Origin of the sequence: Bradyrhizobium jicamae (genome assembly GCF_001440395.1) — a bacterium.
GTDB classification, from domain to species: domain Bacteria; phylum Pseudomonadota; class Alphaproteobacteria; order Rhizobiales; family Xanthobacteraceae; genus Bradyrhizobium; species Bradyrhizobium jicamae.
The window spans coordinates 1-113715 of the sequence record NZ_LLXZ01000059.1; the positions used below are offsets into that span (position 1 = coordinate 1).

Sequence of the window (113715 nt, forward strand, 5' to 3'; positions counted from 1 at the left end):
GCTTCGTCGCTTCGCTCCCTTGCGCAAACGCTTCGCGTTTGTCGCAGGCAATGACGCGGATAGAGCGGGGGCCCTAACTCTCGCTCTTCAGTATCTTGAACACGCCGCTCGCCATCGCGATACAGCGTTTGTCGACGGTGACTTCCGTGGTGATGAAAATCAGGCTGCGGGTCGAGCGCACCACATGCGGCTTCGACACCAGGATTTCGCCGATCTTGCCGGCCTCGACAAAGTGCGTATCGAGCTGCACGGTCGCCAGCGTCGGCTTGCCTGACACGAAGCGGGCGGTCATGCCGCAGGTGCGGTCGGCGAAGGTCATGATGACGCCGCCCTGCACCAGGCCGCGGCGGTTGTGGTGCTTGTCCTCGGTAGCATATTCGTGGCTGCCATCGACGACGCGCTGCCACAACGGGCCGATCAGGTGCAGGAAGCCGGTGGTTTCGACGATCTTCCAGCCGTCGGATTTGAGTTTGTCCGCGGCCTTGGTCGCCATGTCGTGCGTTCCGTTTCCTGCTGGTTGTCATGCTGTCAGGGTCATTTCATCGGCTGCACTTGTGTTGTAGTCAAGCGGGATGGGCCGGTCATTTGACGATACCACACGGCGGAATATCGCAAGCCTCTGCGCCGCCTTCACACGGGCGCCCTCGGATCGCGCAGGGCCCGAGCTGAAGCGCGCGGCAGTGGCCATTGCACTGACGGAAGCCGAAGCCGGCGGGGGAACGACATTTCTCCTCACCCGCCGCGCCGCTACCTTGCGTTCGCATGCCGACCAATGGGCGCTGCCGGGCGGGCGCTGCGATCCCGGCGAGACGCAGGCGCAGGCAGCGTTGCGCGAGCTGCATGAAGAACTCGGCGTCGGCCTCGGCGAGGGCGATGTCCTGGGCCTGCTCGACGACTACCCGACGCGCTCGGGCTATCTGATTACCCCCGTGGTGGTCTGGGTGAGCACCAGCACCGATATTGTTCCCAATCCGGCGGAAGTCGCCTCGGTGCATCGCGTCGCGCTCGACGACATCGAGCGCGAGGACGTTTTCAGCTTCACCACGATTCCCGAAAGCACGCGGCGCGTGATCCGCTTCCGCCATGCCGGCCAGCACATCCATGCGCCGACGGCGGCGCTGATCTATCAGTTTGCCGAAGTGCTGGCGGGAAGAAACACCCGCGTCGCAGAACTGGAACAGCCGGTATTCGCCTGGCGGTAGGGCCGTCATTGCGAGCCAACGGGTCGCGCGAAGGCGCGCCCGATGACAGGCTCCGCGAAGCAATCCATTTCTCCGTTTGCTGAGAAATGGATTGCTTCGTCGCTTCGCTCCTCGCAATGACGGAGCAAGGATCGCATGCGCGTTCCGCTTGCGAACAGGCAAGGTTTCAGCGACGATACCAGACCAACAAGAAAAACAAATCCTGGGAGCACGCTCAACATGCCCACTCGGAAAATATTGGCTTGCGCGGCCACCGCGATGATCGCGCTGACGGCGGCATTCACCGGCGCGCACGCCCAAAATTATCCCGTTCGCGCTATCACGCTCGTCATTCCGTTCGCGCCGGGCGGCAGCACCTCGATCGTCGGCCGCGCGATTGCCGACAAGATGAGCGAGCTGCTTGGCGAGAAGGTCGTGGTCGACAACCGTCCCGGCGCCGGCGGCACGGTCGGCACCAAGGCGGTCGCCAGGAGCGATCCCGATGGCTACACCCTGTTGCTCGGCTACACCGGCACGCTGGCGATCGGTCCCTCGCTGTACAAAAATCCCGGGTACGATCCGCGCAAGGATTTCGCGCCGATCGGCATGATCGGCAACGCACCGAATTCGCTGGTCGTGCATCCGTCATTCCCTGCAAAGAGCGTCGCCGAACTGGTCGCGTATGCGAAGGCCAATCCCGACAAGGTCAATTTCGGATCGGCCGGCGCCGGCACCGCCAGCCACATCACCGGCGAATATTTTGCCCGCGCGGCAGGGATCAGGCTGGTGCACATCCCATACAAGGGCACCGGCCCGGCGCTGACGGACCTGTTGGGCGGCCACATCCCGATGGCGTTCGCGCCGATCCCGGCCTCGCATGCCAACGTTGCCGCCGGCAAACTGCGTGCGCTGGCGGTGACCAGCACCACGCGATCGAGCCTGTTGCCTGATGTGCCGACCATGATGGAAGCGGGGCTCGCGGCGTTCGACGCTTCGCTCTATTACGGTCTCGTCGCTCCCGCCGGCACGCCGCGGCCGATCGTCGACAAGCTCAACAAGGCGCTGCGCGACGCGCTCGCCTCCGACGAGGTCAAGAAGCAACTCGGCAATGACGGCACCGAGATCACGCCCGGAACGCCGGAAGATTACGCCGGGTTCATCGACAAGGACGAGAAGAAGTGGTCGCAGCTCGTCAAGGCCAGCGGCGTCGAGCAGGAGTGAGCGGCTGAGGTCTTCCCTTCTCCCCTTGTGGGAGAAGGTGGATCGACGTCGCGAAGGCGACGGCGAGCCGGATGAGGGGTCTCTATCCGCGGAGACAGACCCCTCATCCGCCTCCGCTTCGCTACGGCACCTTCTCCCACAAGGGGAGAAGGAAGGTACGGCAGCGCCACCTATTGTCGCGGCCTTTCGGGGCTGACTTCGCAGGCATGCTTGCTACAAGGGGGCCATGCGCCTGCCTTTGATTCGCATGGGTTCCGGATGTGTCGCGCTCGCGCTGCTTGCGGGTGCGTCGCCTGCCGTGGCGATCGAGCCGCTCCCTGCCTCAACCGCCGATGCGATGGCGCAAGCCGCCTCGCCGCAGGCGATGGCCGAATATCGCCGCAAGCTGAAAGAATATCAGGAAGCGCGCGCCGCGTTCGACGAGGAGGCGGGCGCCTATTGGGCTTCGATCTCGGAGAAGCGGAAGGGCCGCAATGCCAAGCGCCGGGAACGCCAGACCGTCACGCTCGACGATTACGTGCTGACGCAGCCGCCGGCCTATAGCGGACCGAATCGGCCGGTCAGCCCGGAGCCGGAGGAAGAGAAGCCGCCGCGCGAGCGCAAGCCGCTGCCGGTGGTCGCCGATTTCCTGAAAGCCGCCGCCGAGCAGTTCCAGTTCACGCCGGAGCGGCCGTCGTCCGAGCTCGAGTTCAAGCGCGCCTATGCTCGTTACGCCCTGGCGGCAGGCTTGACGCGCGAACAGGCCATACGGGTCTACTCGTTCGAGACCGGCGGTAACGGCAATTATGACATGCAGTCGGGGCTGAATCCGTCGAAGCCGGGCTCGCGCGCGATCTCGACCGCAATCGGCTACAACCAGTTGCTCACCACCAACAGTGTCGAACTGCTGGCCGAGCAGGGCCACGAACTGATCAAGGAACTGACGGCAAGGGCCGCGCCGCTGTCGGGCGCGCCGCGCAAGGCGATGGATCACAAGCTTGCCGTGTTGAAGAAGATGGTGGCGTTTACGCGCACGGTGCCGGACACCTGGTCCGAGCATGAGAAGCTCGCCAATACGCCGCAAGGCTGGGCCGTGCATGCCATGGTGCTCGATGTCGACGTCGGCCCGATGCTGCAGACCCACAAGCTCCTGACCTCGGTCCATTTCGCCCGCGCCAAGGGCTATAATCGGCCGCTGACGGCCGCCGAACTCGAAATGATGAACCTGACCGGCGACGGCACTGGCCTCGACATGGTGACCATGCCGCAGGCGATGCGCGATCGGGTGCCGACCTCGAACTTCTTCCAGCGCGGCGGCTACGAACGCAATCCTGTTGCGATCCGTCACGACACGGTGGCGAAGCTATTGGCGGTGACCGACGAACGAATGGATTTCAACTCTGGCAAGCCCGGCGCGAAGGAACTTGCGGCGGCGTTTTAGTCTTACCCTCCCCTGGAGGGGGAGGGTCGGCTCACATGGAGCGCAGCGGAATGTGAGACGGGGCGGGGTGATCTCTCAACTCGGGCACTGTTGGATGTGGAGAGACCGTCACCCCACCCCGCCGCTTCGCGTCGACCCTCCCCCTCCAGGGGAGGGTATTCAGCGCAGCGCTCGTCGCTCAATTCGATCCGAACATGAACCTGCCGTCACCCTCGAGATAGGGGCCGCTTCGCATGTAGAGCTGCCCATTCTCGCCGACGAAAAACAGCGTGCCCTTCGGCACCTTCTTGGCGCCCTTGAGCAGCAGGCCCGCATTGTTGGTGCCCATCTTGTAGGACAGCGTCTTGCCGTCCTTGCCGTAGGCATAGGCCATGTCCGACTTCAGCTCCCAGGGCGCAGGTGCTGCAGCTTGCGCGAATGCCGATGTCGCCAGCCCCGTCAGTGCGGCCGCCACCAAGACTGTTTTTGTCGAAACGTTTCTCATCATCCGTCCTCCCCGCAAGCCATTCGGCTTCCTGTCCCACGTTCTTGAACAAATCACGAACGATGCGATGCCGTCAATCTGCACCTTCGACGCATCACACCGCCCTTGAGACTTTGTGATTTCCCGGCTTCGACTTCGCGACTATGTTCGCGTTTCCGGCTACAAGCATGCATTGCGAAAAACGTCATAGGGATGGTCAGGATGAACCCCGTCATGAAGATCGGTCTTGGTGTTGCGCTGTCGTTCATGACACTGGCTCAAGCGGCAGAGGCCAACGAATTCAGGCTCTCCAACAACCAGCGGATCGCCTGCAGCCGGGGATTGAGCGCAGGCAAGCTCAACACGTCGACCTGCAAATCCTATGCATACGTGTTCAACACCAAGACGTCGGAGTATTTCCGCTGTCAGGTCTCACTGGCGCTGACGCGAGACAACAAGGAGGTCATCAACGTGCAGGCTGACGGCAGCTGCTCCAAGAGGCCCCGCATCTTCGATACCGACGGGAACTATTCGTTCGATGCCACCGAAACCGAAGGGCCGAACACCAATTCGTTCTTCGGTCCCGGCGGCTACGCGATATGGGCCAGCGACAACAATGCGCAGAAGGTGCGCGGTTGCATCATCATCTCGTCCGGTCTCGGCTCCGACATCTCGAAATGCATCGACATGAAGTTCGAGTGAGCTTCGCCTGAAGCGGGATGGCTTTTCTTCGAATCGTCATCCCGCCTTATCTTCTTGTTTGAGCATGATCTCGGCGCAAACGCGTTCGCGTTTGTCGCGAGGGATCATGCTCAGAGAACCTTCTCGGCGCCGGCTGCAAGCTGAGAGCGCGAGCGCGCGAATTTCCGCACACCCACCGGCTTGCCGAACAGGTGACCCTGGACCAGATCGAAGCCCATCTCGTGCGCGGCGAGGTAATCGGCGCGGCTCTCGATGCCCTGCGCGGTGGCTCGGGCGCCGTTGTCGCGGGCCAGTTCGACGATCCGCCGGCATACCGTCTGCTTCAGCCGATTGTCCGCGCAGCCGTTGATATATTGCTTGTCGATTTTCAGCTCGGCGAACGGGAAGCTCCGAAGTTCCAGGAGTGAAGGCCATTCCGCGCCGACATTGTCGATGGCGATGGCGATATTGTGCAGGCGCAGCCGTCGGGCGGCGTCGATCGCGAGATCCGGATGCTCGACTACCTCGCTGCTGTTGATTTCGATCAGGAGCCCGCCGAACGCGGGGTGGGCGGGCATGGCGCCGCAGAGATCGCGCACTGCCGCCGCGTTGCCGAAGAACGATACCGGCAGGTTGACGGAGAGGTCGACCGGACCCTGACTCTCCAGGAGATAGCGCCAGTCCTCGATGGCGCGGCCGATCACGAATTCGGACAGGCTGCGAAAATGCGGATCATTATCGTCGGGAATGAAGTAGGCCGGCGGGACCACGCCCCAGGCCGGATGCCGCATCCGGACCAGCGCCTCCGCGCCGCTCGGCATCAGCGTGCGGGTGTTGATCTTCTGCTGATACCACAATTCGAGCCAGCCGGCCTTCAACGCCTCGGCGACGTCGACGGCGGGGCTTGGCGCCGGCTCCGCCGGCAAAAGCTCCGCAACGGTGGCGCGCAGGCTCGCCGCGCCGAACGGCGTCGGCAGGGAAGGCAGCATGGCAATGCCGTATTCTTCGCCAATTTGCCGGACGGCCTTAACCATAATCGAGTCGGGTTGACCGATGACGAGAACCTTGCCGCCGAAATTTTTCCGGACGATGGCCTCGAGAATTTCGCCGACATTGATCCCGTCGACGCACACGCTGAGCACGATCAGATCCGGCTGCTCCGCCTGCAGCACGCCGGCGAGGTCTCCGGCCTGACCGCATTCGCAGGCCACGAACCCGAGATCCTCGAGAGCGTCGGAAAGGAACAGCCGGAGGTGTTTTTTGCTGTCGATGACGCAGGCTCTCGGCGTCAGCTTCCGATGTCCGAAGTGAACTGCGCGCGAATGCTCGCTGAAGTTGATCTGCTCCATGCCGCCCTCCCGACAAATACCCCGGCGCCATTGGTACATCCGCGTTGAGGTCGCAATAATGGAATTTTGCGGGAGGTCACATGATTACTTCAGTAGGGTTAAAGCCGCCGACATGAATAAAATTTTAGAGGAATTGCCGCCTCGACGGCGCCAATGGGCGCACGGGCGGTGCATTCCGCCGAATTCGCAGGGCTTCAAAGCGCCGATGCCCGGCTCGGGCACCATTTGATCAAGCCTTGCATGTTAACGCCTGTGGTCATGCGCTGGCGCAGCGATGGTCGTGGCTTGCGGACACCTGCGAACGCTTTCCGCAGGAGCCGCCATGCCGCGGCGCACACAAATCTGCTCGGCAAAAAAATGACCGCGGTCCCTGGCAGGCCGCGGTCACTGTAGCTTCCGTCCGGATGTCGCTTCCGCTCGATCCGGACGGCGCATGTCGAGGCCCTAACCGCCGACGCCCTTCTCCTTGAAGTATTTCAGCGCGCCGGGGTGGAACGGGATCGGCGAGCGATCCTGCACCTGATTGTCGAGCGTAAAGCTCTCGGCTTCCTTGTGCACGGCGACGATGTCAGCCTTCTTCTCCACCAGCGTCTTGACGATGGTGTAGGCGTCCTCGTTGCTCATCTTGTCGCCGGTGACGATCAGGTTCCAGACTTCGGTGATGGAATTGTCCTTGTCGTAGCCGGGATAGGAGCCTGCCTTGATCTTGCTGGCCGAATAGAGCTTGCCGTATTTGGCGTTCATCTTCTCGGCCAGATCGCCATGGTCGACCAGCTTCATCTTGATGCCGGGCGTCGCCGCAAGATCAGTGACCGCTGCGGTCGGAATGCCGCCGACCCAGAAGAACGCGTCGATCTTGCGGTCCTTCACCGCATTGACGGATTCGGCAACGCCGAGCCGCTCGCGCTTCATGTCCTTGTCCTTGTCGAGGCCGGCGGCCTCGATGACGCGGAACGCCATCACTTCGGTGGCGCTGCCGGGCGATCCCGTCGAGACGCGCTTGCCCTTCAGGTCTGCCATCGTGTTGATGCCGGTGCCTTCCACCGTCACCACATGCATGCGGTTCGGATAAACCACTAGCAGCGCCTGCAACGGCACCTTGCCGCTCTTGAACTTGTCCTCGCCCTTCAGCGCATCGAGTGCCGCATCGGCCATGGTGAAGGCAAGCTCGCTCTTGCCGGCGCCGATCAGCTTGAGATTGTCGACCGAGCCGCCGGTGACCTCGGCGGTTGCCTGCACGTTGGGTAGGTTCTTCGAGAGCACGTTGGCGACCGCGCCGCCGAGCGGATAGTAGACGCCGCCGGTGCCGCCGGTGCCGATCGACATGGTTTTCTGCTGCGCATGGGCCGCGCCCGCGAAGGCGAGGCTCGCGGAGATCGTCATGGCCAGTATGGCTACGGTCTTCTTCATTTTTTTCATCCTCAATCGTTTCCTGACTAAGTTGTGAGCGCGGGGCGCTCTGGCTCCCGCGTTCTGGCCTGCCACAGCAATACGCCGAAACCGATGATCAGGCCCGGCACATAGGTGTAGCTGATATCGCGTCCGGTGATCCATTCGACGATTGCCTCAATCAGGCTTGGGAACACCAGCAGCAATCCGGATAGCAGAAGCAGGCCGCGCTCGACCGCTGTATTTTGTCGCAGCGCCCAGTTCTGGGCAAACGCAGCCAGCGCCAGCAGCCCCAGGCTTGTCTTGATCGTGATTTCGATGATGTCGACCCATGATCCGCCCTTGGGGATCGACATCAGCAGGCCGCCGCCTTGCGGATCGAGCACGAACACGAAGGGCACCAGAAACGCCGGCAGCGTGTACTTCCAGGATTGCAGCGTGGTCCGGTAGGGATCGCCGCCGGTGATGGCGGCCGCCGCGAACGGCGAGAGCGCCGTTGGCGGCGATACCTCGGATAGAACGGCATAATAGAAGATGAACATGTGCGCGGCGTAATCGGGCACGCCGAGCTTGATCAGCGCCGGCGCCGCGATCACCGCGCAGATGATGTAAGACGCGGTTACCGGCACCGCGAGGCCGATGATCCAGACGATCAGCGAGGTGTAGATCGCGGTCAGCAGCAGGCTGCCGCCGGCATAGCTGATCACGATCGACGAGAATTTCAGGCCGAGACCGGTCAGCGTCACGATGCCGACGACAATGCCGGCGCAGGCGCAGGTGGTCGCGGCATTGAGTGCGCCGATCGAGCCATCGGCCAGCGCCTTCACCAGCTTGCTCGGCACCAGCGCGGTCTCCCGGCGCAGGAAGCTCAGCGCGAAGGTAACGACGATGGCGTAGAACACCGATAGCGACGGCGAGTAGCCGATGACCATGAAAAAGACGACGGCCAAGAGCGAGATGAAGTGGAAGCCATACCGCCTGGTCATCTGGCCGAGCGACATCTCGGGCGTGAAGGCCACGTTCTTGGCGTGGAACTTCTTGGCGTCCAGTTCGACCATGAACAGGAGCGACATGTAGTAGAGGCAGGTCGGGATGGTCGCCATCCAGATCACGTCGAGATAGCTGATCTTGAGAAATTCGGCGATCAGGAACGCGGCGGCGCCGAGAACTGGCGGCGACAGGATCGCGCCGAGGCCGCCGGCTGCGAGCAGTCCGCCGGCGGCATTCCTCTCGAAGCCGGCCTTGGCCATCATCGGGTAGGCCACGGTGCCGATCATCACGGTGGTGGCGACGCCCGATCCGGAGGGGCCGCCGAGCAGGAACGACGACAGCACCACGGTGCGGCCGGCGCTGTTCGGCTTGCCGCCCATCAGCGCCAGCGAGAAGTCGATGAAGAACTTGCCGGCGCCGGAATGCTGCAGGAAGGCACCGTAGATCGTGAACAGGATGATCAGCGTTGCCGACACGTCGACGGCGACGCCGAAGATGCCCTCCAGCGTAATGAAGAGGTGGCCGACCAGGCGGGCCAGATCATAGCCGCGATGGGTCCAGGGCGCCGGCAGATACGGACCCAACATCGCATAGGCGATGAAACACAACGAAACCACGGGCATGATTGCGCCGGTGGTGCGCCGCGTCGCCTCCAGCAGCAACACGATGAAGACGATGCCGACGATCACGTCCCAGCGGTCGGGCGTGGTGGCGCGGTCGGTGAAATCCTCGCCGCCCCACAGCGCATAGACGATGGTGGCAACCGCGACGATCCCGGGGACGACGTCCCACCAGCGCACGCGGTTGCGAAAGCGCGTCGCCAGCGGAAACAGCAGGAAGCTCAGGACCAGCGTGAAGGCGACGTGGGTGTAGCGAAGTTCCTGGGTCGGAACGATGGCGTAGGCGGCGTAGAGGTGAAACAGGCTCATGACCACGGCAATCGTGGTCGAAATCCTGCCTGCCCAGCCCATCAGGCGGTTGGCCGCGCCTTCTTCCGCCTCGATGTAGGCTTCTGCCTTGTGCCGCGCTTCGTCTGATACCGCGACGATCTCATCATTGGGCGGCGTTGTCTTGTCTGCTGCCATACTTTCCCCGGGGCCCGTTAACTCTGGAGACCCGGTGTCCTGCGGGCCTTTCGCGGGCGCATTCAGTCCAATTTGGGTAACCGTGGCAAGGGCCTTTTAGACCTATATCGGGGGCATCTGTTAGCTTATCGGACGACTTGACCCTGCGGGCGTCGCCATCCGTAGCCCGGATGCAGCGAAGCGAATTCCGGGGAAGGTACCAAACAAGAATCCCGGGTTGCGCTTCGCTTCACCCGGGCTACAAGAAAATAGTTTGAAAGGGAGAAGAAAGTCGATGGAACGGCTCAAGGGCAAGACGGCGATGGTGGTGGGCGCGGGCTCGATCGGGCCTGGCTGGGGCAATGGCAAGGCGACCGCCGTGACGTTTGCGCGCGAGGGTGCGCAGGTATTTTGCGTCGATCGCAACGCGGCTGCGGCCGAAGAGACGGTGAAGATCATCACCGGCGAGGGCGGCAAGGCGATGGCGCATACCGCCGACGTGTCGAAGGCCGCCGAGGTCGAGGCGATGGTCGCGGCCTGTCTGAAGGCCTATGGCCGCATCGACGTGCTCGACAACAATGTCGGCATCGCCGAAGTCGGCAGCGTGGTCGAGGTGGCGGAAGCCGAATGGGATCGCGTCTTCGCCGTCAACCTCAAGAGCGCTTATCTGTCCATGAAGCACGTCATTCCCGTGATGGTCAGGCAGGGGGGCGGCTCGATCATCAACATCTCCTCGATCGCCTCGATCCGCCACGTCGGCATTTCCTATGTCAGCTACAACGCCAGCAAGGCCGCGATGAACCAGATGACGCGCACCACGGCGGTCGAATTCGCGTCAAAGCATGTGCGCGTGAATGCCATCCTGCCAGGACTGATGAAGACGCCGATGGTCGAACATTCGGCCGGCCTTGCGCAAAGCTACGCCAAGGGCGACGTCGAGGCGATGTGGCGGGCGCGCGACGCGCAGGTGCCGATGGGGCACATGGGCGATGCCTGGGACGTCGCCAATGCGGCGCTGTTCCTCGCCTCGGATGAATCGAAATATGTCACCGGCATCGAGCTCGTGGTCGATGGCGGCATCACCTGCAAGTCGGGCGCCTGACGCGCCCGTCATGCCTGTGCGCTCAGTTCGGCGCGGTCGAACTCTTCTTCCACCTGATGGAAGGCGTCGTCGCTGATCTCCTCGAGATCGCGCATCCTCAACAGCGCCGCTCGTGCCGCGCCGATCGCGCGGCGGCGCAGCGGATCGGCCGGCAGCTCGCTGCTCGCGATGCCGGTTTCGGGTTCGGTTTCGGCACGCAGCAGTACGGCGCGGTATTCGAGCCGCAGGATCTCGGCCTCCTCGGACGGATCGGCTTCGATTGCCTCGAGCGCAGCGCGATAGGCGGCGCAGCGGGCGTGAGCGGCCTCGCGCGCGACCGGATCGTCCTCCTCGAACTTCAGCGCGAGGATCAGCGGCCGCAGCGTCAGGCCCTGCATCACGAGCGTCCCCAGCACCACGGCAAACGCCGTCAGCAGGATGAGATCGCGATATGGGAAGTTTTCGGGCAACGCGAAGGCGGCCGCCAGCGTGACGATGCCGCGCATCCCGCACCAGGACACGATGACGCCGCGTTCCACGCTCGGTACCGCGGGAGACACATGCGCAGGGAGCAGGCCGTATGCGTTCAAGGCCCGCAACAAGGCGCCATAGGGCATCACCCAGGCGATGCGGGCGATGATCACGACGGCGAGGATCGCGGCGGCAAAGCTGCAATATTTCAACCGCACCTCGTCGTTGAGCCCGGACCAGATCGGATTGAGCTGCATGCCGATCAGCATGAACGCCAGCACGTTGAGCACGAACACGACGGTTTCCCACACCGCATAGGAGGCCACGCGGAGCCGCGCCGGGGTACGCTCGGGCGCCGTGCGCGCGATCGTGATCGCATAGGCGACGATGGTGAGAATGCCTGATAGCCCGATATGCTCGGCGACGATCCACACCATGAAGGTGCCGGCGAATTGCGTGATGATGGCGCTCGGCGCCTCGGTGATGCGGCGCGTGATCTGGGTCCAGACCCGCGCGAACAGGAAGCCGGCAATGAGGCTTCCGAACAGCGCGAACGCAACCGATGGCACGAACTCGTGCACCTTCATGTGCTCGGCGGCAACCAGGCCGACCGCGACGCGGTAGATCAGGAGTGCGCTGGCATCGTTGAGCAGGCTTTCGCCCTCGAGGATCTTCTGGATGCGGTAGGGCAGGTTGACCTGGCGCAGGATCGCGGTGGCCGCCGCGGCGTCGGGCGGTGCCACGATGGCGCCGAGCGCGATCGCGACCGCCCATGGCATGTCGGGACGAAGCCAGTGCGCGACCACAGCGACGGCGGCGGTCGTAACCCCGACCGCGACCAGCACCAGGGTCGAGACCGGCAGCCAGTTGATCCTGAGGTCGCGCAGCGAGGTATCGAAAGCGGCGTCCAGCAGCACCGGCGCCACGAACAGCGCCAGCGCCAGCTCAGGCTGCAACGTCCACGATGGACCGGAAGGCACGAAGGCCAGCAGCATGCCGCCGATCGCAAGAAATGTCGGATACGGCACCTTGAGCCGCCGCGCCAGTGCGGACAGCAGGACTGCGCCAAGCAGCAGCCCAATAATCCATTCGAAGTCTAGCAATTTTGGATTCCCTGCGGGTCGAGATCGATGTCACCATCAATCTACACCAAAACCGGCAAGTCATCCTGACGGAGAGTCTGGCTCCGAACGGCCGCCCGTTCGCTACTGCGCCATCGCCACGATGCCGCCCGCGAAGGAATGCCAGAGCGGCGTGACACTGATCGGCCAATTCAGGAATTTCACGGCGATCAGGGCAAGGCCGCCATAGACATAAAACCGGATGCGGTCGGCCGCGTGTGCGCCAGTCGAACACCATGGCGGCCACCAGCAACAGATAGGCGACGATAGCGGGCGGGATGGTCACCGGCACCGGGGGCGGACCGAGAGGGCCGGGAGGAGCCAGGAAGGTAAGAAACCAGCGGGCGACGGCAGCGTCCAACAGCGAAATGCTGGCCAGCAGCATCAGCCGCTTGTGCGTTTCCGGCTTGCGGATGGCGGCAATGGCGAGCGCAAAAATCACCGCAAAGAACAGAATTCCGCTGAGCGGGACAATCGCGAAAGCGATTCCGTCATCGGTCATTCCGGCCGCGGCCGACCGCTTCATCGCGTTGACCGCCACCAGGAAGCCGAAGATCGTCATCGCGGTCGCCAACGAGACGCCGATCATGCCGATAGAGCGATGCCGGGCAACATTGCCTGACGCCGCGAGCCAGCTCTGGAATACGAAGTAAAGCGACCAGGCGAAGAACAGCAGGCCGTGAAAATGCACGACTGGCGAAGCCGAAAACGATCGCTTCGCCAGCGGCAGCCAGTAGGTCGGCGCAAAGCCGAGAAAGGCGACGGCCATGCAGGCCAGCGCCATGTAGAAGTAGAAATAACCGGTCTGGGACTGCGCGATGGCGCGCGGCGGATTGAGGTCGGTCAATGTGGTCATGGTTGTTGAGTCCGTGACATCAGCTAAAGGTTCACGACAAATATTATGACGACGAACATCCATTCGCGTGTGAAGGAGGTCACTCCTCTCGCGCGCCACCGTTCGGCCAAAATCTGTCCAGAAGCGAGCAGGGAAAAATCGACGCTGGCCGTTGTCGGAAAAGCGCGGGGCTTGCTAGGATCGGATGCAATCGTCAGCGTTCTCCCGGGTCAATTCGATGCGAGGCCATTCCGATATCCGCAACACCGCAGCGGCGTTCCTGCTGTGGATGGGGTTGGCGCATGGTGCATCGGCGACAGGCGTCGAGCCCGCCAAGGACCTGCGCGCCGATCCCGCGCCCTGCGTTGCCGCCGCCCGTGCGCAGGATGACGACAAGATCGTGAATGTCTGCGGCGCGCTGATCGACAACGACAGGACCGACAAGGCCGATCGCATCAAGGCGCTGATCGCGCGTGCCGAGGCGCACGACCGGAAAGGCATGAGCTATCCTGCCATTCGCGACTATGACGACGTGCTGCGGCTCGACCCGACCAACGCCGACATTCACAACGCGCGCGGCGAACTCTGGCGCAAGAAGGGCGATCTGCCGAAGGCGGTCGCCGATTTTGCCGCAGCGATGAAGCTGAACCCGGAACACGCCGCCGCCAGGGCCAACCATCGGTCGATGGCGCAGGAACTGGAGCGGCTCGGCGCGCTGAAGGCCATAGCCGGCAAGCCGAGCTTCAATTGCGCCACCGCGCGCCGCAAGGTGGAAAAGGCCATCTGCGCCAATCCCGCGCTGGCCGATCTCGAGCGGGACGTTCATGTGTCGTATGTCCGCGCGACCCGTGAAGACATGACCCCGGCCCAGGCCCGCAAGCTGCGCCGCGAGCAGGAGGAATTCATCGCCCGCCGCAACGCCTCGTTCGGCCGGCCCGGCTACGACCTGCAGAAAGCGATGAAACAGCGCCTGCAGCAGCTCAACGGGGTCGACGGTTACTGACCAAAGCAGGTGTTTCATCCCGAAACACCGTCTTTCTGGTGCCGGCCGCGACCGCCTTTCGAACCTTGGAATGCACTGTTGCGACAGACTGGCGGGAGCGGCGTTAGCCGCGAATTACGCCAGAATTTCAAGAGCCGATCATGCGATCATTCATTTCGCCCTTTGCCGCGACCGCGTCGTTGACCCTTGCCATCCTGACCTCCACTGCCGCCATCGCCCAAACGACCGCGGAGCGGCCGGTCGTCTGCGAGGCGCTTTCGGCTGCCGAACCCGCGGCGCTGATCGACGTTTGCACCGCCCTGATCGACAATGCGGCGACGCCGGAGAGCGCGCGGCTCGACGCCATGATCACCCGCGCCGCAGCGCTGCATAATAGCGGCCAGACCGACAAGGCATTGGCTGAAATCGCTTCCGTCATCGCCAAGGATTCCAGCCGCCCCCGCGCCTTCCGTGCCCGCGGCGAAATCCTGCGCCAGACCGGCAGAATGGAGGCCGCGTTCGAGGCGCTGAACCAGGCGATCCGGCTGGAGCCGGACAATGCCACCGGTTACGCAAACCGCGCCAATGCCTTCAACAATGCGAGGAAGTACGACCGCGCCATCGAGGACTATAATGAAGCGCTGCGGCTGAAGCCGGATTTCGCGCAAGCCTTCTCGGACCGCGGCGCCGCCTGGTATTTCAAGGGCGAGTATCAGAAGGCGATCGCCGATTACGATGAAGCGCTTCGCCTCGAGCCGCACCGCGCCCGCACCTACAGCAACCGTTCCGCGGCCTACCGCAAGCTTGGCCGGACCGAAAAAGCGATCGAGGACGTCACGACGGCGATCCGGATCGACCCGACGCAGCCGGAATTCTTCGACAATCGTGGCCTTGACCTCGCCGGCAACAGCGACTATGCGCGCGCGATCGCCGACTACGATGAAGCGATCAAGCTGCGCCCCGAAGCGAAGTTCCTGACTAACCGCGGCGACGCCTACCAGGCGCGCAAGGATTACGACCGTGCGATCGCGGATTACGATGCGGCGCTGAAACTCGATCCGAAATTCCAGCGCGCCTACAACAATCGCGGCGCGGCCTGGGTCAAGAAGGGCGATCGCAGCCGGGCGCTGAAGGATTATGCGGAAGCCGTCCGCCTCAATCCGTCCGACAGCACCGCCGCTGCCAATCACAAGGAGATTACACAGGAGATCGAGCGGCTGGGTTCGCTGAGCTATCAGAAGAACCTGCCGAGCTTCAATTGCGCCACCGCCAAACGCCAGGTGGAAAAGGCGATCTGCGCCGACGCGAGCCTCGCCCAGCTCGACCGCAACATCAACGACGTGTTCCTGCGGGTGATTGCGAGCGCGGAATCCGACAGCCGTCGCGCCGCGCTGGCGCAGACCCGGCAACAGCGCAACTTCATCGATAAGCGCAACAGCTCGTTCGGCAAGCGCGGTTATGACCTCCGTCAGGCGATGGAGGATCGGCTGGACAAGCTGAATACAATCGCCCGACAGTAGGGTTTTGCCGGACGGCCAGTGTATTCCGGCTTGATCTGGCGCAACTTCGCGTGACAATGCCCCTGAAATAATGTCGCTCAGCCGTCATGGCCCGGCAAAAGGCCGAGCATGACGACGATGGGCGAACACGCGGGGAGTGCGCCATGAACATTCAAACCAACAGCCGGTATCACGAGGTCCATGCCCGCTCACTGGCGGACCCGGAGGCATTCTGGGCCGAGGCTGCGCGCGAGATCGACTGGATTGAGTCGGCCAGGAAGATCTTCGATCCCTCGATGGGCGCCTATGGCCGCTGGTTCGCCGGCGCCGTCGTCAACACCTGCTACAATGCGCTCGACCGTCATGTAGCGGGCGGACGCGCCGACCAGGTGGCGCTGATCCACGATTCACCGCTCACCAATTCCATCTCAAAGTTCACTTATGCCGAGATGCTGAAGGAGGTGCAGACGCTCGCTGCGATCATGCAGGATTTCGGCGTCGCCAAGGGTGACCGCGTCATCCTCTATATGCCACTGGTGCCGGAAGCGGTGTTTGCGATGCTGGCCTGTGCGCGGATCGGCGCGGTGCATTCGGTGGTGTTCGGCGGCTTTGCCGCGAAAGAGCTCGCAACGCGCATCGAGGATGCCAAGCCAAAACTGATTTTCTCGGCGAGCTGCGGCATCGAGCCCGGCCGCATCGTGCAATACAAGCCGCTGCTCGACGAGGCGATCAAGCTTTCAAGCGTGAAGCCGCAGGCTTGCGTCATCCTGCGACGGCCGCAACAGGTTTGCGAACTCACGGCCGGCCGCGATCACGACTGGGCAGCGTTGCGCGGCGCTGCGCTCGCTGCCGGCAAGGCTGCACCGTGCACGCCGGTGCTCGCGACCGATCCGCTTTACATTCTCTACACGTCAGGCACCACGGGAATTCCGAAGGGTGTCGTGCGCGACAATGGCGGGCATCTGGTCGCGCTGAAATGGTCGATGTTCAATCTCTACGGCGTCAAGCCGGGCGAGGTCTGGTGGTGCGGCTCCGACATCGGCTGGGTGGTTGGCCACAGCTACATCGTCTATGGCCCGCTGATTCACGGCGCGACCTCGATCATGTACGAGGGCAAGCCGGTCGGCACGCCGGATGCCGGCGCGTTCTGGCGCGTGATTTCCGAACACAAAGTGGTGGCGCTGTTCACCGCGCCGACCGCCTTCCGGGCCATCCGCAAGGAAGACCCTGATGGTGCGTTCATCCGCAAATACGATCTGTCGAAATTCCGTACGCTGTTTCTGGCCGGCGAACGCGCCGATCCGCCGACGGTGGAATGGGCGGAAGCGCAACTGAAAGTGCCTGTGATCGATCACTGGTGGCAGACCGAGACCGGCTGGTGCATCGCCGGCAATCCGGTGGGGCTGGGCATGCTGCCGGTCAAGCACGGCTCGCCGACGGTGCCGATGCCGGGCTATCAGGTCGACGTGGTCGACGAGGCGTCCAAGCCCGTGCCCGCCGGCACCATGGGCTCGATCGTGATCAAGCTGCCGATGCCGCCGGCTTGTCTGCCGACGCTGTGGCAGCAGGACGCGCGTTTCAGGGAAGCCTATCTCACGGAGTTTCCCGGCTACTACAAGACCTCGGATGCCGGCTACAAGGACGAGGACGGCTATGTCTGGGTGATGGGCCGCACCGACGACATCATCAACGTCGCCGGCCACAGGCTCTCCACCGGCGGCATGGAGGAAATTCTGGCGTCCCATGCCGATGTCGCCGAATGCGCGGTGCTGGGGATCAAGGACGCGATCAAGGGCGAGGTGCCCTGCGGCTTCCTGGTGCTGAAAGCTGGCGTCACACGCGCGCCTGCGGACATCGAAAAGGAGATCGTGGCGCTGGTCCGCGACAAGCTCGGCCCCGTCGCGGCGTTCAAGCTCGCGATCACGGTCGGGCGGCTGCCGAAGACACGCTCCGGAAAGATCCTGCGCGGCACCATCAAGAAGATCGCCGACGGCGAGAGCTGGACCATGCCGGCGACGATCGAGGATCCGAAGGTGCTGGACGAGATCGGCGACGCGCTGAAGGGCAGGGTGTGATGCGGTGCCGTCATTCCGGGATGGTGCGCAAGCACCAGGCCTCAGGGGTGCAGTTGCACCCCGGAGAATCTCGAGATTCTCAGGGGCGCAAGGGGCGCCCCGTGGTTCGATGCTTCGCATCGCCCCGGAATGACGGGTTCCTTGCCATGCCCCGGGCTTGACCCGGGCATCCATCATCGTCAAAGCAGGCTGCCATTATTTCGATGGATTGCCGGGTCAAGCCCGGCCATGACGAGATGGAAGAACGGGAGCCCCGCATGCAGTTTGGACTCGCAAAACACGTCATCGCAATCCTGCTCATCGCCCCGCTGCTCACCGGCTGCCTGGAACGCGGCCAGCCGACCATGGTCGATACCAGCGCCGACGACGACGCATTCTGCCGCGCCAACAATGTCGCGGTCGGCTCCAACGAATACGTCAACTGCCGCAAGAACCGCGACGTGCAGCGTGGCAATGCCAACGCCCGCGCCGACCGCGCCCAGCGAAATATGGCCGAGCAGATGCTGAACAACCCGGTCAGGCCGTAACCAGGAGGCTCTCATGAATGAAGACGTCTTCAACGCCAGCCTGCGCAAGTTTCTGAAGCAAGTCGGCGTCACCTCGCAGCGCGAGATCGAAAAGGCCGTGCGCGATGCGGTCGAGGCCGGCAAGCTCAAGGGCCACGAGAAGCTGCCGGCGAAGATGGTTTTGACGATCGGCAGTATCAGCCTCTCGCATGAGATCGACGACGAGATCGAACTGGGCTAGGAGCGATTTCGCTTTTTTTGGATTGCGCGCGCAAGGTGCTGGCTGCGCGCGAGGCGTGACTGCCGGACCTGACGGGCGACGTCTGCAGCGACGCGTTGACCCGGCGAGAACGCGGATTCCGCTTGTCAGGCCGCCTCCGGCCTCAAATACTGATGGCACGACTGGCCCGTTGCAAGAACCGACAAAGGAGCGGACGACAGGGCCGATGCGCTGAAATCTAATGCTTCGTGGGCAAGGCAATGGCGTTGGACGTTGCTACGACTGATGTGTCCCCGGCGCCGGTGCGCCAAACCTGGCAGCCGTGGGCCGTGTCGGTCGCCGTCGCGATCGCCTTTTTCCTCGCCGCGCGCTTCAGCTTCGCTCTGCTCGACAAGTCCGACGGCGTCGCCGTGTTCTGGCCGGCTGCGGGCGTGGCTACCGGTATTTTGGTGGCCTTCGGTCCGGCGGTGCGGTGGCCGGTCGTCATCGGGGTGGCCGCTGCCACTGTCGCAGCCAATCTGCTCGGCGACCGCAATCTGGCCAGCACCGTGTTTTTCGCAGTGGCGAATGCCAGCGGTCCCCTCATCGTCTCAGGGCTCATCCAGCGATTTTGCGGTGCCCCATTCGAACTCAATGAACTGCGTCGCGTCTTTGGACTGTTCGCCGCGACGATCATTACCGCCATGATCAGCGGTTTGGTCGGCATGCTCGGGTTTGTGCTCTTTCATGCCCCGGCCGCGTCGCCCGTCAAGGCATGGAGTCACTGGCTCGTCTCCGAGACGGTGGGGACCATTGTCGTTGCCCCCCTTGTGATCGGCCTCGCATCGTTCCTGCGCAATGCGCCGCCGAAGCGCGAAATTGTGGAGGGGATTTTCGCGCTTGCGATCGTGGCTGCCGTCTGCGCACTGCGAGTCAATTTGCCGGATGAGTCCTGGACACTCAAACTGATGATTGCCTTGCTCTGTCCGCTGTTCGTGTGGATCGCCGCCCGTGTCCGCCCTGCTTTTACCGCCGTTGCCGCGTTCATGTGCGCGATCTCGATTGTCTGGGCGACAACATTCTCCCTCGGAATTTTCGGCGATGTGCGTTTGTCGTTCGAGGAGCGTACCCTGTCGGCTCAGGCGAGCATTCTGGCCATTTCGTTCGGCGCGCTTGTTCTCGCAGCGCTGTTCAACGAGCGACGAGTACACGAACTCGCGATCCTCGAAAGAGAACAGCGGCTGGAGGAAGCGCTTCGGGCCGGCGGTGTGATCACCTTCGACTGGGATCTCCAGACCGATCTGATCGAGGTAAGCCGAAATGCGGCTGAAGTTCTCGGCCTTGCTCCACAGCAATTTATCAACGGTGCGAACTGGATAAAACAGGTCCATCCCGTTGACTATCCGTCTGTCGCGGCTCGCCTGGGCACGGTCCGCCCGGACGACCCCTCTCATTCGATTGCCTTCAGATTCATCCGACCGGACGGGCGCGGCGAAGTGTGGCTGGAGCAGGTTGCCATCACGCGCGTCGACTCGGCCGGGAAGCCGATACGCATCGGTGGCCTGATGACCGACATCACGGAGCGGAAGCGGTTCGAGGGAGAGATTTCCCGCGCCTGGAAATCAGCGGCGTTGGCGGACCGGGCGAAATCCAGCTTCCTTTCGGCTGCCAGCCATGATTTGCGACAGCCGCTGCAAACGCTGAGATTTCTGCAAGGAGCGCTTGGGCTGCACCTCACGGGCGGCGAGGGGCGCGAGCTTGTCGACAAGATGGCGCGATCTCTCGACACCATGTCCAGCATTCTGTCGAGCCTGCTCGATGTGAATCGTCTCGAGGCGGGGAGCCTTCGTCCGTCAATGAGCGACTTTGCGATCACTGAGATATTTGATTCCCTGGCGGCCGACTTCTCCGATGCCATCACCGACAGGGGCCTACGGTGGTGCATGGTGCGTTCCGCGCTCCTGGTCCGCAGCGACAAGCGCATGCTGGAGACGATGATACGAAATCTGCTTTCGAACGCGCTGCGGTACACCGATCGGGGAAGGATTCTGCTGGGTTGCCGGCGGGTGGGCGACAAGGTCCGGATCGAAGTCTGGGACAGCGGCATCGGTATTACGCAGGATCAGCTCCCGCACATCTTTCAGGAATACTATCAGGGCTCGCCCGAAGCGGAGCGCGGCGGTTTCGGGTTGGGTCTGGCGATCGTCAGGCGTCTGGGAGAGATGCTGGATCATCCGATCGGTGCACATTCCACGCCCGGCAAGGGTACCGTCATTACGATCGAGATCCCGCGCGGCGACGGGAACGGCGGCAGGCGCGAACGGGCGCAGAAGCCGCGATATGAGAAGGGCGACTTCCGCGGTACCATTCTTGTCGTCGAGGACGAGGCGAGCGTGCGCGCATCGATCAGCCGCCTGCTGAAAGCGCGCGGCATAGAGGCGATCGTGGTCGCAACGGCAAGCGACGCGCTGACGCGCGTCCATCGTCAGGAAATCCGCCCCGACTTGCTGTTATGCGACTACAATCTTCAGGGCTCGACAAACGGCGTGACGACAATCGGTGACTTGCGGGCTGCTCTCGGCCGAAGCATCCCGGCCATCGTCATGACCGGAGACATCCGGTCGGAAGTGGTGGAGCCGATTGCCGCGCAGGGCATTTCGGTCCTGCTCAAGCCGTTCCTGGCCGACGACCTTCTGCAGCACATCGCGCGGCTCTCGCGTGAACAGGCTGCCGCCGGTCCGGCCGACCCGACCGCGCGGTGATCGCGCCCTCAAAACAAAAAACGCGGCAGGTTGTCCCGCCGCGCTCTCGATATCAGCCGTGGCTTGAGAACGTTACTCCTCGTCGTCGTCCTGCTTCTTGCCGCCGATCGTCTTGAGCTTGGCGAACACGGCATCGAGGTTGAGGTCGTCCTCTTTCTTTTCGCTCGGCTCGAATTCCGGCTCCTTCTTGGTGGTCTCGGAAGCCGGGAGCAGGGTGGCGCCGCCATAGGCCGCGGGCACCGGCTTTTCCTTGGCCGCGCGCTGCACCTCGAAATCGAGCTCGATCTGCGAGCAGAGGCCGAGCGTTACCGGGTCCATCGGGGTCAGCGTCGAGGCATTCCAGTGGGTGCGGTCGCGGACCGAGGCAATGGTGGTCTTGGTGGTGCCGACCAGGCGCATGATCTGCGCGTCCTTCAATTCGGGGTGGTTGCGGACCAGCCACAGGATCGCGCTCGGCCGCTCGTGGCGGCGCGACACCGGGGTGTAGCGCGGGCCCTTCTTCTTGGCGGCCGGCGGCAGCACCACCTTGCTCTCGCCAAGCCTCAGGCGATAATTCGGGTCTTTTTCGCCCTTTTCGATCTCGTCGCGGGTCAATTGGCCCGTCGAAATCGGGTCCATGCCCTTGATGCCCTGGGCGGCGTCGCCGTCAGCAATGGCGCGGACCTCGAGCGGGTGCATTTTGGTGAAATCGGCCACCTGGTCGAAGGTCAGCGCCGTATTATCGACCAGCCACACGGCCGTCGCCTTGGGCATCAGCGGTGCATTGCTCATGGCAAATCTCCTTTGTGCCTCGCCCACCTCTTTCGGAGGCGAAGCCTATGGTCATCGGGGATGACGGGAATTAAGGCGCTATATACGCCTTCCAGCCCCTTTGGCGCAATGGTCTGCTAAAGTGCCTTGACAGGGGGCGAAAGCAGTCCCAAGTCCTTATACGAATTGGCCGTTCCCAGCCCGCCGGCTAGGGGTGATTCGGTCCCCGAGATAGCCCCAATGCCTTCTGTGTCGACACCAGCGAAACCAGACCTCAGAATCGTGCTTTGTTCCCCCCGTGGCTTCTGCGCCGGGGTGGTGCGGGCCATCGATACCGTGGAGCGGGCCCTCGCCATCTACGGCGCCCCCGTCTATGTCCGTCACGAAATCGTGCATAACCGCTACGTGGTCGACAGCCTGAAGACCAAGGGCGCGATTTTCGTCGAGGAACTGGCCGAAATCCCCGACAATACCAACGCACCGGTGGTGTTCTCGGCCCACGGGGTTCCGAAATCGGTTCCGGCCGACGCCCGGGCCCGCAATTTCTTCTCGCTGGACGCGACCTGTCCGCTGGTCACCAAGGTGCACCGCGAGGCGGCGATCCATTTCAAGCGCGGCCGTGAAATCCTCCTGATCGGGCATTCGCACCACCCGGAAGTGGTGGGCACGGTTGGCCAGCTGCCGCCGGGCGCGGTGACGCTGATCGAGACCGCCGACGACGCCAAGACCTTCACGCCGAAGGATCCGGACAACCTCGCCTTCGTGACGCAGACGACGCTGTCGATCGACGACACCGCCGAGATCGTTGCGCTGCTGAAAGAGCGTTTTCCGAACATCAACGGGCCGCACAAGGAAGACATCTGCTACGCCACCACCAACCGCCAGCTCGCGGTGAAGAAGGTGGCGCCGGTGGTCGATGCGCTGATCGTGGTCGGCGCGCCGAACTCGTCGAACTCGCAGCGGCTGCGCGAAGTCGCCGAGCGCGAGGGCTGCCCTGTCTCGGTGCTGGCGCAGCGCGCCTCGGATCTCGACTGGTCGCGCTTCGAAGGCATCAAGAGCCTCGGCATCACCGCAGGCGCATCCGCGCCGGAAGTGATCGTCGAGGAGATCATGGGCGCTTTCGCCGAGCGTTATGAATTGCATGTGGAGACGGTCTCGGCCGCGGAAGAGAACGAGTTCTTTCCGCTGCCGCGCTCGCTGCGACCCGACGCCGCCTGAGGCTTCTCATGGCGGTTTACACCGACGTCGCCGCCGAAGACCTCGCGGAGTTCCTGAAAGGTTATGACATCGGCGAGTTGCTCTCGTACAAGGGCATCGCCGAAGGCGTCGAGAATTCCAACTTCCTGATGCACACCAGCCAGGGCGCCTTCATCCTCACGCTCTACGAAAAGCGCGTGGCGGTGGACGACCTGCCGTATTTCCTGTCGCTGATGGCGCATCTGGCCGAGCGCGGCGTGCGCTGCCCGCAGCCGGCCCGCAATCGCAAGGGCGAGGTCTACAGCGAACTGGCGGGTCGTCCCGCGGCGATCATCAATTTCCTCGAAGGCATGTGGCCGCGGCGGCCGAACGCCGCGCATTGCACCGGTGTCGGCGAGGCGCTCGCCAAAATGCATCTGGCGGGCCACGACTTTCCGATGTTCCGCAAGAACCCGTTGTCGGTCGAGGGCTGGCGACCGCTGTTCGATCTCGCGGCACCGCGCGCCGACACCGTCGCGCCCGGCTTGCAGGACTTCATCGCGCGCGAGCTCGATCACCTCGAGGCGTGCTGGCCGAAAGACCTGCCGCTCGGTGTCATCCATGCCGACCTGTTTCCCGACAACGTTTTCTTTCTCAGCGACAGGCTGTCGGGCCTGATCGACTTCCCGTTTTCCTGCAACGACATTCTGGCCTACGACGTCGCGATCTGCCTGAACGCCTGGTGCTTCGAGCCGGATCATTCCTTCAACGTCACCAAGGCGAGGGCGCTGCTCAATTCCTACGGCCGCGAGCGGCAGCTGTCCGAGGCCGAACAGGAAGCGCTGCCGCTGCTGGCGCGCGGCGCGGCGCTGCGCTTTTTGCTGACGCGGCTTGTCGACTTCCTCAACGTGCCGCCGGGCGCGCTGGTGAAACCGAAGGACCCGCTCGAATATGTCCGCAAGCTGCGCTTCCACCAGAACGTCGCAAGCGTGCGCGATTACGGCCTGAACCAGCCGGGATTTGTCGCTTGAGCGAACTGCCCCACGTCACCGTTTTCACCGACGGCGCCTGTTCGGGCAATCCCGGCCCGGGCGGCTGGGGCGCCATCCTGCGGTTCGGCGACAAGGAGAAAGAACTGAAGGGCGGCGAGGCGCACACCACCAACAACCGCATGGAGCTGATGGCGGCGATCTCGGCGCTGGAAGCGCTGAAGAAGCCGTGCGTGGTCGATCTCACCACCGACAGCCAGTATGTGCGCCAGGGCATCACCGGCTGGATCCATGGCTGGAAGCGTAACGGTTGGCGCACCGCGGACAAGAAGCCGGTCAAGAATGTCGAACTATGGCAGCGCCTCGACGCCGCGCTGAAGCCGCACCAGGTGCGCTGGCACTGGATCAAGGGCCACGCCGGCCACGCCGAAAACGAACGCGCCGATCAGTTGGCGCGCGAGGGTGTCGCGATGGCGAGGTTGCAGGAGAGGATGGGGAAGTAGCTCTTCCCCTCCCCTTGTGGGAGAGGGTGGATCAATCGCGCAAAAGCGCGATTGAGACGGGTGAGGGGTTCTCTCCGCGGACGCAAACCGCTTATGCGGAGACAGATCCCTCATCCGGCGGACTGCGTCCGCTACCTTCTCCCACAAGGGGAGAAGGAAGAAGGGTGTCCTGTGCGGACGCTTAGCTCAAAGCTGCCCCAGCAGCGTATCGCCGCCGGAAACTTCCACCTTGCCGGGCGCCGGCTCGAGGTTGAGCTTTTTCACCACGCCGTCGTCCACCAGCATCGAATAGCGCTTGGAGCGGATGCCGAGGCCGTTGCCGGAGGCGTCGAGCTCCATGCCGATCGCTTTGGCGAAGTCGGCATTGCCGTCGGCGAGGAATACGGCTTCGTCGCGCTGGTCGGTGTCGCGCTTCCAGGCGTTCATGACGAAGGCGTCGTTGACGGAGACGATGGCGATGGTGTTCACGCCCTTGTCCTTGATCGCATAGGCGTTGAGGAAGATGCTCGGCAGGTGCATCTTGTGGCAGGTGCCGGTATAGGCGCCGGGCACCGCGAACAGCGCCACCTTCTTGCCCTTGAAAATATCGTCGGTGGTTTTGACCTGCGGGCCTTCCGCCGTCATCACGCGAAACTTGGCTTCTGGCAGCTTGTCGCCAACTTGGATCGTCATCGTCAATTCTCCCTCAATGAGCGCTGTTTTGTAGCCCTTGCGGCTCGCCGGCACAATATTGACCCGGCTCGAAACGGCAACGGCAAAGGTCGTTCACGCTTGCGTCATCAGGGCGCAAATCCGCCTTCGTCCAGGAAGGCCTGCTCCTCTGGAGTGGTCGTGCGACCCAACAAGCGGTTGCGGTGGGGAAAGCGACCAAAGCGTCGGATGATATCGGCGTGGTGCTCGGCCCATTTCAGGTTTTCGGCATTCCCCGCCGCGCGCGTCAGCTCGATGCAGCGGAGCTGGTCGGAGAGGTGCTCCGAATGGTTGAACGGCAGATAGAGGAATTCCCGTAAAGCGCCATCGATCCGCGCGTCGACACCGCGCGCGATGGCGCGATGCACCACTTCGCGTGCCCGGGCATCGCTGGCATAGGTTTTGGCATCGCCGCGGAACATGTTGCGGGGAAACTGGTCGAGCACGATGACGAGCGCCAGCGCGCCGTCATCGCTCGTTTCCCATGATGATAGTTCGCCGGCGGCTGCCTTCTGCCACAAGTCCAGATAGCGCCGGCGCACTTCCGCATCGAACGCGTCGTCGCGCTTGTACCAGCAGCTGGGGCCGGCGTCGCGCCAGAAAGCCAGGATGTCGGCCGGCGCGACGCTTGTCTCGGTCATGTCAGAGGTCCGCGGGCCCTCTTCAGGCCGCGGCCTTCTTCTCGTCGCGCAGTTCGCGGCGCAGGATCTTGCCGACATTGGTCTTCGGCAGGTCGGTCCTGAATTCGATCTGCTTGGGCACCTTGTAGGCGGTGAGCTGCGTGGTGCAGAACTTGATGACGTCGTCGGCCGAGAGGTTCTGGTCCTTCTTGACGATGAAGGCCTTCACCGCTTCGCCGGACTTCGCATCCGCAACGCCGATCACGGCGCATTCCAGCACGCCCGGATGGCTCGCGATCACTTCCTCGATCTCGTTCGGATAAACGTTAAAGCCCGAGACCAGGATCATGTCCTTCTTGCGGTCGACGATCTTGGTGTAACCACGCTCGTCCATCACGCCGATGTCGCCGGTGCGGAAGAAACCGTCCGCGGTCATCACATTCGCGGTCTCTTCCGGTCGGTTCCAGTAGCCGGCCATCACCTGCGGGCCCTTGGCGCAGATCTCGCCGGCTTCACCGAGCGGCACTTCCTTGCCGTCGTCGTCGCGGATCGAGAGGTAGGTCGAGGGCACGGGGATGCCGATCGAGCCGGAGAACTGGTCGGTGTCGGCAGGGTTGCAGGTCAGCGTCGGCGAGGTCTCGGACAGCCCGTAGCCTTCCGACAGCGCGCAGCCCGTGACCTTCAGCCACTTCTCGGCGACCGGCTTTTGCGTCGCCATGCCGCCGCCGAACGAGGTCTTCAGCTTGGAGAAGTCGAGTTTGTCAAAGCCGGGCGTGTTCAACAGGCCATTGTAGAGCGTGTTGACCGCCGGGAAGCTGTTGACCTGATATTTCTGCAGCTCCTTGATGAAGCCCGGCATGTCGCGCGGGTTCGGGATCAGGAGGTTGACGCCACCGGCGCGCATCGCCAGCAGGAAGCACGCGGTCAGCGCGAAGATGTGATAGAGCGGCAGCGCGCAGACGATGAAGAGCTGCTCGACATGCGGCGGCTTCTTCAGCGCCGGTTGCAGCCAGGCGTCGTTCTGCAGCACGTTGGCTAGGATGTTCCTGTGCAGCAGCGTCGCGCCCTTGGAGACGCCGGTGGTGCCGCCGGTATATTGCAGGAAGGCGACGTCGTCGCGGGCAAGCTGCGGCTTGCTGAGCTTCAGGCTGCGGCCGGCTGAGAGCGCCTCGTTGAAGGAGACCGCGCCCGGGATCGACCAGGCCGGCACCATCTTTTTCACCTTGCGCACCACCAAATTGACGATCACGCCCTTGAAGCCGAGCAGGTCGCCCATGCTGCCGACGATCACGTGCTTGACGGACGTTCTCGCGATCACCTGCTGCACCGTGGTGGCAAAATTCTCCAGCACGATGATGGCTTCGGCGCCGGAATCCTTAAGCTGATGCTCGAGCTCGCGCGGGGTGTAGAGCGGGTTGACGTTCACGACAGCATAGCCGGCGCGCAGCACGGCGGCGGTCGAGACCGGATACTGCAGCACGTTCGGCATCATCAGCGCGACGCGGGCGCCCTTTTGCAGGCCCTTGCTCTGCAGATAGGCGCCGAGGGCTGACGACATCTCATCGAGGTCGCGGTAGCTGATCGACTTGTCCATGCAGATGAACGCCTTGCGATCGGCGAACTTCTTGAAGCTCTCTTCCAATAGCTCAACGAGCGACGAGTACTGGTTGACGTCGATATCGGCGGGCACGCCGGCCGGATATTGCTTGAGCCAGATCCGCTCCATGGTATTCCCCTCTGGTTTCGAGCCCGCTCTGATTGTATCAGATCCGTGCTCCAATTTTTGTTATGACGCGTTTTCTTGATGCGAGCTGGTATTTAGCTTCGCTCGAAAACGCTATGGCTCCCTGTTTCTTGGCCGGGCGCGCCTTGTTTTGGGCAGTATTGTGAATGCAGCTGCCGATGGCAAGCGGCTGTGCGCTATCGACGCATTGCGGCGAGCTGGAATAGTTCAGCCGAACGGCAGCAAAACTGCCTAATTACGTGGCCCTGCGGCCCCGTTAACCAGCCGGCTTGTTTTCGCCCTTGGGTTTAGCGGCGGCATTGGGCTTGGCCGGCTTCGGCGCCGGCTTGTCCCCGACGGCCGCAGGCCTGGCGGCTGCGGGCTTCGCGGCCGCGGGTTTGGTGGCCGGCTTTTTTTCGGCCGATGTGGCGGCCGGGGCCGGCTTGGCGGCAGCCTCCGGCTTGGCGTTCGCGTGCTTGACCGCAGCAGGCTTGGCGGTCGGCTTCGCGCTGGCTTCAGCCTTTGGCGCCGCGCCATCAGGCTTCTTCGCCGCGATCTTCGATTTCTTGCCGCGCTTGGCCGACGACGCCTGCTTCTCGGCCTCCGCCGCAACGGCCGCGATCAAGGCGGCGCCGGTCTTGGTCGGGCCGGTGTATACCGGAACGGGTTCGGAGGGCTCCGCCGCGGCCGCCAGCAGATCCGCCGGCTTGATCGGGTGCTGTAGCCCCGCCGTGAAGAATGAGACCGCGGTCTCACCGGTCGAAGCGTTGCCGTTGCTGGCCACGACATCCGGGTCTTCGTCTGTGGCCGGACGCTTGCGCTTGCCGCCGCACATCTCCTCGCGGAGGTTCGGCGGTGTCGCATCGACGGGAACCAGACTGTCGACGCTGCCGAGCGAGGGCTTCAGCCAGCCAAGCCCGCCGCCGAAACCACGCTCCAGCAATTGCGCTGCGCGCACCGCCCGCTGCTGCCCCGAAGAGGAGCCGAGCACGACGGCGATCAGCCGCTTGCCGTTACGCGTCGCAGAGGCAACCAGGTTGTAGCCGGAAGCACAGATGAAGCCGGTCTTGAAACCGTCGGCGCCGGGATAGCGTCCGATCAGCTTGTTGAAATTCTGCGTCACCCTGCGGCCGTAACGGATCGAGGGGATATGCATGAAGTATTCGTACTCCGGCAGATCGCGGATGACGGCGCGCGCCAGCATCGCAAGATCGCGCGCCGAGGTGACCTGTCCGTCTGCCGGCAGCCCGTTCGGGTTGACGTAGCTCGTCTGCGTCATGCCGAGCCGTTGGGCGGTCTGGTTCATCATGCCGGAGAAACCGTCGACCGATCCGCCGACGCCCTCGGCGAGCACCACGGCCATGTCGTTGGCCGACTTCACCATCATCATCTTCAACGCGTTGTCGACGGTGATCTGGGTGCCCGGAGGAAAGCCCATCTTGGACGGCGACTGCGAGGCGGCGACCGGCGACACCGTGAGCAGCGTGTCGAGCGAGAGGCGTCCTTCCTTCACCGCCTTCAGCGTGACGTAGGCGGTCATGATCTTGGTGACGGAAGCCGGATACCAGGGCATCGTCGCGTTGTCGGCCTGCAAGACCTTGCCGGTATCGGCTTCGACGACCAGGAGCGCTTCGGCGTGCGCACCGCGCGGCGTCACGACGGCGAGCGCTGCCGCAACGAGAATCCAGGTGAGCGACGGGCTGCGAAGCAGCGGGCGAAGAAGGTGCACTTTTCCGTTCCGGTTCTTTGAGACCCGCCTTCGAAAAGGAGGTCCTTGAGATCTAGCGTTCGGGTTTCAAGCGTGTCCGGCGCCGTTGCTTTGCGGCGATGCAAACCTATACCGGCTTGGCTATTCAGAACAGGGGCCGGGCAATTAAATCGTGGACGAAATCGTGGCAGATTCGACGGTATTTGACCGTGACGGCGCTCACCCAGGTTCCTGGCTCACCCCGTCTTATTTGACTTCGATTCCGGCGCGCGCGCTCTCCTGCACCATGAACTGGGCCTTGGCGAGTTCCGCAAAACGTCCGCCCTTGGCGACCAGTTCGTCGAAAGTTCCGCTTTCGATCACCCGGCCATTGTCGAACATCAGGATCCTGGTGGCATTGCGGATGGTCGAAAGCCGGTGCGCAATCACGAAGGTGGTGCGGCCCTTCATCACCTCGTCGAGGGCAGCGTTGACCTTGGCCTCGGTCACGGCGTCGAGCGCGCTCGTGGCCTCATCCAGGATCAGGATCGGCGGGTCCTTCAGGAGTGCGCGGGCGATCGACAGGCGCTGGCGCTCGCCGCCGGACAGCATGCGGCCGCGCTCGCCGGCATGAGTATCGAACTTCTTTTCGCTACGCTCGATGAAGTCGAGGGCCTGCGCGCGGGTTGCGGCGAGGCGCATTTCCTCCTCGGTCGCATCGGGCTTGCCGACCAGCAGATTGTCTGAAATCGAGCGGTTGAACAGCAACGCTTCCTGGAACACCACGCCGATGTTCCGCCGCAGCGCGGTCAGCTTCAAGGCGCGGATATCCATGCCGTCGATCTTGATGATACCGGATTGCGGATCGAAGGCGCGGTGCAATAGTGCGATCGCGGTCGATTTGCCGGCGCCGGTCGGGCCGACCAAAGCGATGGTCTGGCCGGGCAGGGCGGTGAACGAAACGTCTTCGACCGCGGGCCGCTTGCCGTCATAGGAAAACGAAACGTCGTGGAATTCGACGAGGCCGGAAAGCCGCCCGGTATCGACCGCGCCGGGCCGGTCGCGCACCGCCGGCACCGCGTCCAGCACGTCGAAGAATTCCTGCAGGCGGGGCGCCTCCATGAACACGCTGTTGATGAAACTCACCACCTGTTCGAGCTTCTGGATCAGCATGGTCGCGAAGCTCACGAACATCACGATCTCGCCGACCGTCGTCTGTCCCTGCGCGTGCAGGTAGATGCCTACGGTAAAGATCGCGAGCACGGTGATGGTAGTGGAGGCACGGGTGATGACGGTGACCAGCGCCCACCAGCCCAGCACCGGCATCTGCGCGGCGAGCAGTCTGTCGGCGACGAAGCGCAGGCCCTGCACTTCGGCATCGATCCGCACGAAGCTCTGCACCAGCGCGACGTTGCCGAGCGCGTCGGAGGCGCGGGCGGAAAGATCGCTATACTGCGCCTCGACCTCGCTCTGCATGCCGTAGGTCTTGCGCACCACCAGCGTGGTCAGCACCGTGAACACCACGCACAGCACGAACAGCAGGATCGCCAGCCGCCAGTTGATGTAGAGCGCGAGCGGCAGCAGCACGACCAGCGATAGGATCGCCGCAAAATGCTCGCGGAAGAATCCGAGCCAGAGCCTCCACAGCGCGTCGGTGCCGTTCAGCATCACTTTCATCAGCCGGCCGGAATGAGTGCCGGTGTGGAAGGTCAGCGGCAGTTGCATGATGTGCTCGAAATAATCGGTCAGCACCGCCTGGCGCTGCCGGTGCGCCAGCTTGTCGGCATGGAGCGCGACCAGCGCGCTGCATGCGATGGTGAAGAGGCCGAACGCCGCCCACGCCGCCAGCAGCGGCCATGCCGAATTCGTCGCCAGCGGCCCCGTCTGCGGCTTGCCCGAAAGTACGTCGACGATCTTGCCGAACAGCACCGGCTCGGCGAATTGCGCGCCGGCCAGCAAAAGGTTGGCGACGGCGAGAATCCAGCCCAGCCGCGCCTCCTTGCCGAGCAGTTCGAGGACACGGGTGTAAAGGCGCAGCATGGACATCAGAGGGGCACTCGCAAGGCGATTCAGTTACCCATTGTAGGCCGGGATCGCTCGGGACGACTAGTGAGATGGACGCATGCGTCAGGGATAAGCCCGGGCGCCGGCAGATGATGGCGGCGCTCAGTTGATCTGCCGCCCGTTGGGCGGGGGCAGGAACTGGTCGTCGAAGATATCCGACGCCTGCGGCCGTTTCTGAAACTTGAAATCTTCCGCAACCTGATCGATCGAGCGCTCGAAGCGCGCCGGATCGATCGCGCCGATGCCGTTGCGTTTCACTTCGCTGGTCAGGATGTTGTCGCGCAGGATGGTTTGCAGGCGCTCGAGTTCGAGGTCCTTTGCGCCGCCATCCATGCGGTTGGCGACCTCGGTCGCGGCGGCTGCGGGATCCTTGACCGTGAGATACAGGCCGCCGATCACCGCTCGCACGAAGCCTTTCACCGCCTCGGGCTTGGCGGCGGCGAGTGCCGGATTGACGATAATGGCGAAGCCATAGGCCTCGCAGCCATAGTCGGCGAATTTCAGCACCGCCAGATCGTCGGCCGGCACGCCACGGTCTCGCAGATTGATCGCCGAGAGATAGGAGAACCCGGTCACGGCATCGATCTGGCCCGCCGACAGCATCGGCTCGCGCACCGCGGCGCTGATGCTGCTCTGTTTGACGTGCTTGAGCTTGATGCCGTTCTGTTGCGCCACCGCCGGCCACAACCGGACCGACAGGTCGCCCTCGGCGACGCCGAGGGTCTTGCCCTCGATGTCCGACAGCATGCGGACACCGCGGCTCTTGCGGGCGATGATCGCGTAGGGCGCCTTGTTGAACAGCACGAACACCGCCTTGATCCGGGGGCCGCCCTGCTTGTCCTTGTCGCGAAACCGCATCAAGGCGTTGATGTCGACCATCGCGAAATCGCTGGTGCCTGCCGCGACGCGCGCGATAGCGTCCGACGATCCGCTGGCAATGTTGGTCGTGACCGCAAGTCCCTCAGCGCTGAACAGGCCGCCATTGGCCGCCATCACGAACGGCGCCGCCGCGGCATCGATCGGCCGGTCGAGCGAGAACTGGATCTGGAGCGGAGGCCGGGGTTCGTCTGCGGCGCGGGCGCTGCTCGTCGTAAACCCCGCCACGGCGCAGAGGCCGGCAAGATAAGCCAGGAGAACGCTCAGGAGAGAGCGGATGGCGTTGGTCCTGATCGCACGCATCGAGATTACATCAGCACGAGGTGGGACAAGTTGCCGCGCGGGCGATGTCTGTTTGATGACGTCGCTCACGGCATGAATCGCCCTTGGGCGAGCCATTGTGCAGCTTCTAACCTGAACGGCCGATGACTGCCATGATTTTGCCCGAGATCGTTCAGCTGCCGTTCGGATTGGGGAACCTAATGTGCACCCTAGTGGTTAGCTATCGAGGGCCTGTCAGGCCACAGCTCCCACGGAGGATGTTGAGATGTTTGCGCGAAAAGGTGTGTTCTCATCGATCGGCCGCGCCGGCGCGGTAGCGACGGTTGTAGCGGTGGCGTTGACGGCAGTCGCGCCGACCACGACGTTCGCCGGCTCGGCGCCATCGAGCAAGGGCGTCACGGCCTCGACCGGGACCAGCGACGCGACCGACATCAGCGCGCGCCGCAGGTATTATCGCGGTGGCGGTGGTGGCGCTGCGGCAGCGGCGGCCTTCGCCGGCATCGTCGGCACGGGCTTGGCGATCGCGGCCACCCAGAACCGCCGCGACTACTACTATGACAACGGCTACGGCTATTATGGCGGTCCGGGCTATTACGGGCGCTCCTATTACGCGCCCGGCCCGGCCTACTACGGCAGCCCCTATTATAACGGCTGGTGAACGGGATCGCTAAAATCGTGACCATTAAAGATGAATCCACCGGCCGGGCGGCCGGTGGATTTTTTTATGGTTGCAGGCCCGGCCGTTAACACGCCGGGCACGGTATTGGATTAGGTTCGAAGCATGAGTGATTCGCTCGAACGGCTTTATCAGGCTGTTATCGCAGCCAGAGATCTCGATCCGGCGACGTCGCGCACGGCCCGGCTGTTTCAGCGCGGCCCATCCAAGATGGCCAAGAAGCTCGCCGAGGAAGCCATCGAAGTCGTGATCGACGCCGTCAACGGCAAGACCGACGCGGTGATCCGGGAGAGCGCCGACCTGCTCTACAACCTCACCGTTCTCTGGGCATCGGCCGGCGTGAAGCCCGCTGACGTCTGGCGCGAGATGGAGCGGCGCGAGGACCTGCTCGGTATCGCCGAAAAGCTGCCCAAGCCCGTCAAGTCGTCGAAAACGTCTCCCATCGCGCCGTTGCCCAAGGCAACAGCAGTCCCAGCAGGACGGCGGCGAATTGTCGCGCTGGAAGGCCGTTCTTTGCGCAAGCGGCACTAAATCCCCTCAAATTCCGAGTGTTTCCGGCATGGACAAATCCGCTCCATGATGGTTCATGCGCGCATGCTCAAACGGACCTACGACTGGTGCATCAACGCCGCCGACAAGCCCTATGCGCTCTGGATCATGGCGGCGGTCGCTTTCGCGGAAAGCTCGTTCTTTCCGATCCCGCCCGACATCATGCTGTTGCCGATGTCGCTGGCGCAGCCGAAGAAGGCGTGGTGGTTTGCAACCGTCTGCACGATTGCGTCCGTGGCCGGCGGGGTGGTCGGATACGCCATCGGTGCGCTGCTCTATGACTCCGTCGGGCACTGGCTGATCACCGTCTACGGTCTCAGCGACAAGGTCGAAACCTTCCGCGCGTCCTATGCCGAATGGGGCGCGGTGATCATCCTGCTGAAGGGATTGACGCCGATCCCCTACAAGCTCGTGACCATCACCTCGGGATTTGCCGGCTACAACATCTGGCTGTTCATCCTGTGCTCGATCGTGGCGCGCGGCGGACGGTTTTTCGTGGTCGCGGTCCTGCTCAACCGCTACGGCGACGTGATCCGGGCCGAGCTGGAAAAGCGCCTCGGCACGTGGGTGGCCATCGGCGCCGTCGTTCTGGTGCTCGGCTTCTACATCGCGTTCAAGCTGGTCTAGCGCTTTGCCGGCATCCCGGCTTCACGTTACGGTCGGTCCCATGCCCGGTTCAGTCGGCCGTTTGATGAAGTTATGCAGGACGCAACTGGCGACTGCGGGCCTCGTTGCGCCCATGCTGGCGTTCGCTCCCGAGGCCGGCTGGCCGCAGGGCACCCCGCAGCCTTCGCTAGGCCTGCAGTCGCCCGCCCAGCAATCGGTGCCGGCCCGGCCCGAGCCGCAGCAGATCGAGCCGCCTCCGTCCCCGCGCGACGAAAACCCCGGCCTGATCAACGAAATCGGAAAACTGTTCGAGAAATCCAAATCGCTGCTGCCGCCGCTGAAGAGTCCGGCCGAAACCACGGACGACGCGGCCAACAAAGGTGGCGGCGACGCTCTGTCGAACCTCGCCAGGCCCTCGATCATGGTGAGCGGGCGGGCGGCGTGCCTGGTGGCTGCCAACGGCGCGCCGGACTGCAAGGCCGGCGCCGACCGGCTGTGCCAGAGCAAGGGCTACAAGGAAGGCAAGAGCCTCGATACCGATGCCGCCGAGAAATGCTCGCCGAAAGTGTACGTGCCGGGCTACAAGCGCCAGCCCGGCGACTGCAAGACCGAAAATTATGTGACGCGGGCGCTCTGCCAGTAGCGTATGATGCCGAAAGTCCCGCCTGGCTCATGATGCGGGAAAAGAAGATCTTGAGCAAACAAGGCGTTGGCGCGGGAAGGCCGGGTTGCGGAAAACTCAACGCGGCAGCGCAAAAACGCAATACTTGACACTGGAAAGATTGCCTTGTTGGTATGATGCCCGGCATCTCTACGGCGATGCCTCACTCGCTCGAATGAACCTGAAGGATCGCTTCGTATGTCCATGCCCGCGCTGTTCAAGGGCCGCCTGTCGATACCCGTGATCGGGTCGCCGCTGTTCATCATCTCCGTGCCTGATCTCGTGATCGCCCAGTGCAAGGCCGGCGTGGTCGGATCGTTTCCGGCGCTGAATGCGCGCCCTGCATCGCTGCTCGACGAGTGGCTGGCGCGGATCACGGAAGAACTCGCGGCTTACGACAAGGCGCATCCGGAGCGGCCGTCGGCGCCATTCGCGGTGAACCAGATCGTCCACAAGTCCAACAACCGGCTCGATCACGACCTCGCGGCCTGCGAGAAGTACAAGGTGCCGATGCTGATCACCTCGCTCGGCGCGCGCGAGGACCTCAACAAGGCCGCGCATAATTGGGGCGGCATCGTCTTCCACGACGTCATCAACCAGAAATTCGCGCACAAGGCGGTCGAGAAGGGCGCCGACGGCCTTGTCCTGGTCGCGGCTGGCGCCGGCGGCCATGCCGGCACGATCTCGCCGCTCGCCTTCGTCGAGGAGACGCGCTCCTGGTTCGACGGTCCGATCGCGCTGTCGGGCGCGATCGCCAATGGCCGCGCCATTCGCGCGGCGCGCATTCTCGGCGCCGACTTTGCCTATATCGGCTCGGCCTTCATCGCGACCGAGGAAGCCAACGCGGTCGAGGCCTACAAGGAGATGATCACGTCCTCGTCGGCGGAAGACATCGTCTATTCCAACCTGTTCACCGGCGTGCACGGCAATTACCTCAAGCCGTCCATCGTCAAGGCCGGCCTCAATCCAGACGAACTGCCGACCTCCGATGCCTCCAAGATGAGCTTCGGCACCGACGCCTCCGGGGAGCGAACCAAGCCGAAGGCATGGAAGGAGATCTGGGGCTCGGGCCAGGGTATCGGCGGCATCGGCAAGGTGGTGCCGGCGGCTGAACTGATCGCCCGGTTCAAGAAGGAATATGACGAGGCGGTCGACCCCGCGCTCTGAATAGACTGACGCCCTCTCCCTTGCGGGGAGAGGGCGGCCAAGGCCGGCCTTGGAGGTACAGGCTTTGGCGATAACGTGTGGCGCTCACACGTTCAGATTCATCCACACCGCCTTCGGCTCGGTGAAATTCTCCAGCGCGGCCGTGCCGTGCTCGCGGCCGAGGCCGGAATCGCGCACGCCGCCCCATGGCAGTCGCACATCGGTATAGCCGTAGGTGTTGATCCAGACCGTGCCGGCATTCGCCTTCTTCGCGAAGCGCTGCACGCGTCCGATGTCGCGGCTCCAGACGCCGGCGGCAAGGCTGTAGGCCGTGCCATTGGCGATGCGCAGCGCGTCCGCTTCATCGCTGAATTTGATTACGCTCACCACAGGCCCGAAGATTTCTTCCTGCGAGATGCGCATCTCGTGTTTGACATTGGCGAACACGGCGGGGCTGATGAAGTAGCCGCGGTCGCCGACGCGCTCGCCGCCGGTGGTCAGAAAGGCGCCTTCGTTGCGGCCGATATCGACATAGTCGAGAATGCTCTTCATCTGCTTCTCGGAGATGACCGGCCCCATGGCGGTGGCGCGGTCGGCGGGGTCGCCGATGCGGATTGCCTTCGCGCGCTGCGTCAGCCGCTCGACCACCTCGTCGTAGACCTTCTCGTGGGCGAGCACGCGCGAACCGGCGGAGCAGACCTGGCCGGCATTGAAGAAGATCCCTGATGCCGCCGCCTTGCTGGCCGCCTCGATATCCGCGTCGTCGAAGATCACGTTGGCGGACTTGCCGCCGAGCTCGAGCGACACGCGTTTGAAGTTGCCGGCCGCGCCGCGCAGGATGCCGCGGCCGACGCCCGGCGAGCCCGTGAACGTCACCTTGTCCACATCAGGATGATTGACCAGCGCGTCGCCGACCACCCGGCCGGGACCGGTGACGATGTTGAGCACGCCCGGCGGCAGGCCGGCTTGAAGCGCCAGCTCGCCGATCCGCAACGCGGAGAGCGAGGTCAGCTCCGCGGGCTTCATTACGATGGTGCAGCCGCAGGCCAGCGCGGGCGCCAGTTTCCACATCCCGATCATCAGCGGGAAATTCCAGGGAACGATCGCCGCGACCACGCCGACCGGTTCGCGCACGGTGTAGGTCAGCGCGTCATCCCGCGTCGAGACCACCTCGCCAGAGATCTTGTCCGCCCAGCCCGCATAATAGGTCAGCGTATCGATGGCGGCGGGGAGATCCTGCCGCAGCACGCCCGCGATCGGCTTGCCGGCGTCGAGACTTTCGAGCGCCGCGATTTCTTCCGCGTGCGCTTTCATCAGGTCGACGAGCCGGAGCAGGATCTGGCCGCGCTCGGAGGCGCGCATGCTGCGCCACGGCTCCTCGAAGGCACGGCGGGCTGCCGCGACCGCACGATCGACGTCGACCTCGTTGCCTTCCGCGACGGTAGCGATGACCTGTTCGGTGGCGGGATTGAGCGTCTTGAACGTGCGCCCGGAAACGGACGGGACGTGCTGGCCGTCGATCAGCAGCAGCCGCGGCTTGGCCGAGGGCGCGACAGGGATCGGCTCACGCGAATAATCATATGCAATCGACATCATATTTCCTCCGCTTGTTGTCCTAGAACTTAGGAGGTTATTTCCAGCAGTAAATATGATATGATCTGCCTATGGTTCGTGGATATATGCAGTCCATTTCATAGGTTGTCGTCGATGCACCACATTGAGATCGAGACCGTCTGGCGCTTTCACAAGGAAGGCAGCCCGCAGACCGCGGTGGTGATGCTCGGCGTTCTCAACGAGATCCGGAAGACCGGAAAACTCACCAATGCGGCGAAGCACGCCCAGCTTTCCTATCGGCATGTCTGGAATCTGGTCGAGCAGTGGTCCGACTTTTTCGGGGTGCCGCTGGTCGAGACCCATCGCGGCAAGGGCACGGTGCTGACCGCCTTCGGCGAAAAACTGGTGTGGGCCGGGGAGCGCATGCAGGCCCGTCTCGGTCCGCAGCTTGAAAATCTCGCGCAGGAACTCGCAACCGAGATCAAGCCCTTCCTGCATCAACGTCCGTCCGTGATCCGGGTGCACGCCAGCCACGGCTTTGCGGTCTCCAAATTGCGCGAATTGCTCGACCGCGAGCCCGGTATCGGCGTCGATCTGCGCTATGTCAGCAATCAGAATTCGCTGGTGTCGCTGGCGCAGGGCGCCTGCGATCTTTCCGGCGTGCATCTGCCGCGCGGCGAACTGCGCGCGCAGGGCATCCGCGCCTGCAGGGAATGGCTCGATCCGCGCGAGGACCGCGTGATCAGTTTCGTGACGCGCGAGATGGGGCTGATGGTCAAGCGCGGCAATCCGCTTGACATCAACACGCTCGATGACGTCGTCGAGCGCAAGGCGCGCTTCGTCAATCGCGATCATGATTCCGGCACGCGCCTGCTGTTCGACCAGTTGCTGGCGCTGCGTGGGATCGACGAGGCCAAAATCAACGGCGCGCAGCAGATGGAGTTCACTCATGCCGCCGTCGCCGCCTATGTCGCCAGCGGCATGGCGGATGTCAGCTTCGGCGTCGAGGCGGCGGCCCGGCAGTTCGGGCTCGATTTCATCCGGTTGCTGACGGAGGATTACTTCTTCGTCTGCAAGCGCGCATTTCTGGAGACCGAGCCGATGCAGCGCGTTCTCGACATCATGAAAGGTCGCGAGTTTCAGGAGGGGGTCGCGAGCCTGCCCGGCTATGTCGCAACCCGCACCGGAACGGTCGATACCGTCAAGGCGTTTCTGGAGAGCGTGGGGTCGAACGCCACGTGATTTTCTGCCGGCGCCATTCACGTGGTCGCGCTTCGACTCCGGCTCTTCCGGAATGGTATGGTTGCATCCGCTTTTGACGTCAGGAGAGGCTTGCGATGGCGAACGGACAGGATCTGGGCGCGCATGTCGCGCTGGTGACGGGCGCGTCCCGCGGCATTGGTGCGGCGGTCGCGCTCGCGCTGGCCGAGGCCGGCGCTGCCGTCGCGGTCAATTATCGCGAACGGGCAGGGGATGCCGAGGCCGTCGTCGCCAGGATCAAGGCGAATGGCGGCCGTGCGTTCGCGGTGGCGGCTGATGTCTCGCAGGCTGCAGCCGTGGCACACATGGTCGAGCAGGTCGTTTCCGCGCTCGGCCCGGTCGATATTCTCGTCAACAATGCCGGCCTGGCGATCGTGCGCGGCGTCGATGATCTCACCGAAGACGATTTCGATCGCACCATCACGGTGAACCTGAAATCGGCGTTCCTGTGCACGCAGGCGGTGCTGCCGACGATGCGGGCACGCAAATGGGGCCGCATCGTCAACATCTCCTCGGGCGCGGCGCGCGGCGCCGGCGCCATCGGCGTGCACTACAACGCCTCCAAGGCCGGCATGGAGGGTCTTACACGCGGCTATGCGGCGCGGCTGGTCAAGGACGGCATCACCGTCAACGCGGTGGCGCCGTCGCTCATCGAAACCGACATGATGGGCGGCCGCACCGACCTCGCGCGCAACATCCCGCTCGGTCGCATGGGCCAGGCCGATGAGGTGGCGCAAGCCGTCGCGATGGTGCTCGGCAACGGCTACATGACCGGACAGACCATCGTCCTCAATGGCGGCATGGCCTTCATTTGACGCGCTGCCTTGCTCTTTGTCTCCCGCGAATGACGCACGGCGCCCTGCCTGCAGCGGTCTCGACTCGGCGCGCTCGAGCAGGCAAGAAGCTGTTCCCTTGATCGACAGGACCTCTCATTCAATGGATGCCATCTTTCGCGTCGACGGTAACGACGTCGTCACCAGTCCGTTCGCGGCAGGTCCATGGGACCCGAGCATGCAGCATGGTTCGCCGCCGGCGGCGCTGGTGGTGTGGGCGGCGGAGCGGATAGCGACGCCGGTCGCCATGCGTATCGCGCGCGTGACCGTCGACCTGATGCGCCCCGTGCCGGTGGCGGCGCTGACCATCGAGACCGAAGTGCTGCGCGAGGGACGCAAGATCCAGCTCTGCGCCGTCAGGCTGCTGGCTAACGGTGTCGTTGTGGTCGGCGCGACCGTGCTGAAGATCAAGGTGCAGACCCACGCATTGCCGCCCGAGGCCGCGATAGAGCCGGTCGAACTGCCGGGGCCGGACGAGTCGCGCGTCGAGCACGTTGATTTCTCCTCGAGCCCTTTCGTCACCGGCATGTCGCTGCGCGCTGCCCGCGGCCATTTCGGCGTGCCGGGACCCGGAGCGATCTGGTATCGCGTCGACCGGCCGATCGTGGAGGGCGCAGCCGTTTCGGAGGCGATGCGGACGATGGCGGCGGCAGATTTCTGCAACGGCACCTCGGCCGTGCTGGATTTCCGTGCGTGGACCTTCCTCAATGCCGATCTGACGGTGAATTTTTCGCGGGAGCCGGAGGGAGACTGGATCCTGCTCGATGCCGACTCGTGGATTGGCCCCGACGGTGCAGGCCTCGCCATGGCGCGGCTTGCCGATCAGCGCGGCTACTTCGGCCGCGCCATCCAGAGCCTCGTCATCGAGAAGCGCTGACCTGCGTACCGCTATCTTTTCGACTGCGGCCTATTCAAGATCGACCGGCTGGAAACGGCCGCTCTCGTCGAGCGCCGTGCCCCAGATCTTGTGCGAGGCCGTGTGGTCGGAGCGGCCGAAGCCGAGCTGTACGCCGAGGCCGAGATCGAGATTGCGGGTGGCCTCCAGCGTATCGACCAGCTTTTCGATATCGAGCTGCGCGCCGGTACGCTTGAGCGCGTCGATCAGGATGCTGGCCGCGACGAAGCCTTCCAGCGAGGCATAGTCCGGCGCCTCGCCGGGGAAATATTTGGCCAACGCATTCTTGTACTCGAGCACCGCGCTCGAATGCCCTGAAACCGCCGGCACGACCTGGGTGACGAGGACGCCGGTCGTGTAACGCGGCCCCAGCAGCTTCAGCTCCTCGGCCAGCGACGAGCCGCCGACGCCGGAGATGCTGGTGAAGATCATCTCGGGATAGAGGTTGCGCGTCTTCTCGATGAACTTGGCGGCGGCCCGGTAGGAGGCGGCCATGATGATCGCCCGGACCGGCACTTTCTGCAGCCGCAACAGGTTGACGGCCTCGTCGACCTCGATGGTGTTGCGCGGGTAGTTGAGCCGCAGCAGTGCGCTGTCGTTGATGCCGAGCGCGCGATAGGCCTTGGCGACGCCGGCAAAGCCGGCATCGCCGAGATCGTCCTGCTGGGCGAACACGGCGATCTGCCGGACCGGGATGCGACGTATCTTCACCAGATAGCGCACCGCGGCGTCGGCTTCCTCGGCATAGCTCGGGCGGTAGTTGAAGACATAGCGGTCGGGCGGATCGCGGCGCACGACGTTGCCGCCGGTATACGCCCCGAAGAACAGCATCCGCCGCTCCAGCGCAAAGGGCACGGCCACAGCGGCGGTCGCCGTGCCGATGCTGCCGATGATGCCGAAGATCTGATCCTTCTCGTAGAGCTGCCGTACGGCCTGCAGCGTGCGCGCCGGCTCGTTGCCGTCGTCGGCAGCGATCAGCTTGAGCATCCGGCCCCCGATGCCGCCGGAATCGTTGACGCGGTTGAATGCGGTATCGATGCCGATCTTCATCTGGCGGCCGCGCTCCCGCACCGGGCCGGTGAAGGCCGCCGTGATGCCGAAGCGGATTTCATTGTCGGATACGCCGCGGACCGTGCTGACCGGATTTCCGAAGCTGACCGCCGGGGGCGGCGGGGCCGGGGCGAAAGCCGGCGCGGTGGGAGCGGCTGGCGCGGGCGCGGATGGGCTGAGCGACTGTTCGAGATCGGCGAGTCGGCGTTCCGCCAGTTTGCAATCCATCCGTCCCGTCGCGACTGCATTGCGACCGTCCGCAACGCTGCGGTCGAACAATTGCGCGAGTTCCGAGCGCTGCGCCTCGGCGGCGGCGGCATCGCGAATGACGCCTGCAAATTTCTCGATGACCGTTTGGATCCGCGGCCGCGCAATATCGGGGCAGGACAGCGCCGAACCGATCACCGGTCCGACGCGGCCGGCAAGATCGCGGACGAGGTCGATCTTGTCGCCGGGGGCCGCGTTGGCGGCTGTTATGAAAAAGGCACTAAGTAAAAACGCAATCCGACGCAGGCTTACTAAAATACTCACCACACAACTCTCGAGGTCCAAATTTTTGCGATTGAAGTTTCCTGAAATGCCGGCGCGCCGCATCGAGGGCGCAATGATTGCCCTGACGATGCGGCTGCACTGGTAGCGTTTTGATCATTCGAGCTCGAGCGGCTGATAGCGTCCGCTCTCATCGAGCGCGGTGCCCCACACCTTGTTCGAGGCCTGATGCTCGGAGCGGCCGAAGCTCAGCTGGGTCCCGAGACCGAGGTCGAGATTGCGCATCGTCTCCAGCGTGTCGATCAGCTTCTCCGTATCGATCTGTGGGCCGGTTCGCTTGATGCCCGCGATGAGGACGTTGGCGGCGACATAGCCTTCGAACGAGACGTAGTCGGGCGCCTCGCCTGGGAAATACTTGGCGAGCGCGTTCTTGTATTCGAGCACGGCGGATGAATAGCCCGACACCGCCGGCACTACCTGCGTCACGATCACGCCGTTCGTGTAACGTGGCCCCAGCAGCTTCAGTTCTTCGGCAAGCGCGGTGGAGCCGACGAACGAGACGTTGGAGTAGATCAGGCCGGGATAGACGTCGCGCGTCTTCTCGATGAACCTTGCCGCGGCCCGATAGGTCGCGACCATGACCACCGCCTTGATCGGCGGCTTCGCGAGCTTCAACTGATTGATGGCGTCGTCCACGTCGACGGTGTTTCGCGCATAGTTGAGCCGAAGGATGGAGCCGTCGTTCACGCCCATGGAGCGGAAAGCCTTCGCGACCCCTGCAAATCCGGAATCGCCGTACGAATCCTGCTGCGCAAAGACCGCGATCTGGCGCGGCTGCAGCCGGCGTATCTTGACGAGGTAACGAACGACCGCGTCGGTTTCCTGAACATAGCTGGCGCGATAGTTGAAGACGTAGCGATCCGGCGGATCGTTGCGCAGGATGTTGGAACCGGTGAAGGCCCCGAAGAACAGCATCCTGCGTTCGAGCGCGTAGGGAATCGCGACCGCCGAGGTCGGGGTGCCGACATTGCCGACGATGCCGAACACCTGGTCCTTTTCATAGAGCTGCTTCATGGCTTCGGGGGTGCGCGACGGCTCGTAACCGTCGTCGGCGGCGAACAATTTCAGCATCCGCCCGTCGACGCCGCCGGCATCGTTGATCCGGTTGAAGGCGGTTTCGATGCCGAGTTTCATCTGGCGTCCCAGCTCGCGGGCCGAGCCGGAGAAGGGGGCTGCGATGCCGAAGCGGATTTCCTTTTCGCCGATGCCGCGCGGCAGCGGACCGGTCGGAACCGGGGCGGTCGGCGCGGTTGCCGCATTCGCGGCGGTTGCCGCCGCGGCAGGCGAGGGACCGATGACGCTGGAGAGGCTCGGTCCCGAGATCGAGCGCTCGAGATCAGCGAGCTGGCGGTCGGCCCGGATGCAATCGATCTTGCCCGAGCTGACGGCAGTGCGGCCGTCGGCGACGCTGCGATCGAACACCTGTGTGAGATCGGAACGCTCGGCCTCGTTTGACGAGGCCTCCCGGATTACCTGAGAAAACTTGTCGACGATGGTCTGGATGCGGGGACGCGCAATGTCACGGCAGGCTTGGGCCGAGCCGATCACGGGACCGACGCGGCTTGCAAGATCGCGCACGATCGCGATTTCGCCGGCTGCCTGGGCGCTGCCCGCGATGCCGAGGAGCACGGCACCGACCAGTAAGGTGATCCGATGCGAGGTCATGGCAAACTCCTTGAGAACAAGATCACAGAAAGCCGGGCATTATCGGCCCGCCGCCTGGGATCATGGGGTGGTGCGTTGTGGCGCGGCCTGATCAGGCTTCTCGTGCCACTGCATGAACTGCTTGAGCAATTGCGACTGATCCGACGATGCCGGAGCGTTCGGCGGCGTGGAAGCGAGCAGGGACTGGAACTCGCTGAGCGCGGGCTTTGACGCGCTCTCGCCGGATTGGAACAGGGCGGCCTTGATCGACTGTACGATGCCGGTGGACGCCGACGGCTCACCGTCGCTTTGCCGCGATCCCGGCACGGCGACGACGAAGAACAGCGCCACGAGCGCGGCGACGCCGATGGCGCCAGCGAAGCGCGCCGCGACGGTCCACAATGCCTTCTGCGACTCGGGTTCGTGCATGACCTGCGGATCGAGGGGATGACGCAGCGCATCGGATACGGCGCTCTGGAGCTGGGTATCGAATGACGCCGAAGCGAACGGTGTATCGGGGCTTGCGTCGCGCACCGCCGACCGCTCACGTAGCGAGCGCGGCGCGTAGTACAGGGGATCGCGGGGATTGATGTGGTCCTGCTCACTCACACTACTCATACGCTCACTCCTCATGACGCTTGGCGGGTGCCCCGGCGGATTGTCTGGCGGCGAAACGGCGGTCGACGTGTCGGACAAGACTTCCAGGTCATGGAACAGGCGCGCGGGATCGTCCACCCCCGCTTCCTGTCCGCTCTCGAGTGCGGTTGGAAGATTTGCATCAGGGGGCGCGGCGTCGTCCTTCCGTTCGACGTCACCTGTCTGCGGGATCACATCCCGCGGCCACACCTTCCCCACGGCTTCCACTGCCCTCGTCCCCTGTCGGCAAATGTCCCGTCTGCCCGACGGAATGAACTGCCGGACCCTGGAATCCGCCAGCCATACATAAGTTTGTTGGAACCGCGCGAGGACGAATTTAGGTCGGAAACGTGACGAAAGTAAGTTGAGCTCTCGTTAACTACAACTCACAAGATCCTTGTTTTCAAGGCTTTGGCGCGCAACCGGGCGAGGCTGAAAGCAAGAATCGGCCACAAATGCGCCGGATTCGCCGCTGGGTTCGCCGTTTTCTGCGCGCAGCACGGGTTTTCCCATTAATTACTCGTTAACCAAGTTCGTCGATTCTTAACCATTCACTAAGAAAGGCGAGTCGAACATCATGGACGTCCGAGCGGATACCACGCGTCAACTGGTCCGGCTGCGCGGCCGTTCGTATGTCGCTTTCGTATTCAGCCCCGTCGTGCCGATCGTGGACTGGCTCGGCGAGATCGACGCCACGCTGGCGCGCTCGCCCGGCTACTTCGTCGGCAAGCCGATCGTGCTCGATCTCTCCGCAGTCGATCTCAGCAGCGCCGCCATCGCCCATCTGCTCGGCAGCCTCGGCGAGCGCAACATCCGTGTCCTCGGCATCGAAGGCGTTGAGGAAGAGCGCCTGGCGGCGAACATGCCGCCCTTGCTGACCGGCGGCCGCGCCTGCGTAATCACACGAAACGAGCCAGCGCAGAAGTCGGAGCCCGAGAAGCCGAAACCGACCTCGCTCCTGCTCGAAACTCCGGTGCGCTCGGGCCAGTCCATCGTCTTCATGGAGGGCGACGTGACGGTGTTGGGTTCGGTCGGGTCGGGCGCAGAGATCGTCGCCGGCGGATCGATCCACGTTTACGGAACGCTCCGCGGTCGCGCGATGGCGGGCGTCAACGGCAATTCCAACGCGCGAATCTACTGCCAGAGGATCGAGGCCGAGCTGCTGGCGATCGACGGCTACTACCAGACTGCAGAAGAAATCGACGACTCGCTTCGCAACCGTCCGGCGCAGGCCTGGCTGGAAGGCGACACCATGAAAATTACCCCGCTGAATTAACCGGCTCTAAGGAGATCAAGTATGGCCAAGGTCCTGGTCGTTACCTCAGGCAAGGGAGGCGTTGGAAAAACCACCTCGACCGCCGCACTCGGCGCGGCGCTTGCGCAAGGCGGACAAAGCGTCGTGGTGGTCGATTTCGACGTCGGCCTGCGCAACCTCGATCTGGTGATGGGCGCCGAACGCCGCGTGGTGTTCGACCTCATCAACGTGGTGCAGGGCGTCGCCAAGCTGCCGCAGGCCTTGATCCGCGACAAGCGACTGGAAAATCTCTGGCTGCTGCCGGCTTCGCAGACCCGCGACAAGGACGCGCTGACCGACGAGGGCGTCGGCCGCGTCATCGGTGAGCTCAGGAGCCGGTTCGACTGGATCCTGTGCGACAGTCCGGCGGGCATCGAGCGCGGTGCGACGCTCGCCATGCGCTATGCCGACGAGGCCGTCATCGTCACCAATCCCGAGGTTTCCTCGGTGCGCGATTCCGACCGCATCATCGGCATGCTCGATTCGAAGACGGTGAGGGCGGAGCGCGGCGAACGCGTAGAGAAGCACGTGCTGATCACCCGCTACGACCCGGCGCGCGCCGCGCGCGGCGAGATGCTCAATATCGACGACATCCTGGAAATCCTTGCGACGCCGCTGCTCGGCATCATCCCAGAGAGCCAGGACGTGCTTAAAGCGTCCAACGTCGGCACGCCGGTGACCCTGAACGATGCCGACAGCGCGCCGGCCCGCGCCTATATCGACGCCTCGCGTCGCCTGATGGGCGAGCAAGTCGCCATGGTCGTGCCGGTCGAGCGCAGGGGCTTCATGAACCGGCTGCTGGGACGGAGGGCTGCATGAGCATGAGGCTGCTGCGGCTGTTCGGCGGCCGTAATGCGTCCGCCCCCGTTGCGCGGGAGCGGCTGCAGATTCTGCTGGCGCATGAGCGCGGGCTGCTCGGTCAGTCCGACCTCCTGGTCACGCTGCGGGAGGAGATTCTCGCTGTAATATCGAAACACGTGGCGCTCGATCCGGACAAGGTGATCGTCAAGCTGGATCGGGGCAAGACGGTCTCGACGCTGGAAGTCGACATCGAAGTGCCCAACAATTTCGACAAGTCGAAAGCGATCACCGAAAGGCGCATGGCCGGCTGAACCAAGGGATCGATCGACGACTGGTTTGCCGATAGGGTGAGGGACAACCCTCACCCGGGTAGCACAATGACCAGCGACATGACGGCGGATGAAGTTCTGAAGCTGCTCAGCCTTGAGCCGAATGCCACCTGCGGCTTCGTCCGCGAGACCTATCGCGCGACGCAGGAAATCGCTCCAGGCGGACTGCCGGCGCCGTTCGCCGATGGGCGCCCGTTGGGGTCGGCGCTGTACTTCATGGTAACGCCGCAGGCGCCGGTGCGGCTGCACCGGATCCGCAACGATCAACTGTATCACTATTATCTCGGAGATCCGATCGAGGTGCTGCTGCTGCACGGGCAGGGTGAGCACGTCATCGTCGGGCCCGATCTGCGAGCGGGCCACCGCGTGCAGTTGCTGATACCGGGCAACACCTTTCACACGGCGCGCATCATCGGCAGCAAGCGCTGGTTCCTCGGCGCCAGCACGGAATGGCCGGGGGTGATACAAGCCGATGTCGAACTCGGCACGCCGGAGCTTCTGACGAAAGAGTTTCCGAACGTCGCCGCCGACATCCGCGATTTTCCGCAGCCGGTAAACTAACCGGCCGGACCGGCCCATCGCCGCGGCTCGCTTGCCCTGGCCGAAGGCAGCTATCCCACCATCCGCTCCCGGCCGGTCCAGAAGCCGGCCTTCAGCACCTTCTTGTCGACCTTGCCGACGCCGGTCATCGGCAACTCGCTGACGAACTTGATGTGCTTGGGCGCATGCGCCGGACCCTTCTTCGCCTTGACGAGGTTGATCAACTCGTCGGCGTTCGGCCGCGCCCCTTCGCGGGCGACGATCACGGCGGTGACGGCCTCGCCCCATTTGTCGTCGGGCACGCCGACGACTGCGACCATCGCGACGTCGGCGTGCTGCGACAGCACATCCTCGATCTCGCGCGGAAAGATGTTGAAGCCGCCGGAGACGATCATGTCCTTCTTGCGGTCGAGGATGAACATGTAGCCCCGCTCATCGACGCGCGCGATGTCGCCGGTGTGCAGCCAGCCGTTCTTCAGCGTCTCGGCCGTGGTTTCCGGCCGCTTCCAGTATTCGGCCATCACATGCGTGCCGCGCACGCAGATCTCGCCGGCCTCGCCGGTGGCGACTTCCTGGTCGTCATGATCCAGTATCTTGACCTGGCACGCCGCGATCGGGAAGCCGCAGGACAGGAACAGCTCCGGCGTCCTCGGATCGTGGTCCTTCTTGCGCAGCACCGACACCGGATAGCATTCGGTCTGGCCGTATAGCTGGGAGAACACCGGCCCGATCCGCTCGATGCCCTCGACCAGCCGGCTCGGCGACATCGCGGAGGCGCCATACAGCAGCAGTTCGAGCGAGGAGAGGTCGGTCCTGTCGAGCGCGGGATGATCAAGCATGACGTAGATCATCGTCGGCACGAACAGCGTGAAGTTGATCTTCTCGCGCTCGATGGTCTTGAACACCGCCTCGGGATCGAACCCCTTCATCATGTGCACGGTGCCGCCCCGCATCAGCGTCGGCAGCACCTTCGTGCCCGCGACGTGGCTGATCGGGGCGACGGTGAGATAACGCGGCGTATCTGGGATTTCGAAGTCGGCGAGGATCGCATTGGCCCAACTGCCGTACTCGCGATGATGGCGCAGCGCGCCCTTGGATTTACCGGTCGTGCCGCCGGTGTAATTGAGGGTCGCGATATCGTCGGTCTGGGCGAAGCTACGCGCCGTGGCGCTGCCAGCGCTCTCGATCGCCTGCAAGAGGTCGGCGCCGTAGCTTGCAGGGCCAAGTGTGAAGACGGTCTTCAGGCCCGACGCCCTGGCAGCAAGCTCGCCGCCGCGATCGCGGAACGTCACCCCGTCCACCACCAGCATCTGCGCTTCGGAATCTTCCAGTTGAAACAGTTGATCGTCCAGCGAACCCAAAGGATGCAGCCAGGTGATCGCGAACCGCGACAATTGCGCGGCGCAGCCGGCGCACCAAGTATCGGCGCGGTTGGCGGTGAGAAAGGCGACGCGGGTACCGGGCGCAAAGCCGAGCTGCATGAACACGGCCTGCATGCGCCCGATCATGTCGGTCGCGCCGCGATAGGTGATCGATCCGGCCGGCCAGGCGAACGCAGTGCGCTCGGGGTAGCGCGCCAGCGCCCGCAAGGTCTGCTCGCACGCCGCCGGAAACGCATAGAGCGAATTGCTCATCTTCTTCCTCCCGCTGTTTTGTAATTGGCCTTCGTCCGTGCCAATGTGTCCATCACGCTAGCACAACAGATGCGCTGCTCAAGCCGGGAAGAAACGCCTTGCCATCCGCCGATCTGCTCTCGCGCTTTCGCGACCGCCTCAGCCTGCCGCTGATCGCCGCGCCGATGTTTCTCGTCTCCGGTGTCGAACTGGTGGTAGCCGCCTGCCGCAACGGCGTGATCGGCGCGTTTCCGACGGTGAATTGCCGAAGCCCCGAACAGCTCGATGAATGGCTGACGGACATCGATGGCCGGCTGAAGACGCATTCGGATGTCAGCGGCAAGCCCGCCGCGCCGGTCTGTGCGAACCTGATCGTGCACCGCTCCAATGCGCGGCTGGCGCAGGATCTGCAAGTCCTGCTGCGGCACCGGCCAGAAATGGTGATCACCTCGGTCGGTTCGCCGGCGCCGGTAATCGAACCGCTGCATGAGGCCGGCGCGCTGGTGTTTGCCGATGTCGCATCCATCCGCCATGCCGAGCGCGCCGTCGCTGCCGGCGCCGACGGGTTGGTGCTATTGACGGCCGGCGCCGGCGGGCAGACCGGATGGCTCAATCCCTTCGTGTTCGTACGCGCGGTGCGCGCCTTCTTCGATGGGCCGCTGGTGTTGGCGGGCGGCATCGCCGATGGCCACGCCTTGCGGGCCGCGGAGGCGCTCGGTTGCGATCTCGCCTATATGGGCACCAAGTTCATCGCCACCCGCGAGAGCATGGCGGATGAGAGATACAAGCACATGCTCGTCACCAGCAGCGCCGACGATATCCTGCTCACCACGGCGTTCACGGGATTGCAGACCAACATGCTGCGCCCGTCGATCGAGGCCGCCGGCCTCGATCCCGATAATCTGCCGCAGCGTGGCGCGATCGATATCGCTGAGGATATCGACATCGGCGCGCGCGAGAATCGCCCGAAGCGCTGGAAGGATATCTGGAGCGCGGGGCATGCCGTGTCCGGCGTCGGCGAATTGCTCGATGCCGACGAGATGATCGCGCGCACGGTGGCTGAGTATCGCGAAGCTTCGGCTCACATACGACTTGGCTAGGACGAAGGCATCGCGCCTCTCAATCAACTCGCAGCCATTGCGGAACTCTGGCGGTCACGCGCGATATCGGGATTAAATGCCAAGAGAAAACCGCCGCAGTGGCAAACTTCCGACACAAGATCACGGCGAAAACGACCCGATCCGACATGACGCGCGCGCGAAGGCGAGGCCGGTTCCGGTTTCGCTGTCGGGCGCATTTTTTCAAAGAGGTCTTCGTGTCGCACAAGCTCCTGCCGTCGATTCTCCTCGCCTGCGCGCTGCTTTCCCTCCCGGCCTTCGCTCAGCCCGCCGCTCCACCGGCTGCCGCCGCCGCTGACAGAGCCGGCGCGCTGACGCCCGATCAGGCGAACCGGGCGCTCGAAACGCTTTCCGACGACAAGAAGCGCGCCGAGATGATCGAGACGCTACGCGCGGTCGCCAATGCCCCGCAGCAGCCGCAAGCCGCAGCCGACAACAAATCCGCCGTTCCGCTGGAGGCAGACAGCCTGGGCGCGCAGCTCCTGCTGATGGTGTCCGAACAGGTTCGCGCGATCTCGCGCGAGGTCGTCGACATCGCGCACACGCTGACGCACTATCGCGCGTTCTACTGGTGGTTTCTGCGCACCGCCCAGGATCCGTCAGCCTATCATCAATTGTTCGATATCGCGTGGAAGCTGGCGCTGGTGTTCCTCTGCGCTCTTGCCGCCGAATGGCTGGTTTTCCGCCTGATCAAGCGGCCGGTGGCGCTCCTGGAAGCGCGGCTGCCGCAAGCGGCGCGCGCGCCGGTGCAGACGCTGGCTATCGCCGATCCGCCTTCGTCCGTGGCCGATGTCACGCCTGCGCCCGAGTTGCAGCGGCGGCGCCTCGGCCTGGCGCGCGCTTGGCAGTCGCTGATCAGGCTGCCCTTCGTGCTGGGGCGTCTCATGCTCGAACTGCTGCCGGTGCTCGTCTTTCTCGGCATCGCCACGATGCTCCTGGGCACGGAGATCGGCGATCTGCCGACACCCCGCCTGGTGATCCTGGCTGTTATCAACGCCTATGCGCTGTCGCGTGTGCTGATCTGTGTGGTGCGGGCGCTGGCCGGGCCGTTCGGCCTGTTTCGCGTTCGCGCCGAGACCGCGGCCTATATCGAGATCTGGGCACGGCGCATCGTCGCCGTCGGCGTCTCCGGCATCGCGTTCGCCAATGTGGCGCTGCTGCTGGGCCTGCACCGCGCCGGCTACGCCGCGCTGCTGCGCCTGGTGATGCTGGTCGTGCACCTCTTCATCGTCGTCATTATCCTGCAATGCCGGAAGCCGGTCGCTGACGCCATTCGCGCGCCGGCTGGTCGCGATGGCGTTGCGGCGAGGGCGCGTAACCGCATCGCCGGCCTGTGGCACTATCTTGCGATCGCGCTCGATCTCGCGCTGTGGGCGGTGTGGGCGCTCAACATCCGCAATGGCTATGCGCTGCTGCTGCAGTATTTCGTCGGCACCATCGCGGTCGCGCTGATCGTGCGTCTCGCGACCATGCTGGTGCTGAGCCTGATCGATCGCGGTTTCCGCATCAGCCCGGATCTGCTGCAGCGTTTCCCGGGCCTGGAAGCCCGCGCCAACCGCTATCTGCCGCTGCTCCGCAACATCATCTCGGCGGCGATCGCCTTCATCGGCCTCGTAGCGCTGCTGGAAGTCTGGGGCGTCGATGCCATCGTCTGGTTCTACGGCGGCCAGATCGGCAGCCGGCTGCTGTCTGCCGTAGTGACGATCGGCATCGCTGCGCTGGCTGCTGCCGCCATCTGGGAGATCAGCAACGCGCTGATGGATCGCCAGATCAGTGCGCTCTCGCGCGACGGCCATTACGTGCGCGCGGCACGCTTGCGCACCTTCCAGCCGATGCTGCGAACGGCGCTGCTGGGCCTGATCGTCACCGTGGTCGGCTTGACCGCGCTCAGCGAAATCGGCGTCAATGTCGCGCCATTGCTCGCCGGCGCCGGCATCGTCGGCATCGCCATCGGCTTCGGCTCGCAGAAGCTGGTGCAGGACCTCATCACCGGGCTGTTCCTGCTGCTCGAGAACACCGTGCAGGTCGGCGACAACGTCACGCTCTCGGGCCTGTCGGGCGTTGTGGAGAACGTTTCGATCCGCACCCTGCGCCTGCGCGCCGGGGACGGCTCGGTGCATATCGTGCCCTTCAGTGCGGTAACGACGATCACCAATTCGAGCCGCGGTGCCGGCAATGCGGCCGTCAGCGTCAATGTGTCCTACAAGGAAGACACCGACCGCGCCGGCGAGCTCCTCAAGGACATCGTCGCCGAGATGCGCAGCGAGCCCGAATACCGGCATTTGATCCGCGGCGATCTCGAATTGTGGGGCGTCGACAAGGTGGACGGCTCGATGGCCTCGATCGTCGGCCAGATTCGCTGCACCGACGCCGGCCGCTGGCCGGTGCAGCGTGAATTCAATCGCCGCATGAAGCGGCGATTCCAGGAACGTGGCATCCAAATCGCGCCAGGCGGCCAAACCATTCTGATGCAGGTGCCTGCGCCGGCCGAAATCGCTTCGGATGCTATGCCCCGGCGCGCGGCGGGCTAGAGCGTTTACCCATAGACGCCTGATGTCGACATTCAGGGTGAACCGGGTACAGGACGGGTTGGAGGTCGACCTCTGCTTGTGGTCCTCGACGGCCCGCGACTGGAGCGATCACCATATCCAGCGGGTAGATAACAGGAGAAATAGTGCCCGGTTACCTCTGTAGTTGGCCGCAGGTCGCGTGGTTTCAACCCCACCCATAATCGTCGTCCCGTCGCGGTCACAGACCCGCCATTCCCACTTTGTCAGACTTCGTTTGGTAATCAATACTTCGAACACGGTTCCGGCCCCAGTTGCGTTCCATCAAGATACCAATGGGCCGCAAGGTGTCGGTTCGCTTTTAGACTCTCAGACATCCATTGGATGACAGTGGGGTGTTTGAAACGGCGTTTTAAACAGCGTCCAGCAAGGCTTCGGATGGAGGAGGTCGTCAGCTGGTCGCGGTTTTGACCCGCAAATCTCATCGCACGATCCGTGCGAGAATTCGCGCGGCCTGGTCGATCTCTTTCTCGTTCCAGGCGGCGAAGCCGAGAAACAGGCCCTTTTCGCCGGTCCGGTGATACAGCATGCTGGATAGCGGCCGGCTGACGACACCAGCTTCGAGCAGCCGTGCCGATAATTGCCGGTCGCTGGTTCGGGGATCGCACCTTGCCAGCAATTGCATGCCACCGGCCGGAGCTTCGAGGGCGAGACGGTCGCTGGTCTCCGCGGCCAGCGCCTGCAACATGCAGTCGCGGCGGCTCTTGTAGAGCCGCGTCATCCTCTTGATGTGACCGAGATAGGCGCCGGCGCTGATGAACTCGGCCAGCGCGTCCTGCATGGTGATCGACGTCAGCATCCCCATGTGGCGCTGCGCGCGCTCGAACGTTTCGATGTGCGCCTCTGATACAACGACGTATCCGATGCGGATGTCGGCATAGGTCGCTTTCGAGAAGGTGCCGAGATAGAACACGCGCGGCGATGGCGCGAGGCCCTGCAGCGCGGCCACCGGGCGTGCCTCGTAGTGAAATTCGCCGTCATAATCGTCCTCGATAATGCACGCGCCGGCAGCATCGGCGTAGCGAAGCAGTTCAAGGCGGCGGCCGATCGGCATCAGCCGCCCGGTCGGGTACTGGTGCGACGGCGTGACGAAGATCAGCCGCGGCGCATTCTTCGCTTCCTTGGGCGCGGCGATGGCCATGCCTTGTGCGTCGAGTGGGATCGCCGAGACGGTGGCGCCGGCCGTCGATAATGCGACATGCGCGCCGCCATAGCCGGGGCTTTCGATCCAGGCGTGATCGCCCGGTTCGAGCAGGGCGTTGGCCACCAGCGTCAGGCCGGCCTGCGCCGTCGGCACGATCAGGATCTGGCCGGGCTTTGCCTTGATCCCGCGATGAACCACGAGATGCCCGAGCAACGCCTCCTGCAGCGGCGGATGGTTGATCGGGCGGTCGCGGCGCAGTGGGGCATTTCGCGCCGCGCGCCGCAGGCAGCGGCTCCATTCATCGTGCGGAAATTCGCGCTCGTCCGCCAGTCCCGGCTGAAACGGCCGCGGCCGTCCGTCATGGACAGGCGGCCAGTTCGCCCTTTGCAGCCTGCGCGCCCAGGACGACAGCTCGATCCGCGCATCGCCGGCGCGATTGCTCCGCCGCAAAGCCTGGCGGCGATCGAGCGACAGGCCTTCGGCGACGATCGGACGGCGTCCAACGGAAAGCAAGAGATAGCCTTCCGCGGCCAATTGCTCGATCGCGAACGAGATGGTGTTGCGCGAAAGCGCGAGCGACTGGGCAAGCTGCCGGCTCGACGGCAGGCGCTGGCCGGGCGCCAGCTGCCCGTCCGCGATGAGGCGCCGCAACTGGTCGGTGAGCTGGCGCGTCAGCGTCTCGCCGCCATCGCGCGCCAGATGCAGCATTCCGGGCAGCAGGTCGTCCATAACTGGCCCTAGGAAATTACCAAGACTGGTTCTTTCATTAGAGCCAGTTGAAAGGCTAGGCAACACGGATCGGCTGATGACGAGGCGCGTGCGAAATGGCCAGTGGACTTTCGACCCGTAATGCGGCGGTGCTGCTCAGCGGCGTCGTGCTGGCGTGGGGGACCAACTGGCCGGTGACGAAGCTGATCGTGCACGACGTGCCGCCGCTTTGGGCGACTGCGATACGCTGCATGATTGCGGCGGCCACGCTGGCGCCGATGTTGTGGGCGCAGGGGACGTTCATCGTGCCGAAGCGCGGCGACCTGCCGGTGGTGTTCTGCACCTCGATCCTGCACCTGGTGGCGTTTTCGGCGCTGGTCGCGGCCGGGCTGCAATACGTGCCGGCGGGCAGGGCGATCGTGCTCGGCTATACGACGCCGATCTGGGTTGCGATCGGCGCTGCCATGCTCCTGTCTGAACCGATCACGCGTCACCGCGCGCTCGGTATCGTGTTCGGCCTGGCGGGGCTTGCTGTCATCTTCAATCCGCAGACACTGGACTGGAGCGACCGTCAGGCGCTGTTCGGCAGCGGTCTCATTCTGCTCGCGGCGTTCTGCTGGGCCGGCAATATCGTTTACGTCCGAGCGCACCGATGGATCTCGACGCCCTTCCAGCTCGTGTTCTGGCAGGTGCTGCTGGCGGCGGCGTTGCTGTCGCTCATCGCATGGCTCGCGGAAGGCCCGCCGCATATCGCGTGGACGGCGCGTCTTGCCGCGTTGATGCTCTATAGCGGCATCGTCTGCACGGCATTCGCCAACTGGGCGATGACCATGGTGAACCGCAGCCTGCCGGCCGTGACTACCTCGCTGTGCCTGTTGGCAACGCCGCTGCTCGGCATCGTCAGCGCTGCCGCGATCCTGAACGAGCCGCTGGAGCCTTCATTGTTTCTGGCGATGGCCCTCATCATCGGCGGCATCGCGCTCGGCACCGTCGCGGGCGGTTCGCTTCGCGAAAAGACGACCTAGTTCGCCACGAAATACCAGCGCTCGCCGTAGCGGACGAGCTGGGTCGGCGGCTTGTGCTTGAACTCGAAGAAGTTCTTGGGATCGCTGCCCGGTGGCATGTGCAGGAAGCCGGTGAAATAGTGCTTGAGGCCGCGCGAGGTCAGAAACAGCACATAGGTGCCCTGATCCGTTTCGTCGACGACGATGTCGTTGCCGACGGACACATTAGGCCCGCGGTCGCCGAGCGCGATCAGGCTCTTGTTGTAGGAGACATTGGGCTTCAGCTCGCCAGCCTCGACCCGGGCCACGATCCGCTCGCGATTATTCCGGTGCCAGTAGAAGTTCTGCTGCAGCGCGATCTGGTGCAGCGGCGCGTAGGCGAGAATGGCGAGCGTCAGCGCGCAGATCAGGAAGGGGAGGGCGAATTTCGTGCCGCCGGTCCGGATCTTCACGAGCAGCGTCGCCGACCACACGATGCAGCCGAAGAACAATAGCGCCACCAGCGGCACGATGACGAGCAGGACGAAGCCGGAGGGCCAGTCCGCCATCGACAGCTCGAAGATCGCGATCGTCAGCGTGAAGGCTGAAATCGCGATCGCCGCCACCAGCGCGGCGCGAACCGACGGCCCGGTCGCGTCCGTCGTCGTCTGGGATAGCGCTTCAGTCATGCCCGGGCTGTTCCGCTTCCGCCGTCTGCTTAAGGGTCCAGCCCCGTGCCATTCCGAGGCTTAACGGGCCGTTAACCATATCGGCCCCAACAATAGCCCCACAGGACGGTCGGCCGCCATGGCCGGCCGGTCGGCAAATCGAAGGGGCGCGGAATGGATTTCGATCGCTATCTGGCTGCCAAGACCCCGGCTACCCTCGAAGAACTCAGGTTGCGGGTGACCTTTGCGCTCGACCGCCATCCGCTGTGCCGCGGCATCGAATTCGACATCGTCAAGATGCCCCGTAACCGCAAAGGCAACTGGACCGTCACCCTGCAGACGATCGCTCCCGACGCCCTGTGGGAGGCGTCCGATATCGTTGCCGACATCCAGGAAGCCTACGAATTGGCCGCCGCGGCCTGATTCGAGGCCGCTTCGGGACGATTTCCCAGCTTTTCGATCACTTCGGCGTGCCCGCCGGCATCGTAAAGCCTCATTTGTCATCCAGTTTTTGGCAAAAGGGCCAAATGCCGGCGGGAATGGAGACCTTTTTGACCAAGACCATGACGATCGTCGCGCTGCTCGGTTTCCTCGTGGTCGGCGCCGCCGTCACGGCGATTGTTGGCCGCGACAGCATACCTGCCGCCCGGTTCGAACTGGCGTCGGCGTCCACCGTCCAGGCTCCGGTCTCGAACAAGGAAAGCAAGAAGGATCGCCTCGCGGTCGTCAGCTACGCCACCGCCGCGCTTGAACCCCAGCCGATGGATGCTGCGCTGAACGAATCGCTGCGCCGGGCCTACGCCTCGACCTCGCCCGCCGATCTTGGCATGCCCAAGGAGATCGCGGCTCCCACCGCTCCGTCCACGACACAGGCTCTCGCGCCGGTCACCGTGCCTGCGCCCGCCGCCAAGCCCAAGGGTCCTGAGCTCAAGGCCACCGAGCCCAAAGCAGCCGCCAAGCCGCAGCCGCAGAAAAGCTATGCGCTCCTCAGCGACGTCCAGATCGCCGGCATCAAGGACCGCCTGAAACTGTCCGCGTCGCAGGAGTCCTACTGGCCGCCGGTGGAGACCGCGCTGCGCGCCGTGGCCCGCAAGATTCATGCGGGCCGGCAGGCCAATCCGAACGCGCCGGGCGTGCCGATCGATCCCGACTCCGCGGAAGTCCAGCAATTGAAATCGGCGGCGATGCCGCTGCTGTTCCAGTTGCGTGAAGATCAGAAGAGCGAAGTCCGCTCGCTCGCCCGCATCATCGGCCTGGATAAAGTCGCTGCGATGATCTGATCGGCGAACGCAAGCGGCCGCTGGTTCCAGAAGTCTCACGCACAACATCGTACAGGAACATCGTCCCTCGCCACGCGTTGCCCGCGAGGATGAGGGAGACTGACGATGCGTACAGCAACCGCCTATTTTGCCGGGGTAGGAACCGTTGTCGTGGCGGTCGCCGCCGGTCTTGGCGGTGGCTATTTTGCCGCGAATGTCGTGAGCCCGCCGACGCAGACGGTTTCCAAGCTGGAACGCAGGATGTCGGCGGAGTCGATTCCCGTCGCCGCGGCGCCGGCAGAGGTGCCCCATGCTGCAGCCAATCCCGCTCCTGCTCCCCCTCCCGCGCCGGCACAGGAGCAGGCGCAAACGCAGCCACAGTCCCAGCAGCCACAACAGCCCCAGACGCAACAACAGCCGCAAACCGCCGCGGCACCGTCGCCCGCCAACAAGGCTCCTGCCGACGAGAAGACGACCAGCAACAATGCAGCGAACAACAACGTAGTGGCGGTGCAGCCCGTCCATCCGGCGCCGCAACCTTCGAAGCCTGTCGAACAGGCTGCTGACAGGACCGCCGCGCCGCAGACGCAGGACGCGTTTGCCAAGGCGCGCGATGCCGACCTCAAGCGCGCGGCAGCCGAACAGCGGCGCGCCGAGCGCCGTCAGCGCTGGGCCGAAAAACGCCGGCTGCGTCAGCCGCAGCCGCGCGAGCAGGAACTCGATGCTGTCGAGGACCGGATCCGTGAAGAGACCGAGCCGCGGCGCATTCGGATCCGGGAAGAGGCCGGGCCGAGAGACCTGTTCGCCGAGCCGGCGCGCATCGAAGGCCCCCGGATCAGGCTGTTCGATCAGGATTGACCCAGCCGGAGCAATCGCAGCGATGTAGCTTTCCGTATCCCGGACACGATGCAGCGTGAAACACTGCATCGCAGGGCCGGGACCCAACCGTCGCGCGATATAGACCCCGCATCGCACGCATCAAAATCAAACCAATAGTTACGTCCTAGCCGCCGCGCGATTCCACCACCTTGCGGCACGCTTCCGAGAGATTTGCCTTGTTCGCTTTCAGGCAGGCGTTCATCTGCGGCGGCTTGCCGATATGCTCGGCGCAGAATTTTCCGGCATCCGAACGGCAGGCCATCTGCTCCTGCGCGGTCGGTCCGGATTGCGCCTGCGCCAGCGAGCCGGCGGCGAGCGACAGGACCAGGGCTGCGGCTGCGACATGGATTGATTTCATCATGGATCACCTTTCGACGAGAATGGAGGGATTTGATAGCGCGCGAAAACTCGTCGAGGTCGCGTCGCCGGTCCATGCCATGTTCATGGGCGTCGGAAATCGCGCGTAACCCGCCCGCGCCAGCCTCACACCCTTTTCATGGGATGTTGCCGCGCGCTGCGATGGACCATGTACATCCCGCGTCGGCTGCGGTGCGCGATCGGCACATCGCGAAAGAGCTGCACGCCCTATTCGGGAGAGATGACACATGGTGAAGAAGATAGGTTGGCTGAGCGCTGGTCTGACGCTTGCAGCGTTCTCGGCGGTCGCTTCGTTCGCGCTGGGTGGCGCAAGCTCGGCCCAGGCTGCGGTGGTTTATTGCAAGACGGTTGGCGTGCCGAAGGGCTGCGTGGCGCGGCCGACGCCGGTCGCGAGAGCGGTGGTTGCGACACCGGTCGTCGGCGTCGGCGCTGTCGGCGTCGGTGCTCCCGGCGTCGGCGTCCGTCCGGGCACCCCGATGAACCGCGGCGGTCCGGTCAATCGCGTTGGCCGCCGCTGAGGCAAAACATTTGAGCTAACCGGCAGCGCCGTCGCTGTCGGGAAAGCGGTGGGGCAATGTCAATCTCACGCGCGTACCTTGATCAGCCCCTTGATCGGTTCCTTGGGCGCAGGAGCTCAATTCCAGCTCCGCGCCACAGCGCGCAGCGCGGCTGCGCATGTTGCGTAAGCCGCGCGCCGCCTTTATCGCGCCTGCCGCTGTGCCATCCGACGTGATCTCAAAACCCTTGCCGTCATCCTCGACGGTGATGCAGCCGCGCTCGTGACCATCGGCGCCGGCCAGCGTCTCGATTCTCACTGTGATACGCTTCGCATTGGCATGCTTGACCGCGTTGGTCACGGCCTCATCCAATAGCCGCACGATCTGGATCACGTGCCAGGGCCGCAGCTCGGGGTGAACCGGCACGCCCTGCGGCGTCACCGCGCGCCAGTCCAGTGCGATGTCGTGCGGACGCAACTGCGCCATCGCGCGTTCGCGCCACGAGCCGAGCGCCAGCATCAGGTCGCCGCCGATGTCGTCCATGGAGTCGATGACGAGGCGCAGATCCTTCAGCGCCGCGCGCGCCGCATCGCCTATGCCAGCGCTGCCGTTGCCGCGCTCGCTCAAGGCCACGATGCTCACGAGCTGGCCGCCGAGCCCGTCATGCAGGTCGCGCATCAGCCGCGTGCGTTCCCGCGCCAGCGCCGCCGCACGGGCGCGCTCCTCCTCGCGGGCGAAACTGACCTTCAGCTTTTCCTCTGCCTCGCGCACCTGGCTGACGAGGCGGCCGGCAAAGCCGTCGACCTGGTTCAGCGCGCGCGCAAACCGCCACGTCAGCCCGGCGCCGATTGCGACCAGCATCGCCGAATAGGACAGGCGCGAGGTGAAGATGCGGTTCGGCGTCATCTGGAACACCGAGAGCAGGTCCGCGATCCAGCAGGTCAGCATGATCGTGACCGCGCAGCCGAGCAGGAGGCTCGCGACGTTCGGCCGTTTCAGCGCCGAGCGCGCCGTGACGACGGCCATGATGAGAAGCGAGATGCCGACCATCGGCACCGCGAGAATCAGGAACAGCGCGCGCACCATCGCCTGATTGCCGAACAGGCCGGCCAGCGCCAGCAGTACGCCAGGAATGAAAAGGATCCAGCCATAGCGCTGCCATTTCCAGCCCGAGAACAACAGCGCGAAGGTCAGCACCAGCGCGCTTTCGATCGGCGCGGAGGAGATCAGGATCACGTTGAGCTTGGAGAACGGCGTCTCGCCCATCGGCGTTTGCAGGAAAGCCTGCCCGACACCGACCGCCATCGCCGCCGCGAGCACGCCATAGGCCGGCTCATGGCGTCGCATTACCCACATGATGCCGAGGATGACGGCGAGGATCGCCTGCCAGGACGAGAACACCACCGGCAGGGTGACGAAGATCAAGGTCCTCAGATCATAGCTCGGACGCAACTCTGCATCCGGGCCGACCCAGATGCGATCGAGAAAGCCCGTGATCGGGCCCCAGATGAACAGGCGGATCGAGATGGCATTCTCGCCATCGCGCAGTACCGACGCCGGAATTACCGCAATCGCCGGCGTATTGCGGTCGGGACGGTTGGCGGCGGGATCGCGGCGGCTGTCGAGGATCACGACGCCGTTGACGGTGACCTCGACGCCGTTGGTAAAGCGCGGCACAAACACCGACCACGGTTGCGCGGCCTCGCTGGCAGGGCGGACGAATTGCCCGCTGAAGCGGGGCGGGTCGTTCATTGCATCCCGGCGTGGCGAGAAATAGGGCAGCGTCACCGCACGCTCGATGCCGGCGTCGGTGAGCTGAAGCGCCGTCATCCGATACTGCGCGGGCGGTCCCGGCAGCGACTGCAGCAGCGCCACGACGCAGGCGCCGGCGATCGCCGCCTGCAGCAGCAGATACTGAATGAGACGGGATGCTTGCAGTCGCCGGCGCTCGCGGCCGGGCAGGTCCGGTTGCGCGTCGTCGGCGTGATCGTTCACAGCTTGATCAAGCCCTGCTGAACCGCCTCGAACACCGCCTCGCCCCGGGTATGGACTTCGAGCTTGCGATAGATGTTCTTGATATGCCCGGGCACGGTCTGGCGCGACAGGCCGAGATGGCTGGCGATCTCGGCGTAGCTGAAACCCTTGGCGATGCCCCAGAGGATATCGATCTCGCGCGGTGTCAGCTTGGTGGTGTTGAGCGCGGGGCCGGGCGGCGGCTCGGGCGTGCTCTGGGTTCGCCGCACGATGAAGCGCGCGATCGAGGCCGAGATCGGCGAATGCCCGGCGACGAGATCGCGCACGGTGGCGGCGATGTCGGTCGGGAATGCGTCCTTGAGCAGATAGCCGGTTGCGCCGACGGTGATCGCCGAAATCACGCTTTCCTCGTCGCCGAGGATCGAGATCACCATGATCTCGGTATCGGGAAAGCGCCGTCGCGTTTCCCGGATTAGATCGACGCCATGGCCGTCGGGCAGTTGAAGATCGGTCAGCAGCACTTTTGGTGCGCCCTGTGCGAGACAGGCGCGGGCTTCCGCCAGCGTACCCGCGGCTTTCACCTGGTAACCGGCCTTGGTCAGCGCGTCCTGCAGCCGCCAAAGCGTCGGCGCATCGTCCTCAAGCAGCACGACCGTGATGGCCTCGGCTTTCGGCCCCTCGCTCAATGAATTCATCTGAAAACTCCGGCCGCTGTCCCTGCAGCCCGGCCAAGTGTAACGCCGCCGCGGTTTTTTGCGACACCCATGTTCATGGGGCGGGGATTTTACGACTGTTGGCAGTGTCTCAGTTTGAATCTTGAGGTCGGAAACCAGAGACAAGCTTGATATGGATATCTTGGGCAACGATCTGGCGCGCCCATTCGGCCTGATCTTCCCTGATCAAATTCGCAACCAGCAACTCCTCTACGATGGACGCGCCCACCTCCTCGCTCCACTTGATGTCCGCTTCGTTTCGCTTCTCATCCATCATGCCGCTACTCACCTCTTAAAGCGACCGCGTACTTGCTTCGCATCGACGAGCCATGACGCGGGCGGTCCGATGCCCGTCACGCCCTTGATCAGAACAGGGCAGCCTCAATCTTCGGTACGCCAACCGCCCAAAAGAAAAACCTTGCGCGGTCTGCGTTTCGTTCCGGCTTGCTTTTGGACATCGGCAAGGTCAACGGCAGAGCGCTTCATGAGAAGCTTCACGGCGATTCCAATGATGAGGAATGGTGTCAGGTAGATCGCCAAGGTTTCGAGTGCCCACATGGCCGTTCTCCGGGCTGGGACAAGCTGAACACTGAGGGCTCTAATACGGTCAGCGCCGATGAGAACAATCAAGGAACGCGAACATCAAAATCGACTTCCTATACTAACACACAGCGACCTTCCCTGAGGAGCGGTTTATATGATTGCTCGCTCAACGAGGCCGCCCAAATGCCGAAAGCTCCAGAGAATGCCCCGCCGGATCGGCACGCTTCCGAACCCGGCCGCCTTCCCGTCACATCAGACGATATCACGGCCGCGGCCGCATCCATTGCCGGTTCCGTCATCGTCACCGAATGCGACCAGAGCCGGACGCTGAGCGAGATTTGCGGCTGCAACGTCTGGCTCAAATTCGAGAACCTGCAGTTCACCTCGACCTTCAAGGAGCGCGGCGCGCTCAACCGGCTGCGGGCGCTGTCGCCGGACGAGCGGCGGCGCGGCGTGATCGCGATGTCGGCCGGCAATCACGCGCAGGGCGTGGCCTATCACGCGAGCCGGCTCGGCATTCCCGCTAGCATCGTGATGCCGATCGGCACGCCGATGGTGAAGATCGAGAACACGCGGCGTCACGGCGCGAACACGATCATTTCCGGCAAGACGCTGGAGGAGGCCGGCGAGTTCGCCCGCAAGCATGGCGAGGCGAACAACCTCATCATGATCCATCCTTACGACGATCCCTTGATCATCGCAGGCCAGGGCACCATCGCGCTCGAAATGCTCAAGGCCGCGCCTGATCTCGATACGATGGTGATCCCGATCGGCGGCGGCGGGCTGATCTCCGGCATGGCGATTGCGGCCAAATCGCTGAAGCCGGAATTGCGCATCGTCGGCGTGCAGGCGCAGCTTTATCCGTCGATGTATAACGTCATCCGTGGCGAGCAGTTGCCGATGCGCGGCGATACGCTCGCCGAAGGCATTGCGGTGAAGGTGCCGGGACGGATCACCACCGAAATCATCCGCGATCTCGTCGACGACATCGTTCTCGTCACCGAAGATCAGATCGAACGCGCGGTGTCGATGCTGATCGCGATCGAAAAGACCGTGGTCGAGGGCGCCGGCGCAGTGGGCCTTGCCGCGATACTGGCGGCGCCGGAGCGTTTTGCCGGGCGCCATGTCGGCCTGGTCCTGACCGGCGGAAACATAGATACGCGCCTGATCGCCTCCGTCCTGACCCGCGAGCTCGCCCGCGAGGGCCGGCTGACGCAGATCGCCATCGACATCGTCGACCGGCCCGGCCAGCTCGCCGCCGTCTCGGCACTGCTCGCCGAAGCCGGCGCCAACATCATCGAGGTCTCGCACCAGCGCACGTTCTCCGACCTGCCGGCCAAGGGCACCCTGCTCGAAGTCGTGATCGAGACGAGAGACCGCGCGCATCTGGAGGACGTGATGAAACGGCTCGGTGAGGCGGGATTTGTCGCGTGGCTGCCGGGGCGAAGGTAGGCGTAGCGCTTTCGAGCGAAGTTGACGTGACTATCAAGCCGGCCATTTAACCCGGCTCCATAGCGCGGCGACTACACAGAAATCGATCCAGAGGTGGATGACCAGGGATATCCAGGGCGGGTTGGCCGTGGAGACGAGTTTCTTGATGGACAGCTTGAATGGATTGCTTTCCGCAGCAGATTGAATGAAATCGGTAATGTCTTTCTGTAGCTGCCGATTGATTTGAAGTCCCTGTTTCAGCAGTTTCCAATTTCCGAATGTGAATACCAAAAAGCCAAGCGTCACGGCACCGGCAATAATGGGCGACAGAGGCGATACGCTAAACCCATATCCCGCTGCAGCGAATGTCGCTGCAACATAGACCGTCCAGAGACTATTGATTGTTGTCGTCTGTTGCGTGAACAGACTGACGGCATGGTTGAGCTCAAACTTGTCCATTGTCGACTGCCCCAGACTATCCTGAACAGTCGCTGCCTTCATTGGGCCGGCTCCATTCATCGAAAACGAGGTAAGCCGTAATTCTTAGCTCCTGCGCCGCAGCAGGCCGCATGGCAGACAATATTAGGTTAGCGCTCGACTTGTCCGTGATCTAGTTCACCAACCGCACCGCGCCGACCTCGCTGACATCATACCCGCCAAGCTCGCTGGCCCGATCGCGAAACCCCGCCTGCCGTACGAACTCGAACAGTGCCTGCGGGCCTTTCATGAAATAGTCGCGCTGCCGCATCACGAGGTCGAAGCGCTCCCAGGTGAGGGGGAGAAAGTCGAGCCCCGCCGATTTCGCTACGCTTCGCGTGGCGATGCCGCAATCGATGCGGCCGGCGCGCACGGCTTGCGCGATATCGGGGCCGGTCGGAAAGGCGGGCTTTGCCAGTTTCAGTTCGTCGAGCGTGATACCGGCGCGTGCTAATAGCGCGAGCAGCAGCAGTTGCGCGCCGGCGCCCGCCGGACGTTGCGCCATCCGCGCGCGCGATGCGGCGATCGAGGCGATGTCGCTCAAATCAAGCGGATTGCCAGGGGCGACCAGAATGCCTTGCTCCCGCCGCGCAAATGCAATGACGACGGCGTCGTGCAGTCCCGCCGCATCGGCGACCGCATCGATATTGGCTCTTTCGTCATCGCCATCCAGCCGATGCAAATGGATCGCGGCGACCATCACCTCGCCACGCGTCAGCCGCCGCAGGCCTTCCTCGCTGCCTTCGGGCAGGCTGGCCAGGCCGGAATTGCTTTCGCGCAAGCCCCATTCCAGCAGCGGATCGTGGCTGCCGCCGAAGATCGGGGGCGCCGACACCTGCGCCAAGCCGGCCGGCGCGATCAGGCCGGCGGAGACCCAGCGGTCCAGCGCGGCGCGCGAAAACAGCCAGCGCCCGGTCACCTTGCTGCAAGGCACCGCGCGGTCCGCCACCAGCTCGTAAAGCTTGCGTTCGGATAGCCGCAGATAGTCGGCAGCCTCGTCCGTGGTCAGGAGTTCCCGTACAGGCATGGATATGCACCTGGGTGCAGCATTTCCGCAAATTGACCATGTCAGGACCGTCTGCGCAAGATGTTTGCCAAACGGAATTCCAATGGCCAGCGACGTTTCAGCCCTTCAACTCGTGCTCTCCGGCGATCCGGCGCTGTTCGCCATTGTGCGGCTGTCGCTCTATGTCAGCCTGGCAGCGGTGGTGCTGGCGGCGCTGATCGGCATTCCGCTCGGCGCCTGGATCGCGCTGACGAATTTCCGCGGCCGCCAGGGCGTCATCGTCCTGCTCAACGCTCTGATGGGCCTGCCGCCGGTCGTCGTCGGTCTTGCGGTGTATCTCGCGCTGTCGCGGTCCGGGCCGCTCGGTTCGTTCGGCCTGTTGTTCACTCCGGGCGCCATGATCGTCGCGCAGACCGTGCTGGTGGCGCCGATCATCGCCGCGCTGACGCGCCAGACCATCGAGGATCTCTGGATCGAATACCGCGACGAGCTCACCGCGATGAATCTCGGTCCCTTCGGCCGCGTCGCGGCGCTGATCTGGGATGCGCGCTTCAGCCTGGTCACCGCGCTGCTCGCCGGCTTCGGCCGCGCCGCGGCGGAGGTCGGCGCCATCATCATCGTCGGCGGCAACATCGAGGGCTTCACCCGCACGATGACGACGGCGATTGCGCTGGAAACGTCCAAGGGCGACCTGCCGCTCGCGGTCGGCCTCGGCCTCGTGCTGATTGGAATCGTGATCGCCGTCAACGCGCTGGCCTGGACCGCCCGTCGCGCCGGCGAACGACTGGCGGGATGACCATGCGCGCGCCGTCGAGCGAACTGCCGATTGAATTCGATGGCGTCACGGTTGCGGCCGGCGGCGTCACGATCCTCGATAACATCGCGCTTACGCTGGCGCCGGGTGCGCCGACGGTGCTGATCGGCCCTAACGGTTCGGGCAAATCGACACTGTTGCGCGTGGCGATGGGGCTGCTCGCGCCTTCGCGCGGACGCATCACCTGGGGCGGGCTGGAAAACGTCCCGCCGCACAAGCGCGCGATCGTGTTCCAGCGCCCGGCGATGCTTCGTCGCAGCGCCGCCGCCAATGTCAGCTTCGCGCTACGTGCGGCGGGTGTCCCGCGCGCCGAGCATGCGCGCCGCACCGGCGAACTGCTCCGGCTTGTCGGCCTCGAGGCGCTCGCCGATCGCGCCGCGCGTCGTCTCTCCGGCGGCGAGCAGCAGCGGCTGGCGCTGGCACGCGCGCTCGCACGAGATCCTGCGGTGCTGTTTCTGGACGAGCCGACCGCGAGCCTCGATCCGGTCGCCACCAAGGCGGTGGAAGACATCATCCGCGCGGTCAGCGAACGCAACATCAAGGTCGTGATGGCGACGCACGATTTCGGCGAGGCGCGCCGGCTTGCCGGCGAGGTCGTCATGCTCCACCGCGGCCGCATCGTGGAAACCGGCGCAGTCGCGTCGTTTTTCGATGCGCCGCAAACGCCAGAGGCGAGGACATTCCTCGCTGGCGAATTACTGATTTGAGGAGGAAATAAATGAATATGCTCACCCGCCGCGTGCTGATCGCCGCCGCCGCTCTTGTTTTCGCAAGTCCTGCCTTCGCGCAGGACAAATCGATTGTGGTGGCTTCGACCACCTCGACGCAGGATTCCGGCCTGTTCGGCCACATCCTGCCGATGTTCAAGGCCAAGACCGGCATCGATGTGAAGGTGGTCGCGCAAGGCACCGGTCAGGCGCTTGATACCGGCCGCCGCGGCGATGCCGACGTCGTGTTCGTCCATGCCAGGCCCGCGGAAGAAAAATTCGTGTCGGAAGGCTTTGGCGTCAAGCGCTACCCCGTGATGTACAACGACTTCGTCTTGATCGGGCCGAAGAGCGATCCGGCCGGCATCAAGGGTTCGAAGGATATCGTTGCGGCGCTTTCCGCGATCAAGGCCAAGGGATCCGATTTCATCTCGCGCGGCGACAAGTCCGGCACCCATCAGGCCGAGCTCAATCTCTGGAAGGTTGCCGGCGTCGATATCGCGAAAGACAAGGGCCCCTGGTACAAGGAGATCGGGCAGGGCATGGGCGCGGCGCTCAACACCGCGTCCGCCTCGAACGCCTATGTGCTCGCCGATCGCGGCACCTGGCTGTCGTTCAAGAACCGTGGCGATCTCGTCATTGCCGTCGAAGGCGACAAGCGGCTGTTCAACCAGTACGGCGTCATGCTCGTTAGCCCGGAGAAGCATGCGAGCGTCAAGAAAGACCTCGGCCAGCAATTCATCGACTGGCTGGTATCATCCGAGGGCCAGAAGGCGATCGCCGATTACAAGATCAACGGCGAGCAGTTGTTCTATCCCAACGCCAGCGATTCCGGCGCGTGATGCTTGCCCGGCTCTCGGCGGCACTTGCGATTCTCCTGGTCACGATGGCGCCTGTGATGGCAGAGGAAACGGTATTGCTCCATGCCGCCGGCAGCCTGCGCGGGGCGCTGAGCGAGGTGGCAAAGGCTTTTGAAGCCGCCGGCCTCGGCAAGGTGCAGCCGAAATTCGGCGCATCCGGTTTGCTGAAGGACGAGATATCGGCGGGCGCCAAGGCGGAGGTGTTCGCCTCCGCCAACATGGAACACCCGCAGGCGCTGGCGCAGGAGAAGCGCAGCGGCCCTGTCGTGCTGTTCGCGCGCAACCGGTTGTGCGCGCTGGCGCGGCCCGGCCTCGAGGTTACGCCGGCCGTACTCTTGGATCGCATGCTCGACCCGCAAGTGAAGGTCGGCACCTCGACGCCGAAGGCCGACCCGTCGGGCGATTACGCCTGGGAGGTTTTCCGCAAGGCCGAGAAGATCAGGCCCGGCGCCTTTGCGACGCTGGAGAGGAAAGCGCTGCAACTCACCGGCGGTCCCGCGAGCCCGCCCGCACCGCAGGGCCGCTCGGTCTATGGCGAATTGATCGCGCAGAACGCCGCCGATATCTTTCTGACCTATTGCACCAATGCGCTCGCCGCGCAGCGCGAGAATCCGGCGCAGCAGATTGTGCAACTACCCGATGCGCTCGCGGTCGGCGCCGATTACGGCCTGACCGTGATCAACGGCGCCTCGGCGCCAGCGTACAAATTCGCGCTGTTCATCCTCTCGGCGGAAGGCCAGCGCACGCTGGCAAATCACGGCTTTGTCGCGCCGGCTCTGCCGCAATAGGAGACGTTCGATGCTTCGCTCCGCCGTCGCGCTGGTGATCCGCCTGTAACCGGGAGCGCAGGTGTCGATCGGCCCGGTGCGATAAGTTCACGATCCGAGCGCGGCGGGCGGCGTCTCCTCGTCCCGCTGGGGCGTGGGATCCACGATCCGCCGATAGGTCGGCACCCAAGCGCTATCCCATGTTTCGAGCGTCGTGCCGCAGGCCGTGCACTCAAAGCTGTCGATCTCGCGCGAGGGCGCCATCGCCTCGGTGCGATGGTAGATCGCGCCACATCTGCATTGTCGCTGCTTTTCGATCACCACGAACCTTTACGCCGCGACTCATCGCCGGACAACGCTACTCTTGTCGCAGGAATTCGCGTTCATCTTCGTGAATATTTGTTCAAGAAACGAAGCGCGGTCGTTATGTCGCACGCCGGAACGACGCGTGCGCTGGCCGGTTAACCCGGACATGTTTCACTGGAGTTCGATGATGAAGAAGCAAGCTATCGTATTCGCCGTTGGTGCTGCTGCGCTGATGGGAGGTTCTGCAGCCAACGCCGCCGACAATGCGGTGAAGGCAAAGAATGCGACGGGTGCCGCCCAGACGTCCACCGACTTTAGCGCCCAGCACCGTCATTGGCGCCATCACCACCACCATTACGGGCGCCACCATCACTGGGGTCACCATCACCACCGGCCTTATTACAGGAGCTATAACTACTACGCGCCGCGCGCGTACGGCTATTACGGTCCCCGCCACTACGGTCACCGTCACTACGGCGGTCCCGGCGTGACCTTCAGCTTCGGCAGCGGCTGGTAAAGCAGACTGACGAGTAAAAGCCCGCGAGCAATCGCGGGCTTTTTTCGTTTGGCGAACCGTCGTTACAACTCCCGCGCCGCCCTCGATGATTTACGGCCGCTAGATTCCGACGCGAGACGCACGGCGGATTTCTTCCCTGATTTCCGCGCTGCCAGCAGCACGGCGCGTGCCTTGGCCTTGCTCGCCGCTGCACGGACGCGTCGGGCCACCGAACGCGCAGCAACACGCAGCTTTCTGACAGCCGCGTTCTTCTTCTCCTCGGCCTCACCGGATTCCGCCTTGCGTACCATCGCACTGGCTGAAGCCGTCAGGTCGACATTGACCATGGCGACCTGGTCTTGCCGCGACAGGCCGCCGACGCCCTCGCATGGCGCCTTGTGCGGCAGGTCGGTCGGCATGTGGACGGTGCTTTCCTCGTCGATCCAGGCTTCGGCCTTGTGGCCGGTGATGATCTTGACGTAATCGCGCGTTTCCTTTGGCAAAGAGCTGCGCCGCGACAGCCACTTTTCGATCCTGCCGCCGCCGGCATTATACGCCGCTGCCGCCAGCCCGAGATTGCCGAACTGATCATGCAGCTTGCGCAGGAATTTTGCTGACGCCGGAATCGCCTGCAGCGGATCGAACGGGTCTCGCAGGCCCACTTCGATCGCCGTCTGCGGCATGAATTGCGCGATGCCCCGCGCGCCCGCGGAACTGACTTCCGTCGCTTTGAACCTGCTTTCCTGCCAGAGCAGGCGCACGAAAAATCCGATCGGAATATCGTTTTCCTCGGCGGCAGTCTTGACCGCTTCACAGATCAAATTCGGTGGCCCGGCCACCTCGCTGACCGAGGCGGCTGCGTGAGCATCGGCATCGGCCGTCGCTGCAGATGGTGCGGCAACAATGCTTGCTGCATCCAATCCTTGCGAGGTTTCGACTGACGCGGTCGCAGTTCCCGTGGGAGAACTCGATACCGCGGCGGGTTCCGATTGCGCTTCCGCGACGACGAACATTTGTTCCGCCCATACTGACTTGATGTCGGAACTTTCAAAATCCACCGAGATCACAAACACAGCAATCACGGCGGCGAAAACATATCGCATCAATTTCCATCCATGGTGTGTGATGGCGGTCGGTTAGAATTTGGATGTGGAAATTTCGCGGATGAACTGCGGCAGAGCCGTGTTCTTATCGCCCGTAATTCTACCGAGTGGAACCCTTGGAACATGCGCGTCAGCGGACCGATCGCCTACATCGCGCTTTACGCCACGCTGTACGCGGCGTTCGGCGTGGCGTCGCCGTTCTGGCCGAAGTATTTCGAGACCAGATCGCTGGCGCCCGAGCAGATCGGGCTGATCCTCGCGGCGGCGCTAGTGGTGCGTCTTGTCGCGGGACCACTCGTCGGAATGTTCGCCGACTTCCTGCAATCATTGCGGCTCGTGCTCGCCGCCTGCGCGGTGCTGGCGGCCGCAGCGGCCGTGGCGTTGCTGTGGGCGGATAGCTTCTGGCTGTTGCTTCTTGTCGCGTTGGTGCAAGCGGCGGCACTGGCGCCCACGACATCGATCGCCGATGCGCTGTCGGTCAATGCGGCAAGGCCTCGGTTGGCGGGAAGGCCGTTCGAATACGGCTGGATCCGCGGTGCCGCGTCCGCAGCGTTCGTCTGCGGCACGCTGATCATCGGGCAGCTCATCACTTCCAGCGACCTCACGCGCGTGATCTGGCTGAACGCGGCCCTGCTGGTCGCTGCCGCAGGCGCAACCGCACTGATCCCCAGGGTCTCTACTCCGGCAGCGCCGCATATCAGCGTATCGAAGCTTGCGTATGAAATTCGCGGGCTCTTCGGGATTGCGCGATTTCGAATCCTGATCCTTGTCTCCGCTCTGATCTATGGCAGCCACGCCGTGCATGATGCCTTTGCGGTGATCCGCTGGAGCAATGCCGGAATAGATACCACTGTCATCAGCATCCTGTGGTCGGAGGCCGTCGCCGCGGAAGTCATCGTGTTCTTTCTGGTCGGCCCGGCATTGCTCAACCGGCTCGGCGCGCGCGGCGCAGCGGTGCTGGCGGCCACAGCCGGGATCATCCGCTGGTCGGTCGCGGGGACAACGACATCAGTCGTTGCGCTCGCGATGGTGCAGCCGTTGCACGGATTGACGTTTGCGCTGCTGCATCTTGCCTGCATGCGGATGATGGCCGTTCTTGTTCCGATCCGTATGGCCGCAACCGCTCAAGCCGCCTACGCATTTGGTTCAGGTGCGGTGACGTCCGCGCTGACGCTGCTCTCGGGATTCTTCTACGCGAATTATGGAGGAGGGGCGTTCGTTGCAATGGCGGCTGTCTGCGCGCTCGCATGGCCGCTTGCCTGGTTTGGCTTTGCCGATGCGCAAGATACGTCTGCCCGTGCTCGCTGAGTTGCGGTAGACTCCGCCTCGCGAAAAGCAAGTCGATCGTTCGAAGGTTTGCCAATTGGTCTCGGAAAGTGATCTTGAGTCGACACTTGATGTCGTCAGGGCCGGCGCCGCCGGCTCGAATGAGGGCATTTTTGGTCCGGCGTCGGTGACGTGGCAGATCGACCGGGAAGCCGTCATCTTTCTCGGCGCCGGGCGCGCCTTGCTGCTTCAACTGGCGCATCCCTGGGTTGCCGCCGCCATCGCCGAGCACTCCCGCACATTTGCAGATCCGATCGGCCGCTTTCACCGCACCTTCGAGGTGATGTTCACAATGGTGTTCGGTTCGCTCGACGGCGCGACCGCCGCCGCCCGGCGCCTGCACCGGCGACACACGGGCATCTCCGGCAATTTGCCCGAAGCGGCCGGCCGCTTTGCCAAAGGCTCGTCCTACAGTGCCAACGATATCGCCGCGCTGCGCTGGGTTCACGCCACTCTCGTCGAGTCCGCCTTGATCGCTTACGATCTGGTATTGCCGCCGCTCTCGATGGAAGAGCGCGCGCGATACTGGACCGAAAGCCGGTTGTTCGGGTCATTGTTCGGGCTGAAGCCGGAGGATCTTCCGGCAGACTGGTCATCCTTCACAGATTACACCGCCGCGATGGCGCAATCGGATACCCTGTCCGTCAGCCCCGCGGCGCGAGACGTGGCCCGGCAGATCTTCGCCGGCGCGCGGCCATGGCTGCGGCCGCCGCGATGGTACCTGGCGCTGACCGCGCAGATGTTGCCCGAACACCTGCGCACAGGCTTCGGCCTCGATCTCGATCAACGCGACCGGAGAGGCGCGGAGCGCGCGCTGAAGTGGATACGCCGTGTCTATCCCCATCTGCCGGCCCGCCTCCGCTACGCCGGTCCCTATCACGAAGCCCAGGCGCGGCTGCAAGGAAAGCCGCGGCTCGGCATCACAACCCAATGGCTCAATCGGGCATGGACCGGACGACCGCAACTGGATGATCGTCGGGAGCGGTGAGATCAATGGGCATCGGCGTGTCATTGCAGTAAAAGGTCTGGCTGCCGGCGATTCCTGAAAACGAACCTTGCAGAGGCTTTTGGAACGATGGACGAGGACGACGACCCGATCGAGGAGATTTCGCGGCTCGAAGCGCAACTCGAGGAGTTGGCCGAGACCGCCGAGCGGTGCCGCAAGATCACGCTGGTCTCGAAGTTGGCGATCGCCGCCGGCGCCGGATTGATGCTGGTCACCGTGCTCGGCCTGCTCGGATCCAATCAGGTCGCCGCCATCGGCTCGATTGCGGCGGTGCTGGGCGGCATCGTGTCGCTCGGCTCGAACGCCAGCACGTTGCGCCAGACCATGGCCGCGATGAGTGACGCCGAGGCGCTCCGATCGGACCTGATCAGCAGGATCGACCTTCGCGTGGTCGGCGACGAGACGCGCCACGCCTAGTTCGCAGGAGATGCCATTGAGGCGTGACGTGTCAATCAGGTGGCACTGCCGCCGTAATTCCCCAACTGCCGGCTGACGCCGCGTCATCTTGCCTCGGATCGGCCCGGCATGACGGCCCGCATCCTGCTTTGACAGCTTCGCGCCGACCTGATCCATTTCCAGTATCGCGCGTGGCGCGGCATTCAGCACCAGTTGAGGAGTAGGTCTCATGAAAGAACGAGAAATTCGAGACCTGATCGCAGACGTCAAGACCGGCAACCTTTCGCGACGGGCCTTTGTCCAGCAAATGATCGCCATCGGCCTTTCGGCGCCGATGGCCGGGATGATGCTGAGCCAGTCCGGGGTCGCGATGGCCCAGACCGCGCTTCCCTACAAGCCGACCAAGGCCGGCGGCGGCGGCGTGCTGAAACTGATGTACTGGCAGGCCATCACCCTGCTCAATCCGCATTTCGCGGTCGGCACCAAGGATCAGGAAGGCTCCCGGATCTTTTACGAGCCGCTGGCGGGATGGGATGGCGACGGCAACCTCGTTCCGATCCTCGCGGCCGAGATTCCGAGCAAGGAAAATGACGGCTTGGCCGAGGACGGCCGCTCGGTGATCTGGAAGCTGAAACGCGGCGTCAAATGGCATGACAGCATGCCGTTCACGGCCGACGATGTCGTCTTCAACTGGGAATACGCCAAAACGCCGGAGACCGCGGCGGTCTCGATCGGCAGCTACAAGGACATCACGGTCGAGAAGGTCGACGACTTCACCGTCCGCCTCACCTTTGCCAAGCCGACGCCGTTCTGGGCCGATGCCTTTGTCGGTAATTACGGCATGATCATCCCGAAACACCTGTTCAAGGATTACGTCGGCGGCAAATCGCGCGAGGCGCCGCACAATCTGAAGCCGGTCGGCACCGGTCCCTATCAGTTCGTGGATTTCAAGCCTGGCGACATGCTCCGCGCCAAGATCAATCCCAACTACCACATCGCCAACCGGCCGCATTTCGACGAGGTGGAGGTCAAGGGCGGTGGCGACGCGGTGTCGGCGGCGCGCGCGGTGCTGCAGACCGGTGAATATGATTATGCCTGGAACATGCAGGTCGAAGAGGAGATCCTGACGAAGCTGGAAGCCGCCGGAAAGGGCAAGTTGAGCATTACGACGTCAGGCAACGTCGAATTCATGCAGCTCAACTCGACCGATCCCGCGGTCGAGGTCGACGGCGAGCGCGCGAGCATCAAGACCAAACATCCGCTGTTCAGCGATCCGGCCGTGCGCCAGGCCGTCAACCTGCTGATCGATCGTGCCTCGATCGAGAAATTCATCTATGGCCGTACGGCGCGGGCCACCGCGAACTTCCTCAACAACCCGGAACGCTTCCGCTCGAAAAACACCAAGTTCGAATTCAACATCGAGAAGGCCAACCAGATCCTCGAAGCAGCGGGGTGGAAAAAGGGCGGCGACGGCATCAGGGCCAAGGACGGCAAGCCGCTGAAGTTCGTATTCCAGACCTCGATCAATGCGCCGAGGCAGAAGACCCAGGCCATCGTCAAGCAGGCGTGCCAGAAGGCGGGCATCGACGTCGAACTGAAATCGGTGGTGGGATCGGTGTTCTTCTCCTCCGACACCGCCAATCCCGACACCTACACGCATTTCTATTGCGACGCGCAGATGTACAACACCACCATGCCGCAGGCCGATCCGCAGTTCTTCATGAACCAGTACGTGTCGTGGCAGGTGGCGAACAAGGATAACAAGTGGCAGGGGCGCAACGTCTCGCGCTGGCAAAGCAAGGAATATGACGAGATCTACAAGCAGGTCGAACGGGAGCTCGACGCGGTGAAACGCGCGGCGCTGTTCGTCAAGCTCAACGACCTCGTCGTATCGGACAATTACATTCAGCCCATCGTCTCCCGTACCCGGGTCGCAGCGCTCGGCGGCAAGGTGACCGCGCATATCTCGGGCTGGGACCTCGATTTGTGGCAGCTTGGGAGCTGGTATCGGGAAGGGTGAGGGCGGGCCTCTGGATGTGTCGATCGTAGAGGCTGAGCGGACGGTGTGAAAGGCCGGCGGCACCGCGCGATGTTGCGCCGATGTGGGGAGGATCGCCCAATCAGCCCCGGCGCAGGTTTCATCACCTGAGTTTGATTAAACTTGAACGCGACCCTCGGAACGCACGAGTGCCGTTTCGCAGGTGAAGCATGGGTCGCATGCGTTGCACTCAGAGCTCCAGCCCTGACTCGCTTATATCTACCACTTGCAGGAAGACCGGACCGGGTTCGGGGCGGCGATTGTCCCTAGCGGAACGGATGCTGCTCCGCGGACGTAACGCCGTATCTGCTCACAGCGAGTTCATTCGATGGCTTCTGTCCCAGGCCAAATTATCATTGTTGATGACGATCCGGCGCTCCAGCAGATGGTGACCAAATATCTGGAAGACCACAACGTGCCGGCGACGGCGGTGTCGAGCAGAACCGAATTGAACCGTCATTTTGAAGGATCGCATCCGAGTTTGGTAATCCTTGATCTGCGGCTTGGCCAGGATGACGGGCTGGACCTCCTGAGAGAACTTCGATCGCACTCGGATGTTCCGGTCATAATCACGACCGGTCATCGCACGGACGAAATCGACCGCATTGTCGGCCTTGAACTCGGCGCGGATGATTACATTGTAAAGCCCTTTAGTCTCAGAGAATTGCTCGCGCGCGTCCGCGCCGTTTTGCGACGACAGGAAATTGGACGGGCTGCACGCGCGAGCGATCCGGAGCGGGGCGGGTACAGGTTTAGCGGTTGGGTACTTCAACGACGCGGTCGAAAGCTTGTTGACCCAGATGCGGCTGCGGTCCCCCTGAGCAAGGGCGAGTACGCCCTGTTGCTTGCCTTTCTTGAGGCACCGCAGCGCCCCCTCACGCGGGAATATTTGTTGCAGGCTACGCGTATCCATGAAGACATTTTCGATCGGAGCATCGATGTCCAGGTCTTGCGACTACGGCGCAAGCTCGAGATTGATCCGAGCGCGCCACGTGTCATCCAGACCGAGCGCGGTGTCGGGTATGTCTTCGCGCTGCCGGTCGAACCGTTCTGAAAAGTGATGAGACACGCCGCCGCGACCCGAGAGCGTGAGCACAATTATGGCAACGCCAGGTTACGTTTGTAACGACATTGTCCATTGCAGAGATGAGTTCGCAACAGACGGCCGTCAGGTTCCTCCCGCCAGTAACTTTGTGGGAGTACCTTATGTTGGCGAAGCATTCATTGGGACAAGCGAGCCGGGCCGCATGGCGGCAACGGGTTCCGAGCCACGATGCGGGCATTGCAGGAAACCCCTCCGCCCAGGCGCACTGGCTCGAACGCGAGCAACAAATCGAAAAGGCCATTGCCGCCCTGGCCAAGCTCGATGACCGCACATTGCTCGGTTTGGGAATCTCTCACCGCTCTCACATCGAATGGACCGTGAGGTACTGCCATGATTGCTGACATGGTCAATGCTGCAATCGCGGGCATCGGCTTCTGCCATGCAGCGGGCCGCTTGATTTTCCACCGGGGAATCAAGAGCCGCAATGCGGTCATCACGGAAAACTGGATTGAGCCGCCGAGTGAGCATCGAGGGCGGAATATTTCCGATTCGACAAGGGACGTGTGAAGTCGCGGAGGGCCTTCTACAAGTGCTTGGATCCGGTGAAGTTGGAAGCGTACGAATGGCCTTTTCCCGACGGTGCGCGGTGGCAATCTGCACGGCTATCTTTAGCAGTATGCAATTGTCGCCGGCCCCGCCGAAATTGGCGAACCATTCGCGCGAGCCTGGTGTCACGACCGCACAGGAGCCCGTCACTCCTGTTCCCGATGCTGTCATAACCGATGCGCCAAAGGTCAGAATCGGAGAACGCCTCTTCGGAGATTATCGGCTTTCTCATGACAATTCGCGCAGTTGCGCGTCATGTCACGATCTGCGGACAAATGGCGCGGGCGTAGCGAGTCACGACGTCGGGCTTGACGGCTCAAGTCTTCCGCTGAACACGCCCACCATCTTCAATGCCACGCTCAACTTTCGCCTCGGCTGGGAAGGAAAACTCCGCACCCTCGAGGCGGACATCAAGGCTTCATTGGAAAATCCCCAAATTATGGGCACCAGCATTCCCGAGGTCCTCGGAAAGCTTAATCGGGACCCTGGCCTCCGCCGGGAATTCACCCTCGCCTATGGCCGCGGTCCGGACGCCGCGAACGTTCTGGACGCCATCGCCAGCTTCGAGCGAACGCTTGTAACGCCCGGCAGCCGTTTTGATCGCTGGCTTGCCGGTGATGCGGCCGCGCTGTCGGCGGAAGAGCTGGACGGGTACCGATTGTTCAAATCGCTCGGGTGCGCCTCGTGCCATCAGGGCGTCAGCATCGGAGGAAACCTGTTTCAGCGACACGGCATATTCCGTCCGCTGGCGTCGCCACAGCCGGAAGTCTTGCGCGTGCCAGGTTTGCGGAATGTCGCGACAACCCCGCCATACTTTCATGACGGCAGCGCACCAACCCTCGATGATGCGGTTCGGAAAATGGGCGCTGCGCAGTTGAACTCGACGCTGACGGATCAGCAGGTAAGCGCGATCGTTGCCTATCTTCAGACCCTGACCGGACGTTATCGCGGGACACTCGTCGGAGCCTCACGATGAAGTTGACGCCGGTTGCGGCGATCGCGACGCTGCTTCTCCTCATTCTCACCTGGCTATTGACGGGTGGGTTGAACCTGAATTCCGCCCGTTATGATCGTGAGCTTCGGGCGCTCGACGATTTCTCCCGGTTCGAGCGCGGGCTGAATCGGGAGGTGCTGACTGCGCGTGTCGGCTTGTCGGGAAACTATGATGCCCTTGTACGCCTGACACGCCTGTTGAATGACGCGCTTGCCCGGTTGCGCGAAGCAGCCGGGGAGGGTTCTGAAGAGGGACCCGCAATTGAAGCCCTGTCGGCACGTGCCGCGCGACAGGAACAATTGATCGAGGAGTTCAAGAGCAAAAATGCGCTGCTGCAGAACTCCTTTGCTCATTTTGGAGTGCTCAGTATCCGTCTCGCCGCATCGGATGAAGCGGCTCTGGTTGCGGTCACTACCAGGCTCTCGGCGGCCATGTTGCGACTTGCGTTCGACACCTCGGAAGCTGCCGCGGACGAGGTCCAGGATCGGCTGCGCGAGCTCGCGGTGCTGCAACCTCCGCCCGGTGACGGAAATCTCATTGAGGGCGTTCTTTCGCATGGAGGATTGTTGCATGACCTGCTGCCGAAGACGGACGCCGTTTTACGGGCGTTGGTCGCTGGGCCGGGCAATTCCGAGCTGGATGCCGTTCGTTCACTGGTCGTGAAACGTCAGCTTGCGGCACGGGACTCCGCGCGCGAATACCGGTTGTTCCTTTATGTCGTGTCGTTGGTGTTACTTGGTGCGCTGGTGTATTTCGGGCTGCAACTGCGGGCGCGGGCGGTCGCTTTGCAGAGCCGCGCAGCCTTTGAGCATGTCATCGCCCGGATATCGACGCGGTTCATCGATGCCCAGCACCACGAAATTGCAGCCCACGTCGAATGTGCGCTCAAGGAACTGGCTGAGTGCATCGGCGCTGATCGGGCTTATTTCGTCGTGTCGGCCGAACCGCTGCAGGTCCATCAGTGGTGCCGCCGCGGAATGGCATTCCCAAATAGCTGGCCTGGGAACGCGCTGAGTATCGCGTCGCAACTTGATCGACGCGATGGTGGCATCATCCATATTCCAACGGTCAGGCCGTGGGGCGCCAATGACGCCGTTAATCGGTTGGTTGATGCCGGCCTTCAGGGCTGGCTGTGCATTACCAACAAACACGAAGCAAGGACGAGGGCAGGCATGTTCCTCGGGTTTGATGCTCTGCGGGCGGGCGCGCTCGCGCAACAATGTGAGGTGACCCTCTTTCGCATGGCATTTGACGCGATCGCCAATGCGGTCGGCAGAATTAATCTCGAGCAAGAAAAGGAACGGTTGCAGGCGAATTTGTTGCAAGCCCGGCGGATGGAGACGATTGGCGCCTTTGCCAGCGGAATAGCACACAACTTCAACAACATCGTTGGTGCGATCCTGGGCCACACCGAGATGGCCGATGCGCGAGTCAGATCGGGACGTCAGCCGGCCGCCAATCTCGCTGAAATTCGCCGCGCGGGCGAGCGCGCGCGCGAACTCGTTGACCAGATCCTCAGATTTGGCAACCGCAGCGATCGCTGGCGGGAGCGCATCGATGCCAAGGCGTTGATCGATGAAACGAAGTCATTGCTTGCCGCGTCGTTGCCATCCCATGTCGGACTTGCGGTGAGCGAGACATCCGACGCGACGGTCGTATCGGCCGAACCGGCGCAGCTACAGCAGGTCGTTCTGAATCTCTGCAACAATGCGGCGCAGGCGATGGACGAGCCCGGAACTATCGAGATCCGGATCGAGGTGCGGGAAACGTCAAGCTCCTTGCGCGTCGGGCGTGTCGACGTCGGCCCCGGCAGCTTCGTTGTCATTTCGATTGCCGATCCGGGGCGCGGCATGGATGACGCCACACTGGAGCGGATTTTCGAGCCGTTCTTTACGACGCGCGCCGCGGGCAACGGCCTGGGGTTGGCGACGGTCCGTGAGATCGTCCAGCAACACGAGGGAGCCGTGGGCGTCCGTAGCATTGTCGGCAGCGGGACGCGTTTCGACATCTGGCTTCCGGCCGTCTCGTCAAAGGAGCCGATACCGGTTCAGAATGCGCCGGGCACGGCCGGGCGAGGCCTTGGCGAAACGATACTGGTGCTCGAGACGAACCGTGAGCGTCTGCTGCGACATGAGGAAGTGCTTGCGGCGCTCGGTTATGAGCCGGTCGGATTCACGACGCCGGCCGAGGCTGCGGCGGCTTGCAACGCGATGCGCGCGAGGTTCGATGCGGCTCTGATATGTCACCAGCCCGGAAGCTCGCTGGCTCTTGAGTTTGCGATGGTGTTGCATCGTGCTGCACCGGCGCTGCCGATCATTCTGGCGACGCCTGCCGTGCAGGACCTGGGCGCTCCAATGTTAGCTGCTTCCGGAATATTCGGCGTCGTCCGCTACCCGCTAAGCTCTGCAGAATTATCCAGCACATTGTCGCGCTGCGTGAGTGCCTCCGGAGGACGGGACGCAGCAGTCAGCATAGGTGATACCTTTCGAAAGAAATGCTCGGCCAAAGATGATGCATCGAATGGAGATCCTGTCGGAGTGTGAAGATCGTTCCGCCGGCCCAGAAGCTGATACGCGTATTCAGATAGCGCTCGGTGCGATCGAATGGGTGGATGCGGCAGCGATTGGAAAAAGACATCAATAAGCGGCGCCGCGAACCTGGACGGAAAAGCAGCGTAGGATTGCGCGTATCAGTGGCAAAGCCGCGGACCAGGCGCTCGTCTCATCCTGTCTCCTTTGCGCAACATCCGTTGTGTTCCTCGCCTGGGAACAGCATTTGCGACTCCACACTCGCGGATATTCGGCTCAGTGTGTCGAAGAACCGGGATGGCGGATCGAGCGTTTTTCATACTGATGCATTTTGAGCCCGGTGGGCCGCAGCGCGAGAATGCCTGCGGTCTTTTCGCTCCAGGATTGGTCTGCGCGGTTGCAACATCGGCAACGCGAGACCGCCATTGCGGGTGGAGCGTCGCTGGATCAATGAACTCGTCGTCAGTTGTCGTGGCGGTGCAGGGATAATGTGTGATGGCGCGCCTCGCGCGAGGCTGGCCGCTCGGACGGATCGCGGCCAAGCTTGGGCTTCAAATCCACGAGGTCGATGAAAGCGTCGGCTTGTCGCCGAAGTTCGTCGGCAATCATCGGAGGATGGGTGGCAATGGTCGAGACGACGGTGACGCGAACGCCTCGGCGTTGGATCGCCTCCACCAATGGGCGGAAGTCGCCGTCACCCGAGAACAGAATCATCTGATCGATATGCTCGGCAAGCTCCATGGCATCAACAGCGAGTTTGATGTCCATGCTGCCCTTCGCCCTGCGATGGCCGCCGGCGTCGGTGAACTCCCTCATCGGTCTTGTGGCCACGGTATAGCCGTTGTAGTCGAGCCAATCGATCAAGGGCCGGATCGACGAATATTCCTGATCCTCGATGACCGCAGTGTAGTAAAATGCGCGAACCAGCGTGCCGCGACTTTGGAATTCAGTGAGCAGTCGCTTGTAATCCACATCGAAGCCAAGCATCTTGCTGGTCGCATAAAGATTGGCGCCATCGATAAGGAGCGCGATCTTGGTGGAGGAAGCTGACATTGAGGCGTGGCTCCCAAATCGAACAGCAAGGCACTGGAGGCATCAGCTCACGTTGTCTGTCTTGCGCCGCGACGAAGAGCCGGCCGGAGCGACATCGCAAGTGGCCTTGATCGTTGAACCACGACGTAGCCTTCGACATGCCATTGGCGTGGGCGCCGTTGCGGAAAAGGTCACGTCACCGACGCCATAGCGCTTCGGTGGCATGCCCTTGCTCTCGAGCACGATCGATCCTTCGAGGATCATGATGATCTCGTCGACATCGTCGAACCAGTTGAACTTACCCTCGGTGCAGGACCAGATCACGGTTGTGGCAGCGCGATCCGCACTGGTCAACAGTACGAGCGAGCGGGCTTCCGGATTGCCTTCAAGGATCCAGGACGGCTCGATCGGCGACGGCGTGAGATCCGCGTTGCAATTGTCAGTTTCAATAAGAGTAAGCGGCATCGATGACCTCAACCTATTGATAAGTATGCGCGGCTTCAAAGGCATCCCGGTGGCGCTAATTTCAGATTGCCAAATCTTCCGGGACGGATGCGATTAGATTATCCCAAAAAGAATGAGGAGGCCAATTTGCCGAAAATTGACTGGGTGCTCCGCTCAACGAGTCGCTCAATGAGGGTTACCTCTGACGGGGCACCTCGGGCAATGTCGAAACTCGAGATGAAGCTAGAATGCGAGCTAGGCGCGTCGCCGCCTCCGTAGCTTCGCCTTGAATTTCAGGCTACCGGAACACTGTGTACGCCAGCCCACACTGCAGCGAGAGACCGGTCAATTGTTTGACATACATCAGATCGAACTTCGATCAAGACGGGGCCGTTCGCCGACATTGCTTCCGCGACCACCTCGGCCGCCTGCGCTGCGTTTGTGATCGTATAGCCCTGCGCGCCGAATGCGCGGTCAAGAGCGGCAAAGTCGGGGTTAGACAGGTCGGTACCCCAAGGACGTTTCGGAAATGCTCGCTCTTGATGGGTACGGATGGTGCCGTACGACCGGTTATTGGAGATCACGATCGTCATATTGAGCCGGCGGGAAACCACACCAGGCCGAGGCAGCCGTCGGCCGCGTGCCGTGCAAGCAGCGCGACATCGGCTTTCGACAGGCCGTCGATCGCTTGCGCGTCCTGTTGCACGACTTCGACGTGCATGGCCTTCACCGAACCGCGATCGGCCAGGTCCAGTACGCTGGGCTGATGTCGACGTAAGTGACGTGCTTGTGACGCTGCGCGACCTTGGTCAGCATCGGCGCGTAGTTGCGGAAGGTGGGTTCGACGTACCAGCTGGAGACATTGCAGCGGATGAAGGTCTCGCCGCTGCCGTCCCGCGCGGCGTAGATCAACAGCAAAACGCCAACCGCCGTTCCGTCGTGGTCGAGCATGTAGCCAAAGCGCGGGAGACCTTCGGGTACATCGCGCACGGAGGTGCGCCGGAGCCCCTTCATCCAGTAGTCGGGGGAACGGATCTCAAAGCCGGCGATGGAGGCAAGATCGGCGCTTTCTATCGCGCGGCATCGGATCATGGTCCGAACTCCGTCATACGACCCAATCCCGCTTCTTGCGGCGCCCAGTTACCCATGGTGGCCGGGTGCACGGTGTCCGTTGCGATCCGGACCCGAATCTGGTCTCGTCGGTACCTTCCGTTAAGGGGCCCCAGCCTCGAGCGTCCGGTCCGCAGTGACGCCATATATAGCAGCCAGTTGCGGTAGATGTGCCTGGCCGGCGGTTGCCAGACGTTTCTCAGATCTCTCGCCAGATAGTCAGCCGGGAAATCGGCGAAAAACTCCGGACATCTATCCGAAAGGGCTTTTCGCCGGTAGGTGGTCAGGATCTCTTCTGCCGCCGTGTCAAAATAGCCTCTCGGTATCGTCGGACAGACTTCGTTCTCGCCCCGGAGGAACCGACCCATGTCCCTTCTGTATTCGCCCAGCAAGCTCCGGCTTTCGTGTTCCGGATGGCCTTGGAAATGGACGAAAAGGCTCTTCTGCTGTTTGGCAAAACAGTCGACGCCAGCGTCCACCGACGTGCTGAGAACGGAGTATCCGCAGCTTGCGAGTTCTCCCTCCGTCACCTCGTTCCAGCGGGCGTGCGGTATTCTGAAGGTCGCGGGCACGTTGTGCATCAAGGGATGCTTTCTCGTCTTCGTTTGAGCGAAGACACCGATGCATTTGGCAGGCAGCTTGTGGCGCCCCACGCCATCCAGGTGCAGGACGGCCCCATGGACGGCGAGACAGGAATACACTGATGACAGGGTATTCTCGCTGGCCCAGTCGACGAGCTGGCCGAAGGAGTGCCAGTATGGCTCTTCCGTCAGGTTGGCGGCTCTCGGCTCGGTGCCGGTCACGATCACACCATCCAGGCTCCCGTTCAGCAGATCGTCGGTGCTGCGGTAGTATCGACGCACGTAATCGCACCCCCATTCCGAACGGGGCATCGTCGCCATCGTGTAGAAGTGCAGTCTGACGAAGAGTCGTTGGGCCGCCGCACCGATCAGATCAAACAGCTGGCGCTCGGTGGCCATCAGGGCGGCGTCGGGCATGTTGTTGATCAGCCCGATATCGAGGCACTCCACGCGGTTTCCCGGCGTCGCAATCGCGGCGGCGCCGCCGTTCGGCGCTCTCGAGAAGAGGTGGTGTTCGTGCGAGTCTATGTCGATTAGCACAGGCATCGGGATGCCTTCATGATTGACTTAAAATCAATCCGCTGATCGAGGTCGGCGATGATGTCGTCGACGTGTTCGGTTCCGACGCTTAGCCGGATCATCTCGGGCCGCACGCCGGCCTTTCCCTGCTCTTCGGGCGACATTTGCCGGTGCGTGGTCGACGCGGGGTGGCAGGCGAGCGATTTCGTGTCGCCAATGTTGACCAGCCGCTTGACCAAGCTTCAGCGCGTCATAGAACCGCTTGCCGGCCTCGAATCCTCCGGCCACGCCGAAGGTCAGCAACGAGCATGCCCGGCCGCGCAGATATTTCTGCGTCAGCGCGTAATAGAAGCTGTCGGGGAAGCCCGTGTAGTTTACCCGTCCGACGCGGCGGTCGTTGCGGAGAAATCGCGCGACCTTCTCGGCATTCTCGACGTGCCGCTCGATCCGCACAGCGACGGTCTCGATGCCTTGGAGCAACAGGAAGGCGTTCATCGGCGCCAGGATGAAGCCGGTGTTTCTCATAGGAAATCACCGTCGCGTCTCGAACCAGCGAGATCTCGGCGCCGGCGCTCCACCGCCGCCGAGCTGAAGCAAATGTTCCCGCCGTTCTGGCCTTCGGTGGTCGACGACGCGAGCAGCAGCTGCTCGGCGGCTACGCGGCACATCAGCCTCTCGTGCCAGCCGCTGCCCGCGCCGTGGCGAACCAGACACGCCACCTTGGTCTGATGCATTGCGAAGATCATCCCGGCCGATGCGCAGGCGCGGCCGAGCGCGTAACACATGTCGGTCACCTCGGATATCGATGCGCCGTCTCCGCCGAATTCGATCGGGATCTGAACACCCAGAAGTCACTGTTCCCGCGCCGCGTCGATGGCCCTTCGCGGGAAGCGCGCCTCGCGGTCCACCGCATCGACCTCCGTCGCCGCGGCCTCCGCGACAGCCGCCGCCCGCTTCCGGAACGAGGCGCGGTCGGAGTAGGATTGCAGTTGGTTGCCTTCCGGATCGAAGTTGCGGAGCTGGACTTGCTGCAGGTTCATAGCCAATGTCTCCCATTCGAAAATCGGGCGTCCCGCACCGTGTCGAAATGAATTCCGCGCCAATCTGATGGGGCAATCTAGCCGACCGCGTCTGCGGAGTCGGCGGCGCAAAGGTGGATGTCGATCAGCAACGCGCTTCCGGCCGAGGTACCTCCGAAGTAGAGCTATTGCCCCGAGTTGCGGTCAGCTATCGTCGCGTCGATTACGATCGTCCCACGTTACGCAATGTGTGGGGGTGAAATGCAGTACGTTAATGCCATCGTCCAGGACCGTGTTCTCTTCGTGGTCAGAAGCGTCCTCGAGCAGAACGCGATCAAGGCGGATATTCACCCGGAGCCGCGGCTGGTGGACATCGGACTGGACTCGATGGATATGGTCGCGCTGATGCTCAAGGTCGAAGCCGAGTTCGATCTCATCCTTCCTCAACCCGAGATCACGCCCGAGAATTTCCAATCGGTGAGGACGCTGGAGGTGATGATCCTCAACTAGCTCGGACCCGGAACGGGATAAACGACTTGAACAGCAATGCTTCTTCGGCCGAGCGAAGCGGCATTCACAATGATCGCAAGTCGCGCCCGTTCCGGGGCGCTGCGTCACCCGCCGCGCCGACACCGATCAAACCCATCTGCATGGCCAGGTCATGGAAGCAGCGGTGATCCAGCGGGCGACCGGAAGAAGCGCTCCGCAGCGCGGCCGCTCCGTCGCCAAAACCTGGCTGAAGGCCACGAATTGACCTCGCAGATCGAGGCCAGGCCGCATCGGCTGTTCGCCGATGTCGTGGAGGACTGGGCGCAGCGGCAGCCCGGACGCCCCGCGCTGCTCTCGGATGGTCAGACCTTCTCCTACGGGAGCTCGCCGGGCTGATCAACCGGTATGCGCGCTGGGCGCTGGCCTCGGCATCCGTGCCGGCTGCACCGTCTGCCTTCTGATGCCGAACCGGCCGGACTATCTCGCCTGCTGGCTCGGCATCAGCAGCGTCGGCGGCACGGCGGCGCTGATCAACACCAGGCTGGTCGGACGGTCGCTCGCCCACTGCATCGACGTCGCACGTGCCGATCATGTCATCCTTGCCGCCGAGTGCGTGGATGCATTGGAGACCGCACTTCCGCATCTGGACCGCGTGCCGCAAATCTGGAGCCTTGGCGCCGGCGGTGTAGGTGCCGATCTGGACGCGGCGCTCGCTGCCGCGGATACAAGCCCGCTTTCCTCCACTGTGCGCGGCGACGTCACGATCGATGAACGTGCGCTCCTAATCTACACCTCGGGTACCACGGGACTGCCGGAGGCGGCGAATGTCAGTCATCGCCGAATTCTCTCCTGGGGCGGGTGGTTCGCCGGGCTCGCGGACGCTTCCATGGACGATCGTCTGTATGATTGCCTGCCGCTTCATCATTCCATGGGCGGTGTCGTCGCGCCCTGCAGCATGCTTCACGCAGGCAGTTCGGTCGTGATCCCTGAGAAATTCTCCGCGACAAGCTTCTGGGACGACATCGTGCGTTTAGACTGCACCGTCTTCCAATATATCGGCGAGCTCTGCGGCTACCTGCTGAAGGCGCCGACGTCCGGGCTGGATACAGGACACCGGCTGCGGCTCGCGGTGGCAACGGATTTGCGCGGCGACATCTGGGAGGCGTTCGCCGCACGGTTTGCGATTCCGCGTATCCTCGAATTCTACGCCGCGACGGAGGGCAATTTTTCGCTGTTCAATGTCGAGGGAAAACCCGGCGCGATCGGCCGGATCCCGCGGTTGTTGGCGCATCGGCTTCCCGCCGCGATCGTGAAAGTGGATGCCGACAGCGGCAGCCCGGTCCGCGATGAGGACGGGCTCTGCATTGCCTGTGCTCACGGTGAGGTCGGCGAAGCGGTCGGGCGCATCGGCGCCGCCGATCGGGGCGGCAGTCCTTTTGAAGGGTATACCGATCCGGCCGAGACCGCGAACAAGATCCTGCACGACGTTTTTGCCGAAGGCGATGCCTGTTTCCACAGCGGCGACCTCATGATGCGCGACGAACAAGGCTATTTCCATTTTGTCGACCGGGTCGGCGATACTTTCCGCTGGGAGGGCGAGAACGTCGCGACCAGTGAGGTGAACGACGCGATCAGAGACTGCCCCGGCGTTCTCGATGCCTCGACCTACGGCGTCGCTGTCCCTGGCGCCGACGGCCGTGCCGGCATGGCGGCTCTGGTCGTGGATCAGGACTTCGATTTCTGGACCTTCACGGAACATTTGGCGCATCGGCTCCCGGTCTATGCGCTTCCGATTCGTCAGGTTCTGCCGCTCGCTGGAGGCCACCGAGACCTTCAAGCAGAAGAAGCAGCAGCTGATCCGCGAGGGATTTGATCCCCTGGTCGCGGGCGACCCGCTGTTCTTTCGCGATCCGGCGACCGGCGACTTCCGTCCGATCTGTCGCGCCGTCTATGCGAGCATCGTGGAGGGTAGGTTCAGGTTCTAGGCAATCGGCTCGAAAGCCGTTTTTTTGAGAGGTGAGGTGTTCCATGTCGGTAAGGTCGAAGATTTTCGCGGCGATGCAGCAGATCGCTGAAGAACAGAAGGTCAAGCTGCCGCCGCTCCTGGACGATCTATCGCTCCACGACACCGGGTTCGACTCGCTGGCATTCGCGATCCTGGTCGCGCGGCTGGAGGACGATCTCAGGATCGATCCTTTCACCATCGCGGAGGATGCGGCCTTCCCGTCGACGGTCGGCGAGTTCGTCAGGGTCTACGAGAATGTCCCCGCCTGAGATCTTCGCACTGCGCGAATATCTCGGCCCCGAGCTGAAGGGCCGGACGATTTCCGATGCCCGGTACAGCGTATCGCTGACCGACATTCTCAGGCATAGCTGCCGGACCGGCAAATCCCGCGAGCTGTCCGGCCGATCGGTGCTGCTTGCGGTGTCGGGGCAACTGCAGTCCGCGCTCGCCATGATCTAGCTCGACGGCGTTGCCCGCCGCATGCTGCTGTGCCCACCCGACCTCGATCCGGATCACATCCAGGCTTTGCTTGCAGATGCCGAGATCGATGCGATCGATACGGATCGGCCGGATCGATACGACGCCGGCGCGTATCTGGTCGCCGGCGTCAACGTGACCGAACGTGCGGCCGCGGGATGGAGGACCGAACGCGCGACAGAGTGGCTGATGCTGACCTCGGGAACATCGGGGGTGCCGAAGATCGTCGGACATACGCTCGATGGGCTGGCCGGCGCGATCGTTGCCAACGGGCCGGCGCGCCATCCAAACGCGACCTGGGCGACGTTCTACGACATCCGCCGCTATGGCGGCCTGCAGATATTCCTGCGCGCCGTGATCGGTGGCGGATCGATCGTGCTGTCGGAGCCCGGCGAAGCCATCGCGGACCACGTGGCACGGCTGCGCGCGGGCGGCGTCACTCACATCTCCGGAACGCCGTCGCACTGGCGCAAGCTCCTGATGAGCGGCGCAGCCGAAAACTTTTCGCCGCGCAATGTCCGCCTGTCCGGGGAAATCGCCGACCAGGCGGTGCTCGATGGTCTGGCCCGTGCGTTTCCGCATGCGTCGATCGACCATGCCTATGCTTCGACCGAGGCCGGCGTCGGTTTCGCGGTGGACGACGGGCGCGAGGGGTTCCCCGTCAGTCTGGATCGGCGGAATCGCGATGGCGTTGAGATGAAGGTCGTCGACGGTTCGCTCCGGATCCGCTCGCACCGCACGGCGCACGCCTATATCGGCACCGCCGCGCCGCCGCTCGCCGATGCCGAGGGCTTCGTCGACACCGGCGACATAGTCGAACTGCGCGGCGAGCGTTACCACTTCATCGGTCGGCGCGGCGGCATCATCAACATCGGCGGCTTGAAGGTTCATCCCGAGGAAATCGAGGCTGTGATCAACCGGCACGAGTCGGTGCGGATGTCGCGCGCGCGGTCGCGCAAGAGCCCGATCACCGGCGCCATCGTGGTCGCCGACATCGTGCTCGCCGACGGCGTCGATGCGGATCGCCAGCAAACCATCCGCGCGGAAATTCTCGCCCGGTGCAAGGATTCGCTGGCGGCATACAAGGTGCCTGCAGTGATCCGCTTCGTCGATCGGCTCGACGTCACGGCGGCGGGCGCCTGGCTTTGTCGACACCGAACTGACCAGGTCCCTGAGCGACGACGGTCGACGGCGCATCGCCGGCCGGAGCGCGTTGCGCCGTCTGCCCGAGGCCGGCGACGTTGCTTCCATGGTCGAGTATCTCCTCGGCGAAGGCGGCCGCAACATCACCGGCACCATTCTGACTGTCGACGCCGGCAACACCGCCTGATCGCGCGACGGCAAACATGCACGCTCGCGGCGCATCGCTTGCTCCACTGAACGGAAGCCGTGCAGAGCAGGGAGTTGGAAAACGACAGGTTGAAGCGAAAGCATTCCTGATGCGCACTCTCTCGCCGACCTACGGTGGTTACCGAAATCAAGCTCTCGATCTGGTTGGTAATTGCATCGCCTGATGCTGAGAGCCGCTTCCTTGGATGTACCTCTTAAGAGTTTCCCAGCAGCAGGCAAGCGAAGTGCATAACGTGCGTGATGACGCTTTGTACAACGTCATCTCACCGTGCGGCGGTGATGGCATGTGGGTTGCCCGATGAAGAACCGGTCATTCCGAGGGAAGGATGACGTAGTTTTCGCCTACGAGATCGCGGGCACGTCGCACGTCGATTCGGACAGTACGCCATTTACCCGGAATACAATGATGCGCCTGCGGGCGGAGGGACGAGCGGCGCCTGTGTGAACCGCTGCTTCAGGCTCCGACGATCGGCCGCACCTTCAAGGCTTGAAGAGGAATTGATTGATGAGCTGGTCTTTTGGTTTAGCTCCACGACTTTTTCTTATGACGTTGGTCTCGCTGCCCGTGATCGTTCAGCCGTTCGCTGCGAATGCGCAGACGCCAAACGCCCGGATGCAAGGCGATCGTTTGCTGGCTCGCGCGCCGCCCCCACAGAAGCCGCAAGCGGCGATGAATGCCTGGACAGTAGGTATTGCGGGAGGCCTCATCGAGGGTGCGCCGATCCGCCTGGCGGCGGAGATCGCCCGCGTCGTCGATGATGGAAACAATCTGCACGTTCTGCCGGTCGTGACGCGCGGCGCCACGGAGAATGTGAATTCGCTGCTCTATCTGCGCGGCATCGACGCCGCGATCATCAATTCGGATGTGCTGGAGGAATACAAGAGCCAGGTGCCTGATATTCAGCAGCGGCTTTCCTACATCCTGAATCTGTTCCCGTCCGAGCTGCATATCTTCGTTCGCCCCGAGATTCAGAGCCTGAACGATCTGGCCGGCAAGAAAGTAAACTTCAATACCCAGGGCACCGCGGCGGCCTATTCGGGTCCGCTGATCTTCAGCCGGCTCGGCCTCGACGTGGAAAAGACGTTCATCCCGCATCAGGTCGCGCTCGAGCAGATGCGCAAGGGCGAGATGGCGGCGGTCGTCTTCATTACCTCGAAGCCGGTAGATGCGTTCGTGCGCGGCCGTTGGGAGTCCGGGTTCAAGTTCCTGCCGATCCCCTATGACAGCAAGTTCGAGGACTATTATCTGCCCGCCGCGCTCGATGCCGCGGACTATCCCAATCTGATCAAGCCTGGCGAACGGATAACGACGATTGCCGTTCCGACCGCTCTCGTCGCCTTCAATTTCACAGCCAAATCGAACCGCTTTCAGCGCATCGCTCGTTTCGTCGATCACCTGTTCTCGCGGATCGACAAGCTGCAGCAGCCCGGTTTCGACCCGAAATGGAAGTCGATCAATCTCGCGGCAACGGTTCCTGGCCTGGCGCGCTTCCCGGCGGCGCAGGCGTGGCTGGGACGCCGACCGCGCGCAGCGCATGCATCACAATGAGAAACGCGGCTATCCCGGTTGTCGTTGGAATCGCGCTCGCAAGCGGGATTGCCTGGGCGCAGGGGGCAGAAGACCCGGCGGCCCAGCTTCGCGACTGCGGCCCGATGGAGGGCTCTGAACGGCCGGAGTGTCCGGACAAGGCCTCGCCGACGGCTGCGCCCGTGCAACAGTCGGTCTCCAAGGGAGACAGCTGGATCTTAAGCCAGACGACATCGCCGGTCGACTATTCACCTGTCGCCACCGCCACGACCTTGTCGCAGGATGGTGCCATCGAATCCGCAATGAAGCTTTCAGTTCGATGCCGCAAGGGGCAGACCGAGCTGGTAGTCGCGGGGCCCGGCATTTCGGGCCGCGGCAACGATTACGCGATTTCCTATCGGATTAACGATGGTCAGCCGGTGCAGATCGCGGCCGCACCACCGGCGTCCGGAGCAGGGGTTGCGTTCGGCGGCGACGTCATTCGTTTGCTGCAGTCGCTTCCAGACGCTGGAAGCCTCAGCGTTCACCTCGCACACCGGACAGGAGCCGCGGTGGATGGGACGTTCTCGCTCGGCGGGTGGGAAGCGGTGCGTACGAAGATGATCGTTGCGTGCAAATGGTCTCATCCAGCCGCGAAACCGAACGGGTGATGGCATCAGATGAAGTTTGTACAGGAGAGCTCGATGAAGATGTTTCAACATATTGCCAGCGTAACCACCATAGTAGCCGCTACAGTCCTGTTCGCCCCGTCATTCGCTGCGGCAGAGCGAGGCGGGCGGTACTGGGTGCCGGCAACGACGTATCCCGCTGTGTACCAGCCGCCCGTTGCAGAAAGAGTTGCCGCCCCGCGTAAAGCCACCAAACATAGTAAAGCCGCCAAGCATAGAAGGGATCGATCCCTTCTTGCCGCCAACGCGAGGCTTGCGTCCGACGCCAAGGCGCACCGTTTAGTTCTGCAGGTAAACACGAACGACCCCGCCGCGATGAACCTCACGCTCAACAACGCAACGAATGTTGCGCAGTACTATAAAGATCTCGGCGAGAAGGTGAAAATCGAGGTGGTCACGTTCGGGCCGGGCCTGCATATGCTGCGCGATGACACATCGCCGGTAAAGGCCCGTATTGAGGAGATGGCGCTGAGCAGGCCGGAGGTATCGTTCAAGGCCTGCGGCAACACTCAGGAAAGAATGCACAAGGCCGAGAACAAGGACATCCCGATTGTTGCTCAGGCGGAAGTGGTGAAGTCAGGCGTCGTACGCGTGATGGAGCTGCAGGAGAAGGGATGGTCCTATGTGAAACCGTGAGCGAGGCGCTGGATCGCCAACATGGGCGATGATCCACTCGTCAGCCTGCCTCTGCGCGGCCGTGCCGGCAAGCGACGCGGCCTCCCAGCGTTAACTGCATCACGCATCGGGACATGATTCTAACTGCCGCATTAGGCTCACGACATCGACGCGACCACGTCCAGCATCACCTCCGTCGCGCCGCCGCCGATGGATAGGACGCGGGCGTCACGCGCCATGCGCTCGATCGGGCTCTCGCGCATCAAGCCCATGGCGCCATGGAACTGCAGGCACGTGTACATGACCTCGTTGACGAGTTCGCCGCAGACGGCCTTCACCATCGAGACCTCGCGCAGGCAATCTTCGTCCGCCGCCATGCGCCAGGCGGTGGCATAGAGAAACTGGCGGCCTGCCTCCACCTTCGCAGAGAGCATCGCGAGGCGTTCACGGATCGCCTGCATGTCCCACAGGACGCCCCCGAATGCGCGGCGAGCTTTCACCCAGGCGAGCGTCATGTCGATCGCTGCCTCGGCCGCCCCTATCGCCATGCCGGCGAGGACAAGGCGCTCGTTCTGGAAGTTCCGCATGATAGAGTAGAAGCCAAGTCCCTCCGCGCCGAGCACGTTCTCGGCCGGGATACGGCAACCGTCGAAGACGAGCTCCGCCGTATCGGAGGAGCGCCAGCCGTGCTTGTCCAGTTGGCGGGCGACGCTGAGGCCTGGCGTGCCCTTCTCGACGAGGAACATCGTGATCCCGTGGCTTCCTGCCGAGGGATCGGTCTTGGCGGCGACGCAGTAGAGATCCGCGTGGACGCCGTTCGTGATGTAGAGCTTCGTGCCGTCGAGGATGTAAGAGTCGCCCTCTCGGCGGGCGCGCGTGGAAATGGCCTTCACGTCCGAGCCTGCATCCGGCTCCGTGATGGCGACCGCGGTGATCACCTCGCCGCTGATAATGCCCGGCATCCAGCGGGCCCGCTGGGCTTTGGTCCCGTCGTGAAAGACATGCACGGAAGCCATGTCGGTATGGACCAGCGTCGCGATGGCGACGCCGCCATAGGTCGAGCGCCCGAGCTCCTCAGCGAAGATCGTGGATGCGGTCGCGTCCATCTCGGCACCACCGTACTCGGCCGGGTAGCGGATGCCGAAGAAGCCGAGTTCGCCCATGCGGCGCAGGATCGGACGGGGAATGAACCCGTCCTCTTCCCAGCGATCCGCACGGGGCTTGATCTCTTCCTCGACGAACCGGCGCACCTGGTCGCGTAAGAGCTCATACTCCCCCGCCGCCCAAGGCAGCCCCGGTCCTCGCGCCGGTACCCAAGCTTTGTCCATCATTCATCCGCTCTGCTATGTCCAACGCAAAAGCTTCCGTCCGGATTGGTACCTACCCCCTAGGCCGTTCGGAGGCCCCGGTAAGCTAGAGTTCGATTTCCTCTCTCGGTCCTTCCGAGACCGGAGTGGCTCTGGAATCGGTCACCCACAGCATTCCGTCGATCACTTCCGCCAGTCCGGCCACTGTCGGGCGCTCGAAGAGGTTGCGAAGCTGCACGTCGACGCCGAAGGTCGCCCGCATGCGCGACACCGCCCGCATCACCAGCAGCGAGTGCCCGCCCAGGTCCATGAAGCTGTCGTGACGGCCGATCGACTCAACCTTCAGGAGATCGCGCCACAGCGCGGCCAGCGTCTTCTCGGTTTCCGTGGAGGGGGCGACGAAGTCTTGTGCAGGCTGGATGTTCTCCGCCGTCGGCTCGGGAAGGGCGGAGCGGTCGATCTTGCCGTTGGACGTGAGCGGCATCCGTTCGAGGCGAATATAGTGCGTCGGAATCATGGACTCGAAGAGTTCTTCGGCGAGGTGGGTGCGCAGGTCGGCCACGGTCAGGGGTTTCGACGAGACGTAGTAGGCCACAAGTCGTGCGATGCCGTCTTCGGCCGCTGGCGGTTCGACATAGCCGATCTGGGCCATGATCTCCTTGATGCGGGGTACGTCCAGCTCGTCGTTGAGTTCATCAACGGCTTCGTCGCGCGTTTTCTGGCCGAGACGTACATCCCAGCTGTAGGGAAGGGCGTAGTTGTGATATCCGCGCTGCTTCTTATGAACGTAGATGCCGACATCGTTGATGAGGCAGTTCGTGGAGCGCCCTGTATCCGCAGGTCGGTCCCATCCTGCCTGCGTCTTCAGGAAGTCGAGCATGTCCTCCAGAGGGACGCTCCAGTAGCGGTAGAAGTCGATGAACTTCACTTCTTCGAATATTGAGTCGCTCCGGAAGGCATCCACGTTGAGATAGCGCGACACAGCATCCTCGCGGCGGTGATACTCCTTGCGCGCCTCGGCGATGAGCGCGTCCAGGCGGGCCGGATCGTAGTCGTCCCGCTTGAAGACCTCCTCAGTCAGGCGCGTCTCAAAGAATTGGCCGCGGGACAACCCCGTCACGATGTACCCGATCCCTCGTTCGCGGGCGACGTTCGTGGCCAGGGTGTAGATCGTTTTGAAGCAGCCGTTGCAGACGTTCGCGAACCGTTTCAGGCTGTCGACGAAGATCTCGTTCATATGCGGCGTGCTTCCCCAGTGGTGATCCACGCCGAGGGAGTTTACGAGCCGCCTGATATTGGCCTTGGCTCCTTCCGAAATGAAACCGTTGTCGAGGGTGAAGGTGAGCGGCTTCACGCCCATGGCGACGAGCTTGCACAGCATAAAACTGCTGTCTTTGCCGCCGCTCAACAGCACGATGCAATCGTAAGGTCCCTTCCGGTTAGCCTGCATCTCCGCGATGAGAACCTGGAGGTCATCCGATGTCTTGAAATAGGTCTGCGCCTTGTCGACATAGGTGTCGAAGGCCCGGCATAGATTGCAGACGCCTGCCGCATCGAACGTCGTGCCGGGCAGGTCGGATGCGACACCGCACCGTTCGCAATAGCGCACTTGTGTCGCTGGTTTCGCCACCGAGGTGGCGACGGCAGCGACAGCGCATTCCTGAACGTGCGGGTGTTTCAGAAGTCGCGCTTCGATCTCGCCCAGCTCGACACGCGCGCCACCAACCTTCACCTGATGATCGGCGCGGCCGAGAAAGTCCAAGCGCCCTTCCGAGTTCCAGCGGGCGAGATCGCCTGTCTTGTACAGCCGCAGCTTCGAAAACCCATCCCGGGGATCGGTGGCCGTGAGGAAACGCTCGGCGGTCAGGTCAGGGCGATTGAAATAGCCACTCGCGAGACCGTCGCCGGCAATGAACATCTCACCGATGACGCCGGGGGCGGTGGGCTGATGTGCCTTGTTAAGGACGTAGATGCCCGCATTGGCGGCCGGAACGCCGATCGGCACCGATGCGGATTGATCCCGATCGATGTCGAAACGGTGAATCATGCAGCCCACAGTGGCTTCGGTTGGTCCGTACTCGTTATAGATCTCGATGGGATGGGGGATGGCTTTCGTGATATCGCGAGCCAACTCCGTCTTGAAGTCCTCGCCACCCACGATGAACTTGCGCAGCCTTGTGGTCTCAAGATTGCAACCGCGGATCATCGCAAGATGCGCCGGCGTCAGCTTCATGATATCGACGGCATTGTCGTCGATGACCTTGAGCACGACCATGCTCTGGACTCCGGGATCACCAAGATAGACCACGATGCGGCCGCCGGTGATGAATGGCGTGAAGAGCGTCGTGACGGTCAGGTCGAAGGCGAGGGATGAGAAAAGGGGCCATGCTAGACGTTCGCCGGAACTGTACATCCGGGCGGCCCACCAGATGTAGTTCACCAGGTTTCGGTGCTCGATCACGACGCCCTTGGGCGTGCCGGTCGAGCCGGAGGTGAAGATGATATAAGCGGCGCCGTCCTGAGTGGCAGCGGACGGACGGTCCGAAGCCGGCTGATTCAAAATCGACCCGAAATCGGCGTCGAGCACGAAAATGTCGGCAAGGTTCGGGGAGATGACGGATTGCAGGCGCGCCTGAGTGATCGCCACCGGCGCCCGCCGATCGGTTCCGTTGGCAATGTCCTTCAGGATTGTTGCGAGACGCCCCTTCGGCGTTGCCGCATCCACCGGCACATAGGCTGCGCCGGACTTCAGGACGCCCAAGATCGCGACGACGATTTCAATGGAGTGCTCCATGAACACAACGGCGATCCGACCCGGACCTACGCCGGTCGAGCTCAGATGCGCGGCCATCTGGTTGGAGCGTTCATTGAGTTGCTGGTACGTCAGCGTTGCATCGCCGAAGCGGATCGCTTCAGCGTCAGGACTACGCATCGCTTGGTCGCGGAAGAGATCGACGATCGTCCGGTCCGACGGGTAGGGCGCTGCCGTGGCATTGTACTCGACGACCATCGCTTGATGATCGGCATCTTTCAGCAGGGGAAGCGCTACGCCCTCCGCCGCGATAGGTAGGACTTCATTCATGAGATGCGCTCCCATTGCGGAAATCAAAAAATCAAATCACGTCCCGTTCAGCTTTTGGGTTGCCTGGCGATAAAGCTCTGCGATGGCAGGTGCATCCGGGTCCTCCAGCATGAGGACATCGTGGCAGTCATCGGACCCGAAATAAAATTCGGCATGGGGCACCACTCGAAGCCATCGGTGCGGTGCTGCACCCGATCGCAGCCAGGCCTTGTTCGGAAGGAAAATGCATACGCGACCCGAATACGGAGTGGGGATGTACCGCCGCAAAGCCGTGATCGCCGCGGACTTGAGTCGAGCTCTGCTCGCCAGCACCGGATCCGTAGTGACAGGCTCTTTGCTTTGGCGGATGCGGGTCACGAGGGCGCGGCTGCGCTCGCCGAGAATCCGGAGGCGACTGCCGAAATATCGGAGACGGGCGCCGAACGTCGGCAGCTTCGCCATCTGTCGCAGGTGCGGATAGGCGCTACGCCTGGCAAAGAAATACAGCAGACGCGGCAGTTCCTTATAGGTGGAGGGATGAAGCGGGCCAAACAGCGCTATGCATGGGACCTCCGCTCCGCGTTGACCCAGGATTTTTGCCAGTTCGAAAGAGGTTGAAGCGCCGGAGCAGTAACCGGCGATGATGTACGGACCGGTGGGCTGGTATTGGATGATCTGGCGGGCGAAGTACTCGGCGATATCTTCGACGCGGTCCATCGGCTCGCTCTGCCCATCGAAGCCCGACGGCTGGAGTGCGTAGAACGGTTGATCGTCGCCCAGGTGCTTCGACAGGTCCGAAAATGAGAAGGGCGCCCCGATATGCCCGGGTACGGCGTAAATAGGCGTGCGTGTTCCGCTAGACTGCAGGGGAATGATGGCAGGCTGTTGCCGGGCCGCAGCCGTGGCCATATTCAGAAACGCGATGAGTTCGTCCTTCCGGTCCCGCAACTGGTCGCGAAACTCCGCCGTCAGTGCGCCAGCTGGCGCGTTGCACCGCAGCCGGTCGCCATCTACCCAGATCTTGATGTCCTTGGCCGCGAGGCCTGCGAGAAGCCCCGGGATCTGCGTCACGTCCGCCGACATAGGGCCTTCCGATCAGGTCCAATCGAATTGATCAAGCTCCTCGTTTGTCCGCTGTGCATCGTAGGTGAAGGATGCCATCGCGGGCACTTCAATTCCGGACTACCACCGTCCCGATGTACCCAGGTTTCGGTACGAACCTGCGGACAACCCAATCCCTTTCATGGCAAGAAAGGGGCTGTCCCAAGCCGCACCCCAAGGCCTTAGAGATAGCCTCCAGCCGGGTCCAGCGTTCAAGGAAGCCCTCCAGCCGGTCTTCCGGACCAAGGGCGGCATAGGACCCATACTCGGAGGCGGAAAAGCAAAGCGCTGCGATCTCGTCCGCTTCCGGCACAGGGAGAACTGCCTCGATGTCCACCCCGACCTCCTGCCTGGTCGAGAGGGCGACGACCGCGACATCTCCGGAACGTGAGACGCTGAAGCGCAAATCGCGACCCGGCATACGGTGCGAGAGGTGGGGTTTGCCGAGGCGTCCATGTTCTAATTCGACGTCGGACGGCGAGATTCCCAGTTTAGAAGCGAGGACCCGGCGCAACTGCCCCCGGGTAGCGACGAAGCGGCGGCGGTCCCGCTCCAGTCTCAACCCCTCGGCGCGTCGGCGTTCCTCCTCGTTGAGGCAAACGCCTATCTCACGGATGACGTCCTGCTCCGCATCGAGGATGAATGCCAGGACCTCCAAATCATCATTCTCGGAAACCTGCACTATGATCCCGGCGCAGCAGTCAGAAGTCATAAGTGGATTCCGATCGCTGGGAGCGCTCATGCGCACAAGTGCAATTCTTTGCATTGAACCGCAGCGCCATCTATGCGGATTACCCTGATGAAACAATCACGTAAGGGCAAAAAGCAAGGGGCGCCTGATGGATATTTTGGTGCATGGATGGGCTACATCAAAAGACCCAGACATGCTGCTGCTCGCAAGGGGTCTGCGGGAGGCGAAACTGCCAAATTTATCTTGCCATGATCTGCTGCTCTGACGAGCAAGGCTGCTGCGCCGGGTTTAGCCAAAGAGCAGTTACCTGGATGCGGAATTGCGACAAATTAAAGCAATTTCCGCGCTTCGCTTGCGCGGCCAAGTGACCGCCTGGGCAATGAGCTTTGCTGCTTGACGACGGAAGCCTCCCGGCCTGTCCGCACGGCTCCCGTGCCTTATGGAAGACTTGGTTACTGAGACGACGCGATAGCGCTGTCAGTCAAATCCAATTCGGATTACCTCTTCTGCGTATCGGTCCTCAATAGGCCCGCATCGCCAGTCTGCCTGACCAACAAAGCCGCCAAGCGCGCGGCTGAGATGCGTGGCCGTCGGGCGCCGCAATTGGACCCTCTGCGGCTCGGACCGCGGCGGCGAGCGGGCCGCCACATTCACCCTGATCCGGACCGCCAACCTCAATGAACGCAGGCTTGGCTCGCCGATGCCCTAGACACGCGCTTGGACACCACTACAAGCAGGGTCGCGCCAGGACCGAACAGCTCGGATGGGACTTCTCGACAGTTCGGGATGCACGACGCGGGATAGCCTCGCAGCGGATTTCAAGGCGTGGGTGGGTGTCTGAGGTCGCGCAACAACCAGAAACGTGCTCGATCGAAACGCAGGACAGCGCGGCCAGCAAAAACGCCTGCGGCGCCTCCAGCAATTTTCTGGAGTGCGTCCAGGGTTCGGGCGTGGCGATCCGGAGTAAGAAACTGCAGGAGCTCAAGCAATGCGGCGCTGCCAAGTACGATGAGCAGGACGGCAAGAGTGCGTCGGGGATAGGCTAAGCAGAAGAGCGTGCCGAGAATGGCAAATGCTGCAAGATGTTCCATATTCGACGAGGTCAGCAAAATCGGCCTATCGCTTAGCGGCGACAGGGTCGAATAAGCACTGACACACAGGCCGGTCCATGCAGCGAACGTAAGTAGTTTTTGAGACATGAGATTTTTCCTCTCGGCTTTGCTCTACTGCATGGCGCAACTAGCCCAAGCAGAGCTTGCCATGGCGGCCTGCGATCAGGGCCTGGATCGCGCCGCAAAGCCGGTACACCGGGCCAGCCTACGCAAGTGCACCGTGTGGAATAATTGCTAAAAAGGGGCACTCCTCCTGAGTTCCACCGGTTGTGGTCGCCGCAGGCGCTATGCAATCCGCCATGGATTGATGAAGACGCCCTCAGGACGCCGCGCCAGCAGTTGTTCGAGGTTCTCCTTGCGCATCGAGAGGGGAGGCTTTGCGGGAATTCTTCCCCTACGGCCAGCAGGTCGAAGGCGCAGAGCTGAACTTCTTCGTCATGCTTGCGAGAAAGGAGCGCGTTGAATCCGCGATGACGTCAACATCGAGCGCGACGGCCCCGACAAGCAGGTGCCGGCGGGGCGGGCATCAGGATTCGCTTATTGGTCTTCTGGGCCGTCTTCACTGCGGTTGGATCTCTCGTGTCGACGGCTAACGCCAACGGGATCGCGGTGGCAACTTACAAGTGAACCGCTAAAAATTCAGATCGGAACGCAGCCGAGATGCGCTTAACCGCCTTCCGCTTTTGCAAGAATGAAAGCCGCCCAGGCGGCCCGAACGGCGTTTTCGCTGCATCCACGATGTAGAGCTTTCCCGTCCCGCGATCGCGCAGCGTATCGAGTTCGCCGAAGTCGAGCCCGATCTCCCGGGCAAAGCTCAGGATCAACTTGCGTTCCTGTGCGCTGGTAACGTTCTCGGTCGGAACGATCTTGACTTCGAAATTCGTATTGACGAAGCGCTGATGCTTCCAGCGGCGCTTGAGATAAACCAGCGGCAGCCGACAGTACACCGCACCCGCTTTCCACAGCCGCCTCCGGGCGGCTTTTTTTCATGTCTTGGGGTAGAGACGTTTGTAACAACCGGATGTCCACAAAGCCCACAGCTCCGAAAATCCCCTCACTGCCGCTCCTGAAGAACGCCGCCGCCACCGAGAACGAACTGCCCGAGCCCTTGCCATGCCGCCATGCCGCAAGGCCTCATCTACCCTCAGAACTGGGGCCTTCTGAGTCGTCCACGGCGCTGTCGATACGTCGAATTTGAGCGAGGCAAAGGTTTGCGGCGTGGACCGCCATTGTGTTCGTGCACGATGATTTCCGGAACTTCGTATGCGAAGGCTTCGATTATCCCAATGGGAGATTGTCGATCAAGGGTACGAAACAGTGGTTCGTTGGAGCAGTGCGGGCTACGCTCTAACGCTCCGCAAATGTGTGCCTTTTGCCGACGGCGCAACAATTCCGAAGGATCAATTCCTCTGGTGCAGAGCCTTGCGATGGGCCCAGGACAAACGCGATCGCGAGCAGGGAAAAGCCGGGGAACATTTTTGCTATCGACGCCAGAGCGTCAGGCAGCACTTTTGCCCCGCCTCCTCGATTCCTGCCGGGTGAGTCTTCGCGTAGAGATCTCGCGCCTTGATCGTATCGTCGCGCGTCCGTTAACCCATTTGGCGAGGATCATGGGATGTAGGTCTCTGCGAGCGAGAAGCCCGCTTAGGCGCTGCCCATCCGCGTCGTCGGGCAGTACAGAAAGTTATTGATATAGGAGAGACTCCTCCGACGTTCGTTCCCAGTCTTGAAAGCCGGCGACGGCAGTTGATTGCCTGCACTGTCGAACGTTCTGGCGGGACGACGCTTGCCACGCTCAAAATAGAACCCTTCGTAGCCAAGAGCGGAGAGGCTCTTGTCAATTCGGCTAAGCCCACCTGGATTGTGCCGTTCCTCGATTTCTATCAGCAGGCAGGGGCGATCGCGGGCGATTGTCTTTTGTCCTCCGTCCAGCACGTCCTCCTCATGGCCTTCGACGTCGATCTTGATGAAGGAAATGTTTTTGAAGTCATAGTCGTCCAACCGACGCAGAGAAACGTCGATCGTCCGAGAAAGGCGCTCGTCAGCGACCACCCGGGGCTCAAGGCTGGCCATACCTTTATCCTCTCCTTGAGAGGGAACGAGCGGAACTCGCAACTTTGCTTGGCCTTGCTGGGATGATAGTGCAACGTTCTCGACCACAATATTCCTCACTCTCAATCGGCGAATGCGCTCAGCGTCTTCTGGAATTGGCTCGAAAGCATAAACGTAGCGGGCCATCCGACTGAGATGGTATGCATAGACCCCACTGCTGGCGCCGACGTCGAGGGCAACACCATCTCGGCGCACATATTTGTGCAATTCGCGCAGCTCCCATTCTCCGGTGTGGAGATACTCATGCCAAAAACACTTGCGCATCCCGAGCCAGTATCTCATCTCTGCCAATCGCGCGTACCGTGAAATCTCAGTGGTCTTGTCCAACATCGTAATTCCCCAAACCAGCAGCGGCCCTCATCAGCAGCTTTCGGCTCGGCCGAAGATTGCCGCCTTCCAACGTCCAAAATACGCTTGGCGACGTCTGATACAGCCAGCCATTCGGATATCGTGCCTGCCCCAAAAGGGGTAACTAGCGGCCATTGATGATCGGTGGCTCCTTACGTCATCTCCGGCGATAATAGGTCGATGGCGTCCGCGCCGTCTATCGCCAGGTCGCGCACGCGCGCCGCCTTCAGTCGCCGAGCATCGGAGACCCTCAGCGCGCCGTACCTCGCCTTCCAGTTCTAAAAAGTCGGGCTGCTGATCCCGTGTGTTCGGCAAACGTCCGCCATTGATAAGTGCTGCGATCGAGTCGCAAATACAATGGGACCGCGGTTAACGATAAGAAAGTCAGCGCTCCGAGCGGGTCCTGAACCCCGGACATTGCCGCCACCTCGAAGAATGAAGACAACAAGCCCAAAATAGGAAAACTCACAAGCAGCATAAAGAAATCCCGTTCGGTGGCAGACGTCTTCACGCGGCCGATGCCTATTACTATGACTGACGAAATACAAAATAGTAATAGTGCCAGACCAACGATCCCTGTTCCTAGCAAGACGTCAAGATATCCATTGTGGGCATCGACGGCAGCCTGTCCCATCGCGCCAACGAGAAGAGGTCGTATGAAATCGACCGTTGCGGCGTAGTAGCCGTATCCAAGGAGGGGCTTCTGCCAAACTGCGTCAAACACGATGTGCCAGATGTAGGTGCGTCCAGAAAAGGTCGCGTCGCGCCCAACGAGAGCTACGAGGTCTTCGCCGAAAAATGAGAAGGCTGTAAACGCGAATGCGCTTACACCAAACACAATTAGCAGTAGAGTGCTTCGGGAAGCATGCACACCTCCTATCAGCCAATAATAGACTAACAGCATGCACAAAGCGATCCACGAGCCAGCCGATTGGGCGGATATCAGGCACACGATCGCCGAGCCAATACAAATCACGCGGAAACCAACGGACGCGTTTATGAGACGCGGGAGAAACAAGAACGTGAAAACGCTGATAGACGCCGCGGCGCCCAGTTGATTTTTATGCGCGAACACCCCGCGCCACCGGCCAACATGATCATCTTGATGGATGCTATCACTCACTTGATGTATTCCATAGTTCGGAAAAGCGACCGCCATCACCACGCTCGCGAGCATTAAGAATACCAATAGTTTGACTATTATTTTGCAAAAGGTACCGATATCCAAGACCTGACAGACAGCGGCAATGGCAAGAATATATAGAAACATCAAGGACGCTTGCTTGAATGTGCCGTATGGCTCAACGGACCATATGGTCGATGCGAGGCAGATACTGGCATAACTCATGATCGCGATCGGAAGACATACGCCTGAACCCCGACACATCAAGGCAATTGCGACGCAAGAAAACGGGAGCGCCATCTGTAGATAGTAGACTATCTTGGTCTCCGATTGACTTGCAGTCGGAAGAGCCGGATCCGTTCCGGAAATTACAAAGAAGAATGGATATATAAAGACCAGCAGCAGGCCGATGAGTAGCAGTTCGGCGGCTTTCGAGTAGATAAGGCCGGATATCTGAGGTTGTGCATTTGACCTTGTCAGGGATCGCATCGGCGCTTCTCCACCAAATCCCAGTCAAAGGGTTTCTCTGCAATTGTCGAGCATGCGGTCGGCTTACATGGCCACATCTTCAATTCAAAAGGGATGCCAAGCGCCTTGTTCCGGTATCCGCCACCGGTGCACTGCACCACCGACGATGCCAAGCCTGAAACATTAGAATGTTCCAGACGAACAGATAGCCTCCATTATCTCCGTTCAAGAATTCGGTCCAGACGGAGCGAACGGCCTCGACGTCAAAAATATCACCGGCGCGCAGGTCAGCCTCGTTCATTAGGTCTTCGGCCCAATTCCGCAACGGACCGCGCAACCAATCTGCGAGCGGAACGGCGAAGCCCATTTTCGGGCGATCGACCAAACCATCGGGCACATAGCGAGCAAGAACACGCCGAAGCAAGTGTTTGGGGCGCGGGGCACGCGCGTTCTGAAATGACGGTAGCTTCCAGATCCATTCAACCAGGCGATGGTCGAGCAACGGAGCGCGGACCTCAAGAGCGACAGCCATAGAAGCGCGATCAACCTTGGTTAGGATGTCATCGGGCAAATACGTGCACATGTCCAGGTAGCGCATACGGTCCACCGGATCGGGTAAGAGGACCTTGAGGTCTTGACCCCAGCAGGCCGTCCGTACCTCTTGTGACCCTTTTACAAGATTATCTGGGTTCTGATGGTGCGAGATAACTTGATAGTACACGGAGTCGATCGATGACGCTGAGAGGATGTGCGCCAACCGATGGGCCTTTTGGCCAACCTGTGGCACGCGCCGAAAGTATGGTACATAGCGCGCTATCCTGTCGAGGGCGCTAGGCGGCACAGCGCGAATGCTTGAAGACGCGAGTCGGCGGAGTGCAAGCGGCACTTTCGCACTCGGCCGCCAAACGGAATCCGTCCACCGATACATGTCATACCCGGAAAACAATTCGTCACCACCATCTCCTGAGAGGGCCACCGTGACGCGCTTCCGCGTCAACGCGGAGACAATATGGGTCGGGATCTGCGAGGAGTCGGCGAACGGCTCGTCATACATTTCGGCCAACTTCGGCACGACATCGAGAGCTTCAGCGCCGCTGACGGGAAACGTTGTGTGCTCGGTCCCAAGATGCCGAGCGACAGCCTCAGCGTGTTTCGATTCGTCGAATGCCGCGTTTTCAAAGCTGATGGTAAACGTCTTGACTGGTCTCCGAGAGACTCTTTGCATCAGTGCGACGACAGTAGATGAGTCATAGCCACCCGACAGAAAGGCGCCAAGCGGAACATCCGCAACCATGCGGCGCGATACTGCATCATGCAGCAGCTCGTCGAGTTCATCGACCAGCTCCTCTTCGCCGGCTCGGATCGTATTGCGCTGCCCCTGCGAAACAACGCCGGCGAGATCCCAGTACACGCCCACCTCGAGGCCGCCGCTTGCAATTTTGACTAACCCGGCGGGCGGCAGTTTGTAGACATCTTCGTAGATCGTGAATGGACCCGGCACATAATGATGCCGAAGGAAAGCGGCGATCGCTCCACGATTGAGGCTTGGCTTCCAACCGGGATGAACCCGCAGCGCTTTCAATTCTGACCCGAATAGCACTAGCCCGCCGAAAATCGCCCAATAGAGCGGCTTCTCGCCCATTCGATCACGAGCCAGGAACAGTTGACGCTCTCCAGCGTCCCACGCAGCGATTGCGAACATCCCGTTCAAGCGAGCGATGGTCGACTTGACGCCCCATTGGGCGAAGCCTTCGACAATAACTTCTGTATCTGAATGCCCGCGAAACCGAACTCCGCGCCCCTCTAATTCGGTCCTCAGCTCTCGAAAATTATATATTTCACCGTTGAATGTAATTGCATATCGGCCGTTGGCCGAGATCATTGGTTGATGTCCCATTGGGGACAAGTCGACAATTGCAAGGCGACGCTGCCCGAAGGCAATGCTGGCGTCCTGGCTCAACCAAACTCCACTGTCGTCTGGCCCGCGGTGACTCAGGGTTTGCGTCATTGCAGAGACGCGCCTTTTCAAATCCTGCAGGCTGCAACCTCTACGCTCCCAAATACCGGAAATTCCGCACATGCTTGAAAAGAGCTCGCTGATGAGAGGGCAATGAGAGGAAGCCAACGCGAGCATAGTCGTTTGAACTGGTCCGGGGCTCGACCCTTTCGGATTACCCATTCTCGATCACAGCAGAAGCCCAGACCAGCCGGCCCAGGAATGGTATAAGCGCGCGCCCTTATCGTGATTTCGTGCAGGATATGTACGCCTCTGCGCCTTCGGCTGAAGCGTAGCCGCGCTTGGGCATCCTCTCCGGGGGGTGACGACTGCAATCCGCTGCAGTCCGCGCCAGCTTCCGATCATCGGCCTGCCACCGCCTCGGCCACTTGCAGTCCACGTCAAGGACTGATCCCGAACGGTGGGCCAGATCCCCTCAGGTCAGCTCCTTCTTGCAAGGGCAAACTCTGTCGCTCATGACCGACACCGCGCTCCAACGCATGGATGGCCTGCCAATCTGACCAATCCAGCCCATCTCAATGTGCCAGCTATGTCTACGGGCACTCGCGTCACGATTTGGGTAACCCTCCTTGGCAGGCCCGTGTGGAGGGCTTTGCTATACCTTGGCGGGGCCTTCGATTGTTCACCTCGCGATGTCCCGGAGACGGCATCAGCGGAGGAGAGTTGAGGGTGCGCCTTCAGCCGATGGCGTACCAAGCCTAAGGAGACTGCGATGCTCAATGTTGGCCTGATTGGGCTCGGCAAGATGGGGCTTTCCCACTTCGCGATTGTCAACACGCATCCTGCGGTCAAGTTGGTCGGAGTTTGCGATAGCACGAGTTATTTGTGCGGCATCCTCCACAAATATACGGGCATCGAAGTCTTCTCCAATTACCGCGAAATGCTCGATAAGAAATCGCTTGATGCGGTCATCATTGCGACGCCTTCGCGATTTCATGGTGAAATGGTCCGCGAGGCCCTCAATAGAGGCCTGCACGTGTTTTGCGAAAAGCCATTTTGCCTCGACGTGTACGACGGTCTCGATCTGGCGGAGCTGGCTGAAAGGAAAGGTGTCGTCAACCAGGTGGGGTATCACTACCGATTCGTCGGGGCGTTCAACGCGGCCAAGCGTCTACTCGATGCGCACGCGCTTGGCCGGCTTCATCACGTCCGGGTTGAAGCCTATGGCCCGGTGGTGTTGCGACCGAAAGGGGCGACATGGCGGTCGAAGGGCAGTGAGGGCGGAGGCTGCCTCTATGATTACGCATGCCATGCAATCGATATCGTGAATTACCTTGTTGGCAGGCCCGATGCTGTGTCCGGGACGGTGCTCAACAGAATCTTTTCCCGGGACGTGGACGACGAGGTCTACGCGACGATGCATTTTACCGATGGCATGACGGGAATGATTGCCGCCAATTGGAGCGACGACAGTTTGCGCAGAATGTCGACGCAGGTCACGCTCTGGGGCACGAACGGACGTATGGTCGTCGACCGTCAGGAAGTGAAGACATTCATTCGAGCCGCAGCGGGCAGCGCTGTTGCGGCGAAAGAGGGTTGGGACATTCGTCATACAACCGACTTTCACAGCGATGTCTGGTATTACCTGCGAGGCGAGGAATATTCTGCGCAACTCGACTACTTCTTCCAATGCATCGTGGAGGGGCGCCGGGAGAATATCTCGTCCTTCGAGTCTGCGGCTCAGACCGATTGTGTCGTGTCCGCGATGTTGCAGAACGCGGGAGAAGCTTGGCGGCAGGTGGATTCCGGGGCCAGGAGCCCAACTCTGAGCCCGAACGGGTCTGGAGGCTTCTTGTCCGCGGTCATGGGGCGCTGAGATAGATATGCTCTCCCATCAAGGGAGGAGGGGCCAGTGGATCGAATATTGTTCGGCGATAATCAGTTCTTCGGCATCAATCACATGTCCGAGGAAAAGGCGCGTGCGCAGGCCATCCGCTTCGCGGATATCCAGGAAATCATCGATTTGCTGGATGCCGCCTATGACAGCGGGATCCATGTCTTCATGTGCACGACGCATGATCGAATCGCCGAGATCTGCGCGCATGTTCGTTTGCACCCGGAGCGATATTCGAAGCTCGAATTCTATCCCTGCATGCCGTACGCCCATAAATACGCAAACGCCGTGACCGAGCACGGAACGATGGAGGCATTGAAGCGGTTTTTGCCCGCGGAGGGTGCCCTTTCTGCGCTGGTGAGGGGTGGTGTATCTGTGGCCAGGCGCGATGTGGAGGGTATGGCGCGGCTCCTGATCGACGCTGAGATGAAGATGTTCAATGGGCTGAAGACGCCGGTCATCTTTCTCCAGAACGTGGTCACCGATCTGCTGCTTGGGATGGGGATAAAAGACGCGTTTCGCATTTTTGCCGACCACGTGCGGGACCGCTACAAGGCCGAGCCGGGCTTTATAACGATGAACATGCCGCGTCTTCTCGATGTTCTGGAGGAAGTCGGCATAGAGAACCCGATCGTATGTGCGAATATAAATAAGCTGGGCTTTCGGATGTGCGGCGGTATCGAGCTTTACGAGAAAGCCATTGCATCCCGCAAGTTCAGGCCGGTTGCGATGTCCGTCTTGGCTTCGGGAGCGATCAACCCGCGTGAGGCTATCGAGTACGTCTGCCGTCAGAAGGACATTAAATCAATTGTGTTCGGAGCTTCAAGCAAAAGCAACATTCTGAACACGAAACGCCTCATCGAGGAGTATAGTGTGGCGTAAGCTCCGCACGGCTTCTTACCGGGCTCTCAATCATGGCCGCCGGGATGAAGTCGATGTGCAACTCAGACAGCGCGGACGAAATGCCAGATCAGACATGTCACAGATCGGGGCGCCGCCAGGGATCGCTTCCACCAGCTTGAGAGAGCGCAAGCACGAGGAATGTTTGGGGCGGGGTAGCCGTCAATGGAAGGCGAGGCGAACTTCAGGTGTGGGCGATATTTCTCTGATCTGTCAATTCCAGGCAGGCGACAAGTAAGCGTCGTAGAGCTTCCTGTAGTTTTGCGTGGAGATCCCGGAGCCTCAGGCCCATGCCTGGTTGCATTCTTTCAAGGAGCTTGCCTGGCTCCCCTGGGGCGACCCGCTGAAGCAAGTTTGGACGAATGATGAACGTTTGGTTTGATCTTCATAACTCGCCCCACATTAACATGTTTCGAAAGCTTATTGGGGAGCTTCAAGGGAAACATGAAGTAGTTATAACGGCTCGACCACTTGCGAACACGATTGATCTGTTGGAGCTACATCAGCTCAATTACGTGGTCGTCGGTAAGCACTACGGGGCCAACATCGCCAGAAAACTTCTAGGGTATCCCGTCCGGGTGCGCGACTTGTATAGCTTTCTCAAGGACCGTTCAATTGACCTCGCAGTCTCGCAAAGCTCCTTCCATTCTCCGCTCGTCGCGCGACTTCTCGGCGCCCGGTCAATCTATCTGAACGACAATGAGCACGCACTTGGAAACGTGCCAGCATTCCTGTTCGCCGATGTGATCATGCTGCCGGAATTCCTTGATATCCGAAGCGTTCGCTGGCAGGGCGCTCGCGCGGCCAAGGTGCGACACTTTCCGGGAATAAAGGAAGGCATGTATCTATGGTACTTTGCCGATCAATTCACGTCGCGACGCGCTGACAGGACGGCGCGAGACCAGCGCAGAACGGTCTACGTAAGGCCGGAGCCCTGGACAGCTCAGTACTACAAGAGTGAAATCAACTTTCTGGATAGTCTTTTGCTTGGGCTTCGCGATCATGTCGCTTTGACAGTCCTCCCAAGAGGGCGTGCGCAGGGGGTACATTACAGAGACGAAAAATTCAAAGGCATACGCGTGGTCGACACCGCACTGGACCTGGCGGAAATAGCTCCGGACTGCGATCTGTTCATTGGCGCCGGTGGGACGATGACCAGGGAGATGGCGGTGCTCGGTATCCCAACGGTCTCAATCTATCGATCGGAGCTGCTCGATGTTGATCGTTACTTACTGCGGCGTGGATGTATGCAGCATCGGCCAGACCTTGACGCGGAAACAGCGCTGAAGATCCTTGACAAGGCCAACGAGCGCGGTCCGAACCTGGAATTGCTCGACAAGGGCAAAGTTGCCTACACCCAGCTGCACTCGCTGATTCTCGAGCTAGGCGGCCGCCACTGACCGAGCTGACTTATGGCGTTTTTCGAGGCGAAGTGCATGTTTCTATCCGAGCATTTCGGCGGACAGAATAGCAGGGGGGCGCAATACTCACAATTGGGTAGCCAGAATGGCTCCAGTCGAACTCGGTCGAAGTGCTTTTATTCTCAATCCTCTCTTGCTTACACTTGCATCGAAATGCGAAGTGGCACGCTGCTCCTGCAGCGTGGTGACACCCCTGGTTGAATGGATTCCCGCTGCGAGGTCGTCTCAATTGAAGCAGCTGTTTAAGAATGCCCTGTGTTATGCGATCGGGAGCGCTGGGCTCTTTCCCGTTTTTCGCAGGATCTTCGCCGGCAGGGCGGTGATCGTGATGTTCCACGAAATTCAACAGGATTGTCGGTCGGAATTGAAGACCGGCACTTCGGTTGAACTTTTTGAATATTCGCTGAGTTGGCTGAAGCGGGAAGGATGGACAATTGTCAGCCTCGAGGAGTGCCTTGAGCGGCTGGCGAGGAATGACCGGTCACGCCGCTACGCGGTGCTCACTTTCGATGACGGGTACCGGGACAATGTCTCGGTGGCGCTTCCAATCCTCGAGCGCAACAACGCTCCATTCATGATGTACGTGCCGACCGCCGCGTTGACGCGAACCATGCAGTCCTGGTGGTTGGGATTACGCGAACTATTTCGCTCGAGAGAAGCAGTAACGATCGACGCGATGGGCGTTCGATTTCGTTGTCCTGACTTGCGGAGCAAGCAAGTCGCCCTGGGAAAAGTGGACGAGTGGGTGCATCAGGATTATGGGCGTGCCGCAGCGCTTGCGACGACATTCGAAAACGCCGGTATTTCCATGTCGTCGCTGAACGACCGATACTTCCTGGACGCGCGCGCGCTCCAAAGTCTGGCGCGTCACCCTCTCGCATCAATTGGCGGACACACAACCTCACATCAAGCGCTCGCAAACTTGGACGCGGCGGCAGCGAGGACCGAGTTGGTCGACAACCGCAACTATCTTGAGGACCTACTTCAAATGCCCGTTCGGCACCTCGCCTATCCATATGGCTCATGCGGTCTGCGAGAAGGGCATCTCGCCAATGAAGCGGGATATGTGAGCGCCGTAACAACGCGGCACGGTCAACTAAGCGACGACCGTATCGACCGCTTCGCGCTTCCCCGCATTGGGGTGAGCAGTGCGTTTGACTCGGAGAGTTCCTTCGCTGCTCGAATGAATGGGGTGCAGTTGGCGGCGCAAACGCTACTTGCGCGACGACCACATCGGCAGGGGGTGGAAGATGCTTCGCGCCAGGTTCGGCCGACAGCGGGCTGAGACCACCGCAAGTCTCCGGAGGAGGTACCCGTCAACTGCGATCCGCCATCGTTGAGGCGATCGCCGCTGCATACATCGCTGCTGTACAGGCAATCTGAAGCTACGACTCGCGGCTGCGAAGATCAGGTCGGTCGCGCGGACTGCAAGTGGTTACGGAATTCTGCTGATCGTGGACGACATTCAAACCGGCTGTGGTCGCACTAGCTCGTTCTTCAGTCTTGCGGGATGATGGCGATGTACGTTTTCGACATGCCAGCCTCTCAAGCAGGAATGGCGATGGAGTCTCGCGTGTAGTATCCGTCCTTGCTCCGTACGATACGCAAGTACTCTTGGGTTGGCATGACAACCGAGAGATCGAGTTCGCCGGCATTGAAGATCACTCGCTCCGTTTCAGCGATGGTCAGATCCAGTACGACACTCAAATCGACGTGAAAGGTGAAGGGAGGTACCGCCCCCATCACGCAGCCGGTTAACTCGCGGGCCTTTTCCTCCGACGCGAACTGCACTCGCCGCGCGCCAAGCACGCTCCTTAGAAGTTTGAGATCGACACGCTTGTGGCCGGGAACGACCGCCAAATAATATCTCCTCGCCTCGAGGGTACGATCAATAGCTTCCAATACGAGCGATTTTGCTGCCTCTCGGAGATCATGGCCGCGGATGCGGCTGGCCGCCACGGTCTCCCCCATTGGAGGGTGCTTGATGAGCTCGTAACGGCATCCTTCGTGGTTAAGCATTGACAATATCCTGAAGCAGACACTCATACTAACCTCCTTGCACAATAAGCCGACCCAGCGTTCGGCTAACTGCTAAATTGGCCGCAGCCGGCACAAGCGACATGCCTCGCGGAAGTACATTCAGAAAAAGTGCCTTTCCAAGAAACCAAATTGAAGGTGTCAGTGTTTACGCGAGTGTCTCCGGCTTTCGACAGCGTGCTGCCGTTCGCCAGATCGAGACCAGGCGCTTTACATAATTGTTGATTTCATATCGTTCCGCATGGTCGCGGCGGGCAGTGTCGCCCAGGCGCCGCCTCAACGCTCCATCTTCGAGCAGTTGATTGAGCGCATTGGCAAGCGCTTCGACGTCCCCAACAGGCACGAGGAGACCGTTGCGCTCGTGAGCAATGACTTCGGGAACGGCACCAACCGGTGTTGCGACCACAGCCACCCCGCAAGCAAAGGCCTCGATGACTGCCATTGGGAGACTTTCGACAAAGGATGGCAGCGCAAGAATGTCGGTCCGCTGCAGTAGCGCAGCGGTTTCCGAGGGACCAAGCCAGCCCGGAAACTCCACTCGGTCGGCGATCCCGAGCTGTCGCGCCTGCTCTCGGGTTTGCTGTATTTCTCCGCTTCCGGCTATGGTCGCGATCCAGTCGGTGCGGAGCGCTAGCTTTCCGAGCGCTTCGACGAGTTGTGGCACTCCCTTTTCTGGAAGAATGAAACCGAGGAAGGTAATACGAATCCGCTCGGATTCCGACCGGCCTCGACCTGGCTGAATCGGAGACGTACTTGCGTTCGGAAGGATCGTGATTTTATCTCGAAGGCTGGGAAGCCGATCGAGAATGACGCGCGCACCATAGTCGCCCAGCACAATAATCGCTGCACTATCCACGAACAATCGGTTGATGTTTCGGCGTAAATATGTCCCGGCGTTTGTCCAGAATTCATCAAACTGACCGGCGTGAAGATGAACGACATAGGGAATACCGAGAAAGCGGGCTATGGCTGCGAGGATCAACTTGCGGTACACGCTCCCGCGAAATGAGAGGTGCATGTGGATCAGGTCAACCTCGCCACGCCCGGCAGCAACAAGAAAATGGACTAGCGCCTGCGCAAAAAGCACGACTGCCCAATAGATATTCTTCTGTCCCCTGGTTATCAGTCGCTCGGCCTTGACGCCAAGATCTCCGCGTTGATCGATTGTATCGATAATGAGATCAGTGACGCGATCAATTCCTCCTCGCCCGTGCGGGCCGTAGGGCGTAGCTACGATCAAGCGAAGGGTACCCTGGGTCGCACTCATCAAATACACCGAAATCCGTCATCACGCTTGAGGCGGAGCCATCCTCGACAATTCCCGCCTAAGCCTGCTTGATTGGACTACGTGGGGAGGACAGACGTGCGGCCTGCTTTATAGCGACAGTCCGCAGAACACGATTGCGCAGTCTTCCCGCGGTTCGCCCGGACGTTCGTCGTACCGAGACGACGTTCGCTCCGATAGTCGCGCTACTAACCATCCTAGCCGCCTCGTCAAAATTTGCAAATTCGGGAGCGATTGCGGATGTGGTCGGCCTCCGTGTTCACGTTGCGGGCTTGCACGGACGGCAGCGATCGAGAATCGGTTCGTCACCGAGTTACTCACAATTGGGTAGCCACTCAGCCCCAGGCAACAACCTTGCTAGACCGTATGATTGATAGCTTAATCGGAACGGTTATCAGAACAGTGGCATGACAAGTATCATCTGAATATCGTCCAGATG

The 113715-nt window shown here is 62.4% G+C and carries 103 protein-coding genes and 8 pseudogenes (1 of these 111 only partly in view); 62 read left to right on the forward strand and 49 right to left on the reverse strand.

The genetic code is table 11. From position 1 onward, the window contains the following. Positions 1-73: 73 nt before the first annotated feature. A complete protein-coding gene (locus CQ12_RS09275; RefSeq protein WP_057835008.1) occupies positions 74-493 on the reverse strand; it encodes a PaaI family thioesterase in 420 nt (139 codons plus the stop codon). 79 nt (positions 494-572) lie between these two features. On the opposite strand from CQ12_RS09275, the gene CQ12_RS09280 reads away from it, so the two are divergent. The 3 genes from CQ12_RS09280 to CQ12_RS09290 all read left to right on the forward strand — a co-directional run bounded on the left by CQ12_RS09280 (position 573) and on the right by CQ12_RS09290 (position 3822). Then, positions 573-1202: an NUDIX hydrolase gene (locus CQ12_RS09280; RefSeq protein WP_057835009.1), complete on the forward strand. Its 630-nt coding sequence runs from the start codon at positions 573-575 to the stop codon at positions 1200-1202. Between the two features lie 219 nt (positions 1203-1421). Continuing rightward, positions 1422-2402, forward strand: a complete 981-nt coding sequence (locus tag CQ12_RS09285) for a Bug family tripartite tricarboxylate transporter substrate binding protein (RefSeq protein WP_063799707.1) — start codon at positions 1422-1424, stop codon at positions 2400-2402. 226 nt (positions 2403-2628) lie between these two features. Continuing rightward, positions 2629-3822, forward strand: a complete 1194-nt coding sequence (locus CQ12_RS09290; RefSeq protein WP_057835011.1) for a hypothetical protein — start codon at positions 2629-2631, stop codon at positions 3820-3822. Between the two features lie 178 nt (positions 3823-4000). On the opposite strand, the gene CQ12_RS09295 is transcribed toward CQ12_RS09290, so the two are convergent. After that, positions 4001-4306 (reverse strand): hypothetical protein, encoded by a 306-nt coding sequence (locus tag CQ12_RS09295; RefSeq protein ID WP_057835103.1) that lies wholly within the window; start codon positions 4304-4306, stop codon positions 4001-4003. A 201-nt stretch (positions 4307-4507) separates the two neighbouring features. Between CQ12_RS09295 and CQ12_RS09300 the strand changes: the two genes are divergently transcribed. Next, on the forward strand, positions 4508-4987 hold the full coding sequence (locus CQ12_RS09300) for a hypothetical protein (protein WP_057835104.1): 480 nt from the start codon (positions 4508-4510) through the stop codon (positions 4985-4987). Positions 4988-5097: 110 nt separating this feature from the next. On the opposite strand, the gene CQ12_RS09305 is transcribed toward CQ12_RS09300, so the two are convergent. The 3 genes from CQ12_RS09305 to CQ12_RS09320 all read right to left on the reverse strand — a co-directional run bounded on the left by CQ12_RS09305 (position 5098) and on the right by CQ12_RS09320 (position 9779). After that, positions 5098-6315, reverse strand: a complete 1218-nt coding sequence (locus tag CQ12_RS09305; RefSeq protein ID WP_057835012.1) for an EAL domain-containing response regulator — start codon at positions 6313-6315, stop codon at positions 5098-5100. Between the two features lie 444 nt (positions 6316-6759). Beyond that, positions 6760-7725 (reverse strand): TAXI family TRAP transporter solute-binding subunit, encoded by a 966-nt coding sequence (locus CQ12_RS09315; protein WP_157088093.1) that lies wholly within the window; start codon positions 7723-7725, stop codon positions 6760-6762. 26 nt (positions 7726-7751) lie between these two features. After that, on the reverse strand, positions 7752-9779 hold the full coding sequence (locus CQ12_RS09320; RefSeq protein ID WP_057835015.1) for a TRAP transporter permease: 2028 nt from the start codon (positions 9777-9779) through the stop codon (positions 7752-7754). Positions 9780-10053: 274 nt separating this feature from the next. Here CQ12_RS09320 and CQ12_RS09325 point away from each other — a divergent pair, with 274 nt between their 5' ends. Beyond that, positions 10054-10860 carry an SDR family NAD(P)-dependent oxidoreductase gene (locus CQ12_RS09325; protein ID WP_057835016.1) on the forward strand — a complete coding sequence of 269 codons (807 nt, stop codon included), beginning with the start codon at positions 10054-10056 and terminating at the stop codon, positions 10858-10860. Positions 10861-10868: 8 nt separating this feature from the next. Here CQ12_RS09325 and CQ12_RS09330 read toward each other — a convergent pair whose 3' ends face one another. Together CQ12_RS09330 and CQ12_RS09335 are read right to left on the reverse strand one after the other, a co-directional pair. Further along, positions 10869-12413, reverse strand: a complete 1545-nt coding sequence (locus tag CQ12_RS09330; RefSeq protein ID WP_057835017.1) for a cation:proton antiporter — start codon at positions 12411-12413, stop codon at positions 10869-10871. 102 nt (positions 12414-12515) lie between these two features. After that, positions 12516-13287: pseudogene (locus CQ12_RS09335) on the reverse strand (hypothetical protein). Positions 13288-13504: 217 nt separating this feature from the next. On the opposite strand from CQ12_RS09335, the gene CQ12_RS09340 reads away from it, so the two are divergent. From CQ12_RS09340 to CQ12_RS09365, 6 genes are all read left to right on the forward strand, one after another. After that, complete coding sequence (locus CQ12_RS09340; RefSeq protein WP_057835018.1) at positions 13505-14269, forward strand: tetratricopeptide repeat protein; 765 nt, start codon at positions 13505-13507, stop codon at positions 14267-14269. Positions 14270-14409: 140 nt separating this feature from the next. Beyond that, positions 14410-15768: a tetratricopeptide repeat protein gene (locus tag CQ12_RS09345; RefSeq protein WP_057835019.1), complete on the forward strand. Its 1359-nt coding sequence runs from the start codon at positions 14410-14412 to the stop codon at positions 15766-15768. A gap of 143 nt (positions 15769-15911) precedes the next feature. After that, on the forward strand, positions 15912-17822 hold the full coding sequence (locus CQ12_RS09350; protein WP_057835105.1) for a propionyl-CoA synthetase: 1911 nt from the start codon (positions 15912-15914) through the stop codon (positions 17820-17822). 257 nt (positions 17823-18079) lie between these two features. Beyond that, positions 18080-18349 carry a hypothetical protein gene (locus CQ12_RS09355; protein ID WP_057835106.1) on the forward strand — a complete coding sequence of 90 codons (270 nt, stop codon included), beginning with the start codon at positions 18080-18082 and terminating at the stop codon, positions 18347-18349. Positions 18350-18362: 13 nt separating this feature from the next. Then, positions 18363-18569 carry a DUF6494 family protein gene (locus CQ12_RS09360; RefSeq protein WP_057835020.1) on the forward strand — a complete coding sequence of 69 codons (207 nt, stop codon included), beginning with the start codon at positions 18363-18365 and terminating at the stop codon, positions 18567-18569. Positions 18570-18877: 308 nt separating this feature from the next. Further along, complete coding sequence (locus tag CQ12_RS09365; protein ID WP_198164105.1) at positions 18878-21289, forward strand: MASE1 domain-containing protein; 2412 nt, start codon at positions 18878-18880, stop codon at positions 21287-21289. A 72-nt stretch (positions 21290-21361) separates the two neighbouring features. Here the strand turns inward: CQ12_RS09365 and CQ12_RS09370 are convergent, their stop codons facing one another. After that, on the reverse strand, positions 21362-22060 hold the full coding sequence (locus CQ12_RS09370) for a DUF1013 domain-containing protein (RefSeq protein WP_057835022.1): 699 nt from the start codon (positions 22058-22060) through the stop codon (positions 21362-21364). Between the two features lie 219 nt (positions 22061-22279). Between CQ12_RS09370 and ispH the strand changes: the two genes are divergently transcribed. From ispH to rnhA, 3 genes are read left to right on the forward strand one after another with little or no spacing between them, the layout of a single operon-like run. Next, positions 22280-23257 (forward strand): 4-hydroxy-3-methylbut-2-enyl diphosphate reductase, encoded by a 978-nt coding sequence (ispH, locus tag CQ12_RS09375; protein WP_057835023.1) that lies wholly within the window; start codon positions 22280-22282, stop codon positions 23255-23257. An 8-nt stretch (positions 23258-23265) separates the two neighbouring features. Next, on the forward strand, positions 23266-24246 hold the full coding sequence (locus CQ12_RS09380) for a homoserine kinase (protein ID WP_057835024.1): 981 nt from the start codon (positions 23266-23268) through the stop codon (positions 24244-24246). Beyond that, positions 24243-24707: a ribonuclease HI gene (gene rnhA, locus CQ12_RS09385; RefSeq protein ID WP_057835025.1), complete on the forward strand. Its 465-nt coding sequence runs from the start codon at positions 24243-24245 to the stop codon at positions 24705-24707. The genes CQ12_RS09380 and rnhA overlap by 4 nt, the downstream gene beginning before the upstream one ends. A gap of 186 nt (positions 24708-24893) precedes the next feature. Here the strand turns inward: rnhA and CQ12_RS09390 are convergent, their stop codons facing one another. The 6 genes from CQ12_RS09390 to CQ12_RS09415 all read right to left on the reverse strand — a co-directional run bounded on the left by CQ12_RS09390 (position 24894) and on the right by CQ12_RS09415 (position 32670). Further along, positions 24894-25379 (reverse strand): peroxiredoxin, encoded by a 486-nt coding sequence (locus CQ12_RS09390; RefSeq protein ID WP_057835107.1) that lies wholly within the window; start codon positions 25377-25379, stop codon positions 24894-24896. 107 nt (positions 25380-25486) lie between these two features. Further along, a complete protein-coding gene (locus tag CQ12_RS09395; RefSeq protein WP_057835026.1) occupies positions 25487-26038 on the reverse strand; it encodes a DUF924 family protein in 552 nt (183 codons plus the stop codon). Positions 26039-26060: 22 nt separating this feature from the next. Beyond that, entirely contained in the window at positions 26061-27743 is a 1683-nt protein-coding gene (locus CQ12_RS09400; protein WP_057835027.1) for a long-chain fatty acid--CoA ligase, read from the reverse strand. A 274-nt stretch (positions 27744-28017) separates the two neighbouring features. After that, the gene (locus CQ12_RS09405) at positions 28018-29469 is read right to left on the reverse strand and encodes a D-alanyl-D-alanine carboxypeptidase family protein (protein ID WP_057835028.1); all 1452 of its coding nucleotides are present in this window, start codon (positions 29467-29469) and stop codon (positions 28018-28020) included. Positions 29470-29694: 225 nt separating this feature from the next. Beyond that, positions 29695-31473 (reverse strand): glucan ABC transporter ATP-binding protein/ permease, encoded by a 1779-nt coding sequence (locus CQ12_RS09410; RefSeq protein WP_057835029.1) that lies wholly within the window; start codon positions 31471-31473, stop codon positions 29695-29697. A gap of 120 nt (positions 31474-31593) precedes the next feature. Then, complete coding sequence (locus CQ12_RS09415; protein ID WP_057835030.1) at positions 31594-32670, reverse strand: ABC transporter substrate-binding protein; 1077 nt, start codon at positions 32668-32670, stop codon at positions 31594-31596. Between the two features lie 244 nt (positions 32671-32914). On the opposite strand from CQ12_RS09415, the gene CQ12_RS09420 reads away from it, so the two are divergent. The 5 genes from CQ12_RS09420 (at position 32915) to CQ12_RS09440 (ending at position 36308) form a co-directional block, all read left to right on the forward strand. Continuing rightward, complete coding sequence (locus tag CQ12_RS09420) at positions 32915-33307, forward strand: hypothetical protein (RefSeq protein WP_057835031.1); 393 nt, start codon at positions 32915-32917, stop codon at positions 33305-33307. A gap of 123 nt (positions 33308-33430) precedes the next feature. Then, the gene (gene hisE, locus CQ12_RS09425; RefSeq protein WP_057835032.1) at positions 33431-33856 is read left to right on the forward strand and encodes a phosphoribosyl-ATP diphosphatase; all 426 of its coding nucleotides are present in this window, start codon (positions 33431-33433) and stop codon (positions 33854-33856) included. A 63-nt stretch (positions 33857-33919) separates the two neighbouring features. Continuing rightward, entirely contained in the window at positions 33920-34501 is a 582-nt protein-coding gene (locus CQ12_RS09430; protein ID WP_057835108.1) for a YqaA family protein, read from the forward strand. A gap of 64 nt (positions 34502-34565) precedes the next feature. After that, the gene (locus CQ12_RS09435) at positions 34566-35123 is read left to right on the forward strand and encodes a hypothetical protein (RefSeq protein ID WP_157088103.1); all 558 of its coding nucleotides are present in this window, start codon (positions 34566-34568) and stop codon (positions 35121-35123) included. Positions 35124-35339: 216 nt separating this feature from the next. Continuing rightward, positions 35340-36308 (forward strand): NAD(P)H-dependent flavin oxidoreductase, encoded by a 969-nt coding sequence (locus CQ12_RS09440; protein ID WP_057835034.1) that lies wholly within the window; start codon positions 35340-35342, stop codon positions 36306-36308. Positions 36309-36392: 84 nt separating this feature from the next. On the opposite strand, the gene CQ12_RS09445 is transcribed toward CQ12_RS09440, so the two are convergent. Then, positions 36393-37880 carry an aldehyde dehydrogenase family protein gene (locus CQ12_RS09445; protein WP_057835109.1) on the reverse strand — a complete coding sequence of 496 codons (1488 nt, stop codon included), beginning with the start codon at positions 37878-37880 and terminating at the stop codon, positions 36393-36395. 114 nt (positions 37881-37994) lie between these two features. On the opposite strand from CQ12_RS09445, the gene CQ12_RS09450 reads away from it, so the two are divergent. The 3 genes from CQ12_RS09450 to CQ12_RS09460 all read left to right on the forward strand — a co-directional run bounded on the left by CQ12_RS09450 (position 37995) and on the right by CQ12_RS09460 (position 40811). Then, entirely contained in the window at positions 37995-39083 is a 1089-nt protein-coding gene (locus CQ12_RS09450; RefSeq protein WP_057835035.1) for a substrate-binding domain-containing protein, read from the forward strand. A gap of 95 nt (positions 39084-39178) precedes the next feature. Continuing rightward, positions 39179-39916, forward strand: a complete 738-nt coding sequence (locus tag CQ12_RS09455; protein ID WP_057835036.1) for an SDR family NAD(P)-dependent oxidoreductase — start codon at positions 39179-39181, stop codon at positions 39914-39916. 121 nt (positions 39917-40037) lie between these two features. Beyond that, complete coding sequence (locus CQ12_RS09460) at positions 40038-40811, forward strand: thioesterase family protein (RefSeq protein WP_057835037.1); 774 nt, start codon at positions 40038-40040, stop codon at positions 40809-40811. Positions 40812-40841: 30 nt separating this feature from the next. On the opposite strand, the gene CQ12_RS09465 is transcribed toward CQ12_RS09460, so the two are convergent. The 3 genes from CQ12_RS09465 to CQ12_RS44950 form a co-directional block, all read right to left on the reverse strand. Beyond that, the gene (locus CQ12_RS09465; protein ID WP_245309820.1) at positions 40842-42410 is read right to left on the reverse strand and encodes an ABC transporter substrate-binding protein; all 1569 of its coding nucleotides are present in this window, start codon (positions 42408-42410) and stop codon (positions 40842-40844) included. Positions 42411-42524: 114 nt separating this feature from the next. Next, positions 42525-44093, reverse strand: coding sequence for an ABC transporter substrate-binding protein (locus tag CQ12_RS09470; RefSeq protein ID WP_245309822.1), 1569 nt, complete (start codon positions 44091-44093; stop codon positions 42525-42527). A 60-nt stretch (positions 44094-44153) separates the two neighbouring features. After that, positions 44154-44690, reverse strand: a complete 537-nt coding sequence (locus tag CQ12_RS44950; protein ID WP_063799711.1) for a hypothetical protein — start codon at positions 44688-44690, stop codon at positions 44154-44156. A 595-nt stretch (positions 44691-45285) separates the two neighbouring features. On the opposite strand from CQ12_RS44950, the gene minC reads away from it, so the two are divergent. From minC to CQ12_RS09495, 4 genes are all read left to right on the forward strand, one after another. Next, the gene (gene minC, locus CQ12_RS09480) at positions 45286-45984 is read left to right on the forward strand and encodes a septum site-determining protein MinC (protein WP_057835039.1); all 699 of its coding nucleotides are present in this window, start codon (positions 45286-45288) and stop codon (positions 45982-45984) included. Positions 45985-46005: 21 nt separating this feature from the next. Beyond that, entirely contained in the window at positions 46006-46821 is an 816-nt protein-coding gene (minD, locus tag CQ12_RS09485; protein WP_057835040.1) for a septum site-determining protein MinD, read from the forward strand. Further along, positions 46818-47114: a cell division topological specificity factor MinE gene (gene minE / locus CQ12_RS09490; RefSeq protein ID WP_187399268.1), complete on the forward strand. Its 297-nt coding sequence runs from the start codon at positions 46818-46820 to the stop codon at positions 47112-47114. The genes minD and minE overlap by 4 nt, the downstream gene beginning before the upstream one ends. Before the next feature lie 66 nt (positions 47115-47180). Next, a complete protein-coding gene (locus CQ12_RS09495; RefSeq protein ID WP_057835042.1) occupies positions 47181-47693 on the forward strand; it encodes a cupin domain-containing protein in 513 nt (170 codons plus the stop codon). A 50-nt stretch (positions 47694-47743) separates the two neighbouring features. Here the strand turns inward: CQ12_RS09495 and CQ12_RS09500 are convergent, their stop codons facing one another. Continuing rightward, positions 47744-49306: an AMP-binding protein gene (locus CQ12_RS09500; RefSeq protein ID WP_057835043.1), complete on the reverse strand. Its 1563-nt coding sequence runs from the start codon at positions 49304-49306 to the stop codon at positions 47744-47746. A gap of 98 nt (positions 49307-49404) precedes the next feature. Here CQ12_RS09500 and CQ12_RS09505 point away from each other — a divergent pair, with 98 nt between their 5' ends. Both CQ12_RS09505 and CQ12_RS09510 read left to right on the forward strand, forming a co-directional pair. Then, the gene (locus tag CQ12_RS09505) at positions 49405-50385 is read left to right on the forward strand and encodes an NAD(P)H-dependent flavin oxidoreductase (protein ID WP_057835044.1); all 981 of its coding nucleotides are present in this window, start codon (positions 49405-49407) and stop codon (positions 50383-50385) included. Positions 50386-50600: 215 nt separating this feature from the next. Further along, the gene (locus tag CQ12_RS09510) at positions 50601-52934 is read left to right on the forward strand and encodes a mechanosensitive ion channel domain-containing protein (RefSeq protein ID WP_057835112.1); all 2334 of its coding nucleotides are present in this window, start codon (positions 50601-50603) and stop codon (positions 52932-52934) included. 457 nt (positions 52935-53391) lie between these two features. Here the strand turns inward: CQ12_RS09510 and pdxR are convergent, their stop codons facing one another. Continuing rightward, on the reverse strand, positions 53392-54843 hold the full coding sequence (gene pdxR, locus CQ12_RS09515; RefSeq protein WP_057835045.1) for a MocR-like pyridoxine biosynthesis transcription factor PdxR: 1452 nt from the start codon (positions 54841-54843) through the stop codon (positions 53392-53394). A 95-nt stretch (positions 54844-54938) separates the two neighbouring features. Between pdxR and CQ12_RS09520 the strand changes: the two genes are divergently transcribed. After that, positions 54939-55847: a DMT family transporter gene (locus CQ12_RS09520; RefSeq protein ID WP_057835046.1), complete on the forward strand. Its 909-nt coding sequence runs from the start codon at positions 54939-54941 to the stop codon at positions 55845-55847. Here the strand turns inward: CQ12_RS09520 and CQ12_RS09525 are convergent. Then, the gene (locus tag CQ12_RS09525; protein ID WP_057835047.1) at positions 55844-56494 is read right to left on the reverse strand and encodes a hypothetical protein; all 651 of its coding nucleotides are present in this window, start codon (positions 56492-56494) and stop codon (positions 55844-55846) included. The genes CQ12_RS09520 and CQ12_RS09525 overlap by 4 nt on opposite strands. 153 nt (positions 56495-56647) lie before the next feature. On the opposite strand from CQ12_RS09525, the gene CQ12_RS09530 reads away from it, so the two are divergent. From CQ12_RS09530 to CQ12_RS09540, 3 genes are all read left to right on the forward strand, one after another. After that, positions 56648-56896 (forward strand): hypothetical protein, encoded by a 249-nt coding sequence (locus CQ12_RS09530; RefSeq protein WP_057835048.1) that lies wholly within the window; start codon positions 56648-56650, stop codon positions 56894-56896. A 128-nt stretch (positions 56897-57024) separates the two neighbouring features. Continuing rightward, positions 57025-57753, forward strand: coding sequence for a hypothetical protein (locus tag CQ12_RS09535; protein ID WP_057835113.1), 729 nt, complete (start codon positions 57025-57027; stop codon positions 57751-57753). 150 nt (positions 57754-57903) lie between these two features. Next, entirely contained in the window at positions 57904-58590 is a 687-nt protein-coding gene (locus CQ12_RS09540; RefSeq protein ID WP_157088095.1) for a hypothetical protein, read from the forward strand. Between the two features lie 145 nt (positions 58591-58735). On the opposite strand, the gene CQ12_RS09545 is transcribed toward CQ12_RS09540, so the two are convergent. Then, positions 58736-58972, reverse strand: coding sequence for a cysteine rich repeat-containing protein (locus CQ12_RS09545; RefSeq protein ID WP_245309824.1), 237 nt, complete (start codon positions 58970-58972; stop codon positions 58736-58738). Between the two features lie 244 nt (positions 58973-59216). On the opposite strand from CQ12_RS09545, the gene CQ12_RS09550 reads away from it, so the two are divergent. Next, a complete protein-coding gene (locus CQ12_RS09550) occupies positions 59217-59507 on the forward strand; it encodes a hypothetical protein (protein ID WP_057835050.1) in 291 nt (96 codons plus the stop codon). A gap of 15 nt (positions 59508-59522) precedes the next feature. On the opposite strand, the gene CQ12_RS09555 is transcribed toward CQ12_RS09550, so the two are convergent. The 4 genes from CQ12_RS09555 to CQ12_RS44955 form a co-directional block, all read right to left on the reverse strand. Beyond that, the gene (locus CQ12_RS09555; RefSeq protein WP_057835051.1) at positions 59523-61481 is read right to left on the reverse strand and encodes a sensor histidine kinase; all 1959 of its coding nucleotides are present in this window, start codon (positions 61479-61481) and stop codon (positions 59523-59525) included. Then, positions 61478-62155 (reverse strand): response regulator, encoded by a 678-nt coding sequence (locus CQ12_RS09560; protein ID WP_057835052.1) that lies wholly within the window; start codon positions 62153-62155, stop codon positions 61478-61480. The genes CQ12_RS09555 and CQ12_RS09560 overlap by 4 nt, the downstream gene beginning before the upstream one ends. A gap of 109 nt (positions 62156-62264) precedes the next feature. Continuing rightward, positions 62265-62450 carry a hypothetical protein gene (locus CQ12_RS09565; protein ID WP_057835053.1) on the reverse strand — a complete coding sequence of 62 codons (186 nt, stop codon included), beginning with the start codon at positions 62448-62450 and terminating at the stop codon, positions 62265-62267. A gap of 104 nt (positions 62451-62554) precedes the next feature. Next, a complete protein-coding gene (locus tag CQ12_RS44955; protein WP_198164106.1) occupies positions 62555-62731 on the reverse strand; it encodes a hypothetical protein in 177 nt (58 codons plus the stop codon). A gap of 168 nt (positions 62732-62899) precedes the next feature. Between CQ12_RS44955 and CQ12_RS09575 the strand changes: the two genes are divergently transcribed. Next, the gene (locus CQ12_RS09575) at positions 62900-64168 is read left to right on the forward strand and encodes a threonine ammonia-lyase (protein ID WP_057835055.1); all 1269 of its coding nucleotides are present in this window, start codon (positions 62900-62902) and stop codon (positions 64166-64168) included. Between the two features lie 33 nt (positions 64169-64201). On the opposite strand, the gene CQ12_RS09580 is transcribed toward CQ12_RS09575, so the two are convergent. Together CQ12_RS09580 and CQ12_RS09585 are read right to left on the reverse strand one after the other, a co-directional pair. Then, positions 64202-64648: a hypothetical protein gene (locus CQ12_RS09580; RefSeq protein ID WP_057835056.1), complete on the reverse strand. Its 447-nt coding sequence runs from the start codon at positions 64646-64648 to the stop codon at positions 64202-64204. A gap of 109 nt (positions 64649-64757) precedes the next feature. Further along, positions 64758-65651, reverse strand: coding sequence for a substrate-binding domain-containing protein (locus tag CQ12_RS09585; protein ID WP_057835057.1), 894 nt, complete (start codon positions 65649-65651; stop codon positions 64758-64760). Between the two features lie 82 nt (positions 65652-65733). Between CQ12_RS09585 and CQ12_RS09590 the strand changes: the two genes are divergently transcribed. Genes CQ12_RS09590 through CQ12_RS09605 form a run of 4 tightly spaced genes read left to right on the forward strand, consistent with a single transcriptional unit; the run spans position 65734 to position 68799 of the window. Beyond that, on the forward strand, positions 65734-66426 hold the full coding sequence (locus tag CQ12_RS09590) for an ABC transporter permease (RefSeq protein ID WP_057835058.1): 693 nt from the start codon (positions 65734-65736) through the stop codon (positions 66424-66426). Positions 66427-66428: 2 nt separating this feature from the next. Beyond that, positions 66429-67151 carry an energy-coupling factor ABC transporter ATP-binding protein gene (locus CQ12_RS09595; RefSeq protein ID WP_157088106.1) on the forward strand — a complete coding sequence of 241 codons (723 nt, stop codon included), beginning with the start codon at positions 66429-66431 and terminating at the stop codon, positions 67149-67151. Positions 67152-67168: 17 nt separating this feature from the next. Next, positions 67169-67993, forward strand: a complete 825-nt coding sequence (locus CQ12_RS09600) for an ABC transporter substrate-binding protein (RefSeq protein WP_157088107.1) — start codon at positions 67169-67171, stop codon at positions 67991-67993. Further along, positions 67993-68799: a molybdate ABC transporter substrate-binding protein gene (locus tag CQ12_RS09605; RefSeq protein ID WP_057835061.1), complete on the forward strand. Its 807-nt coding sequence runs from the start codon at positions 67993-67995 to the stop codon at positions 68797-68799. The genes CQ12_RS09600 and CQ12_RS09605 overlap by 1 nt, the downstream gene beginning before the upstream one ends. A gap of 87 nt (positions 68800-68886) precedes the next feature. Here CQ12_RS09605 and CQ12_RS09610 read toward each other — a convergent pair whose 3' ends face one another. Next, positions 68887-69102: a hypothetical protein gene (locus CQ12_RS09610; protein ID WP_057835062.1), complete on the reverse strand. Its 216-nt coding sequence runs from the start codon at positions 69100-69102 to the stop codon at positions 68887-68889. Between the two features lie 40 nt (positions 69103-69142). Here CQ12_RS09610 and CQ12_RS09615 point away from each other — a divergent pair, with 40 nt between their 5' ends. Then, positions 69143-69601 (forward strand): hypothetical protein, encoded by a 459-nt coding sequence (locus CQ12_RS09615; RefSeq protein ID WP_245309825.1) that lies wholly within the window; start codon positions 69143-69145, stop codon positions 69599-69601. A gap of 62 nt (positions 69602-69663) precedes the next feature. Here the strand turns inward: CQ12_RS09615 and CQ12_RS09620 are convergent, their stop codons facing one another. Next, positions 69664-70683 (reverse strand): lytic transglycosylase domain-containing protein, encoded by a 1020-nt coding sequence (locus tag CQ12_RS09620; protein WP_057835063.1) that lies wholly within the window; start codon positions 70681-70683, stop codon positions 69664-69666. Positions 70684-70806: 123 nt separating this feature from the next. Between CQ12_RS09620 and CQ12_RS09625 the strand changes: the two genes are divergently transcribed. The 9 genes from CQ12_RS09625 (at position 70807) to CQ12_RS09660 (ending at position 80637) form a co-directional block, all read left to right on the forward strand. Beyond that, complete coding sequence (locus CQ12_RS09625) at positions 70807-71991, forward strand: MFS transporter (RefSeq protein WP_057835064.1); 1185 nt, start codon at positions 70807-70809, stop codon at positions 71989-71991. 55 nt (positions 71992-72046) lie between these two features. Next, positions 72047-72997 carry an oxygenase MpaB family protein gene (locus CQ12_RS09630; RefSeq protein WP_057835065.1) on the forward strand — a complete coding sequence of 317 codons (951 nt, stop codon included), beginning with the start codon at positions 72047-72049 and terminating at the stop codon, positions 72995-72997. 87 nt (positions 72998-73084) lie between these two features. Beyond that, positions 73085-73432, forward strand: coding sequence for a hypothetical protein (locus CQ12_RS09635; protein ID WP_057835066.1), 348 nt, complete (start codon positions 73085-73087; stop codon positions 73430-73432). 208 nt (positions 73433-73640) lie between these two features. Continuing rightward, entirely contained in the window at positions 73641-75431 is a 1791-nt protein-coding gene (locus CQ12_RS09640) for a peptide ABC transporter substrate-binding protein (protein WP_057835067.1), read from the forward strand. Between the two features lie 346 nt (positions 75432-75777). Further along, positions 75778-76503, forward strand: coding sequence for a response regulator (locus tag CQ12_RS09645; protein WP_057835068.1), 726 nt, complete (start codon positions 75778-75780; stop codon positions 76501-76503). Between the two features lie 152 nt (positions 76504-76655). Then, on the forward strand, positions 76656-76895 hold the full coding sequence (locus CQ12_RS09650; RefSeq protein WP_157088096.1) for a hypothetical protein: 240 nt from the start codon (positions 76656-76658) through the stop codon (positions 76893-76895). After that, positions 76885-77061, forward strand: a complete 177-nt coding sequence (locus CQ12_RS43560) for a hypothetical protein (protein ID WP_157088097.1) — start codon at positions 76885-76887, stop codon at positions 77059-77061. The genes CQ12_RS09650 and CQ12_RS43560 overlap by 11 nt, the downstream gene beginning before the upstream one ends. Before the next feature lie 55 nt (positions 77062-77116). Beyond that, positions 77117-78076: a cytochrome-c peroxidase gene (locus CQ12_RS09655; RefSeq protein ID WP_057835070.1), complete on the forward strand. Its 960-nt coding sequence runs from the start codon at positions 77117-77119 to the stop codon at positions 78074-78076. After that, the gene (locus CQ12_RS09660; protein ID WP_057835071.1) at positions 78073-80637 is read left to right on the forward strand and encodes a two-component system VirA-like sensor kinase; all 2565 of its coding nucleotides are present in this window, start codon (positions 78073-78075) and stop codon (positions 80635-80637) included. Before CQ12_RS09655 ends, CQ12_RS09660 begins: the two co-directional genes overlap by 4 nt. Positions 80638-81084: 447 nt before the next feature. Here CQ12_RS09660 and CQ12_RS09665 read toward each other — a convergent pair whose 3' ends face one another. The 8 genes and pseudogenes from CQ12_RS09665 to CQ12_RS09695 all read right to left on the reverse strand — a co-directional run. Continuing rightward, positions 81085-81675: a LabA-like NYN domain-containing protein gene (locus CQ12_RS09665; RefSeq protein WP_057835072.1), complete on the reverse strand. Its 591-nt coding sequence runs from the start codon at positions 81673-81675 to the stop codon at positions 81085-81087. A gap of 122 nt (positions 81676-81797) precedes the next feature. Further along, positions 81798-82119: pseudogene (locus CQ12_RS09670) on the reverse strand (cupin domain-containing protein); the annotation flags it as partial. Between the two features lie 272 nt (positions 82120-82391). After that, positions 82392-82691 (reverse strand): thiamine pyrophosphate-dependent enzyme, encoded by a 300-nt coding sequence (locus tag CQ12_RS09675; RefSeq protein ID WP_057835073.1) that lies wholly within the window; start codon positions 82689-82691, stop codon positions 82392-82394. Further along, positions 82688-82819 carry a hypothetical protein gene (locus CQ12_RS47200; RefSeq protein ID WP_283807358.1) on the reverse strand — a complete coding sequence of 44 codons (132 nt, stop codon included), beginning with the start codon at positions 82817-82819 and terminating at the stop codon, positions 82688-82690. The genes CQ12_RS09675 and CQ12_RS47200 overlap by 4 nt, the downstream gene beginning before the upstream one ends. A gap of 5 nt (positions 82820-82824) precedes the next feature. Next, a complete protein-coding gene (locus CQ12_RS09680; protein ID WP_057835074.1) occupies positions 82825-83190 on the reverse strand; it encodes a hypothetical protein in 366 nt (121 codons plus the stop codon). Then, positions 83187-84335 carry a homoserine O-succinyltransferase MetA gene (gene metA / locus CQ12_RS09685; protein ID WP_083519208.1) on the reverse strand — a complete coding sequence of 383 codons (1149 nt, stop codon included), beginning with the start codon at positions 84333-84335 and terminating at the stop codon, positions 83187-83189. The genes CQ12_RS09680 and metA overlap by 4 nt, the downstream gene beginning before the upstream one ends. Beyond that, a pseudogene (locus CQ12_RS09690) lies at positions 84323-84830 on the reverse strand (PLP-dependent transferase); the annotation flags it as partial. The pseudogene CQ12_RS09690 and the gene metA, both read right to left, overlap by 13 nt. 1 nt (position 84831) lies before the next feature. After that, positions 84832-85348, reverse strand: a pseudogene (locus CQ12_RS09695) (acyl-CoA dehydrogenase family protein); the annotation flags it as partial. Positions 85349-85588: 240 nt separating this feature from the next. Here CQ12_RS09695 and CQ12_RS09700 point away from each other — a divergent pair. The 8 genes and pseudogenes from CQ12_RS09700 to CQ12_RS09730 all read left to right on the forward strand — a co-directional run bounded on the left by CQ12_RS09700 (position 85589) and on the right by CQ12_RS09730 (position 92480). Beyond that, positions 85589-85837: an acyl carrier protein gene (locus tag CQ12_RS09700; protein WP_057835075.1), complete on the forward strand. Its 249-nt coding sequence runs from the start codon at positions 85589-85591 to the stop codon at positions 85835-85837. A 151-nt stretch (positions 85838-85988) separates the two neighbouring features. Then, positions 85989-87801 (forward strand): annotated as a pseudogene (locus CQ12_RS09705) (long-chain-acyl-CoA synthetase). A 43-nt stretch (positions 87802-87844) separates the two neighbouring features. Then, complete coding sequence (locus CQ12_RS09710) at positions 87845-88090, forward strand: phosphopantetheine-binding protein (RefSeq protein ID WP_057835076.1); 246 nt, start codon at positions 87845-87847, stop codon at positions 88088-88090. Further along, positions 88077-89435: pseudogene (locus tag CQ12_RS09715) on the forward strand (class I adenylate-forming enzyme family protein); the annotation flags it as partial. The gene CQ12_RS09710 and the pseudogene CQ12_RS09715, both read left to right, overlap by 14 nt. Beyond that, positions 89428-89628: pseudogene (locus tag CQ12_RS42040) on the forward strand (SDR family oxidoreductase); the annotation flags it as partial. The pseudogenes CQ12_RS09715 and CQ12_RS42040, both read left to right, overlap by 8 nt. Before the next feature lie 564 nt (positions 89629-90192). Then, the gene (locus tag CQ12_RS09720; protein WP_057835077.1) at positions 90193-91197 is read left to right on the forward strand and encodes a TAXI family TRAP transporter solute-binding subunit; all 1005 of its coding nucleotides are present in this window, start codon (positions 90193-90195) and stop codon (positions 91195-91197) included. Next, positions 91194-91826 (forward strand): hypothetical protein, encoded by a 633-nt coding sequence (locus CQ12_RS09725; protein WP_057835078.1) that lies wholly within the window; start codon positions 91194-91196, stop codon positions 91824-91826. Before CQ12_RS09720 ends, CQ12_RS09725 begins: the two co-directional genes overlap by 4 nt. A gap of 33 nt (positions 91827-91859) precedes the next feature. Beyond that, the gene (locus CQ12_RS09730) at positions 91860-92480 is read left to right on the forward strand and encodes a DsrE family protein (protein WP_057835116.1); all 621 of its coding nucleotides are present in this window, start codon (positions 91860-91862) and stop codon (positions 92478-92480) included. Between the two features lie 137 nt (positions 92481-92617). On the opposite strand, the gene CQ12_RS09735 is transcribed toward CQ12_RS09730, so the two are convergent. From CQ12_RS09735 to CQ12_RS09750, 4 genes are all read right to left on the reverse strand, one after another. Continuing rightward, the gene (locus CQ12_RS09735; RefSeq protein ID WP_057835079.1) at positions 92618-93790 is read right to left on the reverse strand and encodes an acyl-CoA dehydrogenase family protein; all 1173 of its coding nucleotides are present in this window, start codon (positions 93788-93790) and stop codon (positions 92618-92620) included. Positions 93791-93872: 82 nt separating this feature from the next. Then, on the reverse strand, positions 93873-96848 hold the full coding sequence (locus CQ12_RS46210) for an amino acid adenylation domain-containing protein (RefSeq protein WP_245309827.1): 2976 nt from the start codon (positions 96846-96848) through the stop codon (positions 93873-93875). Between the two features lie 36 nt (positions 96849-96884). Next, entirely contained in the window at positions 96885-97910 is a 1026-nt protein-coding gene (locus CQ12_RS09745; RefSeq protein ID WP_057835080.1) for a TubC N-terminal docking domain-related protein, read from the reverse strand. A gap of 88 nt (positions 97911-97998) precedes the next feature. Further along, positions 97999-98640, reverse strand: a complete 642-nt coding sequence (locus CQ12_RS09750) for a 4'-phosphopantetheinyl transferase family protein (protein WP_245309828.1) — start codon at positions 98638-98640, stop codon at positions 97999-98001. A 519-nt stretch (positions 98641-99159) separates the two neighbouring features. On the opposite strand from CQ12_RS09750, the pseudogene CQ12_RS47630 reads away from it, so the two are divergent. After that, positions 99160-99423: pseudogene (locus tag CQ12_RS47630) on the forward strand (hypothetical protein); the annotation flags it as partial. A gap of 14 nt (positions 99424-99437) precedes the next feature. On the opposite strand, the gene CQ12_RS42050 reads toward CQ12_RS47630, so the two are convergent. The 5 genes from CQ12_RS42050 to asnB (CQ12_RS09775) all read right to left on the reverse strand — a co-directional run bounded on the left by CQ12_RS42050 (position 99438) and on the right by asnB (CQ12_RS09775) (position 105916). Then, on the reverse strand, positions 99438-99818 hold the full coding sequence (locus CQ12_RS42050) for a VanZ family protein (RefSeq protein ID WP_083519211.1): 381 nt from the start codon (positions 99816-99818) through the stop codon (positions 99438-99440). A gap of 530 nt (positions 99819-100348) precedes the next feature. Then, positions 100349-100678 carry a hypothetical protein gene (locus CQ12_RS09760; RefSeq protein ID WP_057835082.1) on the reverse strand — a complete coding sequence of 110 codons (330 nt, stop codon included), beginning with the start codon at positions 100676-100678 and terminating at the stop codon, positions 100349-100351. Positions 100679-101375: 697 nt separating this feature from the next. After that, the gene (locus tag CQ12_RS09765; protein WP_057835083.1) at positions 101376-102173 is read right to left on the reverse strand and encodes an FkbM family methyltransferase; all 798 of its coding nucleotides are present in this window, start codon (positions 102171-102173) and stop codon (positions 101376-101378) included. Between the two features lie 268 nt (positions 102174-102441). Beyond that, positions 102442-103803, reverse strand: coding sequence for an O-antigen ligase family protein (locus tag CQ12_RS09770; RefSeq protein WP_057835084.1), 1362 nt, complete (start codon positions 103801-103803; stop codon positions 102442-102444). Positions 103804-103882: 79 nt separating this feature from the next. Continuing rightward, on the reverse strand, positions 103883-105916 hold the full coding sequence (gene asnB / locus CQ12_RS09775) for an asparagine synthase (glutamine-hydrolyzing) (RefSeq protein ID WP_347337421.1): 2034 nt from the start codon (positions 105914-105916) through the stop codon (positions 103883-103885). Between the two features lie 595 nt (positions 105917-106511). Between asnB (CQ12_RS09775) and CQ12_RS09780 the strand changes: the two genes are divergently transcribed. The 4 genes from CQ12_RS09780 (at position 106512) to CQ12_RS09795 (ending at position 111239) form a co-directional block, all read left to right on the forward strand. Further along, positions 106512-107615 carry a Gfo/Idh/MocA family protein gene (locus CQ12_RS09780; protein ID WP_057835086.1) on the forward strand — a complete coding sequence of 368 codons (1104 nt, stop codon included), beginning with the start codon at positions 106512-106514 and terminating at the stop codon, positions 107613-107615. Positions 107616-107651: 36 nt separating this feature from the next. Then, complete coding sequence (locus CQ12_RS09785; protein WP_198164108.1) at positions 107652-108515, forward strand: hypothetical protein; 864 nt, start codon at positions 107652-107654, stop codon at positions 108513-108515. A gap of 383 nt (positions 108516-108898) precedes the next feature. Next, entirely contained in the window at positions 108899-109933 is a 1035-nt protein-coding gene (locus CQ12_RS09790) for a DUF354 domain-containing protein (RefSeq protein ID WP_057835119.1), read from the forward strand. Between the two features lie 250 nt (positions 109934-110183). Next, positions 110184-111239, forward strand: a complete 1056-nt coding sequence (locus CQ12_RS09795) for a polysaccharide deacetylase family protein (RefSeq protein WP_063799708.1) — start codon at positions 110184-110186, stop codon at positions 111237-111239. Positions 111240-111499: 260 nt separating this feature from the next. On the opposite strand, the gene CQ12_RS09800 is transcribed toward CQ12_RS09795, so the two are convergent. Next, positions 111500-111973: a YbaK/EbsC family protein gene (locus CQ12_RS09800; RefSeq protein ID WP_198164109.1), complete on the reverse strand. Its 474-nt coding sequence runs from the start codon at positions 111971-111973 to the stop codon at positions 111500-111502. A gap of 166 nt (positions 111974-112139) precedes the next feature. After that, the gene (locus tag CQ12_RS09805; protein ID WP_057835088.1) at positions 112140-113258 is read right to left on the reverse strand and encodes a glycosyltransferase family 4 protein; all 1119 of its coding nucleotides are present in this window, start codon (positions 113256-113258) and stop codon (positions 112140-112142) included. Between the two features lie 454 nt (positions 113259-113712). On the opposite strand from CQ12_RS09805, the gene asnB (CQ12_RS09810) reads away from it, so the two are divergent. Continuing rightward, positions 113713-113715, forward strand: partial view of an asparagine synthase (glutamine-hydrolyzing) gene (gene asnB, locus CQ12_RS09810; RefSeq protein WP_245309829.1) — the 5' end (the start) only. It continues 1890 nt past the right edge of the window; the window shows 3 of its 1893 coding nt (coding positions 1-3); it begins with the start codon at positions 113713-113715; its stop codon lies off the right edge, out of view.

What these genes read in the sequence shown, in the direction of transcription:
- CQ12_RS09275 (WP_057835008.1), bottom strand. Translation starts at nt 493, where the DNA reads ATGGCGACCAAGGCCGCGGACAAACTCAAATCCGACGGCTGGAAGATC.
- CQ12_RS09280 (WP_057835009.1), top strand. Translation starts at nt 573, where the DNA reads ATGGGCCGGTCATTTGACGATACCACACGGCGGAATATCGCAAGCCTC.
- CQ12_RS09285 (WP_063799707.1), top strand. Translation starts at nt 1,422, where the DNA reads ATGCCCACTCGGAAAATATTGGCTTGCGCGGCCACCGCGATGATCGCG.
- CQ12_RS09290 (WP_057835011.1), top strand. Translation starts at nt 2,629, where the DNA reads ATGCGCCTGCCTTTGATTCGCATGGGTTCCGGATGTGTCGCGCTCGCG.
- CQ12_RS09295 (WP_057835103.1), bottom strand. Translation starts at nt 4,306, where the DNA reads ATGAGAAACGTTTCGACAAAAACAGTCTTGGTGGCGGCCGCACTGACG.
- CQ12_RS09300 (WP_057835104.1), top strand. Translation starts at nt 4,508, where the DNA reads ATGAACCCCGTCATGAAGATCGGTCTTGGTGTTGCGCTGTCGTTCATG.
- CQ12_RS09305 (WP_057835012.1), bottom strand. Translation starts at nt 6,315, where the DNA reads ATGGAGCAGATCAACTTCAGCGAGCATTCGCGCGCAGTTCACTTCGGA.
- CQ12_RS09315 (WP_157088093.1), bottom strand. Translation starts at nt 7,725, where the DNA reads ATGAAGAAGACCGTAGCCATACTGGCCATGACGATCTCCGCGAGCCTC.
- CQ12_RS09320 (WP_057835015.1), bottom strand. Translation starts at nt 9,779, where the DNA reads ATGGCAGCAGACAAGACAACGCCGCCCAATGATGAGATCGTCGCGGTA.
- CQ12_RS09325 (WP_057835016.1), top strand. Translation starts at nt 10,054, where the DNA reads ATGGAACGGCTCAAGGGCAAGACGGCGATGGTGGTGGGCGCGGGCTCG.
- CQ12_RS09340 (WP_057835018.1), top strand. Translation starts at nt 13,505, where the DNA reads ATGCGAGGCCATTCCGATATCCGCAACACCGCAGCGGCGTTCCTGCTG.
- CQ12_RS09345 (WP_057835019.1), top strand. Translation starts at nt 14,410, where the DNA reads ATGCGATCATTCATTTCGCCCTTTGCCGCGACCGCGTCGTTGACCCTT.
- CQ12_RS09350 (WP_057835105.1), top strand. Translation starts at nt 15,912, where the DNA reads ATGAACATTCAAACCAACAGCCGGTATCACGAGGTCCATGCCCGCTCA.
- CQ12_RS09355 (WP_057835106.1), top strand. Translation starts at nt 18,080, where the DNA reads ATGCAGTTTGGACTCGCAAAACACGTCATCGCAATCCTGCTCATCGCC.
- CQ12_RS09360 (WP_057835020.1), top strand. Translation starts at nt 18,363, where the DNA reads ATGAATGAAGACGTCTTCAACGCCAGCCTGCGCAAGTTTCTGAAGCAA.
- CQ12_RS09370 (WP_057835022.1), bottom strand. Translation starts at nt 22,060, where the DNA reads ATGAGCAATGCACCGCTGATGCCCAAGGCGACGGCCGTGTGGCTGGTC.
- ispH (WP_057835023.1), top strand. Translation starts at nt 22,280, where the DNA reads ATGCCTTCTGTGTCGACACCAGCGAAACCAGACCTCAGAATCGTGCTT.
- CQ12_RS09380 (WP_057835024.1), top strand. Translation starts at nt 23,266, where the DNA reads ATGGCGGTTTACACCGACGTCGCCGCCGAAGACCTCGCGGAGTTCCTG.
- CQ12_RS09390 (WP_057835107.1), bottom strand. Translation starts at nt 25,379, where the DNA reads ATGACGATCCAAGTTGGCGACAAGCTGCCAGAAGCCAAGTTTCGCGTG.
- CQ12_RS09395 (WP_057835026.1), bottom strand. Translation starts at nt 26,038, where the DNA reads ATGACCGAGACAAGCGTCGCGCCGGCCGACATCCTGGCTTTCTGGCGC.
- CQ12_RS09400 (WP_057835027.1), bottom strand. Translation starts at nt 27,743, where the DNA reads ATGGAGCGGATCTGGCTCAAGCAATATCCGGCCGGCGTGCCCGCCGAT.
- CQ12_RS09410 (WP_057835029.1), bottom strand. Translation starts at nt 31,473, where the DNA reads ATGTCCATGCTGCGCCTTTACACCCGTGTCCTCGAACTGCTCGGCAAG.
- CQ12_RS09415 (WP_057835030.1), bottom strand. Translation starts at nt 32,670, where the DNA reads ATGCGTGCGATCAGGACCAACGCCATCCGCTCTCTCCTGAGCGTTCTC.
- CQ12_RS09420 (WP_057835031.1), top strand. Translation starts at nt 32,915, where the DNA reads ATGTTTGCGCGAAAAGGTGTGTTCTCATCGATCGGCCGCGCCGGCGCG.
- hisE (WP_057835032.1), top strand. Translation starts at nt 33,431, where the DNA reads ATGAGTGATTCGCTCGAACGGCTTTATCAGGCTGTTATCGCAGCCAGA.
- CQ12_RS09430 (WP_057835108.1), top strand. Translation starts at nt 33,920, where the DNA reads ATGCTCAAACGGACCTACGACTGGTGCATCAACGCCGCCGACAAGCCC.
- CQ12_RS09435 (WP_157088103.1), top strand. Translation starts at nt 34,566, where the DNA reads ATGAAGTTATGCAGGACGCAACTGGCGACTGCGGGCCTCGTTGCGCCC.
- CQ12_RS09440 (WP_057835034.1), top strand. Translation starts at nt 35,340, where the DNA reads ATGTCCATGCCCGCGCTGTTCAAGGGCCGCCTGTCGATACCCGTGATC.
- CQ12_RS09445 (WP_057835109.1), bottom strand. Translation starts at nt 37,880, where the DNA reads ATGTCGATTGCATATGATTATTCGCGTGAGCCGATCCCTGTCGCGCCC.
- CQ12_RS09450 (WP_057835035.1), top strand. Translation starts at nt 37,995, where the DNA reads ATGCACCACATTGAGATCGAGACCGTCTGGCGCTTTCACAAGGAAGGC.
- CQ12_RS09455 (WP_057835036.1), top strand. Translation starts at nt 39,179, where the DNA reads ATGGCGAACGGACAGGATCTGGGCGCGCATGTCGCGCTGGTGACGGGC.
- CQ12_RS09460 (WP_057835037.1), top strand. Translation starts at nt 40,038, where the DNA reads ATGGATGCCATCTTTCGCGTCGACGGTAACGACGTCGTCACCAGTCCG.
- CQ12_RS09470 (WP_245309822.1), bottom strand. Translation starts at nt 44,093, where the DNA reads ATGACCTCGCATCGGATCACCTTACTGGTCGGTGCCGTGCTCCTCGGC.
- CQ12_RS44950 (WP_063799711.1), bottom strand. Translation starts at nt 44,690, where the DNA reads ATGAGTAGTGTGAGTGAGCAGGACCACATCAATCCCCGCGATCCCCTG.
- minC (WP_057835039.1), top strand. Translation starts at nt 45,286, where the DNA reads ATGGACGTCCGAGCGGATACCACGCGTCAACTGGTCCGGCTGCGCGGC.
- minD (WP_057835040.1), top strand. Translation starts at nt 46,006, where the DNA reads ATGGCCAAGGTCCTGGTCGTTACCTCAGGCAAGGGAGGCGTTGGAAAA.
- minE (WP_187399268.1), top strand. Translation starts at nt 46,818, where the DNA reads ATGAGCATGAGGCTGCTGCGGCTGTTCGGCGGCCGTAATGCGTCCGCC.
- CQ12_RS09495 (WP_057835042.1), top strand. Translation starts at nt 47,181, where the DNA reads ATGACCAGCGACATGACGGCGGATGAAGTTCTGAAGCTGCTCAGCCTT.
- CQ12_RS09500 (WP_057835043.1), bottom strand. Translation starts at nt 49,306, where the DNA reads ATGAGCAATTCGCTCTATGCGTTTCCGGCGGCGTGCGAGCAGACCTTG.
- pdxR (WP_057835045.1), bottom strand. Translation starts at nt 54,843, where the DNA reads ATGGACGACCTGCTGCCCGGAATGCTGCATCTGGCGCGCGATGGCGGC.
- CQ12_RS09520 (WP_057835046.1), top strand. Translation starts at nt 54,939, where the DNA reads ATGGCCAGTGGACTTTCGACCCGTAATGCGGCGGTGCTGCTCAGCGGC.
- CQ12_RS09525 (WP_057835047.1), bottom strand. Translation starts at nt 56,494, where the DNA reads ATGACTGAAGCGCTATCCCAGACGACGACGGACGCGACCGGGCCGTCG.
- CQ12_RS09530 (WP_057835048.1), top strand. Translation starts at nt 56,648, where the DNA reads ATGGATTTCGATCGCTATCTGGCTGCCAAGACCCCGGCTACCCTCGAA.
- CQ12_RS09545 (WP_245309824.1), bottom strand. Translation starts at nt 58,972, where the DNA reads ATGATGAAATCAATCCATGTCGCAGCCGCAGCCCTGGTCCTGTCGCTC.
- CQ12_RS09550 (WP_057835050.1), top strand. Translation starts at nt 59,217, where the DNA reads ATGGTGAAGAAGATAGGTTGGCTGAGCGCTGGTCTGACGCTTGCAGCG.
- CQ12_RS09560 (WP_057835052.1), bottom strand. Translation starts at nt 62,155, where the DNA reads ATGAATTCATTGAGCGAGGGGCCGAAAGCCGAGGCCATCACGGTCGTG.
- CQ12_RS09565 (WP_057835053.1), bottom strand. Translation starts at nt 62,450, where the DNA reads ATGATGGATGAGAAGCGAAACGAAGCGGACATCAAGTGGAGCGAGGAG.
- CQ12_RS44955 (WP_198164106.1), bottom strand. Translation starts at nt 62,731, where the DNA reads ATGTGGGCACTCGAAACCTTGGCGATCTACCTGACACCATTCCTCATC.
- CQ12_RS09575 (WP_057835055.1), top strand. Translation starts at nt 62,900, where the DNA reads ATGCCGAAAGCTCCAGAGAATGCCCCGCCGGATCGGCACGCTTCCGAA.
- CQ12_RS09580 (WP_057835056.1), bottom strand. Translation starts at nt 64,648, where the DNA reads ATGAAGGCAGCGACTGTTCAGGATAGTCTGGGGCAGTCGACAATGGAC.
- CQ12_RS09585 (WP_057835057.1), bottom strand. Translation starts at nt 65,651, where the DNA reads ATGCCTGTACGGGAACTCCTGACCACGGACGAGGCTGCCGACTATCTG.
- CQ12_RS09590 (WP_057835058.1), top strand. Translation starts at nt 65,734, where the DNA reads ATGGCCAGCGACGTTTCAGCCCTTCAACTCGTGCTCTCCGGCGATCCG.
- CQ12_RS09595 (WP_157088106.1), top strand. Translation starts at nt 66,429, where the DNA reads ATGCGCGCGCCGTCGAGCGAACTGCCGATTGAATTCGATGGCGTCACG.
- CQ12_RS09600 (WP_157088107.1), top strand. Translation starts at nt 67,169, where the DNA reads ATGCTCACCCGCCGCGTGCTGATCGCCGCCGCCGCTCTTGTTTTCGCA.
- CQ12_RS09605 (WP_057835061.1), top strand. Translation starts at nt 67,993, where the DNA reads ATGCTTGCCCGGCTCTCGGCGGCACTTGCGATTCTCCTGGTCACGATG.
- CQ12_RS09620 (WP_057835063.1), bottom strand. Translation starts at nt 70,683, where the DNA reads ATGCGATATGTTTTCGCCGCCGTGATTGCTGTGTTTGTGATCTCGGTG.
- CQ12_RS09625 (WP_057835064.1), top strand. Translation starts at nt 70,807, where the DNA reads ATGCGCGTCAGCGGACCGATCGCCTACATCGCGCTTTACGCCACGCTG.
- CQ12_RS09635 (WP_057835066.1), top strand. Translation starts at nt 73,085, where the DNA reads ATGGACGAGGACGACGACCCGATCGAGGAGATTTCGCGGCTCGAAGCG.
- CQ12_RS09640 (WP_057835067.1), top strand. Translation starts at nt 73,641, where the DNA reads ATGAAAGAACGAGAAATTCGAGACCTGATCGCAGACGTCAAGACCGGC.
- CQ12_RS09645 (WP_057835068.1), top strand. Translation starts at nt 75,778, where the DNA reads ATGGCTTCTGTCCCAGGCCAAATTATCATTGTTGATGACGATCCGGCG.
- CQ12_RS09650 (WP_157088096.1), top strand. Translation starts at nt 76,656, where the DNA reads ATGTTGGCGAAGCATTCATTGGGACAAGCGAGCCGGGCCGCATGGCGG.
- CQ12_RS43560 (WP_157088097.1), top strand. Translation starts at nt 76,885, where the DNA reads ATGATTGCTGACATGGTCAATGCTGCAATCGCGGGCATCGGCTTCTGC.
- CQ12_RS09655 (WP_057835070.1), top strand. Translation starts at nt 77,117, where the DNA reads ATGGCCTTTTCCCGACGGTGCGCGGTGGCAATCTGCACGGCTATCTTT.
- CQ12_RS09660 (WP_057835071.1), top strand. Translation starts at nt 78,073, where the DNA reads ATGAAGTTGACGCCGGTTGCGGCGATCGCGACGCTGCTTCTCCTCATT.
- CQ12_RS09665 (WP_057835072.1), bottom strand. Translation starts at nt 81,675, where the DNA reads ATGTCAGCTTCCTCCACCAAGATCGCGCTCCTTATCGATGGCGCCAAT.
- CQ12_RS09675 (WP_057835073.1), bottom strand. Translation starts at nt 82,691, where the DNA reads ATGACGATCGTGATCTCCAATAACCGGTCGTACGGCACCATCCGTACC.
- CQ12_RS47200 (WP_283807358.1), bottom strand. Translation starts at nt 82,819, where the DNA reads ATGCACGTCGAAGTCGTGCAACAGGACGCGCAAGCGATCGACGGCCTG.
- CQ12_RS09680 (WP_057835074.1), bottom strand. Translation starts at nt 83,190, where the DNA reads ATGATCCGATGCCGCGCGATAGAAAGCGCCGATCTTGCCTCCATCGCC.
- metA (WP_083519208.1), bottom strand. Translation starts at nt 84,335, where the DNA reads ATGCCTGTGCTAATCGACATAGACTCGCACGAACACCACCTCTTCTCG.
- CQ12_RS09700 (WP_057835075.1), top strand. Translation starts at nt 85,589, where the DNA reads ATGCAGTACGTTAATGCCATCGTCCAGGACCGTGTTCTCTTCGTGGTC.
- CQ12_RS09710 (WP_057835076.1), top strand. Translation starts at nt 87,845, where the DNA reads ATGTCGGTAAGGTCGAAGATTTTCGCGGCGATGCAGCAGATCGCTGAA.
- CQ12_RS09720 (WP_057835077.1), top strand. Translation starts at nt 90,193, where the DNA reads ATGACGTTGGTCTCGCTGCCCGTGATCGTTCAGCCGTTCGCTGCGAAT.
- CQ12_RS09725 (WP_057835078.1), top strand. Translation starts at nt 91,194, where the DNA reads ATGAGAAACGCGGCTATCCCGGTTGTCGTTGGAATCGCGCTCGCAAGC.
- CQ12_RS09730 (WP_057835116.1), top strand. Translation starts at nt 91,860, where the DNA reads ATGAAGATGTTTCAACATATTGCCAGCGTAACCACCATAGTAGCCGCT.
- CQ12_RS09735 (WP_057835079.1), bottom strand. Translation starts at nt 93,790, where the DNA reads ATGATGGACAAAGCTTGGGTACCGGCGCGAGGACCGGGGCTGCCTTGG.
- CQ12_RS46210 (WP_245309827.1), bottom strand. Translation starts at nt 96,848, where the DNA reads ATGAATGAAGTCCTACCTATCGCGGCGGAGGGCGTAGCGCTTCCCCTG.
- CQ12_RS09745 (WP_057835080.1), bottom strand. Translation starts at nt 97,910, where the DNA reads ATGTCGGCGGACGTGACGCAGATCCCGGGGCTTCTCGCAGGCCTCGCG.
- CQ12_RS09750 (WP_245309828.1), bottom strand. Translation starts at nt 98,640, where the DNA reads ATGACTTCTGACTGCTGCGCCGGGATCATAGTGCAGGTTTCCGAGAAT.
- CQ12_RS42050 (WP_083519211.1), bottom strand. Translation starts at nt 99,818, where the DNA reads ATGTCTCAAAAACTACTTACGTTCGCTGCATGGACCGGCCTGTGTGTC.
- CQ12_RS09765 (WP_057835083.1), bottom strand. Translation starts at nt 102,173, where the DNA reads ATGTTGGACAAGACCACTGAGATTTCACGGTACGCGCGATTGGCAGAG.
- CQ12_RS09770 (WP_057835084.1), bottom strand. Translation starts at nt 103,803, where the DNA reads ATGCGATCCCTGACAAGGTCAAATGCACAACCTCAGATATCCGGCCTT.
- asnB (WP_347337421.1), bottom strand. Translation starts at nt 105,916, where the DNA reads ATGCTCGCGTTGGCTTCCTCTCATTGCCCTCTCATCAGCGAGCTCTTT.
- CQ12_RS09780 (WP_057835086.1), top strand. Translation starts at nt 106,512, where the DNA reads ATGCTCAATGTTGGCCTGATTGGGCTCGGCAAGATGGGGCTTTCCCAC.
- CQ12_RS09790 (WP_057835119.1), top strand. Translation starts at nt 108,899, where the DNA reads ATGAACGTTTGGTTTGATCTTCATAACTCGCCCCACATTAACATGTTT.
- CQ12_RS09800 (WP_198164109.1), bottom strand. Translation starts at nt 111,973, where the DNA reads ATGCTTAACCACGAAGGATGCCGTTACGAGCTCATCAAGCACCCTCCA.
- CQ12_RS09805 (WP_057835088.1), bottom strand. Translation starts at nt 113,258, where the DNA reads ATGAGTGCGACCCAGGGTACCCTTCGCTTGATCGTAGCTACGCCCTAC.